The 115343-nt window shown below is 45.9% G+C and carries 99 protein-coding genes and 1 tRNA gene (2 of these 100 running past the window's edge); 27 read left to right on the top strand and 73 right to left on the bottom strand.

Annotation, left to right across the window (positions count from 1 at the left end; genetic code table 11):
- From priC to GCE9029_RS09125, 4 genes are all read left to right on the top strand, one after another.
- Positions 1–424, top strand: partial view of a primosomal replication protein PriC gene (priC, locus tag GCE9029_RS09110; RefSeq protein WP_062662823.1) — the 3' portion only. The gene continues 125 nt to the left of window position 1, outside the view; 424 of the gene's 549 nt are visible here — the last part of the coding sequence; its start codon lies beyond the left edge, outside the window; its stop codon occupies positions 422–424.
- Positions 425–431: 7 nt separating this feature from the next.
- Positions 432–1352, top strand: coding sequence for a histone deacetylase family protein (locus GCE9029_RS09115; RefSeq protein WP_062662825.1), 921 nt, complete (start codon positions 432–434; stop codon positions 1350–1352).
- A complete protein-coding gene (rsmS, locus tag GCE9029_RS09120; protein ID WP_046305656.1) occupies positions 1349–1510 on the top strand; it encodes a pleiotropic regulatory protein RsmS in 162 nt (53 codons plus the stop codon). Before GCE9029_RS09115 ends, rsmS begins: the two co-directional genes overlap by 4 nt.
- A gap of 415 nt (positions 1511–1925) precedes the next feature.
- Positions 1926–3344 (top strand): alanine/glycine:cation symporter family protein, encoded by a 1419-nt coding sequence (locus tag GCE9029_RS09125; RefSeq protein ID WP_062662827.1) that lies wholly within the window; start codon positions 1926–1928, stop codon positions 3342–3344.
- Positions 3345–3431: 87 nt separating this feature from the next.
- Here GCE9029_RS09125 and GCE9029_RS09130 read toward each other — a convergent pair whose 3' ends face one another.
- The 3 genes from GCE9029_RS09130 to GCE9029_RS09140 all read right to left on the bottom strand — a co-directional run bounded on the left by GCE9029_RS09130 (position 3432) and on the right by GCE9029_RS09140 (position 6048).
- Positions 3432–3674: a TIGR02647 family protein gene (locus GCE9029_RS09130; protein WP_062662829.1), complete on the bottom strand. Its 243-nt coding sequence runs from the start codon at positions 3672–3674 to the stop codon at positions 3432–3434.
- A gap of 130 nt (positions 3675–3804) precedes the next feature.
- A complete protein-coding gene (locus tag GCE9029_RS09135; RefSeq protein ID WP_368664805.1) occupies positions 3805–4992 on the bottom strand; it encodes an MFS transporter in 1188 nt (395 codons plus the stop codon).
- Positions 4993–5154: 162 nt separating this feature from the next.
- Positions 5155–6048: a Tim44 domain-containing protein gene (locus tag GCE9029_RS09140; RefSeq protein ID WP_062662831.1), complete on the bottom strand. Its 894-nt coding sequence runs from the start codon at positions 6046–6048 to the stop codon at positions 5155–5157.
- A 279-nt stretch (positions 6049–6327) separates the two neighbouring features.
- Between GCE9029_RS09140 and GCE9029_RS09145 the strand changes: the two genes are divergently transcribed.
- The 3 genes from GCE9029_RS09145 to GCE9029_RS09155 all read left to right on the top strand — a co-directional run bounded on the left by GCE9029_RS09145 (position 6328) and on the right by GCE9029_RS09155 (position 9327).
- Positions 6328–6723 (top strand): NINE protein, encoded by a 396-nt coding sequence (locus GCE9029_RS09145; protein ID WP_062663187.1) that lies wholly within the window; start codon positions 6328–6330, stop codon positions 6721–6723.
- A gap of 121 nt (positions 6724–6844) precedes the next feature.
- Positions 6845–7444, top strand: a complete 600-nt coding sequence (locus GCE9029_RS09150; RefSeq protein WP_062662833.1) for a TetR/AcrR family transcriptional regulator — start codon at positions 6845–6847, stop codon at positions 7442–7444.
- Positions 7445–7461: 17 nt separating this feature from the next.
- Positions 7462–9327 carry an MFS transporter gene (locus tag GCE9029_RS09155; RefSeq protein ID WP_062662835.1) on the top strand — a complete coding sequence of 622 codons (1866 nt, stop codon included), beginning with the start codon at positions 7462–7464 and terminating at the stop codon, positions 9325–9327.
- Here GCE9029_RS09155 and menE read toward each other — a convergent pair.
- The 6 genes from menE to GCE9029_RS09185 are packed head-to-tail and all read right to left on the bottom strand — an operon-like array spanning position 9318 to position 16342.
- Positions 9318–10667, bottom strand: a complete 1350-nt coding sequence (menE, locus tag GCE9029_RS09160; protein WP_062662837.1) for an o-succinylbenzoate--CoA ligase — start codon at positions 10665–10667, stop codon at positions 9318–9320. The genes GCE9029_RS09155 and menE overlap by 10 nt on opposite strands.
- Positions 10649–11629, bottom strand: coding sequence for an o-succinylbenzoate synthase (gene menC / locus GCE9029_RS09165; protein ID WP_062662839.1), 981 nt, complete (start codon positions 11627–11629; stop codon positions 10649–10651). The genes menE and menC overlap by 19 nt, the downstream gene beginning before the upstream one ends.
- A gap of 12 nt (positions 11630–11641) precedes the next feature.
- Positions 11642–12508, bottom strand: coding sequence for a 1,4-dihydroxy-2-naphthoyl-CoA synthase (gene menB, locus GCE9029_RS09170; RefSeq protein ID WP_002535540.1), 867 nt, complete (start codon positions 12506–12508; stop codon positions 11642–11644).
- Positions 12509–12532: 24 nt separating this feature from the next.
- Entirely contained in the window at positions 12533–13327 is a 795-nt protein-coding gene (gene menH / locus GCE9029_RS09175) for a 2-succinyl-6-hydroxy-2,4-cyclohexadiene-1-carboxylate synthase (RefSeq protein ID WP_062662841.1), read from the bottom strand.
- The gene (gene menD / locus GCE9029_RS09180; RefSeq protein ID WP_062662843.1) at positions 13311–15029 is read right to left on the bottom strand and encodes a 2-succinyl-5-enolpyruvyl-6-hydroxy-3-cyclohexene-1-carboxylic-acid synthase; all 1719 of its coding nucleotides are present in this window, start codon (positions 15027–15029) and stop codon (positions 13311–13313) included. The genes menH and menD overlap by 17 nt, the downstream gene beginning before the upstream one ends.
- Positions 15026–16342, bottom strand: coding sequence for an isochorismate synthase (locus GCE9029_RS09185; protein ID WP_062662845.1), 1317 nt, complete (start codon positions 16340–16342; stop codon positions 15026–15028). Before GCE9029_RS09185 ends, menD begins: the two co-directional genes overlap by 4 nt.
- Before the next feature lie 389 nt (positions 16343–16731).
- Between GCE9029_RS09185 and GCE9029_RS09190 the strand changes: the two genes are divergently transcribed.
- The gene (locus GCE9029_RS09190) at positions 16732–17946 is read left to right on the top strand and encodes a pyridoxal phosphate-dependent aminotransferase (RefSeq protein ID WP_002535545.1); all 1215 of its coding nucleotides are present in this window, start codon (positions 16732–16734) and stop codon (positions 17944–17946) included.
- A 174-nt stretch (positions 17947–18120) separates the two neighbouring features.
- Here the strand turns inward: GCE9029_RS09190 and rrtA are convergent, their stop codons facing one another.
- Positions 18121–18684 carry a rhombosortase gene (gene rrtA / locus GCE9029_RS09195; RefSeq protein WP_062663188.1) on the bottom strand — a complete coding sequence of 188 codons (564 nt, stop codon included), beginning with the start codon at positions 18682–18684 and terminating at the stop codon, positions 18121–18123.
- A 49-nt stretch (positions 18685–18733) separates the two neighbouring features.
- Between rrtA and GCE9029_RS09200 the strand changes: the two genes are divergently transcribed.
- Positions 18734–19360: a tRNA-uridine aminocarboxypropyltransferase gene (locus tag GCE9029_RS09200; protein WP_062662848.1), complete on the top strand. Its 627-nt coding sequence runs from the start codon at positions 18734–18736 to the stop codon at positions 19358–19360.
- A 160-nt stretch (positions 19361–19520) separates the two neighbouring features.
- Here the strand turns inward: GCE9029_RS09200 and GCE9029_RS09205 are convergent, their stop codons facing one another.
- The 10 genes from GCE9029_RS09205 to GCE9029_RS09250 all read right to left on the bottom strand — a co-directional run bounded on the left by GCE9029_RS09205 (position 19521) and on the right by GCE9029_RS09250 (position 31546).
- Positions 19521–20876, bottom strand: a complete 1356-nt coding sequence (locus GCE9029_RS09205) for an anti-phage deoxyguanosine triphosphatase (protein WP_062662849.1) — start codon at positions 20874–20876, stop codon at positions 19521–19523.
- The gene (yfbR, locus tag GCE9029_RS09210) at positions 20869–21465 is read right to left on the bottom strand and encodes a 5'-deoxynucleotidase (RefSeq protein WP_062663189.1); all 597 of its coding nucleotides are present in this window, start codon (positions 21463–21465) and stop codon (positions 20869–20871) included. The genes GCE9029_RS09205 and yfbR overlap by 8 nt, the downstream gene beginning before the upstream one ends.
- Before the next feature lie 146 nt (positions 21466–21611).
- Complete coding sequence (locus GCE9029_RS09215) at positions 21612–21896, bottom strand: ComEA family DNA-binding protein (protein WP_062662851.1); 285 nt, start codon at positions 21894–21896, stop codon at positions 21612–21614.
- A 321-nt stretch (positions 21897–22217) separates the two neighbouring features.
- Positions 22218–24110 carry a peptidylprolyl isomerase gene (ppiD, locus tag GCE9029_RS09220; RefSeq protein ID WP_062662853.1) on the bottom strand — a complete coding sequence of 631 codons (1893 nt, stop codon included), beginning with the start codon at positions 24108–24110 and terminating at the stop codon, positions 22218–22220.
- A 250-nt stretch (positions 24111–24360) separates the two neighbouring features.
- On the bottom strand, positions 24361–24633 hold the full coding sequence (hupB, locus tag GCE9029_RS09225) for a nucleoid-associated protein HU-beta (RefSeq protein ID WP_002535556.1): 273 nt from the start codon (positions 24631–24633) through the stop codon (positions 24361–24363).
- Between the two features lie 198 nt (positions 24634–24831).
- The gene (gene lon / locus GCE9029_RS09230) at positions 24832–27204 is read right to left on the bottom strand and encodes an endopeptidase La (protein WP_062662856.1); all 2373 of its coding nucleotides are present in this window, start codon (positions 27202–27204) and stop codon (positions 24832–24834) included.
- 159 nt (positions 27205–27363) lie between these two features.
- On the bottom strand, positions 27364–28644 hold the full coding sequence (gene clpX, locus GCE9029_RS09235; RefSeq protein ID WP_062662858.1) for an ATP-dependent protease ATP-binding subunit ClpX: 1281 nt from the start codon (positions 28642–28644) through the stop codon (positions 27364–27366).
- Positions 28645–28782: 138 nt separating this feature from the next.
- Complete coding sequence (gene clpP, locus GCE9029_RS09240) at positions 28783–29406, bottom strand: ATP-dependent Clp endopeptidase proteolytic subunit ClpP (RefSeq protein ID WP_002535561.1); 624 nt, start codon at positions 29404–29406, stop codon at positions 28783–28785.
- 107 nt (positions 29407–29513) lie between these two features.
- Complete coding sequence (tig, locus tag GCE9029_RS09245) at positions 29514–30815, bottom strand: trigger factor (protein ID WP_062662859.1); 1302 nt, start codon at positions 30813–30815, stop codon at positions 29514–29516.
- Positions 30816–31469: 654 nt separating this feature from the next.
- A tRNA-Arg gene (locus GCE9029_RS09250) sits at positions 31470–31546 on the bottom strand.
- 308 nt (positions 31547–31854) lie between these two features.
- Here GCE9029_RS09250 and GCE9029_RS09255 point away from each other — a divergent pair.
- The 4 genes from GCE9029_RS09255 (at position 31855) to folD (ending at position 35928) form a co-directional block, all read left to right on the top strand.
- The gene (locus GCE9029_RS09255) at positions 31855–32352 is read left to right on the top strand and encodes an MgtC/SapB family protein (RefSeq protein WP_062662862.1); all 498 of its coding nucleotides are present in this window, start codon (positions 31855–31857) and stop codon (positions 32350–32352) included.
- Positions 32353–32533: 181 nt separating this feature from the next.
- Positions 32534–33721: an MFS transporter gene (locus tag GCE9029_RS09260; protein WP_062662864.1), complete on the top strand. Its 1188-nt coding sequence runs from the start codon at positions 32534–32536 to the stop codon at positions 33719–33721.
- A 547-nt stretch (positions 33722–34268) separates the two neighbouring features.
- A complete protein-coding gene (locus GCE9029_RS09265) occupies positions 34269–34988 on the top strand; it encodes a trypsin-like peptidase domain-containing protein (protein WP_062662866.1) in 720 nt (239 codons plus the stop codon).
- Positions 34989–35073: 85 nt separating this feature from the next.
- Entirely contained in the window at positions 35074–35928 is an 855-nt protein-coding gene (folD, locus tag GCE9029_RS09270) for a bifunctional methylenetetrahydrofolate dehydrogenase/methenyltetrahydrofolate cyclohydrolase FolD (protein ID WP_062662868.1), read from the top strand.
- A gap of 25 nt (positions 35929–35953) precedes the next feature.
- Here the strand turns inward: folD and GCE9029_RS09275 are convergent, their stop codons facing one another.
- From GCE9029_RS09275 to GCE9029_RS09340, 14 genes are all read right to left on the bottom strand, one after another.
- Positions 35954–37120, bottom strand: coding sequence for a nucleotide sugar dehydrogenase (locus GCE9029_RS09275; RefSeq protein ID WP_062662870.1), 1167 nt, complete (start codon positions 37118–37120; stop codon positions 35954–35956).
- An 84-nt stretch (positions 37121–37204) separates the two neighbouring features.
- Positions 37205–37597: a hypothetical protein gene (locus tag GCE9029_RS09280; RefSeq protein WP_062662872.1), complete on the bottom strand. Its 393-nt coding sequence runs from the start codon at positions 37595–37597 to the stop codon at positions 37205–37207.
- Between the two features lie 409 nt (positions 37598–38006).
- Positions 38007–40079: a capsule polysaccharide biogenesis protein gene (locus GCE9029_RS09285; protein WP_231870061.1), complete on the bottom strand. Its 2073-nt coding sequence runs from the start codon at positions 40077–40079 to the stop codon at positions 38007–38009.
- Between the two features lie 135 nt (positions 40080–40214).
- Entirely contained in the window at positions 40215–41717 is a 1503-nt protein-coding gene (locus GCE9029_RS09290) for a stealth family protein (RefSeq protein WP_062662874.1), read from the bottom strand.
- A gap of 2 nt (positions 41718–41719) precedes the next feature.
- On the bottom strand, positions 41720–42694 hold the full coding sequence (locus tag GCE9029_RS09295; protein WP_062662876.1) for a galactosyltransferase-related protein: 975 nt from the start codon (positions 42692–42694) through the stop codon (positions 41720–41722).
- Positions 42694–44349, bottom strand: a complete 1656-nt coding sequence (locus GCE9029_RS09300) for a polysaccharide biosynthesis/export family protein (RefSeq protein WP_062662878.1) — start codon at positions 44347–44349, stop codon at positions 42694–42696. Before GCE9029_RS09300 ends, GCE9029_RS09295 begins: the two co-directional genes overlap by 1 nt.
- 3 nt (positions 44350–44352) lie before the next feature.
- Positions 44353–45498, bottom strand: a complete 1146-nt coding sequence (locus tag GCE9029_RS09305; protein ID WP_062662880.1) for a KpsE/RkpR family capsule polysaccharide export protein — start codon at positions 45496–45498, stop codon at positions 44353–44355.
- Between the two features lie 4 nt (positions 45499–45502).
- Positions 45503–46156 carry an ABC transporter ATP-binding protein gene (locus GCE9029_RS09310; protein ID WP_062662882.1) on the bottom strand — a complete coding sequence of 218 codons (654 nt, stop codon included), beginning with the start codon at positions 46154–46156 and terminating at the stop codon, positions 45503–45505.
- Complete coding sequence (locus GCE9029_RS09315) at positions 46153–46935, bottom strand: ABC transporter permease (RefSeq protein ID WP_062662883.1); 783 nt, start codon at positions 46933–46935, stop codon at positions 46153–46155. Before GCE9029_RS09315 ends, GCE9029_RS09310 begins: the two co-directional genes overlap by 4 nt.
- 5 nt (positions 46936–46940) lie before the next feature.
- A complete protein-coding gene (locus GCE9029_RS09320) occupies positions 46941–47303 on the bottom strand; it encodes a hypothetical protein (protein ID WP_062662885.1) in 363 nt (120 codons plus the stop codon).
- Between the two features lie 5 nt (positions 47304–47308).
- Positions 47309–48220 carry a KpsF/GutQ family sugar-phosphate isomerase gene (locus GCE9029_RS09325; RefSeq protein ID WP_231870062.1) on the bottom strand — a complete coding sequence of 304 codons (912 nt, stop codon included), beginning with the start codon at positions 48218–48220 and terminating at the stop codon, positions 47309–47311.
- 89 nt (positions 48221–48309) lie between these two features.
- Complete coding sequence (locus GCE9029_RS09330; protein ID WP_062662887.1) at positions 48310–49536, bottom strand: capsular polysaccharide export protein, LipB/KpsS family; 1227 nt, start codon at positions 49534–49536, stop codon at positions 48310–48312.
- Positions 49521–50546 (bottom strand): sugar transferase, encoded by a 1026-nt coding sequence (locus tag GCE9029_RS09335; protein ID WP_062662889.1) that lies wholly within the window; start codon positions 50544–50546, stop codon positions 49521–49523. Before GCE9029_RS09335 ends, GCE9029_RS09330 begins: the two co-directional genes overlap by 16 nt.
- Positions 50547–50931: 385 nt before the next feature.
- The gene (locus GCE9029_RS09340) at positions 50932–51321 is read right to left on the bottom strand and encodes a hypothetical protein (RefSeq protein WP_231870063.1); all 390 of its coding nucleotides are present in this window, start codon (positions 51319–51321) and stop codon (positions 50932–50934) included.
- 195 nt (positions 51322–51516) lie between these two features.
- On the opposite strand from GCE9029_RS09340, the gene GCE9029_RS09345 reads away from it, so the two are divergent.
- The 4 genes from GCE9029_RS09345 to GCE9029_RS09360 all read left to right on the top strand — a co-directional run bounded on the left by GCE9029_RS09345 (position 51517) and on the right by GCE9029_RS09360 (position 55584).
- The gene (locus GCE9029_RS09345) at positions 51517–51768 is read left to right on the top strand and encodes a hypothetical protein (RefSeq protein WP_062662891.1); all 252 of its coding nucleotides are present in this window, start codon (positions 51517–51519) and stop codon (positions 51766–51768) included.
- Positions 51769–51888: 120 nt separating this feature from the next.
- Entirely contained in the window at positions 51889–52599 is a 711-nt protein-coding gene (locus tag GCE9029_RS09350) for a YjbF family lipoprotein (RefSeq protein ID WP_062662893.1), read from the top strand.
- Positions 52600–52603: 4 nt separating this feature from the next.
- On the top strand, positions 52604–53410 hold the full coding sequence (locus GCE9029_RS09355; RefSeq protein WP_062662895.1) for a capsule biosynthesis GfcC family protein: 807 nt from the start codon (positions 52604–52606) through the stop codon (positions 53408–53410).
- Positions 53411–53412: 2 nt separating this feature from the next.
- On the top strand, positions 53413–55584 hold the full coding sequence (locus GCE9029_RS09360; protein ID WP_062662897.1) for a YjbH domain-containing protein: 2172 nt from the start codon (positions 53413–53415) through the stop codon (positions 55582–55584).
- A 318-nt stretch (positions 55585–55902) separates the two neighbouring features.
- Here GCE9029_RS09360 and GCE9029_RS09365 read toward each other — a convergent pair whose 3' ends face one another.
- From GCE9029_RS09365 to GCE9029_RS09470, 22 genes are all read right to left on the bottom strand, one after another.
- Positions 55903–57261 carry an MBL fold metallo-hydrolase RNA specificity domain-containing protein gene (locus tag GCE9029_RS09365; protein WP_062662899.1) on the bottom strand — a complete coding sequence of 453 codons (1359 nt, stop codon included), beginning with the start codon at positions 57259–57261 and terminating at the stop codon, positions 55903–55905.
- A 138-nt stretch (positions 57262–57399) separates the two neighbouring features.
- On the bottom strand, positions 57400–58629 hold the full coding sequence (locus GCE9029_RS09370; RefSeq protein ID WP_062662901.1) for an O-antigen ligase family protein: 1230 nt from the start codon (positions 58627–58629) through the stop codon (positions 57400–57402).
- A gap of 78 nt (positions 58630–58707) precedes the next feature.
- Entirely contained in the window at positions 58708–59454 is a 747-nt protein-coding gene (locus GCE9029_RS09375; RefSeq protein ID WP_062662903.1) for a glycosyltransferase family 25 protein, read from the bottom strand.
- Between the two features lie 175 nt (positions 59455–59629).
- Positions 59630–61579, bottom strand: coding sequence for a polysaccharide biosynthesis protein (locus GCE9029_RS09380; protein WP_062662905.1), 1950 nt, complete (start codon positions 61577–61579; stop codon positions 59630–59632).
- A 151-nt stretch (positions 61580–61730) separates the two neighbouring features.
- Positions 61731–62291 carry a sugar transferase gene (locus tag GCE9029_RS09385; RefSeq protein WP_062662907.1) on the bottom strand — a complete coding sequence of 187 codons (561 nt, stop codon included), beginning with the start codon at positions 62289–62291 and terminating at the stop codon, positions 61731–61733.
- Complete coding sequence (locus GCE9029_RS09390; RefSeq protein ID WP_062662909.1) at positions 62288–63151, bottom strand: NAD-dependent epimerase/dehydratase family protein; 864 nt, start codon at positions 63149–63151, stop codon at positions 62288–62290. Before GCE9029_RS09390 ends, GCE9029_RS09385 begins: the two co-directional genes overlap by 4 nt.
- The gene (locus tag GCE9029_RS09395; protein WP_062662911.1) at positions 63148–64347 is read right to left on the bottom strand and encodes a glycosyltransferase family 4 protein; all 1200 of its coding nucleotides are present in this window, start codon (positions 64345–64347) and stop codon (positions 63148–63150) included. The genes GCE9029_RS09390 and GCE9029_RS09395 overlap by 4 nt, the downstream gene beginning before the upstream one ends.
- Before the next feature lie 22 nt (positions 64348–64369).
- Positions 64370–65227, bottom strand: a complete 858-nt coding sequence (locus GCE9029_RS09400) for a UDP-3-O-(3-hydroxymyristoyl)glucosamine N-acyltransferase (RefSeq protein ID WP_062662913.1) — start codon at positions 65225–65227, stop codon at positions 64370–64372.
- Positions 65228–65237: 10 nt separating this feature from the next.
- Complete coding sequence (locus tag GCE9029_RS09405; RefSeq protein WP_062662915.1) at positions 65238–65873, bottom strand: PIG-L deacetylase family protein; 636 nt, start codon at positions 65871–65873, stop codon at positions 65238–65240.
- Positions 65866–66969, bottom strand: coding sequence for a non-hydrolyzing UDP-N-acetylglucosamine 2-epimerase (gene wecB, locus GCE9029_RS09410; RefSeq protein ID WP_062662918.1), 1104 nt, complete (start codon positions 66967–66969; stop codon positions 65866–65868). Before wecB ends, GCE9029_RS09405 begins: the two co-directional genes overlap by 8 nt.
- Before the next feature lie 73 nt (positions 66970–67042).
- A complete protein-coding gene (locus GCE9029_RS09415) occupies positions 67043–68137 on the bottom strand; it encodes a glycosyltransferase (RefSeq protein ID WP_062662920.1) in 1095 nt (364 codons plus the stop codon).
- Positions 68137–69192: a hypothetical protein gene (locus GCE9029_RS09420; protein ID WP_062662922.1), complete on the bottom strand. Its 1056-nt coding sequence runs from the start codon at positions 69190–69192 to the stop codon at positions 68137–68139. Before GCE9029_RS09420 ends, GCE9029_RS09415 begins: the two co-directional genes overlap by 1 nt.
- A gap of 341 nt (positions 69193–69533) precedes the next feature.
- Positions 69534–70736, bottom strand: coding sequence for a glycosyltransferase family 4 protein (locus tag GCE9029_RS09425; protein WP_062662924.1), 1203 nt, complete (start codon positions 70734–70736; stop codon positions 69534–69536).
- Position 70737: 1 nt separating this feature from the next.
- On the bottom strand, positions 70738–71253 hold the full coding sequence (locus GCE9029_RS09430) for a DapH/DapD/GlmU-related protein (protein WP_062662926.1): 516 nt from the start codon (positions 71251–71253) through the stop codon (positions 70738–70740).
- Complete coding sequence (locus GCE9029_RS09435) at positions 71250–72497, bottom strand: lipopolysaccharide biosynthesis protein (RefSeq protein ID WP_063856850.1); 1248 nt, start codon at positions 72495–72497, stop codon at positions 71250–71252. Before GCE9029_RS09435 ends, GCE9029_RS09430 begins: the two co-directional genes overlap by 4 nt.
- A 65-nt stretch (positions 72498–72562) precedes the next feature.
- Positions 72563–73645: a DegT/DnrJ/EryC1/StrS family aminotransferase gene (locus tag GCE9029_RS09440; protein WP_062662930.1), complete on the bottom strand. Its 1083-nt coding sequence runs from the start codon at positions 73643–73645 to the stop codon at positions 72563–72565.
- A gap of 53 nt (positions 73646–73698) precedes the next feature.
- Positions 73699–74274 (bottom strand): N-acetyltransferase, encoded by a 576-nt coding sequence (locus GCE9029_RS09445; RefSeq protein WP_062662931.1) that lies wholly within the window; start codon positions 74272–74274, stop codon positions 73699–73701.
- Positions 74275–74306: 32 nt separating this feature from the next.
- Entirely contained in the window at positions 74307–75581 is a 1275-nt protein-coding gene (tviB, locus tag GCE9029_RS09450; protein ID WP_062662932.1) for a Vi polysaccharide biosynthesis UDP-N-acetylglucosamine C-6 dehydrogenase TviB, read from the bottom strand.
- A 17-nt stretch (positions 75582–75598) separates the two neighbouring features.
- On the bottom strand, positions 75599–76639 hold the full coding sequence (locus GCE9029_RS09455) for a Gfo/Idh/MocA family protein (protein WP_062662933.1): 1041 nt from the start codon (positions 76637–76639) through the stop codon (positions 75599–75601).
- 96 nt (positions 76640–76735) lie between these two features.
- Positions 76736–77860: an LPS O-antigen chain length determinant protein WzzB gene (locus tag GCE9029_RS09460; protein ID WP_062662934.1), complete on the bottom strand. Its 1125-nt coding sequence runs from the start codon at positions 77858–77860 to the stop codon at positions 76736–76738.
- A gap of 119 nt (positions 77861–77979) precedes the next feature.
- Entirely contained in the window at positions 77980–78477 is a 498-nt protein-coding gene (gene rfaH / locus GCE9029_RS09465; protein ID WP_062662935.1) for a transcription/translation regulatory transformer protein RfaH, read from the bottom strand.
- A gap of 221 nt (positions 78478–78698) precedes the next feature.
- Positions 78699–79754: a response regulator gene (locus tag GCE9029_RS09470; protein WP_062662936.1), complete on the bottom strand. Its 1056-nt coding sequence runs from the start codon at positions 79752–79754 to the stop codon at positions 78699–78701.
- Positions 79755–80052: 298 nt separating this feature from the next.
- Here GCE9029_RS09470 and GCE9029_RS09475 point away from each other — a divergent pair, with 298 nt between their 5' ends.
- Both GCE9029_RS09475 and GCE9029_RS09480 read left to right on the top strand, forming a co-directional pair.
- A complete protein-coding gene (locus GCE9029_RS09475) occupies positions 80053–80943 on the top strand; it encodes a LysR family transcriptional regulator (protein ID WP_062662937.1) in 891 nt (296 codons plus the stop codon).
- 181 nt (positions 80944–81124) lie between these two features.
- Entirely contained in the window at positions 81125–81724 is a 600-nt protein-coding gene (locus tag GCE9029_RS09480) for a Yip1 family protein (protein WP_062662938.1), read from the top strand.
- 112 nt (positions 81725–81836) lie between these two features.
- On the opposite strand, the gene purF is transcribed toward GCE9029_RS09480, so the two are convergent.
- From purF to fabB, 10 genes are all read right to left on the bottom strand, one after another.
- Entirely contained in the window at positions 81837–83351 is a 1515-nt protein-coding gene (gene purF / locus GCE9029_RS09485) for an amidophosphoribosyltransferase (protein ID WP_062662939.1), read from the bottom strand.
- Between the two features lie 77 nt (positions 83352–83428).
- On the bottom strand, positions 83429–83920 hold the full coding sequence (gene cvpA, locus GCE9029_RS09490) for a colicin V production protein (RefSeq protein ID WP_002537786.1): 492 nt from the start codon (positions 83918–83920) through the stop codon (positions 83429–83431).
- A gap of 63 nt (positions 83921–83983) precedes the next feature.
- Positions 83984–84523: an SPOR domain-containing protein gene (locus tag GCE9029_RS09495; RefSeq protein ID WP_062662940.1), complete on the bottom strand. Its 540-nt coding sequence runs from the start codon at positions 84521–84523 to the stop codon at positions 83984–83986.
- Between the two features lie 2 nt (positions 84524–84525).
- Complete coding sequence (gene folC, locus GCE9029_RS09500; protein WP_062662941.1) at positions 84526–85794, bottom strand: bifunctional tetrahydrofolate synthase/dihydrofolate synthase; 1269 nt, start codon at positions 85792–85794, stop codon at positions 84526–84528.
- Positions 85795–85901: 107 nt separating this feature from the next.
- On the bottom strand, positions 85902–86831 hold the full coding sequence (gene accD / locus GCE9029_RS09505; protein WP_062662942.1) for an acetyl-CoA carboxylase, carboxyltransferase subunit beta: 930 nt from the start codon (positions 86829–86831) through the stop codon (positions 85902–85904).
- A gap of 238 nt (positions 86832–87069) precedes the next feature.
- Positions 87070–87864, bottom strand: a complete 795-nt coding sequence (gene truA, locus GCE9029_RS09510; RefSeq protein WP_062662943.1) for a tRNA pseudouridine(38-40) synthase TruA — start codon at positions 87862–87864, stop codon at positions 87070–87072.
- A 277-nt stretch (positions 87865–88141) separates the two neighbouring features.
- Complete coding sequence (locus tag GCE9029_RS09515) at positions 88142–92368, bottom strand: FimV/HubP family polar landmark protein (protein WP_062662944.1); 4227 nt, start codon at positions 92366–92368, stop codon at positions 88142–88144.
- A 244-nt stretch (positions 92369–92612) separates the two neighbouring features.
- On the bottom strand, positions 92613–93638 hold the full coding sequence (locus GCE9029_RS09520) for an aspartate-semialdehyde dehydrogenase (RefSeq protein ID WP_062662945.1): 1026 nt from the start codon (positions 93636–93638) through the stop codon (positions 92613–92615).
- Between the two features lie 2 nt (positions 93639–93640).
- On the bottom strand, positions 93641–94780 hold the full coding sequence (locus GCE9029_RS09525; RefSeq protein WP_062662946.1) for a 4-phosphoerythronate dehydrogenase: 1140 nt from the start codon (positions 94778–94780) through the stop codon (positions 93641–93643).
- Between the two features lie 207 nt (positions 94781–94987).
- Positions 94988–96199 (bottom strand): beta-ketoacyl-ACP synthase I, encoded by a 1212-nt coding sequence (gene fabB / locus GCE9029_RS09530; protein ID WP_046302947.1) that lies wholly within the window; start codon positions 96197–96199, stop codon positions 94988–94990.
- Positions 96200–96398: 199 nt separating this feature from the next.
- Here fabB and mnmC point away from each other — a divergent pair, with 199 nt between their 5' ends.
- Positions 96399–98402, top strand: coding sequence for a bifunctional tRNA (5-methylaminomethyl-2-thiouridine)(34)-methyltransferase MnmC2/FAD-dependent 5-carboxymethylaminomethyl-2-thiouridine(34) oxidoreductase MnmC1 (gene mnmC, locus GCE9029_RS09535; RefSeq protein WP_062662947.1), 2004 nt, complete (start codon positions 96399–96401; stop codon positions 98400–98402).
- Between the two features lie 65 nt (positions 98403–98467).
- On the opposite strand, the gene GCE9029_RS09540 is transcribed toward mnmC, so the two are convergent.
- Entirely contained in the window at positions 98468–98734 is a 267-nt protein-coding gene (locus GCE9029_RS09540; RefSeq protein ID WP_046302945.1) for a YfcL family protein, read from the bottom strand.
- Between the two features lie 9 nt (positions 98735–98743).
- On the bottom strand, positions 98744–99268 hold the full coding sequence (locus tag GCE9029_RS09545) for an elongation factor P hydroxylase (RefSeq protein WP_062662948.1): 525 nt from the start codon (positions 99266–99268) through the stop codon (positions 98744–98746).
- Positions 99269–99491: 223 nt separating this feature from the next.
- Between GCE9029_RS09545 and GCE9029_RS09550 the strand changes: the two genes are divergently transcribed.
- Positions 99492–100136, top strand: a complete 645-nt coding sequence (locus tag GCE9029_RS09550) for a trimeric intracellular cation channel family protein (RefSeq protein WP_062662949.1) — start codon at positions 99492–99494, stop codon at positions 100134–100136.
- Positions 100137–100273: 137 nt separating this feature from the next.
- Here GCE9029_RS09550 and aroC read toward each other — a convergent pair whose 3' ends face one another.
- Both aroC and prmB read right to left on the bottom strand, forming a co-directional pair.
- On the bottom strand, positions 100274–101359 hold the full coding sequence (gene aroC / locus GCE9029_RS09555) for a chorismate synthase (RefSeq protein ID WP_062662950.1): 1086 nt from the start codon (positions 101357–101359) through the stop codon (positions 100274–100276).
- A 220-nt stretch (positions 101360–101579) separates the two neighbouring features.
- Entirely contained in the window at positions 101580–102512 is a 933-nt protein-coding gene (gene prmB / locus GCE9029_RS09560; protein WP_062662951.1) for a 50S ribosomal protein L3 N(5)-glutamine methyltransferase, read from the bottom strand.
- Positions 102513–102621: 109 nt separating this feature from the next.
- Here prmB and smrB point away from each other — a divergent pair, with 109 nt between their 5' ends.
- The gene (gene smrB, locus GCE9029_RS09565) at positions 102622–103155 is read left to right on the top strand and encodes an endonuclease SmrB (RefSeq protein WP_002537807.1); all 534 of its coding nucleotides are present in this window, start codon (positions 102622–102624) and stop codon (positions 103153–103155) included.
- Positions 103156–103232: 77 nt separating this feature from the next.
- On the opposite strand, the gene sixA is transcribed toward smrB, so the two are convergent.
- A complete protein-coding gene (gene sixA / locus GCE9029_RS09570; protein WP_062662952.1) occupies positions 103233–103727 on the bottom strand; it encodes a phosphohistidine phosphatase SixA in 495 nt (164 codons plus the stop codon).
- Positions 103728–103868: 141 nt separating this feature from the next.
- Between sixA and GCE9029_RS09575 the strand changes: the two genes are divergently transcribed.
- Positions 103869–106646, top strand: coding sequence for an insulinase family protein (locus GCE9029_RS09575; protein ID WP_062662953.1), 2778 nt, complete (start codon positions 103869–103871; stop codon positions 106644–106646).
- An 86-nt stretch (positions 106647–106732) separates the two neighbouring features.
- Here GCE9029_RS09575 and fadJ read toward each other — a convergent pair whose 3' ends face one another.
- Both fadJ and fadI read right to left on the bottom strand, forming a co-directional pair.
- Positions 106733–108853 (bottom strand): fatty acid oxidation complex subunit alpha FadJ, encoded by a 2121-nt coding sequence (gene fadJ, locus GCE9029_RS09580; RefSeq protein WP_062662954.1) that lies wholly within the window; start codon positions 108851–108853, stop codon positions 106733–106735.
- Positions 108853–110163, bottom strand: a complete 1311-nt coding sequence (gene fadI, locus GCE9029_RS09585; RefSeq protein WP_062662955.1) for an acetyl-CoA C-acyltransferase FadI — start codon at positions 110161–110163, stop codon at positions 108853–108855. The genes fadJ and fadI overlap by 1 nt, the downstream gene beginning before the upstream one ends.
- Positions 110164–110939: 776 nt before the next feature.
- On the opposite strand from fadI, the gene GCE9029_RS09590 reads away from it, so the two are divergent.
- The 4 genes from GCE9029_RS09590 to GCE9029_RS09605 form a co-directional block, all read left to right on the top strand.
- Positions 110940–111509, top strand: a complete 570-nt coding sequence (locus tag GCE9029_RS09590) for a sigma-70 family RNA polymerase sigma factor (protein WP_002537816.1) — start codon at positions 110940–110942, stop codon at positions 111507–111509.
- Positions 111502–112227, top strand: coding sequence for a DUF3379 family protein (locus tag GCE9029_RS09595; protein WP_062662956.1), 726 nt, complete (start codon positions 111502–111504; stop codon positions 112225–112227). Before GCE9029_RS09590 ends, GCE9029_RS09595 begins: the two co-directional genes overlap by 8 nt.
- 209 nt (positions 112228–112436) lie before the next feature.
- The gene (locus GCE9029_RS09600) at positions 112437–113741 is read left to right on the top strand and encodes an outer membrane protein transport protein (protein ID WP_062662957.1); all 1305 of its coding nucleotides are present in this window, start codon (positions 112437–112439) and stop codon (positions 113739–113741) included.
- A 323-nt stretch (positions 113742–114064) separates the two neighbouring features.
- Positions 114065–115343 carry the 5' portion of an outer membrane protein transport protein gene (locus GCE9029_RS09605; RefSeq protein WP_062662958.1) on the top strand. It continues 32 nt past the right edge of the window, so 1279 of the gene's 1311 nt are visible here — the first part of the coding sequence; the start codon lies at positions 114065–114067; its stop codon lies off the right edge, out of view.

Genomic DNA, 115343 nt, shown 5'->3' on the forward strand with positions numbered 1-115343 from the left:
GCTGCTCACACCCTGTGTGTCGGAAGCCAAAAGTGTCGTTGATACCATTGAACGCGAGCAGGCAAGCGGACGCCTTTCAGCTATGCGTGCCGAACACCTATGCGAAAAGCTGGTAAATCAAATCGGTGCGCTTCAGCGTGAAATGGCTACATTGGCTATACGACAGCAAGAAAAAGCCTTGGCTCCGAAAACCGGCGCTTCCATCAGTCAACTCTACCAGGATCTAGCACAGCACCAGGGATGGGAAAGAAGACTGGAAGATATGATTCGCGATGCTGAGGCCAAACTGGGGCAATACGCAAGCTTTGCTGAACAGCAACAAGCCCAGAAGCAGTTGCTCGCACTTGAAAAGCGCCTATCACGCTGTCGTGAAGCCAGACAAAAAATCGAATCCCGTATTTCTTTCCGTGAGCGTAAAGGCTGAAGTTTTCATGCTGCCTATTGTTTACCATCCGATCTATTCTGACTTTCCATTGCCTGATGGTCACAGGTATCCGCTGCAAAAATACCGGCTGCTCAAAGAGCACATTGATAAGTTGGGCTGGCCAGTAACGACGTTTCAGCCAACACACCTTGAGCCGGAAAATCTGAAACGCTTCCATGATAAAGACTATGTTGATGCATTGGTCAGTGGTTCTTTGCCTTTAGTAAAAATGCGAAGAATTGGCTTCCCCTGGAGTGAAGCATTAATACAACGTAGCCTAACATCACTAGGAGGAACCACTCTCACCGTCGATAAAGCGATTGAGCACGGTGTCGCTGTTCACCTTACTGGTGGATACCATCACTCGCATAAAGACTTTGGCAGTGGCTTTTGCCTTTTCAATGATTTAATTCTGGCATCTGACCATGCACTTTCTTATCCCGGCATAGAAAAGGTACTTATCGTCGATTGCGATGTTCATCATGGCGATGGCACGGCGACACTCGCTCAAGAGAGGGAAGACATCATTACCCTTTCGGTGCACTGTGACAAAAACTTCCCATCACGAAAGCCAGACTCGGATATTGATATTCCCATGCCTATAGGTGTCGAGTCAGACACTTACCTTTCTGAGTTCGTGCCTGTGCTAACCCTTGCTATCGCCCAACACCAGCCCGACATGGTGATATATGATGCGGGCGTTGATATTCATGTAGATGATGAACTTGGCTATATGAATGTTTGCCAACACGGCATCGCTGAGAGAGATAAAGCTGTTATGGAAGCTTGTCACCAACACGGCGTTCCTATCGCTGCTGTTATCGGCGGCGGATATCGTACAGAACAGAGCGCTTTGGTTCCGCTTCATGCCGAATTGATAAAAGCAGCATTCAATATCTATTTCCCAAATTGGAGTAAAGAATTATGAGTCAATCAGGACTGGATAATGCCCCTGATGAAATCAAACTTGCTGTTGATTTAATCTACCTTTTGGAAAGCAATGAGGTCGATCCTGAAACAGCATTAAAAGCACTGGAGATCGTCAGATCGGACCTTGAACGAAAAGTATCGAAAGCAAACGATTAACTTTCAGTAACGTCTTCTAACTCCCTCGATTAAGCGGCCAGATCCCCCCTTAGAAAATGTTAACTTTGATAGTAAATAATGTTGTAAAAACATCCTTTTATTAAACTATTTGCCTAACATTTAATCTTTTAGTGAAATTTACAGATGCTAGAAGATCAAATTTGGAGTATTATCCCGCCGCTTTATTTGCTTATCTTGACGTCAAGTGAGCAAAAAGCGGCCACAGATCATGCTCAAAAGGATTTGTAAGTAGCGCAATCGAAGCGCAAATCTGCTGGCTGGAATCTCTGCACGGAAGCGTCGCCAGGACAAGTTATTTGTCCGAGGCAGAGAGCTGAAAAGGAAGTTTCAGATCCCTTGTCTCCTCCTTCTCACTCAACTGCCATTTTAAATTTGACGACAGTAGAGTTTGTATATGACGGAACTAAAAGAACTATTCGTTTCCTTTGTCGACGCCGGAAATGGCTTGTTGTGGGGAAGCGTGCTTATTTACCTTTTGATCGGCGCTGGTCTTTACTTCACTTTCCGCACCGGTTTCCTCCAATTCCGCTCTTTCGGGCACATGTTTGAGCTCATCAAAGGTAGCCGTGAAGGCGCCGATGGTGGTATCTCATCATTCCAGGCATTCAGCACCAGTCTCGCAGCCCGCGTAGGTACAGGTAACATGGCAGGTGTTGCCGTGGCGATTTACCTTGGTGGCCCTGGCGCAGTGTTCTGGATGTGGATTACTGCACTGGTCGGTATGTCTACCAGCTTTGTGGAATCTACACTGGCACAGGCATACAAAATCAATCACAAAGACAACACCTTCCGCGGTGGTCCAGCCTACTACATTGAGAAGGGCTTGGGTCAGCGTTGGTTGGGCATCGCCTTTGCTATCTGTTTGATAGTCGCGTTTGGTCTGGCATTCAACGGCGTACAGTCAAACTCTATCGCCGCAGCGATGAACACAGCTTTCGGCACTGATAACACTTGGGTAGGTGTAATTCTAGCGCTGGCAACGGCACCTATTATCTTTGGTGGTATGCGTTCTGTCGCCAAAGTAGCTGAGCTGATTGTGCCATTTATGGCGATTGGTTACCTCGTTGTTGCATTCTACGTTATCGGCATCAACATCACACTGCTTCCAGACGTTTTCGGCACCATCATCGGCAGCGCGCTTGGCTTCGAGCAAGCAGCAGGCGGTGCGATTGGTGCAGCCATGATGCAAGGTATCAAACGCGGTCTATTCTCAAACGAAGCAGGTATGGGTTCCGCACCTAACGCAGCAGCAACGGCAACTACACGCCCTAACCACCCAGTGGCACAAGGTTATGTGCAAATGCTGGGTGTGTTTATCGATACCATCGTTATCTGTACCGCGACCGCATCTATTATCCTGCTATCGGGTATGCTGGACACTGACAGCGGCGTCACCGGTATTGCGCTGACTCAGGCGGCTCTGGTTGAAGAAGTGGGTGCTTGGGGTGCAGGCTTTATTGCTATCGCCATCCTGCTGTTTGCATTCACCTCACTGATTGCCAACTACTCGTACGGTGAATCAAACATCGAGTACATCTTCAAAAGCAAAAAGGCCATCAATGTCTACCGTGTTGCTGTTCTAGCAATGGTAGTGATCGGCGCTGTTGTTGACTTACCAACGGTTTGGGCATTTGCAGACCTGTCAATGGGTATGATGGCTCTCATCAACCTTGTGGCAATTCTTGCGCTGTCTGGCATCGTGTTTGCGCTGCTCAAAGACTATGAAACCCAGCGTAAAGAAGGCAAAAAGCCGACGTTCGACCGCACCAAGTTCCCGACACTGGACAAGCAGATCGACAAAGACGTTTGGTAATCGAATAACAAAGGTCAACAGACCCAAAAAATACAACATCAAAAAAGGGAGCCGATGGGCTCCCTTCCTTTTTAAGTGCATTCTGGTTTATTCAGGGTGTGACCTTAAAATGCGCAGTGCTTCTTTTGCATGCTCAACCGCATCTCGACCAATCGAAGTTAAGTAACCACCGTCTTTTGCCGTGATCAGCTTTTTGTCATAAAGGCGTTCTGTTGCAGCCACAAGAACAGGATCCGCATCGCTGTGAACCTTGATACCCATGAGATCAGAAGAACGAGAAAACTTCACCAGGACGTTCATTTCGTCGACCAGTTCAGACGTAAATGGCATAGCGCCTCCAACATTTATCCGTGTTTCGTTACCCTTGAATATAGTTGGTCGTGCCACATAGAATTTGTGCCGAGATCAAGAACTCATCGATGAGCGCTATCAAGCTACCACTAATCGATAAAAGTTTGAATCATGCCACATCCTGAGCCCGTTTTCGGCCTAAGAAACTGACTTCATTACCGGATTCTGGTGCCAAAGGTACCATTCTCGACAAAGTCAGCGACCCCAAAGCGAGGCCAGTACCGACTAAGAAGACCGTTGTTGGTGAGTACAACCACACCACACCCAAAGCCGCAGGAATCACTACTGCCGCAATATGATTAATGGTAAAACTCACACCCGCCGTAGATGCAATGTCTTCCGGGTCAGCAATCTTCTGGAAGTAGGTTTTAATCGCGATCGCCATGGCAAAGAACAGGTGGTCCACCACGTATAACACACCCGCCATCGTTGCACTTTCCACAAAGGCATACCCGGTAAACACACACGCTAATCCGACGTACTCCACGGTCAGGGCGCGTCGCTCGCCCACTCTGCCAATCCAAGCACCAATTTTGGCTGCAAACAGCATGTTGAATAGGTAGTTGATGATAAATAGCAGACTGACATCACCCACGGAATACCCAAACTTCTCAACCATCATGAAGCCGGCAAAAACGATAAAGATCTGACGACGGGCACCACTGAGGAAAGTCAGGCCGTAATAAAGCCAATATCTTTTGCGAAGAATCAGCTTTCGGGTCTGAACGTGTGGGCTTTCAAAGGAAGGAAATATTGTCCACAGAACAAGTACTGCTGCCAAACTGACGAAGCCAAAGAGCATATACACGATGTTATAGCTGACCGCCATCCACTCCATTAACAGCCAAACGGCGGCATAAGCGACAAGGCTTGCCGCCCCCTTCCAAGCCAGAACTTGCCCCATAAAGTGCGCGCTTTTGTCTTTATCTATCCACTGTAAAGTCAGTGACTGATTAACGGTTTCGAAATAGTGAAAGCCAATCGACATCACAATCGTGGTCAAATACAACCCCCATACCGTTGGAAACCAACCTGTCACGGCAACGCCGAGACACATCACCGCCAGAAACAGCAAGGCAAAGCGCTGCTCTTTAATAAACAATAAGAGGTAAATCGCGGTGAACGCCAGGAAACCAGGGACTTCACGCAAACTTTGCAGCATGCCGATTTCTTTACCGGTAAACGCGGCTTTTTCTACCACAAAATTGTTGAGTAATACGTTCCAGACAGAAAACGCCATAGCCATGATAAAAGCCATTGCGATAAGAAGATGGGCGGGAGTTCTAAAGCGTTCCACGTTGTTGTTTCTCGATATTTATTTGAAGTCGTTTCAGCCAATGTAACTGCGAATCAACAAATAAGCTAACGGGAATCGTTGAAGTCATTGTTCAAAAATCATGAACAAAAAAAGAGCAGCCACTTGGGCTGCTCTTGATTAGGGGGAATGTTTGCGAATACTTTACGCTTGAATACCAACAATCAACCAAGACGCGTTCGGTTGTGTCATATCACGCTCAAGGTGCCAGATATCAGTAATGTCCTCTTCAACACCTTCCTGACGGTCCGTGTAGCGACCACTGAATTGCAGACTGAGCTGCGCGCGTTTGCTGTCGTAATCAGCGCGCACGATTTCCGCGTCCACATACATGACTTCAGTGTGCTGCTCGCCTTCCAGTTTACGGCGCTCTTCAGACAGGTCGTTATACAGCTCAGGCGTCACGTATTCCTGGATAGTTTCAAGCTGGTTGTGGTTCCATGCACCTTGCAGAATGCGGTAGTGCTCACGCGCACCGTTTACAAATCCAGCCATGTCGAAGTTTGGCGGGAAGTTAAACGGTACATCGTTATTTACTGCACCAAAACCACCCGTCGAAGATGTCGCCGCTGACTCGCGGAACTGTGGCTGCTGTTGCTCGTGGTAGTAGCCTTTGTTTTGCGGCTCTTGACCACCAGCGTAAGCCTGTTGTTGCGGTCGGTTCATCGAACCGTTCTTCGCCGCCATCAGGCTCTTGAAAATCTTGAACAGCACGAATGCGATCAGCGCGATGATGAGGAAATCCATGATTTGGAAGCCTTCAAATGCACCACCCAGCATGGCTGCGATCAGTCCACCAGCTAGCAGACCACCCAGCAAACCGCCCATCAAGCCTTTCTTAGAAGACGACTTGGCTGCAGACGCAGGATCGTTTTGCTTATTGATGGAATTAGTGTTGGTTGGTTGTGATTTTGATGCAGGTGCCGTCTTAAAGCTTTTGCCGAAAGACTTACCGCCACCGAACTTCTTCGCCTCAGCATGTGGTGCAGATACCACCATCACGAACATCAGCGCGAACAGAGTAAAAAAGCGTTTCATTGCAAACCTTTTGTTTCAATGTCAAATAACGCAACAAGCGTAAGGTAACTTCATGCTATGTCAGCAGCACGGAAAGTCAAACCCTGTTGCAGGCGAAAATGTTACCAATCGTTTAAATTTTGCTTAAACAGCAATACGTAACTGCGAGCTAGATTTCTCCTTTTGGCGACTTTTTAATAAAAATGCGGTAAACCTTTGAGGGGATAGAGCTCTTAAGGGAACGACTGCCCTACAATGCAGTCCATATTCACAGAGAGAAAACAATTAAAGGTTGATGCGATGAACGATACACACAGTAAAACCGTTGGGTACATTTTATGGATCTTCGGTTTTCTCGGTGCACACCGTTTTTATTACGGTAAGCCTGTGACAGGTACCATCTGGCTCTTTACGCTCGGGTTACTGGGTATTGGCTGGTTAATTGACCTGTTTCTGATCCCATCAATGGATCGCGAAGCTGACCTGCGTTTCAACAGTGGACAAGTCGATTACTCGGTTGCGTGGATATTGCTGACCTTCCTTGGCATCTTCGGTATTCACCGTATGTATATGGGTAAATGGGTAACTGGCATCATCTACCTATTCACTGGCGGCTTCTTCATCATTGGCGTGATTTACGATTTTTGGACACTTAACGATCAGGTTTCTATCAAAAACGCAGAACGTTTCAGCTAAGCTTTTGCTTTCAAAGCCTCTCAGTTGTTGGCATTTAGCTAAACTGAGAGGCACATAACTTGCCCTTTCCCAACCCCACTCCTAAAATATCGAACATTGTTCACTATTTGCAGTAGAAGTAATGGCACGCAGGAACGACCATAGCCGCGAAGAGCTGGTAGAAATGACGCTTAACTGCGTTGAAGAGTACTTAAACACCCAGCCATATCATGACCTGAGTTTGCGAAAAGTCGCTGCTCAAATCGGTTATGTACCCAGCACCTTGGTCAATGTGTTTGGCAGCTACAATATCCTGCTACTGCATGTTGTTGCTCGAACGCTAGATGACTTGCGTAATCAGGCACAGCAAAAGTTAACAGGTACCTCAAACTGCCGCGATGCACTGTTTGCCCTCGCGCACCTATACCTCGAATTTGCATCTCAGAACCCCTACCGCTGGCAGTTAGTTTTTGAACACAGCATGAAGGGAGACCGACTGCCTGACTGGCAAAGCGATCGTATCCAGAGCATGACAGGCATGCTGGAAAGCCTACTTAAGCGACTTTCTCCAACCAAAAGTGATGAGGAAGTTGTGGAAGCAAGCCGCGTTCTCTGGGCAGGTGTTCATGGCATAACCCTGCTGGCAGTTGACGACAAATTCTTCACCTCAGTGCCGGTCAATGGCGCAGAGCTTATCGATAATCTGCTGACAGGCTACCTCAAGAGCTGGATAGACGCTTAGGAGCCGGGAAGGAAAGGATGACAAGCCAAACCGGGCTTCTGAAACAGCGACGTTTTCTGCCTTACTTTATCACCCAAGCACTCGGCGCGTTTAACGACAATGTCTACAAGAATGTCTTGTTGATCCTCGTTGCCTTTGCTGGCCCAGGTGTAATCGGGATAAGTACTGATCTTTTTATCAACCTTGCTGCTGGCCTATTTATTCTCCCCTTTTTTCTCTTCTCTGCTTTTGCCGGAGAACTTGCGGATAAATTCGAGAAATCCCAATTTATCCGCGGCGTGAAGTTACTGGAAATCGGCATTATGAGCCTCGCTGCCATTGCCTTCATCTACGAAAGCTACATGGCGCTTTTAGTCCTTCTTTTCTTGATGGGTACGCAATCTGCATTCTTTGGCCCTGTGAAATACGCCTTACTGCCTCAAACCCTCAAACCTCAGGAACTGGTTTCGGGCAATGCTTTGGTTGAAACCGGTACATTCCTAGCGATTTTACTTGGCACCATGGTGGCCGGGGTTATCGCGAATATGGATGGAGCGCGAGATATTGCTGCTATCTCAGTGGTGGTATTTGCAGTGCTGGGTTATTTGAGCGCCCGTTCTATTCCTGAGGTAGCTGCCGGCAACCCTTCTCTCAAAATCAGTTTCTCTCCTATCCGGCAGATGAAAACCACGCTGGCGATTGCCCGAAAAGACAAAGTGGTACTTCAGTCAATTCTCGGGATCAGTTGGTTCTGGTTTCTCGGTGCCAGCTATCTCACGCAATTCCCCAATTACGCCAAGCTTCACCTTGGTGGCAATGAAGCGACCGTTTCCTTCCTACTGACACTCTTCTCCGTCGGTATTGCCGTTGGCTCTTTGCTTTGTGACAAGCTTTCAGGCCATCGTATTGAGCCTGGCATTGTACCGATTGGTGCACTGGGTTTAACCATTTTTGGTATCCACCTGATGTTCTCGACGCCTGCTGCGCCTTCAACTGCTGCAAGCTTTGTAGAATTTGTTGCCGACCCATCACTGTGGTGGGTGTTTATTGATTTACTCTTGATCGGCATCTTCGGTGGTATCTTTATTGTTCCTCTGTATTCCATGATGCAGGCACGCTCAGAAGATAGTGAGCGCTCACAGGTTATCGCCGCTAACAACATTTATAACGCTCTGTTTATGGTGACCAGTGCCATTCTCGCCATGGTTCTTCTGGGTGCTGTGGGCATCAGCATCCCTGAATTTTTCCTGGTACTCGCCCTGCTGAATCTTGTTGTCACCCTGTATGTCGGTAAGCAGGTACCACTGTTTGCTTTACGCTTTGTTATTTGGTTCTTGAGCCACAGTTTCTATCGCGTGACACACAAGAATCTCCAAAACATTCCAAAAGAAGGTGGCGCATTGCTGGTATGTAACCATGTCAGCTATGTCGATGCCTTGATTCTGGCAGGCGCTTGTCCGCGCCCCATTCGTTTTGTGATGGACGAAGATTACTACCATCTACCAGTGCTGAATTATTTCTTCCGAGCCAGCCGCGTTATTCCTATCAAGCTCACCAGTGGCTCAATACGTTGTGCACTCAAGCAAGTGAAAAATCAGTTAAGCGACGGCGAAGTAGTGTGTATTTTCCCTGAAGGTCAGCTCACGTCTGATGGTGACATGCAGCCTTTCAAACGTGGAATAGATCTAATCTTGAAGCAGTCACCAGTTCCTGTGATACCTATGGCTTTGAAAGGTTTATGGGGAAGTTATTTCAGCCGTGAAGGTGGTCGTGCGCTGCTTAAATTACCCAAGCGGTTTTGGTCAAAAGTGGAAGTCGAGGCAGGAAGTCCGGTTCAGCCACAAGATGCAAGATGTGAACGATTGTTCAGTGATGTGAAAACGTTAAGAGGCGATTATCGTTGAGCCAGCTTTTCGTTAGCCAGCCAATCAGCTAACGCGCGGCGGGAGATTTTAATCCCGCCGTCTAGCAAATGCTTCGGAATCGAGTATGCGGCTTTAGGCACCTGATGAGGCGGCAGCAACGACTTTGCATAAGCCAGAAAATTACCTTGATTAACATTGCCCATCACCAACGCAACAGGAACCTGTCCCCATTTGTCATCCGCAACAGGCAATATAAACAGTTGCTCAATCCCTTCAAAGCCAGAAAGCACCCTTTCAATACTCTCCGGCTGCACATTTTCGCCGCCACAGATAAACATGTTATCCAAGCGGCCAAGAATACGAAGCTCGCCTTCTACCCATTCACCTTTATCTTTAGTCGCAAACCATCCGTCCGACAAAGGCTCCAACATTCCGCCAATCAGGTAACCCGATGAAAGGGTGTCTCCTTTCACCATGATTTCCCCAAGGCTGGAAAACATAAGTTCGCGATGCGGAAGCGGACGACCTACTGAGAAGCATCCATCCGCCCGTTTTGCCGTGATGGTCGATGCCATTTCTGTCATCCCATAACCACACCAACAGCCAATACCTTTTGCTTCGGCTTCATCCACCAGCGCTTGAGGGATAACTGCACCGCCCAAAAGTACGGATGTCAACGAAGCAGGACGCTCTCCTTGCAGCAATCGCTGCAATTGCATCGGTACCAAGGAAGCGTGTGTCACACCTTCCAAAGCTGAGCGCAATGCGTCACCTTTGGTGTCTGCAATCTTCAGCGCTGCCCCGCGTTGTAACCACCGCCAGATAATGGCAAGACCGGAAACATGAAATAACGGCAGGGAAAGAAGCCAGCAATCACTCTCACTAAATGGCAACAGTGAAAACAATCCGCTGGCACTCGCCAAATGGGCGTTAGCATTGTGAGTGACCGCTTTGGGTGTCCCCGTCGAGCCGGAAGTCAGCACAAGGGTCAGAATATCTTGGGTATCAAATGGCATCACATTAGACTGCGGCCATTCACTCGAAGGAAAAACGACGCGCGGATCGATAACCATCTCAATCCCCGCTTTCTCGAGTACTTCTTTCTGGAGTGCTGGAGAGAATGCCGGATTGATCAGCAGCGTTTTCAAGCCTTGTTGCCAGGCAGCAAGGATAACCAAAAGAGTTTGGTAATCATTTTGAGAGAGGATGGCTACGTAGCGACTCTTCGGCTTAGGCAGTATTGGGATATTGCTAATATCTGAAACAAGGCGCTGCCAGCTAATAGCCTCGCCTTCCAGAAATAAAGCAGTATGCTGGGGTTTAACCTCACCCCAGTAAAGCCAGGGCCAAGTGTCGAAGCTTATTGGTGTGCCCGCCATACCACTTCACAGTCAGTCAGGGTTTTCAATGCTAACTCACAGCCTGGCCAAGCCAGCTCTAATTGTTCACCAAACAATGAGACCGTATCGAGCCCCGGTACGGTTTCCGGTGTTAGCCAGTGAGCGATGCGCGCCAGTGTATTGAGGCCAAAACTGGATTCAATACTGGAGCTGATCACCACTTCCAACCCCATGGTATGTGCTTGTTCAACCAGTGCTTTCACTGTTTGAAGTGAGCCCACTAAAGTGGGTTTAATCACGATTGCAGACAACCCGGTTTCACATTCTAACGAAAAGCCTTCATCGCGCAGTGTTTCATCCCACGCAATGGCAATGCCGGTTTCTTCACTGAAAGCGAGGCTTTGCACTGGCGCCTGGCAAGGCTCTTCCAAAAAGGCGATGCGGGAACGGAAAGCGGGATTCACATAATTGGCAAACTGTGCTGCTTTTGCTGGCGTCCACTGACGGTTGGCATCCAGTCGAAGACGCAAGTCCGGAAGGATTTCCAGAAACATATTCACTACCATGCCATCGCGAATAGGCTCATAAAGACCCACTTTAATTTTCGCCACTTTCTCGCCCGGCAATTCAGCGAGCTTTTCAACCAGCTCATCCGGATCGCCGCTACACAAGGGCGCAGCGAGGAAATTACCTTCAGCTGGGATTTCACCATCAAGCTCTGCCAGTGCAACGGACAAACCAAAAGCGACGGATGGATAGAGCGCGTCCCAATCTATTTCGCCGCCTTCCAGCCACTGCGCTAAACAAAGCTCAATCTGAGTTTGTGCTTGCTCGATGGTTTCAGCGCTGAACTCAGGCAAAGGCGCAATTTCGCCTCGGCCAGATTTATCACCATCTTTAAGTTCGACAATCAAGCCATCTCGCTGCGCCAAACGGGTGTGACGCAAAATCACACCACTGTCCATCGGCAACGAATAACGGTAAAGCGTTGCGTGCTTCATCTTCCCGCCCTGTTATGGGTTACGTGGGAATTTGTCGAAGTCTGGGCGACGTTTCTCATTGAAAGCGTTGCGGCCTTCCTGACCTTCTTCGGTCATGTAGAACAACATGGTCGCGTTACCCGCCAGCTCTTGCAGACCCGCCTGACCATCACAGTCAGCATTCAGTGCCGCTTTCAGGCAGCGCAGCGCCATAGGGCTGTGCTGAAGCACTTCACGACACCAACGAGCAGTTTCACGCTCAAGCTCTGCGTAAGGGACAACGTGGTTAACCAGCCCCATATCCACTGCTTCCTGTGCATCGTAGAAACGGCAAAGGAACCAGATCTCGCGGGCTTTCTTCTGACCCACAATACGCGCCATGTAAGATGCGCCCCAACCGCCGTCGAAAGAGCCGACTTTTGGGCCAGTCTGACCAAATTGCGCGTTGTCTGCTGCGATTGTCAGGTCACACATCATGTGGAGCACATGACCACCACCCACAGCGTATCCTGCCACAGAGGCAATCACAGGCTTAGGACAGGTACGGATTTGGCGTTGGAAATCGAGTACATTCAAGTGGTGTGTGCCTTCATCGTCACGGTAACCGCCGTAGTCGCCACGGATCTTCTGGTCACCACCAGAACAGAACGCATGTTCACCCTGCCCACGCAGCACGATCACACCCACTTTTTCGTCGTAGCGTGCATCAGCCAGCGCTTTAATCATCTCTTTCACGGTTTGAGGGCGGAATGCATTACGCACTTCAGGACGGTTGATAGTGATTCGCGCGATACCGTCTTCCGATTTTTCAAAAAGGATATCTTCATAGCCTTCAGAGCAATCATTCCACACCACTGGTGCATACAGTTCCTGTTCGGTTAAACCTGTTGTTCTAGCCATAGCATTACCATCTAAATCATTAAGTTAATTAGGTTCAATCAGCCGCTTAATCGACTGGCAATACAGCAAAGGCTGCTCTGCATGAATGTTGTGACCGGCGTCTGGGACAATGGAATAAGACAGCCCCGAATGCATCGCCAATGCCAGAAACTTATTGTCCTTCTCTCCACACAGATAGTGCACCTTTGCTGGCAACGTTCTAAGCAATTCGCCCAGAAAATCCTGTTGGGATAAGGATGTAGCACGCAGCATACTTGCCACTTTTGTACCGAGGTTATCACTGCGCTTATCGATCAAACTTTGTCTTTGCGCATGATTTAGTGAGGAAAATACAGGTTGTTGGTACCAATCTTGAAGCACATCAACAATGGGCTCATTTTCAAAACGCACCGCCCATTTTTCATCATGTTCACGCCTCGCCGCTTTCTCGGGTTCAGGTAAACCTGGATGCCCATTTTCGATAATTAGCCCAGCAAAAGGTGCGCTGACTACCTTCAGAGAGCTAGAGCAGTGAGTGGCGAGGTACATAGCAATGCGTGCGCCCAGCGAATAGCCCACCAGCCAAAAAGGTGAAGACAATGTCTCGCTGATCGTTGCTATTACTTTGATGCAGGTATCTTCAAAGCCGACCACTTCGATATGTTGGCTACCACCGTGTCCCGGCAAGTCGATAGCCAGACACAGATACTCTTTGGAAAGCTCATCAATGACAGGTTGCCAATCCCTATGATCGCCAAGTAGGCCATGAAGGAAAACAAGGGCAGGTTTGTCTGCCTGCCCTTGGAGGGAATAATTCAATCTTTCAGAGCAGTTCTGCATTGGCAATTTCACCAAACAGCGCTTTAAGTGCCTTGCCGCACTCGCCCGCCCCAACCTTGAGCTCAATCACCGTCGTTCCCAGCGCCGACTGCGCATCGATGCATTGTGCTCGCGCGGATTCCAGTGATGAAGGGCACACATAATTAAGCCCGAACATCGTCGCTGCGTGGGAGAAATCGATGCCATGCGGCATGCGATAGAAGGTTTCTTTGTTCGCATCCGGCACCGGTAACATATCGAAAATGCCACCGCCATCATTGTTAATGATGATCAGCGCAAATGGCTGCGGGTTGTTTGCCAGTAACGCGAGGCTGTTGAGGTCGTAGAGTGCGGAAGTGTCGCCCATCAACATCACCATCGGACGCTGTCTTTCGCGCTGAACGCCTGAAGCGGTTGCAATCAGACCATCGATACCCGATGCACCGCGATTGGCAAACACGGCTTTTTCTGGCAGTTGAGTGCACATGTCCAACAGGCGGATTGCCATGCTGTTTCCAATAAAGAGGTCGCTCTCTTTCGAAAGCCAATGGCTGAAGTCAGCAGCTAAGGAGACTTCTGACAGCGATTCATCAGACAAACCGTTAAAAGCCACCAATCGCTCAAAATATTGTTGGCTCGCCACAACCAACGCATCAGCCCAATGTGCTTGTTCGTTATCACGAGTCATTTCCGTCAAGGCCAGCGCCACATCCGCCAGTGGCGCATTGATGCGCAAACCTTGTCTGTGACTTGGATCCAGCCTTCCTGGGTGTTTCTCTACCAACCAGTAGGTGCCCTCAAACTGCTTGATAAACTGGCCGAGGCGCTTTGATACCAAACGGCTGCCAAACTGAACGATAACATCGGCTTGCTTTAGCACTTCGGCACACGTGGGGTTTTGTAACCAAACATCAAAGCCTGCGAATGCAGAGCCTTGGCTCGCTTGAGGATCACAGAGAATAGGCCATTGAAGCTTCTGCGCCAGCAGTTCAATGGCTTGGCGCTCACGTAAAGAGGCCTTACCCACCACCAATACACCTTTTTGGTGCTGGAGCTGAGCCCAATCGCGCAAGGGCTGGCTCAAATCTGCCTGTGAAGGAGTGAAAGACAAGTAAGGCTCATCGTTCTCAAACCAGGTTCTTACTGGCTCAAGGTAGGACGAAGCGTCTTCCATTTCCCCGTATAAAGGTTCAGGGAACGGACAGTTGATATGATAGCTCCCGCCCAGCTCTGACTGACGATGCAGCCCCTCTGACACTATCGACAATAACCAAGCTGGCGAAATGTGTTCTGTGGGTGACGGCAGGAAACTCGTCACTTCTGCGTGCTCGCTGAAAATGCCCTGCTGGCTGATTGCCTGATTGGCGCCACATTGAATAAGCTCAGGCGGACGATCGGCAGTCAGAAGCACCAGCTTTTCTCGGGTTAAACGGCTTTCTGCTACAGCTGGCAGCAAATTCGCCACCGCTGTACCGGACGTGACAATCACGGCAACCGGATTGTCAGAAGCTTTCGCCAATCCCAGCGCTAAAAAGCCTAAACCACGCTCATCGAAGTGGGTATGTAGACGAATAGAGGGTTCAAGGCTTTGGAGTCTTTCCGCTTCCAGCGTTAGCGGTGTTGAACGCGAGCCGGGTGCAATACAAATGTCTTTCACACCCGCACGTTGCAGCGACATCAAAATCAGTCGCGCCCAGATACGGTTGATGGTTGAAGGCTTCATCCGGCCTTTTTCTCCATGTGTTTGTCGGGCGAAGGGCCTAGCAGGTTTCTGAGTGTCGCCATTTTCCGGTCGAGCTCTTTCCACTCGCTTTCCGCCACTGAACCCGGCACGATGCCTGCGCCCGCAAATAGGTGCACCTTGTTATCAACAATCAGGGCGCTGCGGATAGCCACGCAGAATTCACTTTGTTCAGGGCTGAGGTACCCCACTGAGCCGCTGTACCAGCCGCGAACAAAGGGTTCATTCTCAACGATAAAATCCACTGCTTTCTCGCGAGGTAAACCTGCCACCGCAGCGGTTGGCTGTAATAAATCCAGCAAGGTGGAAGAAGGTACATCAGCGACTAGATTCGCTTCAATATCGCGCTTTAAGTGCTGCACATTACGAAGACGCACTAAGTGTGGCGTGACTTCAACATCCAATTGTTCGCTATGCGGATTCAGTCGTTGGGTAATATCATCAACAACCAAACGGTTCTCATAGATGTTTTTGCTGTCATTGAGCAGCCAGGTCGCCAGTGAGAGGTCTTCCTCAGCATCTTTTCCACGTCCGATGGTACCTGCAAGAGCTTCAGTATAGAGTTCGCTGTCATTGCGCCAGAATAAGCGCTCTGGTGTCGAGCCAACAAAACAGTGCTTTTCATCCAGCGCCAGCAAGAAATGAAAGTTGGACTTATTGATCTCGACAGTAGCTTTAAGCAGGCTGGCTGCGGGTAAGGCCCGATCAAGCTCAAGCGTTGTCTTGCGTGCCAGCACCACTTTTTGCAGTTCGGTTGTTTCAATCGCCGACAACGCATCACCAAGCATCGCCGACCATTGGTCAAACTCTGGTTGATGCTGGGTTGCCAACACGTCGCAATCCGGGGGAGATAAGCGTTGGGATTGAGTGATTAGCTTAGATAATGCCGCGCGAACTTTTAAAAGATCATCACAAAGATTCAGCGTGATGGACCACTGACCTTCTCGGCAAGCCATCTCGATCTGTGGCAGGAAAAAGAAAGACTGAAGGCAACGCTGGTTGCGTTCCGTACGTCCATCAAAAGAACGTCCGCCCCAAATGCGCTGGCCTTTGACGAGTTGACGCTCAGCAGAGGCAGGATCGGAAAAGGTTTTAACCTGACCAAGCGCCAATACCTGCTCGGTACCGTCTCGGGTTTGCCAATAGAATTTAGGGAATAATGGCTGGGTATGCAGCCAGTCGATAGGATCGGTACGCTCAGGCCATTGGAATGGCAGCGTGATCTGCTTGGGGAGTGGCGACACTGTCGACAGGGATTCAACAAGCCTGGCGATAGCTTGGCTTAAATCGGTCAAACTAACCTCACTTACACTCACAACCTGAAAGGTAATGTCCGATTCCCTGGGAGACCCAAATGCTGCATGGCGTGGCTGCGAAGACTTTCTTTTCAGTGTTTGTCAGAACATCCTGCGATGACGAATGCGCAAAATACCATCACTTCGGTTAATTTCGCATCAAGCTCCGCCAATTTACGACAAACTCGATAAAATTTCCTGTTGGAAAGCCATTCTACAACCTTATTGATTGTGATGAAATCCGAATGTTCTAGAATAATATTCCAACAAATAAGGATTTAATTGCTTATATTTCTTCTTTTCCCCATTTTTTACTATTCACTACTTATATATGCCTTTTCGTTAGTGTAATTTACTGGAAACACTTAAAAATAAGCTCAGGAATCATGATGCAAGAAATCGGGATGTCGACGAAGCTGGACAACGTTTGTTACGACATTCGTGGTCCAGTGATGAAAGAGGCAAAACGCCTCGAAGAGGAAGGCCACAAAATTCTCAAACTGAACATCGGCAACCCAGCCCCTTTTGGTTTCGACGCACCGGATGAAATTCTGGTCGACGTGATCCGAAATCTGCCGACTTCTCAGGGTTATTGTGATTCCAAAGGAATTTACTCCGCGCGTAAAGCAGTGGTTCAGCACTACCAAAAGCGCGGCATGTTGGATTTGGATGTTGAGGACGTTTACCTGGGTAATGGCGTCTCTGAGCTGATCGTGATGGCAATGCAGGCGCTGCTGAATGGCGGTGACGAGCTGCTGGTGCCTTCTCCGGACTATCCGCTGTGGACAGCAGCAGTCTCTCTGTCTGGCGGTAAGCCCGTTCATTACATGTGTGATGAAGAATCGGACTGGTACCCAGATCTGGATGACATCAAAGCCAAGATCACGCCAAATACCAAAGGCATTGTGCTGATCAACCCAAATAACCCAACGGGTGCGGTTTACAGCCGTGACTTCCTGCTGGAAATTGCGGAAATAGCCCGTCAAAACAACCTGATCATTTTCGCGGACGAAATCTACGACAAGATCCTGTACGACGGTGCTCAACACCATTCTATGGCACCGCTAGCACCTGATGTCTTCTGTGTGACCTTCAGTGGCCTGTCGAAATCCTACCGTGTGTGTGGTTTCCGCTCTGGCTGGATGATCCTGTCAGGTCCTCGCCATCTGGCGAAAGGCTATATCGCAGGGCTGGAGATGCTGGCGTCAATGCGCTTGTGTGCAAACGTACCCATGCAGCATGCTATTCAGACTGCACTGGGTGGTTACCAGAGTATCAATGAACTGATTCTGCCGGGTGGCCGTTTGCTGGAACAACGAGATAAAGCGTGGGAATTGTTGAACCAGATCCCGGGTATTAGTTGCGTGAAACCAAAAGGCGCGCTGTATCTGTTCCCGAAAATCGATACCAAGAAATACAGCATTCATAACGATGAAAAGATGATGCTGGATTTCTTGCTACAGGAAAAAGTGTTGATGGTGCATGGTACGGGCTTTAACTGGCACAAGCCGGATCACTTCCGTATTGTCACGCTGCCTCGTGTAGATGATTTGGAAATGGCGATCGGCCGTTTCGAACGATTCCTGTCGACGTATCGTCAGTAAGATAATAGGTCCTGGGTCCTAGGGTCCTAGGGTCCTAGGGTCCTAGGGTCCTAGGGTCCTAGGGTTCTAGGGTTCTAGGGTTCTAGGGTTCTAGGGTTCTAGGGTTCTAGGGTTCTAGGGTTCTAAGATTTTAAAGTCGTAGCTAAGACGTCAAGCTTTTGTTTTTCCTAGGACCTAGGATCGCTCTTTGCTCTTCCTAGGACCTTCTTTCCACACCAGCGCGAAAGCCAGCCCAACGCACGCCCCGGCTAAATGCGCCTGATAGGCAACGCCTGCGTCGATTAACTCCGCAGTCATCGAGTCCCCGCCAGTGTAGGCTTCATATCCGAGCTTCAAAATCACGCCGATGAGCATCACCCACCCCAACGGCATTTTGTTTTGAATATCCCGCACCACGCCCCAAACAAATAAGCCATGTAACACACCTGAAAGCCCTGCATACCAATCAAAAGGGCTGACGAACATGACCGCGCCTATCACTGCCATCATCACCCACACCATAGGGATAAGACTTCTGCTGCCATAGTATTCTCGATGAAGAAAAGCGAGCACCACCAACCCGGCTAGATTCATAGCAAGGTGGATACCATTGGTGTGTGTTAGGTTTCCTGTTACGATTCGCCACCATTGCCCTGCAAGAATATCCGTGCGATCCCACACCATGAGTTGATGGATAGAAGGGATTTGGGCAATAAGTATGATGATGGCGAGTAAGCCAACAAACCTAAGATGAGCCAATATGTGCTCCAAGCTTTGTGATATGAGTAAGTTATAGCGTACCGTGGTCATGAACCAGAAAGCCAGTCGATATTGTCCGCAGTGCGGAAAAGCCAACAAAGCCTGCATTTGCGCTTTCATCCAGAGGATTGAAAGTGATGTACCTGTGATCGTTCTTCAGCACCCTTCAGAGGTCAAACAACCCATAGGTACGGCACGTATTCTTTCCCTTTCGCTCCCAAACTGTAAACTCATCGTAGGAGAAGACTTCAGCGACAATGATGAGCTAAACCAACTTTTGGACAACGATGTTCATTACGCCCTGCTTTACCCTGCTGAAACATCAGAGCCGATTGGGGACTGGCACGTTGACGATGGCAAACGCCGTGGTTTGATTCTGCTCGACGGTACCTGGCGAAAAGCCTTTAAAATGTATCAGCTTTCCCAAAATCTGCAGGCGCTTCCTTGCGTAAAACTGGATGATATCCAGAGCGGAAATTACCGCATCCGAAAATCCCCAGTCGATGGAGGTCTTTCAACCGTTGAAGCCGGTTTCTACGCCCTGTCGGCAATGGCAGGAGACAGCGAGCCTTTCGAACCGCTAATGAATGCCTTCAATGAAATGATTGAGTTTCAGATAAAACAAATGCCGCCCGGTGTGTTTGAGCGGCATTATGGGGGGAAAGATAGGTCCTAGGGTCCTAGGGTCCTAGGGTCCTAGGGTCCTAGGGTCCTAGGGTCCTAGGGTCCTAGGGTCCTAGGGTCCTACAAAGATTTTAAAGTCGCAGCTGCGACGTCAAGCTTTTGCTTTCCCAAGGATCTAGGACCGCTCTTTGCTCTTCCTAGGACCTTATTTCTTACCTAATAGGATACAGTGGCCCCTGACTTGACGCAGTAAACATGGTGGCGTGAAGACGTTGCGCATAGCCATCTGTCATTCCTGATATGTAATCTGCGATAGCGCGGCGACCGCTTTTTCCTTCCGCGATTTCCTGTTGCCATTGAGCGCGTATCGCGACAGGTAACAACCTTTGTGGATCCGCATCGAACGCATCGAACAGTTCCATTACCAATTGCTGGCCCTTGTATTCCACCACCTGAAGTTCTGGCTTTTGCACCACAAACTCACTGACAAAAGCTTTTAGGACTGACAATACTGAATCCATGGTATCTGTCAGCTTGGCGTTCCATTGAAGCAAGGGATCGTCAAAACGATTCACACCATCCTGCACGGAAGGCTCGATGGCTATCGAAGTCAGTAGCGTATTCACCAAAGCGCCAATGGCATCTTTTCGCTCATAGTGCGGACCAAACATTTGATCGCTCAAATGCCCAATGTTCTCTTCCAGCCAAGGATCACCACATTCCGCGAGTTTGCTGGCTACTGCTTCCTGCCATTGATCGCGGTGAACAATACCCATCACAATGGCATCTTCGAGGTCGTGGACACCGTATGCGATATCGTCCGCCAATTCCATGATCGAGCAATCAATGGATTTGTATTGTGTGCGGCCATGCTGTTCTTTCGTTGGATCCAATTTCAACGAGGTAAACAGTTTAGCGTCACTTTCAGACATGCCACCCAATACCCAGCTGAACCTATCTAGATCATCTTGATAGATCCCCTTGGCTGGGTGCCAATCAGAGGCTTTTAAATGACGAAACTCGACGACATCAGGCGACAATACCGAACGCATTACAGATGCAATCGGTACGGGGTATTTCAGCAGGCCGAGTAAAGTGCGACGGGCAAGGTTCATTCCATCATGTTCGGTATAGGGTTCAAGCAAGGTAACGATACGGAAGGTCTGCGCATTTCCTTCAAAGCCGCCGTCGTTACGCATCATATAGTTCAGCGCGATTTCACCACCATGGCCATACGGCGGGTGACCGATGTCATGAGCCAGACACAGACTTTCCATCAAGCTGGTTGAAGGCAAGATATCGCGAAACTCAGGCTGTTTCTCTTTGATTTGAGCGAGGATGCCCGTCCCTATCTGAGAGACCTCAAGGGAGTGTGTCAGGCGCGTGCGGTAAAACTCGCTGTGCTCTGCACCCAACACCTGTGTCTTCGCCTGCAAGCGTCTGAAAGCAGCAGAATGCAGTACGCGGGCACGATCACGCTGAAATACAGACCGCTTGTCATTGCGGCGCTTTTTGTTTTCTTCTGCAAGACGCGCTTCCCAATCAGGTGAGAGTGCAAATTCAGTCATCGCTGATTTCATCCAAGGAAAGCTCAAAGCTTGGCGCGAACGTTGTCATGAAGTACTCAGTCGCTTTGCTACCGCGCTCATTCATCGTTGTTTCTAAGCGACGCTTAGCTTGTTGAAACTCATGATTACCCGCGGAAAGCTCCTCCAGACACTTGAGATAGGCGCAAATAGCATCAGCCTGTTTCACCAAACGGTAATCGCCTTCATCGATAGCTTCGCTGTCGATAAGTGGTCGGTAATCCTCGCGGAACTCTTCTGGCAGCATACCAACAAGCTTGTCTTCAGCTATTTGCTCAATTTTTTTGTATTCATCAGCGATGGCAGGATTGAAGTACTTAATCGGTGTTGGTAGATCGCCTGTTAACACTTCACTGCAATCATGAAACATCGCCAGCAGTGCGACTCGTTCCGGCGAGTATTGCCCGCCGAACTTCTTGTTTTCTATCAGCGCAAGCGCGTGGGCGACAAAGGCAACCTGAAGACTGTGTTCAGAGATATTTTCATTAGAGACATTGCGCATCAACGGCCAACGGTAAATAAGCTTCATACGCGCGAGATGGGCAAAGAAATGGCTGGTTTTCTGACTCATGGCTTCCTTGACGTCATTAGAACAGTTCATTACTCATTCTGTTGTCGTCAGGCGAATTTAACAAGCCTTAATCGTGAATAGCGGGATTTGGGGAGAGCGTGCTCCCCGGCACACAACGGTGGGGATAGTAAATTGAATTTTGGGTATCAGAGCACGATTCGGTCGCGGTTCTTCTCAACAATTGAGTCGCCAATACCTTTCACGCCCTTCAAATCATCTGCTGATTCAAATGCACCATTGGTGTTTCGGTAATCTACGATCGCCTGCGCTTTCGCCTTACCGATACCGTCCAAATACTTATCCAGTTCTTCCACTTCAGCAGTGTTGATATTGACTTCAACTGGTACGCCTTGGGTACCATCCTGTGCTGATGCCAAAGGCGAAAGTAAAAGTGAGATGGCAAAAACGATTGCCGATACGATTGATTTCATGTCCTTTCCTTTTTTGAGTGATTAATACCAATCGTTGTAAATATCTGCTCATCCTAGCTTGTTAAAATACTCGATAACTGCGTTGGAAAGTTTGACTGTAGAATAACTACTTATCGAAATTTTCCGCCTTGTTCTCGAGTATTTTTCGTGCGCTATTTCTGATCACCTACTTACTGTGATTGGTATAACAAAGGCCACCATAAAGGCTGAGGAAAAAGGTTCGAGTTGAAGGGATAAAAAAAACGACGGGGGACGTAAAGTCCCCCGTCGATGCAACTTATCAATTACAGTCGCTTGGCAATCATATCAAGTTGAATTGATTTATTGCTCAGCAGCTTCCAGCGTGTAAGTGACTTCAGTGCTTTCTTTCAGCTGCGCGATAACAGATTCCAGATCGATGTTTGCAGTCGTACGTGCCACTCGTTCCGCCATCTGGCTTTGCAGGCTGATTTCTTCTGTCGCAGGCTCTTTCACAGCATCCAACGCCACGACTAGCACATCACCACTGAAGGTGCGGGTGAAGCCGTATTCGGCCTTGCCTTCAACTGGTGTAGCCATAGTGAACGCCAGCTCTACCGTTTCACGCTCAGGAGAAACACGCGCCAGTTCAGCAACTTCACCAAACGCATAACCAGAGGCATTCAGGCCAGCATCATTACCTTCGCTCAGTTCAGCAACCAGGGTGTTCGCCAAAGCGTCAGCCGCTTTTTCACCCTCTTGGCGCTTCAGCAAATCTGTCACCTGAGTTTCTACCTCAGCAAAAGGCAGCACTGTTTCAGGGCGAACTTCGTCAACACGCACAACAACCACATGCTCAGGTGCAATTTCGATGATATCGGAGTTCAGGCCATCTTCGCGCACTTCTGGTTGTTGGATCGCTTGGGCAACCAATGGGTTAGCCAATGTACCTTGCAGTTCAGACAAAGAAACGAACTCTGTTCTCTCGACTTTCGCGTTGACTGATTCAGCTGCGTCTTCCAGGTTGTCAGGCATTTCGAATGCTTTCTCAGCCAGCTCGTTAGACAAAGCATAGAACTTCTCGACCGCATGGTTCTGTTTCAGCTGAGCCATGATCTCATCACGCACTTCCGCGAAAGGCTTCGCGTCAGATGGCTTCACGTCATCCAGTTTGATGATGTGGAAACCGAACTCAGACTGAACCACTTCAGACACGTCACCTTTGCTCGCCAGTGCAAAAGCTGCTTCTTCGAACGCTGGGTCCATCACGCCTTTATCGAACCAATCCAGCTCACCGCCCTGCTCAGCACTGAACGTATCGTCAGAACGGGTTTTCGCCAGTTCAGCGAAGTCTGCACCACCATTCAATTCAACCAATACCGCTTCAGCTTTTTCTTTCGCAGCGTCATCGTCGCCTTGAATCATGATGTGGCTGACTTTGCGCTGCTCAGCAGTACCGTAGTTTGCTTTGTTCGCTTCGTAGTAAGCTTGAGCCTCTTCTTCCGTTACATCAGCAACATCAGCAATGCCTTCACCGGAAAGCTCAACATACGCGATTTTGAATTGCTCAGGACGAACGAACTGCGATGGGTTTTGTTCGTAGTAGTCTTGCTTCTGCTCTTCAGTGATCTCAGCTTTATCTGCAAAATCAGCCAGAGGCAGGGTCAAGGTGCGAACCATACGCGTTTGACCTTCAAGCTTGTAAAGCGACTCCAGCTCACCTTCCAGTGCAAACTCACTACTGATCAGTGCATTAACGAACTGTTCGCGAATCAGATCCTGACGGACATATTCGGCAAATTGGTCTGGCGAAAGACCATTTCGGCGAAGTGCTGCCAGATACAAATCGTTGTCAAACAAGCCTGTTGCGCCACGGAAAGCTGGCATCTCACGAATAGATTGTTTGATTTGTGCATCACTGACACGAAGACCTAGGTCTTTGGCTTCCTGATCCAGCAGCGCCTGGTTCACCATACGGTCCAGTACATTACGGCGGAATTGTGCCAGGTAATTAGGGTCACTCAACAGAGTAGAGAAGAAGTCACCGGCCTGTGCTTGCATCTGTGCACGCTCATTTTGGTAAGCTTGCTCGAATTGATTACGGCTAATTTCTTGATCACCCACTGTTGCAGCAGGTACTACCGTGCCACCTGCCAGGTAGCCGCCAACACCAGCGAAAACAAAGGAAAAGATAATAAGGCCTAAGATGATCTTAACCGCGATGCTGTTTACGCCTTCGCGTAGTCGCTCCATCATAACGCGCCGTCACTCCTGCTTATTGAAACGTTCGTCTTTCACATACCTTCTCTTACACAAAAAATGGCCAATACACGATTGTGTACTCAGTCAGTTTTTATCAAGAGGAGTTGTTTCGATTAAAACTAAAAAAGCGCATCGAGAGATGCGCCTTTACACTCTGATTGAGCCTGATTATACGCTGATGTCGCACACTTTACAGCTTAAAACTAGGACTGCTGCGACAAAGAGCAAAACGAGACGTTTAAGGTTAGTTAACCGCGTCTTTCAGAGCTTTACCAGCTTTAAAGCCTGGGACTTTAGCAGCTGCGATTTTGATTTCTGCACCAGTTTGTGGGTTGCGGCCAGTACGTGCTGAACGCTCACGAACTGAGAAAGTACCGAAACCAACCAGCGCAACTTGGTCACCATCTTTCAGGCTGTCTGATACAGCTTCAATCAGTGCATCCAGAGCGCGACCCGCTGAAGCTTTAGACAGATCAGCATTTTCTGCAATTTTATCAATTAACTGCGACTTGTTCACTTTTTCATCCCCTTTACAAACGAACCACAAATCCCATTTTTTGCGGCGGCATCCGATTAATCGGTGCCAATAGTTATCAAAACAAGACTTAAAAACGCTGTAGCTGTTATGAATTAAGGGCTTGCAGCGTTTTAATTAACTTAGCCCTCAAAAAAAACGCTGACAAGCCTTTTACCGACTGTCAGCGCTTTACGTTGCTTAATTTTGCTGCACGTCACTCTTTTGTGGCGATACAAGCTCGATTCCGAGAGGATTGTCTTGTAGCGCCAGAGTAAGAACTTCGTCGATCCAGCGCACAGCATGGATGTCTAGGTCCGCTTTGACGTTATCAGGAATCTCTTCCAGATCACGTTCATTCTCTTTAGGAATGATGACTGTTTTGATACCACCGCGGTGAGCTGCCAGCAGTTTTTCTTTCAAACCACCGATTGGCAGCACTTCACCACGCAGTGTAATTTCACCGGTCATGGCTACATCAGCACGTACAGGGTTACCCGTCAGGCTCGATACAAGCGCCGTACACATCGCGATACCCGCACTTGGACCATCTTTTGGTGTTGCGCCTTCAGGCACGTGCACATGAATATCACGCTTCTCATAGAAGTCATTATTGATACCCAGCTTCTCTGCACGAGTACGAACAACTGTCATCGCTGCCTGAATAGATTCCTGCATCACGTCGCCCAGAGAGCCCGTTTGTGTCAGTTTACCTTTACCTGGCATTGATTCGGTTTCAATGGTCAGCAGATCGCCACCCACTTCTGTCCATGCAAGACCTGTCACCTGACCAATACGGTTGCTTTCGTCCGCTTTGCCGTAGTCAAAGCGCTGAACACCCAGATAATCTTTCAGGTTGTCCTGATTGATAACGATGGTTTTGGTGTCTTTATTCAGCAGAATTTCTTTCACTGCTTTGCGGCAAAGCTTAGAAATTTCGCGCTCAAGGCTACGCACGCCCGCTTCACGGGTGTAGTAGCGAATGATGCCGATGATGGCTGAATCTTGGATTTCAACTTCTTTTGGCTTGAGACCGTTACGCTTAACCTGCTTATCGACCAAGTGCTGTTTAGCAATGTTGAGTTTTTCGTCTTCGGTGTAACCCGATAGGCGAATCACTTCCATACGGTCAAGCAAAGGACCTGGGATGTTCATAGAGTTCGACGTCGCCACAAACATCACGTCAGACAGGTCGTAATCCACTTCCAGATAGTGGTCGTTGAACGCGTTGTTTTGCTCTGGGTCCAGTACTTCCAGCAGCGCTGAAGATGGATCGCCGCGCATGTCAGAAGACATCTTGTCGATTTCATCAAGCAGGAACAGTGGGTTTTTCACGCCAACTTTAGCCATTTTCTGGATAAGTTTACCTGGCAGAGAACCGATGTAAGTACGACGGTGACCACGGATTTCCGCTTCATCACGCACGCCACCCAGCGCCATACGGGTATATTTTCGGCCGGTCGCTTTTGCAATCGACTGTCCCAGAGAGGTTTTACCCACGCCTGGAGGCCCCACAAGACACAGGATTGGTCCTTTAAGCTTGTTCACACGGTTTTGTACCGCCAAGTACTCAAGGATGCGTTCTTTCACACGCTCAAGGCCGTAATGGTCTGAGTTAAGAATCTCTTCGGCTTTTGCCAAGTCTTTTTTCACTTTCGAGCGCTTCGACCATGGTACACTGACCATCCAGTCGATATAGCTGCGAACCACGGTTGCCTCTGCTGACATCGGAGACATCATTTTCAGCTTCTGCAGTTCTTGCTCGGTTTTTTCCTTGGCTTCCTGAGGCATTTTAGATTCTTCGATCTTCAGCTTCAGGCTTTCGAATTCATCAGGCGCATCATCCAGCTCACCCAGCTCTTTCTGAATGGCTTTCATTTGCTCATTGAGGTAGTACTCGCGCTGGCTCTTTTCCATCTGCTTCTTAACGCGGCTGCGAATACGCTTCTCAACCTGCAGCAAATCGATCTCTGATTCCATCATTGTCATCAGGAATTCAAGGCGCTCAGCGATATCAATGATTTCCAGCACTTGCTGTTTGTCATTGAGTTTTAAAGGCATGTGCGCGGCAATGGTATCTGCAAGGCGAGCAGCTTCGTCAATACCATTTAATGAAGTCAGCACTTCAGGCGGGATCTTCTTATTCAGTTTGATAAAGCCTTCAAACTGACTGATCGCAGTGCGTACCAAAACTTCCTGCTCACGCTCGTCCATCTCTGGCGTTAGCATGTACTCGGCATCAGCGGTGAAGAAGTCGTCTTCACGGAATTTTCTGATTTCCGCACGCTGCAAACCTTCCACCAGCACTTTCACCGTACCGTCAGGCAGCTTGAGCAGTTGAAGAATAGAGGCAACAGTACCGACTTTATAAAGGTCTGAAATTGAGGGGTCGTCAGTAGCGGCGTCTTTCTGCGCTACCAAAAGAATCTGCTTATCATTGTCCATCGCTGCTTCTAGGCAACGGATGGATTTATCCCGTCCCACGAAAAGCGGGATGACCATGTGAGGATAAACAACCACGTCACGCAATGGCAGGACCGGAATATCAATGCGCTCGGAACGCTCCAAGTTCATATTTTTCTCTCTTCCGTTTTCGTTATTACTGAGTATATGGGGATAGATTGTCAGGATTCAACGGCATATACGGCAGAAAGTAAAAAAGGGAGCTCATGCTCCCTTTTTTTCGATAATTTGTTGGTTAAATAAGCAACTTAACCCTACGCGATGTGCGTTTTACTCTGCGCCTGCTGCCTGATTTTCTGAATTTTCATAAATCAGCAGTGGGTCAGACTCACCTTTAATCACCGACTCATCAATCACGACTTTAGTAACGTCTTTGCTTGATGGCAGATCATACATGGTGTCCAAAAGCACAGCTTCGACAATGGAACGTAGGCCACGAGCACCTGTTTTCCTGTCCATCGCTTTTTTCGCAATGGCTGTCAGTGCATCGTCACGGAACTCCAGCTCAACGCCGTCCAGCTCCAGAAGCGCACCATACTGCTTGGTCAACGCATTCTTAGGTTCACGGAGAATCTGCACCAATGCATCTTCATCAAGCTCACCCAAAATCGCCGTGACTGGCAGACGACCGATGAATTCAGGGATCAAACCGTATTTCACCAAATCTTCTGGCTCTACTTTGCTGAACAGGTCGCTCAATGTTGCTTCCTGATCTTTAGAACGCACTTCTGCGCCAAAGCCGATACCACTGCCTTTCGCAACGCGCTGATCTACCACTTTGTCGAGGCCTGCAAACGCACCACCACAGATGAACAGGATCTTGGAGGTATCAACCTGCAGGAATTCCTGTTGAGGGTGCTTGCGGCCACCTTGTGGTGGAACAGAAGCAATCGTACCTTCAACCAGTTTCAACAGCGCCTGCTGAACACCTTCGCCCGATACGTCACGGGTGATAGATGGGTTGTCAGATTTGCGTGAGATCTTGTCGATTTCATCGATGTAAACGATACCGCGTTCTGCTTTCGCTACGTCGTAGTCACACTTCTGAAGCAGTTTCTGGATGATGTTTTCAACGTCTTCACCCACATAACCTGCTTCGGTCAATGTGGTGGCATCAGCCATAGTGAACGGCACATCCAGAAAACGCGCCAGCGTTTCTGCCAACAGTGTCTTACCGCTACCGGTAGGACCAATCAGAAGGATGTTACTTTTACCCAGTTCAACGCCATCAGCCGTTGTGTCGCCGTTACGAAGGCGTTTGTAGTGGTTATATACCGCTACAGACAATACTTTCTTCGCCCGGTCTTGACCGATAACGTAATCGTCCAGGTGTGCACGGATTTCTTGCGGAGTCGGAAGCTCGTTGCTGTCGCGCTTCGGCATGACCTCTTTTATTTCTTCACGAATGATGTCGTTACACAGGTCAACACACTCATCGCAGATATAAACAGAAGGTCCAGCAATTAACTTGCGTACTTCATGCTGGCTTTTGCCGCAGAAAGAGCAGTAAAGCAGTTTGCCGCTGCCACCGTCTTTTCGCTTGTCTGTCATTCGCTAACCTCTTTAGGCCTTAGCCCATGTTTACCATGATCTGAGTCTATAACATCTCGGGGGATTTTTCCGAACACCGAGAGACTCAATTCTGGGACAGAAAGTGTCAGGCAGACCTAACTGTCTCAGAATTAAAAATTAATCGCGCTTGTTCAGCACCGCGTCAACCAGACCATAGTCAGCCGCATCCTGTGCAGCCATAAAGTTGTCACGATCAGTGTCGCGTTCAATCACTTCCAGCGGTTGACCTGTGTGCTCAGCCAACAAGGTGTTTAGCTTTTGCTTGATGGTCAAAATTTCTTGTGCATGGATTTGAATGTCAGACGCCTGACCTTGGAAACCGCCAAGTGGCTGGTGAATCATCACACGGGAGTTCGGCAGACAGTAACGCTTACCTTTCGCGCCACCCGCCAACAGGAAAGCACCCATTGAGCATGCCTGACCCATACATACCGTGCTCACGTCTGGTTTAATGTACTGCATAGTGTCGTAAATAGACATACCTGCAGTCACCGAACCGCCCGGTGAGTTGATATAAAGGAAGATATCTTTATCAGGATTTTCTGATTCCAGGAACAGCAGCTGCGCAACAACAAGGTTCGCCATGTGATCTTCAACCTGACCCGTCAGGAAGATCACACGCTCTTTCAAAAGGCGGGAATAGATGTCATACGAACGTTCACCGCGGGAAGTTTGTTCAACCACCATCGGCACCAATGCATCCATGATAGAAGGCATTCCGTTTTTTTCTTGAAAGCTCATAGTGTTATATCCCTAAAATAAATGGCCCGGATGAAATTACTTCATACGGACCATTGTTATCAGAAGAGTGAATTCTAAGTCAATTGTCCACTCAACAATTCTAGCACTTATGCTTGAGCTGGGTTCATCAGCTCAGAGAAAGCTTGCTCTTTTTCAGAAACTTGTGCTTTACCCAGCAGTGCGTCGATTGCTTGTTCTTCCAGAGCAACGTTGCGCATGTTTTCCATCAGGCGCTGGTCTTTCTCGTAGTAAGCCACAACTTCTGATGGATCTTCGTATGCAGAAGCCATTTCTTCGATCAGCGCTTTTACGCGGTCTTCATCAGCTTTCAGCTCTTCAGACTTGATCACTTCGCCCAAAAGCAGGCCAACCACTACGCGGCGTTTTGCTTGTTCTTCAAACAGCTCGCTTGGCAATTCTGGTGCGTTTTCCATGTTGCCACCGAAACGCTGAACCGCTTGCTGACGCAGAACGTTAACTTCTTGGTCGATCAGTGCAGCAGGCACATCGATGTCGTTGTTCGCAACCAGACCATCGATCACTTGCTCTTTCACTTTGTTCTTAACTGCTTGCTTCAGTTCGCGTTCCATGTTTTTACGAACTTCTGCTTTCAGGCCGTCAACACTGCCGTCTTCAACGCCGAAACGTGCAACGAACTCTTCAGTCAGTTCTGGCAGTTCTTGCGCTTCAACTTTGCTCAGTTTGATGTCGAACTTCGCTGCTTTACCTTTCAGGTTTTCAGCGTGGTAGTCTTCTGGGAAAGTCACGTCGATAGTGAACTCTTCGCCCGCTTTCTTACCAACGATGCCGTCTTCGAAACCTGGGATCATGCGGCCTTGGCCCATAACCAGTGCGAAGCCTTCTGCTTTACCGCCTTCGAACTCTTCGCCGTCGATAGAGCCAGAGAAGTCCATAGTTACACGGCTGCTTGCTTCAGCTGCTGCGTCAACTTCTGACCAAGAAGCCTGTTGCTTACGCAGAGTCTCGATCATTTCAGCAACGTCTTCTTCTTTAACGTCAGCCAGTGGCTTAACCACTTCTACTTTGTCCAGATCTTTCAGTGCGATTTCTGGGTAAACTTCGAAAGAAGCTTTGAATACCAGATCTTTGCCTTCTTCAGTGTCAACTGGAGTGAAAGTTGGCGCGCCTGCTGGGTTGATTTTCTCTTTGATGATCGCTTCGATGAAATGACGCTGCATCACTTCACCCATCACGTCGTTACGTACAGCTTTACCGTACATACGTGAAACCATCTTCAAAGGCACTTTACCTTTACGGAAACCATCGAAACGACGATTTTTAGCAATGTTGCGAAGCTCTGCAGTTACTGCGTCTTCGATGTTTGCTGCTGGAACGGTGATAGTCAGGTGGCGCTCTAGGCCTTCTGTGGTTTCAACGGTAACTTGCATTGTATTAATAACCTCAAAACTTACTCAGGGTCGCTGAGTGATGTTGCCCGGCTCCTGCCGGTAGCATCCTTTCGTGCTACAGCGAATCGTTCGCCATAGCGCCTGTGAATCTGGATACACAGCGCGTTTGCGCGGGTATCGATTAGCCTCAAAATACGAGGCATGATTTTTAAGACGCGCCATTATAGCGGCACCGCCCTGTCGAGTCGAGACGGGCTAGGTCCATCGTCATGTTTCTGTGAGATTGGGGCGAGAAAATGGATTTCAAGGGGTGGAAGGAAAAAGAAAGGTCCTAGGGTCCTAGGGTCCTAGAAGACGATACTTGTGAGGTTTTGATGTAAAGAGAGCATATTCAAGTATTCACGCACTTGATAGAACAGTAGAGCAAAGGATCCAGATCCTAGGTCCTAGGTCCTAGGTCCTAGAGAAATATAGAAGTGGTATTTCAGCTTTAAGATAAAAAAATGATTACCAAAGCCGCTTAAATCAGACGCCCCACCGCTCTTGGCTCTGGCTTTTCCTAGGACCTAGGACCTGCTCTTCCCTAGGATCTTCTTTTCCTAGGATCTTCTTTTCAATCAACGTCGGGAATCTATAGTGAGATGCGTTCGGGAAAAAATTGCGATGAGAAAATGTACGAAGGAGAGTAGAAAGTGGCACGCCCTACAGGATTCGAACCTGTGACCCACGGCTTAGAAGGCCGTTGCTCTATCCAACTGAGCTAAGGGCGCACTTCATTCACACAGTGTGTGAACGCAGGGCAGGATTATAAAGGCACGAGTTTCTTCGTCAACGCTTTTCCTTATGCTTTGCTGTTAAATGCCTAAGAAACAAACATAGTTGTTACGCTAACGCGAAAAATCCCTCTCTTTTTCTCCTCTGTTTCTATCGGCAAATAACATCTGTTCTGACGATAAAATGATTTCATCGTGCTCCCTATTGTTCTTTTCCCCGCTAAAGCGGATATTTCTGCGCCACAAATACCCTCGGGTCTGCAGACCCGAGTGGTTAAACTTTTTCTAGCCCGGAAGTAAAGAGAATGAATGAGTTTTGGGATATCACCCCGTTTAGCTGGGAAGGCGTACTCACCTGTGCCGCCTGCGGATGGATTTTAGGCCTTGAGCGCCAACTGCGAGGAAAGCCTGTAGGTATTCGCACAGCGATCCTCATTATTCTCGGTACCTACCTTTTTATGCGCCTCGCAACCTCTCTCTCTGACAATTCGCTGGATCATGCCCGGGTATTGGGGCAAATCGTAACAGGTGTCGGTTTTCTGGGTGCAGGCGTCATGATGGCACGAGATGGTCAAATCCAAGGCGTAACCTCTGCAGCCGTCGTTTGGTTGATGGCCGGCCTTGGTATGGTGATCGCTTTTGACTACGGACGCCAAGCATTGCTTCTTTGTGCGTTTGTACTTTTTGTTCTTGTTGGTCTGGATAAAGTTGAAACTACGTTTTCATCCCTAACAAAAGGCGTGCATAAACGCTGGGAGGAGAAGCGGAAAAAGACCGGAAAACATGCAGATATCATCGACTAATATTCGGTAGTTCTGCATAACCATTTCCATCAAAAGATTTCATCTTCACCACAAAATTATCTCTCTTTACGTTTGAGGGTGGCGAAATAATAATCGCGCCTGAACGCACCTTTCTCTGCGTTAAAACCTGCACTTCCTGTGCAGGTTTTTTAATTTCAATTCAGACAATTAAGGAAAAACATTGCAACAGAACCCTGTTATGCAGGCTGATCGCAACAGTCCACTTGTACCTGTTCTCAGCCTAAGCCTTTTTGCCGTTGCGTCAGGTTTCCTGATGAGCCTCATTCCGCTTGCGCTTGACGCACGTGGCATGTCGGTGAATCTTGCCTCCTGGCTCGCGAGCGTGTTTTACGCAGGCCTGCTTGGCGGTGCGTTGATCAGTGCGCGCATCGTTGGCAAATTTGGCCATCGCAGTGCGTTAGTTGCGTTTTTGCTTATCGTTGTCAGCACTGTGGGTTTGATGGCATTCAGTGCATCACCCGCTGCGTGGCTGTGTGCCCGTTTTGTTGCAGGCATCGCAGTTGCCGGTGTGTTCGTCGTGATCGAATCCTGGCTACTGATGGCAGACACTGAAAAAGCACGAGCCAAACGCCTTGGTCTTTACATGGCATCACTGTATGGCGGTTCTGCATTGGGTCAGCTTGGTATCGGCATGTTCGGTACTGAAGGCGCGATACCACTGATTGTGGTCGCCAGTCTATTCTCAGCAGCTATTTTGCCACCACTGGTATTTAAAAAAGGTCGCCCGAAAGCGGTTGGCCACGCCAGCATCAAAGTCAGCGAAATGAAAACCTTGCCAGCAGCAGCCTACATTGGTTGCATCGTATCAGGCTTGGTGTTGGGCTCTATTTATGGCCTGCTGCCATTGGAGCTAGAAAGCAGCTACAGCCACGATCAAGTCGGTGCGTTGATGGCAATCGTGATCCTTGGGGGCATGGTGGTGCAACCGCTGGTGAGCTGGTTGAACTCACGCATGGAAAAAGCGCTATTGATGGCACTGTTTTGCTTCCTGGGTTTGCTTTCCATTGCCATGATTGAAATCGCGACCGTGTCAGCAGGCGTAATGGCGGGCATGTTCCTGCTCGGAGCATCTGCGTTTGCACTCTACCCTGTTGCTATCACGCTGGCTTGTCGCAACGTAGACGAGTCGAAAATCGTTGCAGCCGCAGAACTGATGTTGCTGAGCTACAGCGTGGGATCTGTTATTGGTCCGGTGTTGGCAGGCGAAGCGATGTCGATGAATGGCGGTCTGATGTTGTATTTTGTGGTTTGTTTCGCGGCAACCCTTCTCTATATGCTGGGTTCAACCAAACGCAACCGCTCTACCGGCACAGACGGCGTAGACGAAGCAATATCTGTTGATATCTGATTCAAAGAAATAATTTGAGCAAGGGCGCTTATTGTTAGCGCCTTGCCTTCCCCCCTTCTTGCCTTTTTGGTTTCACATCCTTCTCTCTGCAAAATTTTCTATACAAATAGCTATAAAAACGCGTTTAAGGTATGGAATACGCCTAATTACTACCGTATTTTTTTGACGCTAATCTCACAGAAATGATGCTCACCTCTAATTACCTAATTTATTGGAATATTACTTTATTCATTAAAATAAATAAGCATCCGCACATCAGACGGTTATTGCTGAGAAAAATAATTAAATAGGTAGATAAGATAGGTATTTAGAAAGGTTTTAAGGCATTTTATTGAAAAAAAACGGACGACGGTATAAAACTGTCGCAAACCCAACTTTTTGGTCATAGCCACAAATGAAAAGTGGTTATCTCACATTTTATTTCAATAAGTTAATAGTTTTAGTAACGAAATAATCAATAGCATTTTGTACATTGTTTGAACGCTTCCTACGCTCACATAGAAGGTCTCTAGTTTGAGACTCACTGCACAGCGTAGGAGGTGACAGCATGTCCCAAACGTTTGTTAAAGCAGCAGCTTGTTTTTTATCTTTCATCTCACTTCAAGGCTGCTTCCTTGTCAACGGACCTCTTGAGTATGCACAAGAAACCAACGCACCTTCTGTTAGTTATCTCCCTATCGGCATACCCTTTGTCCTTGGTGGACACGGTTCCAGTGTTCCCTTAACAAGCGAACTCAGCTTAACCGCCAAGCACATCGCCCAGCTGGATTATAGCGATGTGGTCGCCTACCATCCCAACTGCGATGTAGCAGTGATCAGGCAAAGTAACCATGACAAAACCATTGCCCCGCTGGGGACAGTAAAAACCAAAGGATCAGTTACGACGGTTGGCATGGGCCTTACAGGCAAGGTGTTAGTCGGACACGGTAAGTACTACTTAGATGTTAACTTTGTTGATTCAGACATGTTCGCAAACTGCCCGGCCAGTATCACTGACGCGCCCGTCCAAAGCGGAATGAGCGGCGGTGGTGCCTATAACAATGAAGGCGAACTCGTCGGTATTATATCGGGCATGTCTGGTTCAGGATTCAAGCTACTTGATGGCACCGAGTTAGGTAATGAACGTACCAGCATTTTCGTATCAACTCTTCACATCCGCCCCTGGCTTCTTAAGGTTGTTGAAGACTTTTACGACGACTCCCTCAATAATCTCGCGGCTTCAACCATCACCCTTTCCAAAACCTATTTAGAAGAAGATTTAGACTAAGCGCAAACGTTTGCGCTATAGCCATGTCACACTTTTTTTGTCAAAATAGCGCCACTTTCCCGTCTCTCTTTGCCAAAGGAAAAACATGGCCGCTCAAATCATTGATGGAAAACTTATTTCGCAGACTGTTCGCCAGGAAGTTGCAGCACGTGTAGAAGCCAGAAAAGCAGCAGGCCTCCGAGCGCCGGGACTCGCGGTGGTATTAGTCGGTGATGACCCTGCCTCCCAAGTTTACGTTGGCAGCAAACGTCGTGTGTGTGAAGAAGTTGGCTTTGTTTCCAAGTCTTACGACCTGCCTTCAACTACCAGCGAAGCAGAGCTCTTGGGTTTGATTGACGATCTGAACGCTGACCCAGAAATAGATGGCATTCTGGTGCAACTGCCTCTTCCTGCACAAATGGACCCTACCAATGTGCTTGAGCGCATCCACCCAGAGAAAGATGTCGACGGCTTCCACCCATACAATGTCGGACGCCTTTGCCAGCGCATGCCAAAGCTGCGTTCATGCACGCCAAAAGGTATCGTTACACTGCTTGAGCGCTACAACGTCCCTCTGCGTGGTAAACATGCTGTTGTCGTCGGTGCTTCAAACATTGTTGGCCGTCCAATGACGATGGAACTGTTACTTGCAGGCTGCACCACCACCACGTGTCACCGTTTTACCAAAGATTTGGAAGGACACGTTCGCCAAGCTGATCTTTTGGTCGTAGCTGTGGGCAAACCAAACTTCATTCCCGGTGATTGGATCAAGCCTGGCGCAGTTGTGATTGATGTAGGTATTAACCGATTGGAAGATGGCAAACTGGTTGGCGATGTGGAGTATGGCGTGGCTGCTGAGAAAGCCAGTCATATCACGCCTGTACCTGGTGGTGTTGGCCCAATGACAGTGGCAACGCTAATTGAGAATACCCTGCTGGCTTGCGAGCAATACCATTCGTAACACAAAAGGGCAGCGATTCGCTGCCCTAGTCTTTTCCAAACAAATCCCGCGTATAAACTTTATCTTTCACATCTAATAGTGCGTCATCCATCCTGTTAGAGACAATGACATCCACCTTATCCTTAAATATTGCTATATCTGTCACCACCTGTGAATTGAACAAAGTCTTCTCTTTATACACAGGCTCGTAAATCACGACTTCTAACCCTTTGGCTTTCAACCTTTTCATCACCCCAAGAATAGAAGAAGCGCGAAAGTTGTCCGAACCCGACTTCATAATGAGGCGGAAAATACCCACGGTTTTGGGCTTTCGTTTCAATATAGATTCAGCAATAAAGTCTTTACGCGTCCGGTTAGCATCAACGATGGCGCCAATAATGTTATTCGGCACGGATTGATAGTTGGCGAGCAGCTGCTTGGTATCTTTCGGTAAGCAGTAACCACCGTAGCCGAATGAGGGATTGTTGTAGTGACTGCCAATTCGAGGGTCAAGACACACGCCTTCAATGATCTCTTTAGAATCCAACCCCAGCGATTCCGCATAAGAGTCCAGCTCGTTAAAATATGCCACGCGCATAGCAAGATAGGTGTTAGAGAAAAGCTTGACCGCTTCCGCTTCTGTCGAATGCACAAAGAGGGTTTGAACGTTTTCAGCCAGTGCGCCTTGGTTCATTAACGCTGCATACGCTTTGGCCTGCTCAGAAAAATCACCCACGATGATTCGGGAAGGATAGAGGTTGTCATAAAGCGCCCGCCCTTCCCTCAGAAACTCGGGCGAGAACAGAATATTGTCAGCCTGATGCTGTTTTCGAAGAGAATCAGTAAAGCCAACAGGAACTGTTGATTTAATGACAATAGTGATGGAAGGGTTCACTGACAGAATATCAGCAACGACAGACTCCACAGAGCTGGTATCAAAGAAGTTGGTTTCGGGGTCGTAATCTGTGGGGGTAGCCACCAAAACAAGCTCCGCCCAGTTATAGGCTGTTTCTGCTTCTGTAGTGGCATAGAAGCTAAGTTCAGGGTTTTGGAGAAATTGTTCTATCTCGCGGTCAGAAATGGGAGACTGGCCTTGATTGAGTAAGTCGACCTTCTCTTGAAGAATATCAACCGCAACGACCTCGTTGTATTGCGCCAGCAGCATTGCATTTGAAAGACCAACGTACCCCGTACCCACGACCGCTACTTTCATCTACCGCCCATCCCTCTACATCCCAAAAGCAAAATACGTATTTCACTTCAGGTTAAGTATCAACGATGACACTTTTCTTATTATTCAGAGTATAGGAGATGAACGTTTAGCACGTAAGTGTGCAACACCGAGCGTCACCATGGCAGAAAACAAAGCAAAAACATTCACTAACGCATCGGTCAGACTACCTGTTCTGCCAGGCACCAAGTTTGCCTGTATATATTCTGACGCCACAGCAACCAATAAGAGAAAAGTAAACGAGAGCACTTTCACATGAAGTTGTAACGGAAAGAGCAACACACCACCAAGGTAAAACAACCCAAAATGGAACAGCAAATCACCGTATCCCCAAAAGAAAGTGGTGCCTTCAATAGAAAGCTGCTTGAGGCCAAAGCCTGTAAAGAGTGACAGCATCGCCAAGGCGACTAACCCTATAACAAAAAAATACAGGCCAAACCTGAGCGATGAAAATGACATGGGTTAAAACTGATTCCTTAAATGTTGGCGCTCGGATTACGGATTACGGATTACGGATTACGGATTACGGATTACGGATTACGGATTACGGATGGCAACTTATCACTTATTCCATATAAAAAACAAAGGGCGATGGTTTCCCATCGCCCTTCGTTGTTTCATCACATTTTATACTCTGCGTTACAAAAACAGTCAATGTTCACCCTCATCGACATCAAAGCAAAAAGCAGCGATTTATCTCTGCGTTAACGTTGAAAATCATGCGTAACATTCATTTTAATTGACTTTCTAACATAGCCTTTTTGGCTAAGAAAATTAGAGTCTCATCCTTCAAGATCAGTTTTAGCTAACTGCAATGAAACAGAACCAAAAAATCTCGAATAAAAGACGTGTATCAATTGGACACTGACTACCGATGATATTTCAGCAGGTGTAAAGCCGCTCGCTTTGAGCGTTTCAAGAACAGCATGGCTTGAAGCTTGTAATCCTTGACCGTAACGTCTCCCGTTTTCATTTGTACAAGGCGTTCTAGTGCCTGCTCAACAGTGCAGAGTTGGCGACTTACTGGGTCAATATAAGTAGGATAGAGAATTAATGCACCCGCTATCAACTCATAAAGTGCCAGTTGGCGCTTTCTACGTTCACATTTCAGTGTGTCTTGGGTCAGGCCCCAACCCGCATAGAAAGGCATGCCATAAGTCGTGACTTGTTTACCCCGTAGTAACGCCTCAAACCCGGTTAGAGAAGTCATGGTATGAACTTCATCGACATGCCGCAACAAAGCATCCATAGAAACATCCGTAACCACCAAATCAGCGACATTCAACGTCTCACTTTCCCAGCGACCATCATCTCGTTGGCCTGCAACAACATCGGGGTGAGGCTTATAGATCAAGAATGCATCTGGATTTGCCTCTCTAACCTTTAACAGCAGTTCACTGTTGGTTTTTACTTCCGGAGAACCGTATAAGATAGAAGCGTCAGACTCGACTTGCCCAGGCACAAGAATAATCGTCCTGTCCTCTGGTAATATCAGGGGCTGGGCACTACCAACGTTATATTTGGTGATTCCTGAATCGAGTAATTTAGGCAAAAGACGCTCAGCGCGCTCTACCATGTAACTGGAAATCTCACCGTTGAGGATATTTTCTAAATCAGACGGCCGTGTAGCATCAAAGTAGATACCGGTTCGGTCGAGGACTAAGGAAATTGGTTTTTGGAAGTGAACACCCAATCCATTGGAACGGATAAAACCATCTTCAATGGTGAATCCACACTCTGATTGCATACCCCAGCCCACTGTTGTTTTTGCTCTACGTTTTTCGCTCTTCAGGTTCCAAGCTTTTAGGAAGGGCGGCAACCAGGTTTGCTTCCATCTACTGACGCTCGCAAGTGAAACCGTTAGCTCGGGCTGGCCTTGATGACGGAGCACATCCACAATGTAAGGGATGATATCTTCCAGTTCACAACGCCTTTCCAGAATAGGGTCAACGTAACGGGCATACTCCAAATAGGCCGCTGCAAAAACCTGTTCTAACGTGCGATTTTTGTTTCTACGCTCACAAACTAGTTTGTCCTCTGTTAGTCCCCATCCCGCATAAAATGGCATGCCAAAGCAGTGTACCTTTACCCCCGCCATTAACGCTTCAAACCCCATTAAACTGGAAACCGTGTAAACGTCTGTTGCGCTTTCCAGCATGTCCCAAGGGTTGATAGATTCGGCAAACACTTTGACATTTGGGTGTTCAAACGGCAATGGATATAAGAATCCCTTCTTTTTACCACAGACGACATCAGGGTGAATTTTTACCCATATGGTTTCATTAGGGTGATTTACTATGGCTTCCTCTAACATCTCAACGAAGGTATTTTCGTTCGCCATTGCACCAGTTACTGAGGCATCACCATAAGTTTGGTCAATAACCACAATTTTTGCATTCTTTGTACTTTTATTGAAAACTGATTGGACGTTGTACTTAGAAAGCCTCTGTTCTCGGATATTTACGATACATGCTTTAGCTCTATCTGCTAGTAAAACGTCATTACTTTCGTGTATTTTTTTTTCTAGTTCTGACTCACCAACTGCAGAATAATACACACCTAAATCATCAAGTATAAGGCTTAGTGGCTGCGCTCCGAGTACACCCAGGCCTACAGAGCGAATAAATCCATCTTCTATAGATACATATTTCAGACCATTATCTTTTGCATACTCCCTAGCAAAGGAGGAGGTTTCTTTGTACCCCCAGCCATAAACAACGACCTTATGACTTTCGAAGAAGTCATCATGGAGGAATAGTTTTAAATTTTTAATTGACCTCACACCTCTACTAGGAATAAAGATCCTTCCCTCAATCATACCCGCATTAAAAAGATTTAGTATCAAATAAGCCGTGTGTTTGTAATGACTATTTTTCATATTAATATTTATAATCTTCTGGGTAAAAATCCCCAGCAAAACACTATTTAAATTAAAATTCACCCCTAAAGATAAGGGAGCTTTTCAATAAAAAGATTAGAATTTAAAAAGCAACCCTTACCTCTTAATATATTATAAAAATTACAATAAACTATGGAAATATCAGATAAGGCCGTAAAAAAGCAAAATCATTGACATTCATATTTCCCACGGTGCTTTTTCCGAATAAAGACTGTTTAATAACTTAATCTTCTTGTTATGATATTCGTTATTTAAAGAACTGCCACCACCATCATTCAAACAAAAAAAGTCATATTCTCTTTTCTTTATTGCACTTTCAACTTTATCAATATTACTTTCTCTTACCAAACATGAAGCCTCACTTCCCAAACAGCTTCTCCCATTAATATAAGAGTAATGATGGTATAGGAAGGACGTTATATTGATATCATTAATAGTCCTAAATTTGGCACTTCTAACTAAATCGAAATTATCTTTAAATTTAATCTCCAACTCTTCAAGAACACTTTTTCGGAGAGAATGAGGAGTATGTTTATGTAGTTGGGTTGGTGACAAAGAGTATTCTGACTCGATCAAACTCTTTGAGTTCAAAGATGCATTGAGATAATCAGGGTTATCAGTAGATAAACTACCATAAACCATCCCATAAGGTTCTAAGAATGACTTACTTGTTTTATTCCCTTCTATGAACAGTGATTTATCAACATTTCTACCCAGAAAAACATCATCATTAAAGTAAATGAAGTTTTCGCTCAATCCATTTATTTTATGTAGGCAACTTTCAATAGCATGAGAATTGAAATTGGGTAAAACATTTGCATCTGGAAAAACATCAATATGATCTACAAAGATAACTTTATCATTATCTTTTAACAACCACTCAGGTGGCTTGCAATTAGTTAATACATAGATTTTGTTAACCCAAGGCGCGTGCAGAAATATTGATCTTAGTGAGTATTTAAGTTCATCGATGGAATGAAATCTATCCCAGTCTATTTCATCTTTGTTCGTGACGTTTTCTATCAGCATTCTACGCCAGTCTTCATCTTTATCATTTACCCAAGTATAAACAATATCAACTGGTAAGTTTTCAATTACAGTGATGGGTGTACTATGCTTATTGATTAATTTAGCATTGACTTCTTTATCTTTCGTCGCTTCCATCAACAGATCAGTATCAATTTTCTTATACTCTAAATTGTTCATCCTTAGAACAGAGTATGTGCGACCATTAGTTAAAACTTCATCCCAGACATTAATAATTTTTGAGAAAGATATATCTAAAAAAACAAGTTTCAACTCGAAACACTTTGCGGTCTTTATGAGATTATCAATTTTCTCTAAGTTTTCAGAAGCAACTTTAACTCTATTTCTCTTAACACGAGCATATAGTTCCACATTGTTAACTTTAGCTATAGAAAGTAGCGTAAAAATAAAAGAGTTACGATCTTTTGCATAGTAATTCCAATCTTCTTGGCCTGTCACCGAAAAAACAGGTAATGCCTGAAACAAAAACTCCTCAATCTTATCCTCTTCCTCAAGCATATTCCCTGAGGTTATAACTAAGTCACCATTGACATTTATGTTATAAAATGCGCCACTATAGAGGCTTCTTGATTTTCTCTCAATCTCATTAGAAATAATATTTCTCAATTTTCTTTTTATGAATTTTTTCAACATTTTTACTTACCAAAAATATACTTTACTTTTTGTTTAACAGTATCAATCCTGCCACGATTTCCAGTATTAAAGGAAAAAAGCTCTCGGTGTTTTTCTAAAATAGATAATGATTCTTCACCCAATGAAAAAATTAGCGTACTTTTTAAATCAATTTCCGACATTTGATCGCATGGAAACTTATCGTCAAATATTTTCTTGTTCTCTCTCTTATAGCTGTAGTAGTCACTACTCCTATTACTTGGATGATATCTATGTAAGAAATATTTTGATAACATCAAATTTTCAATGTTTTTTAGAGAGATCCATTTTCTAAAGCCAATGCTATACATTACTGACAAATATGGCTTATCTATTAGGTTTATACCAACATCCCTTTCTTCATATAAATACTGAGTAACTCTTATCATGAAATCTAGGTCTTCATAGCCATAACCAATATATCGCTCATCAAAACCATTAACAGCGAGATAAACTCTTTTTTTCATCACTATAATTGATGAGGGCATCGCCACATGTGTATAATAACGTTCATCAGCACTTTTTATCTTTTCAATTAAATATTCCTTCCCTTTCAAATCAAGATGTTTAGTCCCAAATTTCGAAAGATAGACACATGGATAAATTGAAAAATAGTTTTCATCAACAATGCCGAAACATTCTTCAAAGATAAAGTCAAAATCAAAATCTATATCGATATCAAGTAATAATATTAGCTCGTTTGAACATGATGAAACCGCTATATTTCTTAGTCTTGAATTACAAGTCGGTTGATTTTTTTTAGCTTCTAAAGATATTAATTTTATAGCACTATTACCAGATATCATCCGCTTTAAAAGCGCATCGAATATAGTATTCCTATCAAAATGCGAAATCACCAACTCAGCAAAGTTAGAACTTTCTTTCCTGATCCTTTCAACTTTCCTTAAAATATCAAAAGGCCTATACTTGAGATCGACAGTTGTAATAATCGATATCATTAAAGCACCACATTAGCAGCAACTGCAATTTGATATACAATCTGAGTAATATCTTTTGCTAACTGCATGTTTTTCGAATCGATATAAGGCAGTACCAATACTTGGTCGCCAGGTTTAATTTTCTGGTCACGGTTAAAGCTAACCATACCATTTGCATGAACCACAGCTATTCGCTCTGCATCACCGCGCTCTGTAAAGCCTCCAGCCCATGCGACATAATCTTTCAATGTCGCATTAGGGTTATAAACCACGGCTTGTGGCATTAACACTTCGCCGCCAATGTTGATGAGATCTGAGCGTTTTGGAATAACAACAATGTCTCCTTGCTCTAATCTTACGTTGGCGATGTTGCCATTATCTGCAACAATCACCTTTCCTTCCGGTTGGATTTGTCTTGCACGGGCAACAAATTCTGTGACTAAAGCGGCTTCTTTTGCGCGGATTACCGCTTCACCGTCCGAGGAAGCGGGTGCCGTAAACACACTTCTTTCTAATCTATCCAGCGATTGATCCAGCATCTCCTTTTGCTTGATCGAGACGCTTCTTCGTTTGATGTAGATAGACTGGTAGTTAGACTCATCTGCCGAGACGGCAATATGGTTCAGGAAATCGTGAAGCCTTGTCCCTTTATTAACGGTATAGAAAGATGGGCCAAGGTATTCCCCTTGTAGCCTTACATTCATGATTTGTGCGTGAAGGTCGTCTTTGAAAAAGACGGTATCGCCATCATGTAGCGAAATATCTTCGAACTTACTGAAGTCGAGATAGACGGAAAAAGGCCCTGTTTCCCGGTTCCCTTGCACGCCCACATGCGACACTTTGGCAAGTGGCCTTGCGTAAGTCACTAGTTCATTACCTTTCGCCTTGGTATTGGCAAATTCAAAACGGAATGGGTTTCTGGCGCCCCCTTCTACGACAACCGTTGCGCCTTGCTGCCCCACCACTATCACGTCACGGTCGCGGAACTGAATGTTCGGCAACGTTCCTTTTAGCAAGAAATCATAGAGGTCAAAGTCAGCAATGGTTTTGCCGTTACGCTGCACGCTGATATGACGGTAGCTTCCTCGCTCGGAATCAATTCCCCCAGCACGTTTTAAGTAAGAGAGTAACCCGTCGGAGGCTATTCCTGCGTATTGGCCTGGGCGCAACACTGGGCCCGTAACAAATACGCTCACTGGGGTGGCTGTTAAGACGTTGACATAGGTTTCAACATCTTGTGTGTATATACGCTGGATTTGTTTTTCAACCAGTCGATGTAAATCGCCCGCGCGTTCACCAATCACTTTGACCGGGCCAATTTCAGGAATGAAGATGTTGCCTTGGGCGTCCACCACTGCCACGTCATTTACGCTGACGGCTCCCCATAGCCAGATCGCAATTTTGTCTCCCGTGGCGATACGGTAGTCTGCATTCACACCGTCAACACTGTTTGCTTCATACCCACCAACAAACAGATTGGCACCAAAAGGCGGTGGTAAATCCTGCTCTGCAGCAGGAAGTACGTTGGTCATAGATACTGTCGATGGACTGGTTTGAGATGATGGATTCGGCGCTTTAGAAGTAGCTGCCGATAGATTAGCTGATGCCGTATCAGCAAATGGCTGCGCTAAGGCAGAAAATGACAGCACCAAAGGTGCCAGTAGTTTTTTTTTCACTTTTTATACCCAACCTACATGGTCTCTCACGACGCCCAGTCCTAAAAGTCCAATCGCCCAAGCGATAAGTGCTCCAAGGAAAACGGTGGCAATCGATTTGATTCGATTTGGCTCTAACGCTTCATCAGGTGAGGAAGGCGCAACAAATGTAGCGAGGTAGCGATGCTTTCTTGCCGCTTCTACCCGCGCAGCTTCTAAAGAAGCCAATGATGAGGTGTACGCCTTTTCGGCGAACTCTCTCTCTACTAACAGGGGCTCATAATCTGCAAACACACCAGACAATGCAGAGCCTTCGCTACTTTTACCGGCAATACCGTCGCGTTCTTTGTCAATTTGAGCTATCAGTGCTGTAATCTTGCGCTTCAGGTTGGTGACTGCCGGAGCCGATTCATTCATGTAACCTTGCATCACTTTTAACTCCGCCTGAGCTGCGGTTAGTTGAGATTCCAACTCCGCGATGATGGTCATTTTGGCCGTGGCGGTTTGGGTTGGGTCAAGGTCTTGCACTTGATTGCGGAAAGTATTCATCGACAATCTCGCTGCTGTTACCCTAAGTTCGGCTCTGGCTACTTCTGCTTCAGCAAAGCTGAGATCATCTTCCCGCGCTCTTTCTGAAAGGGCATTGATCAGTATTTCACTTTGCTTGATGATCTCTTGTGACAATCTTTCTGCTTCTTCCGGCGTGAAAGCCCTGACTTTCAGGGTGATAATGGTGGTGGTAGGGTCAAACGAAACGGTTACTCGTTTCCGCCAGTAATTCACCACATCTTCGCGCGTTTTGTCATATCCTAAAGACGAGACCCAATCTGCGGCTTCGTGGTTGAAAACGGAAGAAAGATCAATACTTTGTGATACTGCACTCACTACCTGGTGGGAGTTGATATATTCTTGCAGTATGTAAGAGTCTGTCGCTGAACCGCCTTGCGACGGAATACCTGCGATACCGCTCAACATGTCAAATTGCTGCATTTCATTGCCTTTAACTGAAAAGCGGGATTCCACCACATATAAATCTGCGGCAATCAGCGAATAGTAAAACGTAGCAATAAGGGTTGGCACTAACACCACGGCGATAAATGAACGCTGCTTATTGTTGCGATTTTTCCAAAGCTTGTTCAGGAATATCTTTATCTTATTTTTTATATTCATTACTTCATTTCGATAAATTCAAGTACGTATCAATGGCTTCATTGATGTCTTCATAAAATTTCAGTTCACCTCTGTCCAGCACAGCGCCCATGTCGCAATGCTCTTTAAGGGTCGGCATGCTGTGGGAAACCATAATGATGCTGGCATGCTCACTGCGTGCTTTAAATGCATCGCGGCACTTTTCTTGAAAACGTCGGTCTCCAACGCCAGTAATTTCATCAACCAAATAACATTCAAAATCCATCGCCATAGAAAGGCCAAAAGCTAATCTGGCTTTCATACCGGAGCTGTAGCTTTTAATGGGCATATTCAGATAGTCGCCAAGTTCAGAGAATTCTCGAACAAACGCTTCAACTCTCTGAATATCTTCACCATAAATGCGGGTTACAAAGCGAAGGTTTTCGTATCCTGTTAGTGAGCCATTGAAACCACCCGAAAATCCGAGTGGCCATGACATTTTAACGTTGCGGACAATTTTGCCTGTCGTTGGCGCTTCAGAACCTGCGATCATTCTGAGTAAGGTTGATTTTCCCGCACCATTAACACCCAGCAACCCAATGTTTCGACCCTGCGGAAAGGTGAAAGAGCACGGTTTAAGTACCTGCTTAATGCCGTTCGGCGTCTTATACCTTTTTGAAACGTTAACGAGTTCAATCATAAATTCCTCGCTTTATGCTTCGTTTGGGAAACACCAATCAGCCCTAAAGTGAACAGTATCAAAGCGCAGCTTATGGCGAAATCAAACCGAATATAGGCACTTTCATAAGTGGAGAAGAACCCCGCCCTAACCCACTCTACGCACTGGAAGATGGGGTTCCATTGCAAAAACTCCCTCGCTTGCGGAGGTAAACTGGAAGCGGTAAAAAAAATACCCGAGAGAAAATACAACGGTCTATTTGCCGCATTGAAGAGTTTGTCCCAACTATCCCAATACACACGAATAGCGGCATTGATCATTCCAACGCCAATGGAGAACACCGTCAGTGTCAGTAAGGCTGTAATTACATTAAACAAATCATGAATTGACAGCGCTTTACCCATCAATTGAAGAGCAAACACAATAAGTGCAAAAACGACAATCATGGTGGTGCTTTCGAGCAATGCTCTCCCCATCAGCACATCAAAAGGCGTAACGTGGGGGTATGCCATTAGGGCCTGATTTGCGCTGAATGCACTAGACATACGTTTGGCTAGGTTGCTGTATAGCAACCAAGGAACAATGCCAGTTGCAAAGAAAACAGCCAGATCGCCCCCCACTGGCGACTGCCTGCCTAATGCTGAGAAAATAAGCACTAAAAGTAGCACCTGTGAAATAGGCTCAACCAGTGCCCACATATAGCCAATTTTGCTTTTCCCGTATTTAGACAAGGCTTCCCGTAGTATGAGTGCATAGATTACCCGCCCCTGCACGCGGAGGGCTTGCCTGATCTCTTTCATTTCAATTACATGCCAGACAAAACAGACTGAACTTTGAACCAAAGTGTTTCATTCCGAGTGTCGGTATAGGCGCAGAGGGTTAACTCTTTCTCTGTCGCCAGCAATACTGCACACCTGTTACCCATTGCGGACTTGTAAATATCAGCAACGACATACGTCTCTGGCTGCGAGCAGGCAATGGTTAATGCCTCACCGACTAGCAGTTGATCAGGTATGCCTGCCAGACAAGTCTCTTCAGTGACCGTTTTCGTCGTGTGGGAAATAAGGGGAATATTGGCCTCAACTAACGGGGGGCGATAGCTACAGCCAGCCATTAAGAACAATGAAGCCGCAACAAGTGCGGCTTTTTCTATGCTATTGATTTTCATAATTTTTATATATTAAAGATTTGAATAATACCGCAAACCTTATCATTGTCATTGAGGACAATCAGTGAAGATACCTTGTGCTGGTGCATCACTTCTTCCGCATCTGACAACATACTGGTTTCATACGTTACTTTCGGATTTGAGGTCATTACCTCTCCCGCTTTCACTCGGCTGAGATCTGTTGATTTAGCGAATGCTCTTCGAAGGTCTCCATCAGTAATAATTCCCAACAGTTTTTCTTGTTGATGCACAATGGCAACGCCAAGACGGCTTTGGTTCATGGTCACCAAAACATCTGTCATGCTGGTATCAGACGTGACTAAAGGTAGGTTGCTTGACGTCATTTCATCTTTAACACGCGTCAACAACCGACGCCCCAAGGAGCCACCGGGATGGAATTTGGCAAAGTCATTTGGTAGAAATTGGCGACGCTTCATCAGTGCTACGGCCAATGCATCACCAATGGCGATGGTGACAGTCGTTGATGTTGTCGGAGCAAGGTTGTTTGGGCAAGATTCTTTGTTGATCATAATTTTCAACACAGCATCTGCATTTTTTCCCATTGTGGAATTTTCGTTACCCGTAAGCGCTATCACTCTGTTACCAAATACTTTTAGCGAAGGGATCAGCTGCAAGACTTCGTCGGTCTCTCCACTATTTGAGATGAGTAAAACCACATCATCACCGGTGATCATGCCGAGGTCACCATGGAATGCTTCTGCGGGATGAAGGAAGAAGCTAGGCGTTCCCGTAGATGCAAGCGTCGCCGAGATTTTCTTACCAACATGTCCGGACTTTCCCATACCGCAAACAATAACATGCCCTGAACAAGCCATGACAATATCAATCGCTTTCAGGTATTCGTTTTCATCAAGGTGAGTCGCGATAAGCTTCAGTGCTTCTGATTGCTGAGTCAAAGTCTCCTTTAACGCTGCAACACAATTCTCTTTATGCTCACTGATTGTGTAATAGTTATTTACATCCAAACTCTTCACAATTCGTTCCATTAACTGACGATCTTTTGTTGAGTAACATCCAAAGATTCTGCGTCATACTTATAAACAGACCCTATTACTTGAGTGCTGACAAAAACTCTTCGTTTCAAGCTTTCCACTTCATGTTGAGAAGGTGACCATGCGTCTTGATGCCATTGATTTAGGCTATCGGTAAAGCTCTCTTGCGTTGTTGGGATCACTATGCCTTTTTGTTTATATATCGCATCACCGAAGATAAAACAGGGCTTTAGCTTTTCAATCGCCTCCATACCTGACGTTGAATTGATAGTTGCCACAGCGATAGCATCACTCATTAAAACTCCCGTTTTCCCTGAATAGCAGTGTGAGCGAGGATCAAATTGGTGCTTTTTACACTCAAAAGGATGTGTGGTGAAAACTAATGAATATTCTTCACTCAGCGTTGAGCGGTAAAAGCCTTTCTCGACTGCTTCTATAAACGCTTGCGTGCTTTTAAACGTAGAAAAAAGTCGTACCTGACTGTCATACTCCAGTTGAAGCGGCACAAGTAGGTACTGTCTATCTAACACTGGTGTGGGCGAGTACTTCGCTTTGACCCATTGAAACAAGATTTGTGGGTAATTTTTTTTTCGTAAAATCTTGTCTGGTGGTTCGAAATTTAGCCTGAAGACACTACCAATACGGTCAAATATCAGGAAAAGAGAAAACAAAACATAATCAGTAAAAGTTTCTGTTCCGTAATGCTTGAGCTCTGCTGTTTCTATGCCGGGTTTCTCAATCAATACTGGCAATGATACAAGTGTAGGACTTGTCAGCAATGTGGTCGTTTTCCCTCTTTGATTACCTCTTTCAAAGACGTAATACGATACGTTCATTTGCTCGAATAATGTTATCGCTAACGCGTGATGAAACCGCGTTGCGTTATACATTAAGCAAGTATTGACTTTGTATTGCTCCAACTCGGCTCTGAGCCACTCGACGTATTGTGCTGAGCGGTAAAGTGTCTTTGCACTCAGAGAATAGTTGAGTTTCTTTGCCAAAGTTACGACACGTTTTCTAGTCGTAAAGCTCGGCTTTTTTCTAACAATGCCAGCCTTAATCAGCGAGGCATCCCCGACTCCAAACACAAGATAGCCCAACGTGCTGATGTAAAACCGCTTGAATCCTACATTTCCATTGCTATCCAAGCACTTAACTAAATCTTTGAAGTATCTTGAGTATGGAGGGTCCAGTGCTATCAGCCTTATTTCTTTAGACAAGACACTAACCCTTGAAAGACCGTTCTAAGTGTTTTCAGAGTGATTTTCAGATCGAGCCCGATGCTCTGATTTTTCAGATAATAGATGTCGTATTGATGCTTGATCATGGCATCTTCGATCGATGAACCATAACCATATTTAATCTGTGCCCAGCCAGTTAAACCTGGTTTCACACTATGTCGGAATGGATACCAAGGAACATGCTCTTGAAGCAAATCAATAAATTGTTGTCTTTCCGGACGAGGACCAACAAAAGACATCTCGCCTTTCAAAATGTTGTAAATTTGAGGAAGTTCATCAATCCGAGTCGCGCGGAGAATCTTACCAAAACGAATCACTCGATCATCGTCTGACGAGCTCCATCTCGCTAACCCATTCGATTCCGAGTCTTTGATCATTGTTCTTAATTTATAAATCAAAAACGGTTTGTTATACCTCCCAACTCTTTCCTGTTTGTAAATAATTGGAAAACCAGACGTTCCCCCAACAAGTAGCATTCCCAACAGAATAAGGGGCCATGTGAATGCAAGAAGCAATAACGCAATCCCAATATCTAGGCACCGCTTAATAAAACGACGGGATCTTCTTGTTACTGAATAGAAGCAGCGATGTTGCAAAAAATAATGTTCATTCACCAAGGAGAGGTGAGTAAATCCATATTTCGACTCTAGGTGATCCACCAAAGGCATCACTCTACCACCAGCCTTAACAACAGCGAGTAGCTGCGAAGATGCATTTTTATCCAATTTGTCTGGGTGCCAATAGCAAACAACCCTAGAACGAAGGCTTTCTGGAGAAAGAGAGTAATTATTGATATCCCAAGACATTCCTGACAACAAAGATAGTTTTGATAAAAGTTCCTTCTCTTCACCTTTCGAGCAATAAACAACAATACTTCTCACACCAACAAATACTCGAACTGGCGTTTTGTCTTCTATACTTTTTTTGGTGGCCGATTCGGCAATCAATGTCATCTTTGTTACATACCCCAACTCAAGATGGTCTACCATGGAAAGCAGACACGCTACCGCCCTTGGGTGTCGGCCCCAATGCACGTTATAGCGATCAATTTGTTTTTCTTTATTTGGCCTATGTCTAATGTGGCTTAACCTGCAAAGGCTTAGGTGTATTTTTTTAGGCAGCGGTTATTCATCCGCCTAGCGCAGTTTTCATTCGACCTTGTAAAATCAAGGCAGAAATGTATCACTTTCAATTCATGTGAATAAATTAGAAAACAGTTATTTTTTATTTAACTGGCTCGAAATTAATCAAACGCCACTAAGCCGATGATTTTCTAAACAAGTGCTATTTTTAACTGCCTCAAAAAGCCCAATTAATGCGACGCAAATAACGCGTATTAAATCTTCAATGACACACTTATTTACATTTTCACCATCAGTGATCGGCATAAACGGTTAATTGCCCCACATTCATTACGATGCCACTTTCTAATAATTCAACCTCGCCTTCACGGCAGATGGTTAAACGCACCTCGGGCTTGGGTTCATTAACGTAATATTCACACTCTGGCGTGCCAGCGCCGAGTATCCGGCTATAAACAACTACTTGTGATGAGGTAAAACCGCTATGGAGGAAAACGAAATGTTCGTTGGAAGGAGATACACGGACTTTTTCTTCTACACCGTTACTCCACACAATGGAGCCATTCGCTTGAATAGATGAGCGAGGGCCTGAGCAGCCCGTGACTAACAGGATAAAAGCAAAGAGTGGAACAAAAACTAAAGACTTCATGGCGACACCGACACTGCCAAATTTAATTGGCACGAAGTGTACTTTTTTAAACCATTAGACTCAATAGAGACACACTAGTCTTTTTTATGAACTTTGAAGTGCTCCATTGCACAAGGAATTGCTGATTGACATTTTTTATATGTTTACTTAATTCCCAATACTGTTTAGCATTTTAGGAGCCTGTCTAAATGTAGAAACAGGTGACTCATAAAAGATATGGAGTTTTTCATGAAAAAATCAGCAATTGCAGCTCTGGCAGCAATGATGATGGCAGCACCAGCAATGGCTGCTGAAGAAACTGCAGCTTCTACTGGCGGTTCCGCAGGTGGTGCAACTGCATCTACCGCTGCTGTTGGTGGTGTAACTGCAACTGGTGTTGCGATCGGTGCTGCTGTTGTTGCAGCAGTTGTTGTTGCGGTTGACGCATCTGACAACGACACTGCAACCACGACTTCAACTTCTGTTACCACTCAAGGTTAATCAGTAAGTTGCGTAAAAAAAACCGAACAGTGCAAGCTGTTCGGTTTTCTTCATATTTATACCCTTAGAATTAACGCCGCATCGTTCGTTTAGGCTTGTTGGCGACTCAGTTGTAGTACTATGAAAAATTGTAATTTCGGCTTAAAAGCCATTGCGCTAATAGGTGCAGTCCTTGCCCTTTCTGGCTGCAGTCAAAAATTTCAGGATGTGCAAGACACGATGTCGCTCGCATTGTTCGGACATGACGATGTAGTGATTTCGGCAGACAAAGTCAATGACCTTCCTTACGCCAGCCTGTATGCCAAAACGGAAAAAAGTGGCCAGGCATTTATGGTGTTGGGTTATGCCAACCCAAGCATGTCGAACCTTGCCGAACCTACCCAGAGTTTTCAATTGAAGTGGCTGTCTGCCACCAACGAAATGCTGGTCACCGAATATGGCCGCATTGTAAAAACGGTGAATCTTCATGGTGGGAACCTTTCTGCCAGCTATTCGCACCAAGCCGATCCTTTGGCTTTGGGTTTACTGAAAAGTGTCACCCCACAGGTGTGGAAGCGCAAAGTGGATTGGCAGCCAGGTAACCATGTCGGTTACACGCTGGAATCTCGCTTCCAGCTGCAAGGCGAGCAAACCCTGCTGATTAATGAAAAGCCAGTTTCAACACTGCACTTTATCGAGTATGTGCGCGCCACTCAGCTTGATATCGCCTTTGAAAACGAATTTTGGTTAAAACCTGATTCCGGCGAGGTGGTTGCCAGCGTTCAAACTCCAGCCCCGGGTATGCCAAGCATTGAGCTCACACTGCTGAAACCCTTTGCGGGAGGCAAGTAATAAAATGAAACCTTACTTTTCCTTTATCCGGTCATGCTTTGTTTTGGCGCTGCTTGCAGTACCTACCATCGCTCATACCGCAGAACAAACCGTGTTGACGGTAAAAACCGCAACAGACGACAAACGTGTCTATCAAGTCACGTTTGATGGTGCAACCCGAGTTTCACAAGTAGTGTCACAAGGCGCTAGCGTGGTTAGAGCTAACGCTACTAACATTCTTGCTCACAATACCGATACCATTTTCTGGCAAGGCGCAGGATTATTTAATACTGCCGATACCGCTGATATCGACGCGTTGACAGCTCGCATTGAAAATCAATTGGGCTCACTCAAGGAGCAGTGGAAGGGCGATGCAGAAAAACTAGGCGCTGTTTCTACCCTTTCCGACTTCCTCGCCTCATCAACATTTGCTTCCCGAATTTCAGTCGAGCTGGATGAAGATTTCTATCTCGCGGGTAGCAAGGTGAACCCTCTGGTGCGTGGCGATCTCATGCTGCTACTTCCTAGCCGGCCAAACAATGTTTGGGTCATCGGCGCAGTCACCCAAACCACTGACGCTGATTTTTCGCCTGTTTATATCGCGGATGATTATCTCGACACTGCTGACACCTTGAATAACTTTGGGATCAGTGAAGTTTCAGTCGTTCAGCCAAATGGCAAGCTTGAGACTCACCCAGTGGCTTACTGGAACCAAGTGCCAAAGAACGTAGCACCGGGCGCTGTGATTTTTGTGCCTTTTCAAAGTTTACCCTCTGAGCTCTCTTCTCTTAACCGCGATATTCCGCGTCTTCTTCAACATCGGGTTATGTAGTCATGTGTTGTTCCTTTTTTAAACTCTCTACTCTTTCTCTGGCAGTGATGCATGCAATGCCTGCGGTCGCAAACGATTTGGATTTCACGCCGTTTACACCAACGCAAAGTGACTTTGGCGGTGTGGGTTTAATGCAAATGCCAACAGGACGCGTGGCACCGGAAGGTGAGTTTTCGCTGGGTGTGACTATGAATGATGATTACCATCATTACCATAGCTCCCTACAGTTGATGCCTTGGCTGGAAGCAACTATCCGCTACACTCAGGTTCCAGATCGGAAATACAATAACAATCCGAATTTTGCGCCTGAAGACCGAGCTTATACCGATAAAGGAATAGACGTAAAATTAAGACTCTTAGAGGAAAGTTATTGGATCCCTGAAACTTCCATCGGGCTAAGAGATCTTGGTGGTACTGGTTTGTTTGATGGTGAGTATATTGCCGCCAGCAAACACATAGGGCCGTTCGACTTTACGGCGGGTATCGGCTGGGGTTATATCGGTAACCGCGCCAACCTGAAAGGTGACACCTCACTCGGCGATGATTGCGGTCGCGATACCTCTTACAAAGGCAAAGGCGGTAGCTTTGATTATGGCCGCTGGTTTACCGGTTGTATGTCAGTGTTTGGGGGCGTGGAGTATCAAACACCTTGGGAACCACTGATCCTGAAACTGGAGTATGACGGCAACAACTATCAAAGCGATACTTTGGTCGTTAAAGATGTTAAGGAAATGCCGCAGGATTCGCCATTCAACTTAGGCGCAGTTTATAAATTTGGTAACTGGGGGGATATCCGCGCCAGTTATGAACGCGGTAATACCTGGACGGTGGGCTTCACGCTAAAAACCAATTTCAACACGCTGGCGCAAAACTGGGTAGATACTCCAACACCTGCATACAATGGCGCTCAGGGTAAATCAGTTGAAGATATTGATTGGGATCGCGTCGCGACTGATCTGGAAACCATTGCGGGTTATGGCGACACCAAAGTGTATGCAGATGATGAAAGCATCACGGTAGTGGGTAGCCAATCTAAATACCGCAACCGCGATTTCGCCCATGAAAAAGCGGCGATGATTCTGACCAATACGGGGTCTAAAGCGTCGACTTATCATTTGGTAGAGCAACAAGCCAAACAAACCACCATTCAGACTGACATTGATGCGGCTGCCTACCGTAAAGTGGCTAATCAGGAGTATGTTGGTGCAAGTGTGACGGAAACCACGACGCGCGTTAATCCTGAATCTGCACGTGGCATGTTGCAGGCTGATACCAGCAAACCTTGGTCGGTCAGTGTTAACCCAAGTCTTCAGCAATCAATTGGTGGTTCGGAAGACTTCTACCTGTTTAATGTAGGCGTGACTGCTGGCGCGAGCTATTGGCTAACCGACAATATCGAATTTGGCGGCGGGGTTTACGTTAACCTTTACGACAACTACGACAAATTCAAATATGACGTACCGCCTGATGGCACAGATTTAAAACGCGTTCGGACGCTGGTTCGTCAGTACATTTCTGATAACACTGTTCGCGTGAGCAATCTTCAGTTAACGGCTTTTGATAAGTTCGGCGATAGTTTCTATGTTCAGGCATACGGCGGCTACCTGGAAACCATGTTTGCAGGTGTAGGTGGTGAAGTCTTGTACCGCCCTCTTAACAGCAACTGGGCATTTGGCTTGGACATGAACTATGTGGCGCAGCGCGACCCGAATTCAGAGTTTGGCATTTTCACCGAAGAAGTACATTTCGACCCAATTACTGGTCGTTACTACCGAGTACAAACTGGCACACCAACCGGCCACTTCACCACTTATTACCGCCCAGAGTGGAGCTGGTTTGATGATTTGCTGATTAAGGCAAGTGTCGGTCAGTATCTGGCCGAAGATAAAGGTGTAACGCTGGATGTTTCCAAGCAATTTGATAGCGGCGTGATTGCGGGTGCCTATATGGCGAAAACCAACCTGTCAGCGGAAGAGTTTGGTGAAGGTAGCTTTAACAAAGGCTTCTATATCTCGATTCCTTTCGACATCTTTACGGTTAAGCCAAGCGCAAGCCGTGCCGTTATCGGCTGGACACCGCTTTCCCGAGATGGCGGCCAGATGCTGGGTAGAAAATACAGCCTTTACAGCATGACGGATGGGCGTTATCCGAATTCGGAGTTTACGAATAGGTAATCGCACGAAGTGCGAAGGGGCGAGGAAGAGCAGGTCCTAGATCCTAGGAAGAGCGAAGAGCTGAGGTCCCAGGGTCCTAGAAAGAGCTTAAGAGCTAAGGGTGACTGAGTACAGAATACGAGATTACAGAATACGGGATTACGGATTACGGATTACGGATTACGGTTTTTCCAGGGTCCCACAGATAATCAAGCTTTTTCCTGTATTCAGTATTCCTTGCTCTTCCGGTATTCCACTTTTCCTGCACACCCGCTCTTTCGTTTCACCGCTCTAACCTAGGATCCTAGGACCTTGCTCTTACCCTAGGATCTGTCTCCCCTAGTCCCTGTCTTTCGCCATCACCACCCTTTCCGCCAAACCTCGCTGTTTTATCTCTTTCGCCAGCGCTTCTTGCGCTTCGGCATCGCCATGAACAATTCTGATTTCTTTGGGTTTTGCAGGAATGCCTTCTATAAACTGCAGCAGTTCATTTTTGTCTGCATGGGCGGAGTAGCCGGACATGGTGTGAATGTGGGCACTAACATCGATTGGTTGATTGTCGATTTCAACCTGCTTTTCTCCACGTTGGAGTTTTCGCCCGAGTGTTCCTCTCGCTTGATAGCCTGCTAATATCACATCGGTTCTGGCATCTGGCAGTAGTGCTTTCAGGTAATTCAAAATACGGCCACCATTACACATGCCACTGGCAGCAACGACGATCGCGGGCTCTCCCGTTTGCTTTAGTCGATTGACTAAAGCTTGATGATCACTGTGCGAATCGATGGTTATACACTGTTCAAATGCGAGTGGGTGTCTGTCAGCTTCTAATCTTGTTTTTGCTTCCTCGCTCCAAAGAGTTTTGAATTCGCGATACTGGTCAGTTACTTTGGCCGCCATTGGCGAATCCAAAATGACGGGGATTTTCGACCACTCCCGTTTCTCAAGGTCATCCAATTGAGTGGTAATGATGGCTTCGATATCAAAAAGCAGTTCTTGGGTGCGCCCGACGCTGAATGCGGGAATAAGTATTACGCCTCCGTCTAACAGCGAGCGGTCAATTAAAGCTTTGAGTCTTTGCGCTCTGTGTTCTATTGACTCATGTACCCCGTCACCATAGGTACTCTCTATCACCAGCACATCTGCTCTTTCAGGTGGCATTGGGTCTGGGAGTAAAGGCGTGTTGTTAGGGCCGAGATCCCCAGAAAAGACAATCACTTCTTTGCTGGGGAGTTTCACTTCCACAAAGGCAGAGCCTAGGATATGACCTGCTGGTTGAAAGCGAATATCTGCCACTAAATCGGACTTATGATTAACACTTCGCCAGACTCCATAATGTACAGGAACAGTGAGTGAGTCGATAAGTTTGAGAATACGCTGTCTATCTTTTCGCTTAAGCCCCAGTTGAAGGCGAAGCGCATCGTCCAACATCATTGGAATCAACTTGGCAGTTGCCAAAGTACAGTAGATAGGAGAGTTAAAACCTGCCGCTAGCAGCCAGGGTAGGCGTCCGATATGGTCGATGTGGGCGTGGGTAAGGATTAATGCATCTATATCATGAACATCAAATTCGATATCGAGCGACCGCGCTTCTTCACCTTGAAACAAACCACAATCAATGAGGAGCTTTCCACTTTCTGTGGTGAGTTGATGGCATGAGCCAGTTACACCGGTTTTGGCACCGTGGTGGGTGATGTGCATATCGAATCTTCCATGTATTGATATTCACCATAATGCCTAAATCAGGAACAAAAAAATCCCTCTCATACAGGGTATGAGAGGGATTACCGAATTCAGAGCAACTGGGTTGCAATACTATTCATCAAAGCGCAAAGACAACTACTCTGTAATGAATCTACTCGCGCTGTCTTCGTTTGGCATCATTAACCAAGCCCCCGTAAACAGCGTGAACAAGTAAACTAAATGAGTATGATGGAACGGCACATCTGTCAAACCTGCTAGAGCAATCATCAAGATCACACTGCTTAACAGTGGCTCAAACCGCACGCCAACACCACCTTTGGGCTTGACATAAAAAAGAGGTGACACCATCCAAGCTAGTAATATAAATAACCCAATTACGCCATAGCGAGCCAGAGTATCAATATATTGGTTGTGAAGATGGGGGGAGATTGTAGTATCACGTAAAGGTAATGCTTTAATGTCAGCGTGTAACGCTTGATCACCAACGCCCCAAATCGGTGCTTGCAAAGCAGTCTCTTTTCCTTGCAGCCAAAGCGTAAAACGAGTGCCAATAGAGGTATTGAAATTACCATGCTCAATCAGCTTAAATTCTTTTTCTGTTAGTTCGATGCGTTGATCAATTTTTTCCTCGAAGGCCTTGTACCCCAGACCACAGACCGTCGCAATAGTCAGTAGTACAGCTAAATACGCCCGGCCGGAGAGTGGGAGCATGCGCAAAGCCAGAAATACCATAACGATAGGTAGGAAAAGAATCACTCCGCGCACATCAGTAAGCACCAAGGCCATGCCTGCAAAACCAATACCGAGTCCCGAAACCAAACGTATTCCCCATGACTGAGTGACTAGCAATTGATGGAGAGAGCCTAACACCATAACCGCACAGAACAAGGCGTAAGGAATAGGGTTGGTCGCCAAACCAACACGTTGTATACCCATCCCCCAAAATTCATACATAGCATTCAAGCCACAGAATATAGCCGCAACGGGTAAAGAGCTTGCCAATAATTTCCGTGGAAGTTTTTGCCAAGGAAGCAAGAGAAGATAAGCTAAACCGGTCACTAAAGTGCGCGAGTAACCAAAGTTATCCCCACGGATGAGATGCGAAAGGCCGAAATAGAAAAATGCGAGCAAACTGCAAATCATCAAAGGATGGATTGATGCCCTTTGCCAATTCTGCTTAATGGCATTCCGGTAAAAAAAAAGGCAATACACACTTACGATGGGAATTAACCTTGACAGAATTGATTTTGTATCGGCGATATTAAATATGCAAAAAAATAATACAGCAAGGGGGCTGAGCAAAAACAGCTCCTCAAGACGCTGCTTACTTTGTGAAGCGAAGTTCTGGAAAGTGATAACTGTCATTTCTCAATATCTAAGCGGAAAAAATGAATAACGTCATGCATATCCTTGCGACTGAAACTTAGTGGATCCATCGTGATATTACTTGGGCATTAGCTCTTTTAGCTTTTTCCGATACATGAGAGCAAGAGAAATTTTTTTATAAAGCGTATATAACTCCCGACTTAGTTTTCGATAGATTGGCGTCCTTGATTTTCTAGGTACATTAGGTTCCTGAATAGTTGAGTCGTAATTACCATGTGACTCTACTAATAGAGGCGTAAGTTGGTAAGAAAACTGGCCATGAATATAATTTGCACCTACAAAACAGTCCACTGGAAAACACCATCTATGCTTGACCAAGCGCATTGCGGCTTTTGGTGATATCGCGTAGCTACGAAGACCTCCGTAGTTATCTTTCATCAAATATACTGTACTGGATTCCGATTTTTCAACTGAGGTACGTTCTCCACCCGGCTCAATATCTTCAAGACGTAAGAAGCCATAATCACTAACTTTTTCAAGCGCTAATGACAAAACGCTTAGGGCATCATCAGACAGTGTAATGTCATCCTCACAAACGACAATCGGCTCTCCCATTTCCAAACATTTAATCCAAAGCGCGTAATGGCTGGCGTAACAGCCAAGCTCGCCCTTAGATGGCATGTAGCCACTTGTCAGCCATAGTCTTTTTGAATAATCATAATCAGCTGCAAGATCGGGTGGCCCCTGATGACCATCTACAGCATCGAAAAATGCAAATGATATGCTTTTTTGAGCCATTTCTTCAGAGATTTTTTCACGGCGCTCGACACTTCTTTTCAAGCTAATAACGAAAACATTTGACACGGATATCTACACCACTCTTTGGATTAAAGCTAGTGCAGCAGTCTATCCTAGATTCAAGAAAATGGCGAGATTCGAGAAAGGAAACGGGAAAGCTATAGGATTGTTGGTGGTTGCTTTTTCCTTTTCCTCTAAAAACGCGGTACAAAACCGCGTTTTTAGTCACTTAAAAGTATTGCTATAACGACTTAGGGATTGGAACGACATTGCCTTGCCTCTCGTTTTGTTTCGCCGCATTCCATACCAAATCACCAATACCATTAGTCGGCGAAAAATCAGTAGGCGCCTCTAGTAATAGTTTACGAATCGATTCATGATCGAATGTATGGCATGCAGTGTCCAAGCGCGCTAACAGGTCTGAAAATTCGGACAACGATAGAAAACGCTCGCTTGCTGTCATTATACGCTCGTGTGCTGTGCGCTCTACATTGTCTCCAATGAGCAACTCTTCATAAAGCTTTTCACCTGGGCGCAATCCACTGAAATGAATTTCGATATCTCCATGTGGATTACTTTCACTTTTGACATCAAGGCCTGAAAGCTGCACGAGATTAACAGCCAAATCAATGATTTTTACCGGCTCCCCCATGTCCAATACGAACACGTCACCACCTCTCCCCATGGCACCAGCTTGTATCACGAGCTGTGCAGCTTCGGGTATAGTCATAAAATAGCGAATAATGTCGGGATGGGTAACCGTAAGCGGCCCACCAGCAGCAATTTGCCGTTTAAACAGTGGAATCACAGAGCCTGAAGACCCAAGCACATTACCAAACCTCACCATACAGAACCGGGTTTTTCCGCCATTCTGTTTCTGGTCTTCGGCTAGTGCTTGTAAAGCCAGTTCAGCTACTCGTTTGGTTGTACCCATCACGTTTGTCGGCCTAACCGCTTTGTCCGTCGATATTAGTACGAACGACTCAACGCCTGCTTCCACAGCAGCTTTAGCGGCATAATAAGTGCCGAAAACGTTGTTGCGCACACCTTCGACGACATTGTATTCCACTAGTGGGACATGTTTGTACGCCGCAGCATGATAAACCGTTTGTACCGAAAATGAAGACATGGTGACGGCTAAACGATTGATACGCTGAACTGACCCAAGTAGTGGAACAATTTCAACGCCAGCCCCAAGCTTACAAACTAGGCTGTTTAGCTCGCGATCGATACTGTAAAGCGCGAATTCAGAAATCTCAAAAAGCACCAGTTTTTTGGGGCCATATTGAATAATTTGGCGACAAAGCTCACTGCCGATTGAACCGCCAGCGCCAGTGACCATGACCACTTTCCCACGGATATTCGCTTCCATCAAAGAAGGTTGCGGCTCAACCGGATCACGTCCGAGCAGGTCGTCTATGTCAACATCTTTGAGTTCGTCTATCGTTGCTCTACCTTCAACAATATCCTTCATATCTGGTACGGTGAGAACTTCAGCCGATAATGAAACCAGTGAATCCAAGATTTCCTTTCTTCTAGATCTTGATGCACTTGGAATAGCTAACAAAATCTGGTCGATTTTTCTTTTTTCTACAATTGAGTGGATCTTTTTTACATTATGGACCACGAGCCCCATAAGAACAGTTTTCTCGAGGGTTACATCCTCATCTATAAACCCAATGACTTTATGTGTATCAGAATTTCTTAATGCAAGAGCTAACTGTCTACCAGCTGAGCCAGCACCGTATATGAGAACCCCTTTTCTTCCCTTTGCATGACGCTGAGATAGCAATACCCTGATGACTAGCCTGGAACCTCCACAGAGGATACAAAGGAATGCCCCATAGATTATTGGAACTGACCTAGGTACAGGAGCATCTAGATAGAAAGAGAGCACAGCAACAGCCATTGCAGATATTAGTGTTCCTAAACTGATAACAGCTAATGCATGAAATGTGAGGTATCTAAGTACTGCACGATATAGGCCCAACTTAGTAAACACGATCAATGTAATTAGGAGCGTGCCAGCTAGCACATAAATCGCTCTTGCATCTTCTAACCTTTCAAGGTGGCCTAACCTTGCCCAATATGACGCATAGAAAGAACTCACTATGAATATAGAGTCAAAAATCAAACTCAAAAGACGCTTTTTGAATCGAGATAATCGCCAAATTGTATTCAACTCAATCATTCTTTGTGTTCTCGTAACAGATAGGCGACTAAGGCGCATGAATGCATGAATGCATGATTCAACGTGCTGTATGAAGCAAGTTACCTTCCAGCACTTATTCGTTGTATTTTCGTTTAGTTTTACGATAAACGCTTAATTTCGTGAGTTATATTTAATCATTCTTTGCATTTACAGCATCGCCTGCACCACTGCCACCTATCGTAAGAGCAATGTATCGAATATAGTTCCGAATATTTAGGCTCTCAATCATAGCCTTATCAGTTTTAGCGAGAAGTACTGGCTCAGACATGTCTATATTCTGCACTTGCGCTAGCCCAGTAATTCCTGGTTTTACGTCATACACCCCCAATGCCTGACGTTCAGCTATGAGCATATCTTGGTTGAAAAGATTTGGACGAGGGCCAACCAAACTCATATCACCGACCAAAACATTCAGTAGTTGTGGTAGTTCATCCAGTTTGGAGCGACGTAAGAATCGGCCAAATTTAGTGATCGAAGAAGTACTTGCTAGATGGCTTGCCACAGAAGCAGTGTCTACAGCCATGGTGCGAAATTTGATTAACTTAAATGGCTTCTTGTTTTTCCCAACTCGTGTTTGAACGAAAATTGGAGACCCTGTATCAAAAAAGCCCAAAAAACATATGATCAAAAGCACTGGGCTCAAGATCAAAAGACCAAAAAAAGAGGCTAAAAAATCAACAAACCTGATCATTGATCACTCCACAACTTGTACATAGCTTGTTCTGGCGTTTCCATAGGATGCCACTTGAAGTCACGTTGAAACCGAGAAGAGTCTATCATAAAAGGCCGATACAATGTGTCTGCTAGCCTACTTACCCCAAACATCCCCGCCAAACGGTGGATTAAGGAAACAGGAATAGGCACATCGACGTATTTTTTGGAGATACTCTGTTTCATTAACTGCACTAGTTTTTGAGTACTTAAATCACATGCATCCGTAACATTATACAGCCCGCTAATTGGCACTTTGGAGTTAACACAAGAGAGAATGGCTGAACAAAGATTACCAGCGCTTATATAGCTCCTTTTTGACGTAGCACAGCCAAAAGGCGTTATGGGCAACTTCTTCGTTAAGTCCATCAAACGAGCAAAATTTGCTGGAGCGCCCTTCCCATAAACCAAAGGACAACGCAAGACAATCACCTGAAACTCTTCGGAAACCAATGTGTTTAGATGCTGTTCGGCCAACAACTTGCTTTTTGAATAGTCAGTATCCGGTGATACATGGTTACTCTCTGATATCGGAAAATTATCTATCTGAGCATAAACATTTACAGAGCTCAGATAGATAAACTTCTTAACCCCTTTGTTTTTGGCCCTTTGAGCTAACTCAAAAGGATAAGATGCGTTTACCTCATAAAAGTCGTTCTTAGTTGAAGCTTTGTTGTGCGCCATCCCAGCGAGATGTAGAACAGTGCAAATGTCGTCTAGATTATCTTTGCAAACCGGATACCTATCGGTAGAGAGACTGTAAGAAATAGCGTTTTGGTCAAAAAAACCCTTTAGATGAGTACCTATAAACCCAGTATGCCCGGTAATTAACACTTTCATCGTATCGACTCTATGACTCTTTTGTACTTGAGAGCAAGGCTTCTGTAACTGTATTGTTCTAACACCAAATCACTCGTTTTGACCGAATATGGTGAGCACTTGAACTCAAGGACTTTGCTTACTATATCGCTAGGACTTTCTGAAGAAAAATACAATTCGCTGCCGCATTCTGTCAAAGGATTGTTTGGTGCGTCTATACCATTCAAAACGACTTTATCTTGCAACATATAATCGAAAATCTTATTAGGCGATATTCCATACCGATAGATTTTCGACGGCTTTGCATTGATAAACATAATGTCAAAAACACCAATAACACTTGGAATCACTGACTTAGGAACAGGATCGTAAATAAATACGTTATCTATAGCATTTTTTGAAACATACTGTTCTATTTCTTCCTTTAACACTCCATCGCCAACCAAAACAATAGCAACATTACTTTTAGATAATTCGTCAGCTGCTTTTATAAGAGGCATTAGATTATTTGGAACTCCAATCGCCCCAGTATAGCCAATAGACAAGTCGTAGCCGGATAAATCATTCCGAATTTTATCTATAATGTCGTGTTTGTGACTTTCCGACATGCCTAATTCAATACCATTAGGTATGTATGAGAAACTATTTGAGGGCAAACCTTTAGATTGAAAGTACTCCTCAGAATTTGCTAGTAGTGATACACAATGATCGCATACTTTATATGCATAGTTCTGGGTTATTTCAATCAGGCGAGATAATGGGTGATTAGGACTTAGTCCCGCCAACTCGTTCAGACTCATTGGCCAAATATCTCTCACTTCCAATATCAATTTTGCAGAATATTTATCAGCATAATATTTTGCCGCAAAAATGTGAAAAGGATGTGCAGTTGAGACAATTATCACATTGGGTTTATTATTTTTCGCAAATCGGTGGAAAGAAAGACCAAACATACCTATGCCATATCTTAGCATATTTAAAACTCTACCAATTCCATTACCTTTGTATTCGTTATTTTTCACAAAGTAATATTTTTGGTTTTCAAGGGTGTTGCACCCGATTAAATTCCCTTTTCTTTGAGACAAGTGGTGATAAGAAGAAGAAATAACCGTTGTGTCTAATCCGAGTTTGCTTAGTTCTTGTGAAATATAATAAGGCCTAAAGGACATTCCTGTTTTTGGTGTTCCAGCATAGGGATGCATATACCAAACATTCATTAAGTGACTCTCACTAAAGTCATCAAGACTTTTTAATAACTTTTGCCGGATTACCAGCAACGGTATAGTTTGGATTTACACTTTTTGTAACTGTGGATCCAACACCTACTAATGCATAGTCACCGATCTTAATTTTCTGCATAGTCGACGAATTGGGCCCCATCCAAACTCCTTCACCAAGCACCACACCACCGCTAAGTTCCACGCAAGCAGTCAAAATAGAGTTTTTCCCAACACGACAATTGTGCGCTATGTGTACCAAATTGTCTGTTTTCACACCATCTTCAATGATTGTGTCATCAATAGCTCCGATACACACGCTATTTAGAGCGCCAATTTCAACATTGTTGCCTATTTTGAGGCCGCCAATATGAGGAAAGCGTTCCCACTCTCCTTTTTCATTCTTTTCAAAACCAAAGCCCTGCGCCCCCAACACAGTACCTGACCTAATGATACAGCGACTTCCAATCTTGGTTCCTTTGTGAATGACTACGTTATGCTCTATGACCGTATGCTCGCCTATTTCTACTCCTTCTTCGATTACTGCCGTAGGCGCAATGGAGGTATTGTCATGAATTTTTCCTTCGTTGTTACCAACTTCTAGACAACCATTATCAATCAACCAAGAAAGAGCTCTACAGAAATCTAATCTTGGATTTTCACTCACAATTAAAGATTCTGCTAATACGTTTTCTAGACCAATCACTATGCCAGAGATCAGTCCGTCATTTGCTTTTTTACTAAAACATAGACCAAACTTTACAGCGTTACTGACACTGACTATTTCCTTTATAATACAATTGCGTTCACCAATTAGTTCCAGCCCAAGAGCTGAGGCTAGTTCGTGAGCAAAGATTTGGCTTCTTAATGCTTTTTTCATGCTGGACTCTCTAAAGATACATTCTAATAACTTCAAAACACTCAGCGTAGTCACAACCAGCCTGAACGCCTCGGGTTTTGGCTAATGAAAATATAAACTCCTCAGAGAGATAGTTTCGCGAACCTTGAGAACGATATTTTTTTAGAGCGTCGCATTTATTCACGAGAAATTTACTTTCAAGCTTAACAAAACACTTCGTATCAAATGAAAGGTTATTCCATATTAACTCATAACCCAAAATGGTTGTATTTTTAAAAGCCCTCAGAGACTCTACAGCAATAGTAGCATGGTCTTGATGAATATCCTGTAGCGAAGGTGTAAGTATTAAATCAAAATTACTTTTCCTACGAAGGCTAATCAAGTCTTCCAATATTTCCTGTCGACTATAATTAAGCTTTCGCACTTCATAATTATAGATAATCAAGTTTTCAGGTTTAATGCCTAAACAGTGCGTAGCTTCTTTGACCTCTGTTTTCAATATATCTGAAGGGAAACCTTCTGGTACCGACTTGGAAGCAGTAGAAAATGCAACGTAGGTTACATTTGCACCATTTTCTATTAGCTTTGATATAGTTGCACCAGCTCCCAACTCACCATCATCTGTATGAGGAGCTAATACAAGTACATTTTTGTAATTTTCAATCATGTATTAACTTTCCGAACTGATATTTTTGTAATGTTTTAATTATCGAATAACTAGCTTTACCGTCACCATAAAGGTTAATAGAAAAGTCATTATTGAAGTCTGCGGAATAATAGTTCTTAAGTATCTGATCCTTGCTTGCTCCGACTAAAATATTAAAACCATTATCGACCAACTCGACCCATTCGGTCTCATCTCTCATTGTTAAGCAATGTTTCCCGAAGAAGAATGCTTCTTTTTGTAACCCACCGCTATCAGTCATTACTAACTTACAATTGTCAATTAACCAAACCATATTGAGATAACCGACAGGATCTATAATCACTAATTTGTCCGTGTTTAATCCGAATTTTTCGATTACCTTTTTTGTCCTTGGATGTAGTGGTAGTATGACATCCACTTCTTGGGCAATAATACTCAAGGCATCAATTATTTGAGAAATCCGATTTATATCATCGGTATTTTCCGCACGATGTAAAGTACATAGAACGAATTTTCGATCAACTTTTAAATCGGTAGGTTTTTGTGATAATTTCTTATAAAACAAAGCCCCATCTAGCATTACATCACCACACAAATAGGCTTCCGTTGAAAAATTCCACTCTTTATATGCTTCCGAGTTAATATTATCCATCGCTTTCTGGGTAGGACAAAACAAAGCATTACTGATTCTATCGGTGAGTATTCGATTTATCTCTTCTGGCATGGCCATATTGTAAGAACGTAAACCAGCTTCAACATGAGCGATTTTTATTTTTAGTTTTGATGCTGCAATTGCTCCAGCTAAGGTTGAGTTAGTATCTCCATATACCAGCACCCAATCTGGAGTTTCATTAATGAGTACCTTCTCGATTTTCTCGATCATCTGTCCGGTCATTTCACCATGAGATTTGCCTCCGATGCCTAAAAAGTAATCTGGCTTTGGAATTCTCATCTCTTCAAAGAAAACATCACTCATATTTGCGTCATAGTGCTGACCTGTATGCACTAAGACTTCTTGAATATTTTCGCCTCTATCCCTTAATTTACCAATCTCACGACTGACCGAGCCGGCTTTAATAAACTGGGGTCTTGCACCCAATATTGTTACGATTTTCATTCTTTATAACTCTCTTAAGTGAAGACTGGTATCATTATCTTTCCAGCTTGCCGCTGGTATACAATGAAATATATTAGCCATGAAGAGTGTTGCGATATAATTTAGTCATTGTGCTAATACAGACTTCCCAGGAGTAATGCCTATGCACATTATCACACCCATTTTTGCCCATCTTTAGCCTTAATTCATGGTTTACAACTAGCTTTTTTAGCGCTAGAGCAGCAGAACTGTGATCTTGTTTTGGTACGACAAAACCTGTCACATTATCTATTGTGACCTCTGCTAAACCATCTGCATCTGATACGACAACTGGAAGTTCCATAGCGCCGGCTTCTAACACCGCCACACCAAAGCTTTCACTCTTGCTCAGCGCCACAAAAATATCAAAGTTATTTAGCTGGTTAGGGACTGCCTCATGCGGCACTTGCCCAACAAACTTTACTGAATCGTCTACACCCAACTCATTACACAATGCAACCAATTGATTGGTCTGTTCACCACCGCCAACTAGTACCAACTCAACATCTTGGTTACTAGTTTCAGCATCGTTTGATAACATTTTCTTAAGTTCAGCATAAGCGTAGATTAGTGTGTCAATCCCATAAATAGGCTTCATCGTTTTAACCGTGCCTATTACTACTTTGGAAACATTTTTTAATTTTTCGCGTTTGCTAGTAAACAGATCCACGTCTACTCCAAAAGGTGTGACCTTAATATCTTCAAGTCTTAAATTGGTTGAAAGTTCAATCACCTTTTCGGCCATACACTTACTCGTTGATGCAATATGGTCCGCTGAATCCAAGTTTTTTCTTACTATATTTTTGTGGATCAGTGACTTATAGGGAAAGCTGTAAACATCGCTTCCCCAGACCGATAAAATGTACGGATGAATATTGATAAGTCTAGCAGTAGTACCATAGCCACTTGCATAGTGTGCGTTAATAATGTCCGGGCTAATCTCTTGGATTAGTTTCCTAGCTTTTCGCGCATTTAGGTAATAACCAAGCATTCCCCGATATGGCAATAAATGAACATGGACACCGTCTGAAAAAGGATCAACAATAGGATGTTGACTAATTACATGAACTGTATGACCAACTGCACAAAAACCATTTGCCCATTGTACGGTATGAATTGAAGACGCCGCAGATAATAATACGATTACCATTAGTTATATTTATTCCCAACTTTTAATATAGAAAGAGCGAATCCAATAATAAGATAGTAAGTCAATATATAATGCACACCAGATGGCGCAAGCGATGCTGGAATTGCGACAAACAATGATAGTGAGGCTGACTTACTATAGTAGCTGATTCTTTCCGAAGATATTCTTAACGATAACCTCCTCAATTTCTCTATCATAGAAAAATAAAGCACAATAAAAATCACGAAGAAATAGACGCCAAAATCGACTAATAATTGAAGAAAGAAAAAGTGGAATGACTTAATTTTAAAATCCATCTCAGTAAGCCTGGCCTCGATCCCACCAAAGCCCACACCAAAACCATTAGTATCAAATAGTTCTTTCAACCCAAAAGCATACGTAAATGCTCTCTTTGCTGTACTGTAAGTGGGGTCTATATCACCCGAAATAATAAGGCTCATTCCTAATCTTAAATGTTCTACTGAGGAATACATTCTGGATAAGGTTGGCACACTAGATAAATCGATAATGTATGGCAGAGCCAATAGAACTAGAAAAACTGCCATTATTGCAAATACCGTTGCAACTCGAATCAAAATATTTTTATAGTAAAATGGGAGAAAAAGGAGCATACATAGAAATGCAATAAAGTGGGCTTTTGATCCTATCGCAACAAGAATCCAGGTGCAGACCGCCATACCGATAAAACTTATAGCTTTTTGCTTATGAAAGAAAAGAAATGGTGCTATCAACAGGGTAACAAAGCCAAAGTTGTTCGGATTATAGTTAAATCCAGTTGGCTTTGTTGATATCACATTTAGGACGTGCTCCGTAATGTCTCCAAGTGCTACTCCATTATATCCGAAATAACCGATATATTTTGAGTACGGACTTAGAGGATATCTAATGAGGCTTAGAGATTCTAGAAATCCAATCGCGAGGTTTAGAATTAACAATACACCACAGAATAAGAAAACTCTATCTAGGTTTTCTTCATCACCACAATACTGATAAACTGATAATACGGTTAAGATACCACATAAAAAATAGAACTGATATCTCAACCAAACTGCCATATCAGGGTGCCAAAGAACTGATATAATGCTATAAACCCATATCAATAAAAAAACATGGATATATCCAGACTTCTCAGCATTAACCTTATAACCAGATAATAATCTTGTTGCTGTAAGACAGAGCCATATCAAGGCTAAAATGTGAAATAGATAGATACCGGAGTAACTGATAGCGTAGCCAAAGACTGCGGAACATGCTAACAACAGCCTAATGTCTAAAGGAATTCTTAAAAGCAAATTTCGACCTTATAAGGCGATTTAAAAATCAACATGATAATCTTTAGTAGACATCCGTGAACACATAACATATTAGAATTTTTTAACTATCTCTAGCTGAAAACTCAATCAACAATCTGTACTTCTTTATCTAAGCGTTCTTCCCATGTCCATAGCTTTGAAGAAGCAGTCTCTTCTACACCGCTAATCAATTTTTTGTATTCAGATTCATTTTCTATCAGAGATGCTAAATCTCTAGCTATCTGTTTATAGTCGATTGAAGTGGGATTATATATAAGTCCATTATATTTATGCTTAATCCATTCACTTGTATCACCATTAGCCAGAGTAACAATAAGTCTTTTGGCTCTTATTGCTTCCAACAATGGATTACCAACATTTGAAGAGTCATACATAGACAAAAAGAAATCAGCTTGTTGTAAATTTTCAATAACATCTTTGTGTTTGAGAGCCCCAACAAAGTTAATATTTGATTCCATTTTTAACTCTTTCACTAATCCTTTTAGGTATTCACTTTGTTCGCCATCACCAATGACTTTATATTTTACATTTCCAAACCCTAGGTCTACTAACTCCTTTATAATGTAAATATTCCTTTCAACTTTTTTCCAATGAACTAAACGGGAGATTGACATAAAAACAGGCGCTCTGCCTTCTTGAAAGAAGTTTTTGGAATGACTATGAGGCAAGAGATCAACGCCATTTGGCCAAAAATGCATAGAGTATTCCTGACTTCCCTTTATTTTTTCGACAGCTTTATTTCCCTGGGTTCCATCATTGGTCATTATTAGAACATCTGATTTAGACCGGATAGCTAGCACATGGTCGATATTGAATAACACCCGAAGATACTGTTTGTTCTCAAACATCTCATTTAAAAAGGTTCCTTGAAATCTTGAGACGATCTTCGTTTTTTTATTTAAAAAAATCTTTAATAAATTTACAGCTAAAACGCCTTGATACTCGTAACCGTAAACGACATCATAATCTTCTTTTCTGGATAATTTTAATGCACTCATGAAAAGCTTTAAAACTACAACCATACTTGATATTTTCCCAAATAAAAGTGCAATCGCTCTTTTATTGGAAGATCTTATTTTATCAAGTGGCCAGTACAACCGATGAACATTTACACCTTCTGGTATTATTTCTGACTCATAAAAATAGTTACCCGTACTTACGTTATCTCGAGCAACTATATAATCCACCTTCCAGCCTTTATTAGCGTATGCTTCTGGTGTCTTTCTGATTACCTGAATGGACTTTTCTTTAAAATCAATAGCCGATAGAAAAAGGATTTTTTTCATTTCAAATTTTCTTAATCACTCTTGCAGGGTTACCCGCAATTACTAAACCACTGCCATCAAACGATTTTGTTACAACTGAACCAGCACCTATTATACAGTTATTACCTATATTTACACCCGGTAATATAATAGCATTTGCACCGATCCAGACATTATCACCAATTATAATTCGGTTGGTATTTATCGTCTTTCTTGAGTCGTCAAAGCTATGATTCCCGCTAATTATTTTTACACCAGGGGCTAATAATAAACCTTTCCCTAAAGTTATACCATTTAGAGATTGAATATATAGAGAACCACTAGACGAAAAACTCACTAGCGTATTTATATCATTTCTATCAAATTCCACTTTGTCACCAATAAATGTAGATGTGAAATTTACCGACACATTTATTTGGTGGTTAACTCTAAAGAGCCTTTGAACTATGAAGTTAACAAGTAGTTTACCAACACCCACCTTGTTAATGAAAAATGCCCGATCATACAAGTTTGATTTTCTCAAAATTTTTTTAATCATATAGCTTTCGCTATCCTCGCAGATACAAATAGATACAACAAGTAAACTGTTACAAAAGATATTGAAATAGAAGCTATAGCCTCAGTGGAAGTATCTGATATTATTATACCTACCAGTACCATTATAAATAGCAATGACATGCCAAATAAATTAACCACTTGTTTCTGTGCTACATAGATCATAAAGCTTAGAGGATTTACAATAAATCTCAAACATAGAGCAGGAATCAGAATTTTCGCATATGTACCAGACTCTTTCCATTGCTCTCCAAATATAATTGAGAATAAGTCTTCTATATAAATATATAATACTAAAGATGGTGGTAATGAAATCAGAGTTAATGTTAAAAATGTCTTACGAAAAATACTTTTACAATTACCATATGATTTATAATCTTCACTCGCCTTTTGTTTAAAAACATCTAAAACCGATGACGATATAAGCGTAATAGGAGCTTGTAACACTCTCTGAGTTAAATAGTAATACCCGCTGACTGCACCACCAAATATAGATGCTAATAATATACTAGGCATTTGGTTTGCTGCAATATTAATGAGAGAAGAGGGAACATCAAACTTTGGAAAATCACTATACTTTCTCATGATAGAGAATAATTTTATCTTTTTTATCTTGAATGATTTCGGCTTAAGGCCGTCGCTACTCCTAAATAAAAATAGCAGCGAGAATATCTGCCCCATAAGGGTACCCACAATAAGTCCATATGACTGACCAAGCACCCCAAAACCTAGTTGGCTAAAGTTAGACGTACCACTTTGTACGGTCCTATTTAGTGAAATCGTTTTGTATCTTTTCTTTCTATTCAACCAGTAATTCAGTGTTTGATAGGAGCCGGAAACAAAAATAAAAAATGGAACTAAATATAGATACTTCTTTATTTTAGGCTTATCTAATAGAATAGATAGTGCATCTCCCGAAACTACCACAATAGCTAATATCACAACAGATAATAGTGAACAAATAAAGAATGAAGATATTGCTACATAAAGTGCATCTTCATCTTTTTTTGGCAACATTATTGCCAATTCATATCTTCCTGTTGAGACCACACCTAGTATAGAGACAATAGCCATAAATATCGCAAACAGCCCAAATTCATCTGGCGAATATATCCTTGTCAAAATTGGGCTAATTGCAATAGGTATCGCTTGTGCTACCGCAGTGCCTGTCATCAAAGTTATTACATTCCTACTAAACTCTGATCTTGGTATTATTTTTCTTATCATTTTATTCTAACAACATTGACAGTCTACTGCGGCAGGATGGTAAATGACTTAAAATCAAATAAAAATCAGACAGTTAATAGAGCTTCAATTACTTTGTCTTGGTCATTTGTAGTTAAATACGGATGCATTGGTAAGCTGATAACTCTTTCTGCTAAGTTGTCACCAATAGGAAGAGTAATTGTTTTATCAGCTACAGCCGGCTGTTTATTAAGTGGTGTAGGGTAATGTACGGCAGTAGGTATACCCACACTTCCAAGTTTGTCTTGGACCAGTTTTCGATCATCTACAAGAATAGTATATTGCGCCCAAGCACTTAGGTTATGCTCTTCTATAAATGGTGTAACAATATTTGCTTTGCGCTCTAATGACTTCGAATAGCGTTCCGCGACTTTGTTTCTAAGATTAATCTCATTAGAGCAGATATCTAACTTAGGCAACAAAATAGCCGCTTGCAGAGTGTCTAATCGACTATTTACACCTACTCTTATATGGTGATACCTGCGATCCTGTCCATGGCGAGCGATTTGACGCATTATTAGAGCTAATTCATCATCATTAGTCAAAATCGCCCCACCATCACCATAACAACCTAGAGGCTTTGTCGGAAAGAAACTTGTACATGAGACTGTAGTCAAACTACCGGATAGTCTTTTCTTATATTTAGCTCCAAAGCTTTGCGCTGAATCTTCGATTACTGGAAGACCATGCTTCTCTGCAATTTTATTAATCACATCAAAATCTGCACATTGCCCGTAGAGACTGACAGGGATTATAGCTTTAGTCCTAGGAGTTATAGCAGCTTCAAGTTTATCTGGATCGATGTTATATGTTTTTGGGCATACATCTACATAGACTGGTTTCGCACCCAATAACGCCACAGTCTCGGCTGTAGCTATGTAAGTAAATCCAGGAGTAATGACTTCATCGCCAGGGCCAATACCGAATGCCATTTGGGCTATCTGCAAAGCATCAGTACCATTTGCAACAGTAATACAGTGTTTGACTCCACAGAACTCTGCTAGTTTGTCCTCTAGTTCGTAAACCTCGGGACCTAGTATGTACTTGCCATGAGCCAAAACTTTTTTGATGTTAGTATCAATTTCGTTTTTAATCAGTTCTTGCTGTGCAGATAAGTCAATAAATTGCATATTCTAAACACTTCATTTAAATGGACTTAAAAATACTTATGATGGTACTTAATCTAAAGTTTTTTTAAAGATCGACCTTCAAGCTTATATATTTCACCTGTGTGGGGGCACGTTGCCTCGGAAAAGCCTTCTAGAGGTAATTCTAGTTGTTCTCCATATTCACTAATCCAACCTATTTGTTTGGCTGGAACCCCTACCATTAGTGCATAATCCGGGACACTTTTATTTACAACAGCACCCGCTCCAATAAATGAATACATTCCAATTGTAATACCACATACGATCGTGGAGTTAGCGCCAATTGTTGCACCCTTTTTAACTAACGTATCTAAATATTGATCTTTTCTTTCTATTAGAGAGCGAGGGTTATATACATTGGTAAAAACCATGCTTGGCCCACAAAAAACACCTTCTTCAAGTTTAACATTATCATAAACCGAAACGTTATTTTGTATTTTGCAGTTGTCACCAATAACTACCTTATTACCAACAAAGACATTTTGGCCTAGGGAAACTGAACTACCTATTTGTGCGCCTGAACATATATGTGCCCAATGCCATACTCTACTTCCCTCACCAATGACTGCACCGGTATCTATTATCGCCGTATCATGCTTGAAGTAATTCATCTTTTCACCAAGAGTTATATTTAGATGATATATTATAGTCTTAAATCGGCATCACCAATATTAAGTACATGTTTTACGTCATATATAATATGAGAGTTTTTACCAAGCTTACGTAATTTATCTATACCCATACGCTTTGTCTCGCTGTGGTCCACAGCTAAGACAATTCCATCATAGAGCCCTTCTTCCAGCACATCTATTAGGTCTATGCCGTACTCTTCTTTCACTTCTCTTTTACATGCCCAAGTGTCGTACACATCAACTGACATATTAAAATCTTTTAATTCTCTTACAATATCTATAATTTTCGTATTACGGACATCAGGACAATCACCTTTAAAGGTAAAACCCATTATAAGAACTTTTGCCTCGTCAATATGGATTTTTTCACTAGCAAGCTTTTTAACAAGCTGTGTAGCTACATATTCGCCCATCCCATCATTAATTCTTCGGCCAGCTAAAATAACTTCAGGCCTATATCCAACCTCTTGAGCTTTGTGAGTCAAGTAGTAAGGGTCAACACTTATACAATGTCCGCCAACAAGTCCTGGTTTAAATGGAAGAAAGTTCCATTTCGTCCCAGCTGCTTTTAATACTTCCTCAGTGTCTATATTTAACTTGTTAAATATTTTTGCGAATTCATTTATAATCGCAATATTAAGATCTCTCTGTGTATTTTCAATAACCTTTGCAGCTTCAGCCACTTTGATATTGGAGGCTTTATGCGTTCCCGCATCAATTATTGATTTATATACACAGTCAACAAACTCTGCTATTTCATCATTCGAGCCTGAAGTTATTTTTCTGATGGTTGTTAGCCTGTTAACCTTATCGCCTGGATTAATACGCTCGGGGCTGTAACCAGCAAAAAAATCCTCATTAAATTTAAGACCAGATACTTTTTCAATTATCGGTATGCAAACTTCTTCCGTAGCTCCCGGATAAACGGTTGATTCAAATACCACCACATCATTTGTCGATATGATTCGAGCTACAGCTTCAGATGCCTTCTTTAGTGGGGTTAGATCAGGAGAGTTATCATCTGTAATAGGTGTTGGAACAGTTACTACATAAAAATTACAGTCTTTTATTAGGCTAAGCTCACTTGTATAGCTTAGGTAAGATGCACTATTGAGCTCTTCGTTAGTGCATTCCAAAGTCGAATCTTTACCAGAGTTTAATTCTTCTACTCGATCTTGATTAATATCAAAACCAATTGTTGGATATTTTTTACCGAACTCTACAGCCAACGGTAATCCGACGTATCCTAAACCAATTATACCAATTTTCAAGTTATCTAAATTCATAGTACATCCAGAACTCGCTATATATTAAGCGGTAAACCAATTTCTTTATTGTCTCGGGCTGATCGATAAGTGCTAATTAAAAGTTCCAGCGATTTCAAGCCCTCCCTACCATCAGTTTCAGGTTTAGCTTTACCTCTGAGTACATCGGCAACATTTTGAAAGTATGGAGGATGCCCAAAACCATAAACTGATGTTGTTTGATAGTTAGCTTTATCAATCTCGGAGTCGTAGTCACATTCGTCTTCAAATACCCACTCTTGAATTTCATTAACGGCTACTCCACCGATTCTAACTGAACCTCTCTCACCTAGAACTGTTATTGAACCTTCTAGGTTTTTTGGATACGTGCACATAGTCACAGCCATGGATCCTAATGCCCCGTTACGCCACTTTATATTCACAACGCCCGTATCCTCCACCTCAATATCTCTGTGGGTAGATGTCATAGCGTGTATTTTTTCCACTGGCCCAATTAACCAGTGCATTAGGTCAACATAATGTGTCGCTTGATTCATGAAAGCGCCACCATCCATATCCCAGGTCCCCGACCATTCAGCTCTATTATAATATTCTTGAGGTCTAGTCCAGAATACGTTGAGATGAACTAAGTGAATCTTTCCAAAACGTTTATCCTCAACAGCACGTTTTAGTAGACGTAGAGTAGAGTTTCTTCTATTTTGTTTAACTACAAAAAGTTTTACATTTGCATCATCGCAGGCTTTGACCATTGCTATGCCATCTTCCCACTTAGTAGCCATAGGTTTTTCAGTTATGACATTCACACTGGCCTTTGACGCTTTAATCGCCTGAGCAGCATGCAAACCACTAGGTGTACACAACGTCACTAAATCCAGTTTTTCTTTTTCTAAAAGCCGTTCAATTGATGTATAGCCAGGTACTTTATATTGGTTCATGTGCTTTTCTAGTACCGATACATCGGTATCGCAAACCGCAACAAGCTCATACTCGGATTGTAGCTGTTCAATTGAACCGAAATGGTTTTTCGATATACGGCCACAACCAACAACAGCAATTCTTATCTTTCTATTTTTAATCATAGTCCCACCAATATTTAATTTATTTTAGGGTTGAATTTAACTAAGTAATAACCATTGATTCTTTGTAAATGTCAACCTGAAGCTTTTATCTTTTGGTTAAACGCATTTTTCTCTGCTTGATGCCAGCTTAATTGAGTACCTAGTTAATACAGTTCCTATCCCAAGAACAAGTCCGAGTATACTGCTTAATAGAGCAATTCTGATTCGGTTGGGCTCGTCTCTATTCAGAGGACGAATTGGTTTTTCTAAGTAGTTGAATGACGATATCTCCTCTGTTTTTTCTATTGGTTCATCCAAGGTTTTAATTTTATTTTCCAGAACAGATAAACTCGGATCAATAACTGTTAAATCATCAACTGACTTTAGTATCACTATTTTTTTTGAGAGAACCTCGGCCCCTAAGTCTATCGCGAAAATTTCGTCATTGCTCAGTATTTGGATAGGTTTTTCAATACCAGATTTTTTTGATATTTCATAGGCATATTGACTTTTTAAAATCTCAAGAGAAAGTGTATTTCTTGCTACCTCTTCTCTAGCCAATAGTTTTTTATCGAGCTCATTACGTTTGATTCTCAGCAATGATTTTAAATCTCGATAAAGGAGGGATGATACTTTTTCATTAGTGTAATTTATATACTTTACTAGTAAATCAAAACTAACTTCTGGTGATGTAGCTTGGAAGGACAATGTATAACTATTTTCGTCATTTTTGTCTAAGGCCTTAGCACTTATCCCCGCTCCCCATGAATTAATTTTGGTGTCAAAAACATCTTCTGAATCCACATCAATCCCTAAAGTTTTAAACTCTTTTTTTACTAAACTACTTTCTCTTAAGAATTCTAACTTATTCTCTTTTGAGTTAAATATCCTTATAAATCTTTCGTAAATTTTTTCCAACTCTAAGAGATCGTCAATCTCTTCTCCAGATTCAACATCTCCATTTACTTTGTATATATCAAATGCAGATTGGTATTGCTTCGCTGTACTTGCGAAGGATATTATGCTTGTAACATTGGGAAGAGTTACTATAGCTTTTGAACTCCACCATTGCTGAGCATTAAACGCATATATCACTGAAGTTAAGAAGGAAACCATTACGAACATAGCTATGATTACTTTCCCTCGCCACAAGGCAAGTATTAGATCCCTTAAGTCAATATCATCTCTGGCGCTTTGACTTCCGATAGATGATGCACTCTCAGACTGGGTCGTTGTCGTCACTCTAAATCCTCTTGGTTGTTCTGCTACTATGCAACGTCAATGTTTTCACTATTTTTAATCTACGCTACCGCCCTTAGGTATCGTCCCCAAAGCACGTAATAGCATCAATGTCGTAATGACTACTTCTTACGAAGCGCCTTGTTTTCCGTTGATACTTCAACCTGACGGCTAATCAGGTTGATCAACAAAATCGAACGCAATTCCCCGTCAGCTTCTTTATATATTGCGTCTGTCCCTTCAAACTGACCCGAAAGCACTTCTACTTCGTCACCGGGTTTGAACACGTCACCCAGTGCTTCACGCTGCTCATCGCTATCTTCATGGGACATTAGATGGGTGATGAGTTCCATAGGCACTAGGGTTGGCATTGCCCCCTGTCGAACAAAGTCAACCACACCACGCGTTGAACGCACGGTAGTGTATGAGATTTTTTCAGGATCAAAGGAAGCGAATACATAGTTAGGAAAGAGCGGCTCCAATTCACTGGAACGCTTACCACGGCGGATTTTTTCAACAGTTACTTGGGGATAGTAACAATCGACGCCTTGTCTTTTAAGGTGCTGCTCAGCGCGTTGTTGCTCGCTGCGTTTACAATAGAGCAGATACCATGGATTCATTTTTTGTTCTCGTCGATTTTTTTGCTAGCCAGTTTTTGCATCGTCTTTGCGAAGCAACTCAAGAGTATATTAGGCTGGCCTTTGTGCAGCAAGCATACAGCCTTTAACTGCACAAATTGTCTGCACTGGTTCATAGTTTGGAATGCAGGGATTGAATTTTTTTCAAACGGCAAAGAAAAACCGCCTGATTCGGCGGTTTTTTTGAGAGAGATTTTGATGACTTAAGCGCTAAGTCTTTGGATGTCCAAGCTAAAGCTAGTAAGTCCGATCTCACTGAGCGACACGCGTACACTGCCGCCTGAAAGGTCGATAGTTTGAAAGCGAGTATTCGATGCATCTATGCCTAGCAGGTTTTCGTTCTTCACAATCAACGCCTTGCCTGAGCCATCCACCACGGCATTGAGGCCAGCAGATAAAACATTAAGCTGGTTGTCCGCTGCGTTTAGGATTCCAAACATAGCGCGGATTGGACTCGCGTAGGTCGAGCGCTTGATAGCGTGTTCGATTTGATGGACAAGATGAACGAAGCCTCGTTCGTCCGCATCTTGTGAACGGAGATATTCGTTGAAGAACGCACGGATCATCAAGGTTGTCGCTGTTCCGTTCTCTCCAGCGGATGCGCTATCAACCATGTAGAATGCCATCTGACCATCCATCATCCAGGTGTAATCGAGTACTACCGGGTTGGTATCAGCAGACTGCAGTGAGTGATAAGACAATCGCCAGTCACCCTGTTGTGAGTCCTGCTCTGGCATCAACCCCATTAATAAGTCTCTTGCGCTACCTGGATTATCTAAGAGATCCTCCAAATGCCACTTCAGTTCTTCTGTCAGTGGCTGATCGCCGTTTTGAGAGACTTTAAACCATTGCTGAGAAAAATCTGCGTCACTGCTGACTCCACCATCGGCGTCTTCCAATACCGACATAATGGCCGACTTCACCACCATGATGTCTTCGATAGGTTTGATCAGAAAATCTTTAACGCCAAAGCGCAGCGCTTGAGCAACATCAGACATGCCACCCGTGCCTGAGATAACTATCACTGGCAACATTGGATATTCCATGCTGACTTCTTCGACGAACTCTAAACCGGTCATTACCGGCATAGATAGGTCGCTGAGTAACAAGTCAGGAATGCCTTCTCTTAGCGCTTTTAAACCATCTAATCCGTTTTCGGCTTCTCTTACAACGCACCCTTCTTTGCGAAGAAAGCTACCGATGATCCGGCTAAACACGGGATCATCTTCAACAATGAGAACTTCTTTTCCTTCCAACACAATATGTTCTCCTGTTTCCTCTTGCCTTGCTGGTGTCTAATATGGGCAATTCGCTACTACTAGGATAGTTTGAAAATCAGTGCGAGGTTGTCACTAGCCTGTATTAGACGACTCGAAAGTGGTTAACTTTCTGTATCCTGAAAAGAAAATAATTTGGATATTTTCTATCTTTCCTTACCTTCAGACCACCTTTAGAGCCCCTCTTATTGACATGAGACAACGAAAAACACGCCATGTTAATTTGAAATAGCCAAAATAACGCTTTTTGTTGAAGACAATCGCAACACAGTGAAATCCTATGAAATTAGATGACCTCAATCTTTTCCGACTTATCGTCGAAAATGGAAGCTATACGCTAGCTTCAAAAAAGACGGGAATTCCTGTTGCTACACTCACCCGAAGAATCCAGGCACTAGAAGAAGATATAAAGATTAAGCTGCTGCACCGTGATGCCAGAAAACTGTCTTTGACAGAGGCCGGGCAAAGTTTTTACGACCGTTGCTCTCCTTTGTTGGAACAACTGGTAGAAGCTACAGAAAACCTGTCCGAATGTTGTCAGGGTACTTCCGGCACCCTCCGTCTGGCAGCACCTTCAAACATTGCGATGAAGCTTTTGCAACCCATGTTGAGCGCTTTCCTAGTGGCTTATCCTGACATCAAAATTGACTTGTCACTCTACAGTGATGCATCCCCTACTCACTTGGATGACAAACATGCTTTCATCAAAATCGGACCACAGCGTGATTCATCGATGATCGCTCGAAAGCTACACACTGTGAGAGACATTCTTGTTGCTAGTTCGACTTATCTGTCAACAAATGCGCCTTTGACAGACGCTGGCGACCTTGAAAAGCATCATCTGCTGAAAGGATGGCCGCTGATGAGATGGCGACTTTCCAATGATAGAGGTCAGCACATCTGTATCTCTCAACAGGGGCGCTTTGAAGCCTCTGAGCTCCGTGTGGTAAGAGCTGCTGCAAAAGATGGATTGGGTATCGCACTGATACCGGATGTTTTGGTAAAGAAAGACATAAATGAGGGTGAACTGATTCAGATTTTGCCGAATTGGACTACTGAACCTCGTGATATCTTTCTGATGTATCATGATAAAACACATCACCCGGCAAAACTTCGTGCATTTATCGACTTTTCACTCTCATATTTTCACTCAGAAAACACTGAAGAGTGAGGTTGATCACCAAGTGTCCCAGATTCGATAAGTGATTAAAAAACCACCACACTTTTGGTGGTTAAAACTTGCTAACGTCGCCCCTCAACACCTAATGTTATTAATATGTAACGAAGCGATCGATCAAGCATCGCTGTTGCGTATTACAAACTACTGGTTACCGCACAGGAAGGAGCGACCTATGATTCTGGGACATTTGCTCGGCCTTTATACTCACCCGAAAGAAGAATGGAAAAATATCGACGACCGCCATGAAGGCACTGTGAACAGTATGGGGCATGCTGCGATCATGGCGCTTATTCCACCTATCTGCGCCTATTACTCCAGCGTTCATATCGGTTGGCAGATTGGCGTAGGTGACCCGATTTTCCTTACTCAACAAAGCGCCGTCATTATTGCTTGCGCGATGTACTTCGCCCTGATAACTGGTGTAATGGCTCTTGCTTACCTCACCCTTTGGATGAGCCGGACATTTGGTTCAACACCGACGTATACCCAGGCTTTAGAGCTAGCTGCGTACACGGCTACTCCAATATTCATGGTTGGTTTAGCAGCACTCTACCCGGTGGTTTGGTTTGTAATGTTGGTAGGACTCGCAGGTATTGCTTACTCTGTATATCTACTTTACACGGGAGTCCCCATTATCATGCACATACCGGAAGAAAGGGGCTTTATTTACGCAAGTTCAGTGGTCACCTGTGGGCTTGTGTTACTGGTTGCCATACTTGCCAGTTCGGTGATTATGTGGAATGTGGGTTTCGGACCTATGTTTGTCCAGTAAATGGCGGCCTTTAATCATTGGAATGGTCAATGATTGAAAATTACGAACATAAAAAACGCGGCTTGATAGCCGCGTTTTTTATTTGACGTTCATCTCTGACGGGAAGCTTAAATTAGCTCTCGTTGTAGATTTCGAGGTTAGCCAGCTCTTGCTGCTGTTCGCGAACCGCTTTAGATTCATCGTTACGCAGGCTTTCCAAGTAATCGAGGTATTCTTGGTTGATGTCACTGGTGACGTACTCGCCGCTGAATACTGAGCTTTCAAAGCGCTTCACATCAGGGTTTCCTTCACGTACTGCATCTTCTAAATCGCTGAGATCCTGGAAGATAAGACCATCAGCACCAATGATTTGACATATTTCATCGACCTCACGGCCATGTGCAATAAGCTCATTTGCGCTAGGCATATCGATACCATAAACATTCGGGAATCGAATCTCTGGTGCGGCTGACGCCATGTAAACACGCTTTGCGCCTGCTTCACGTGCCATTTCAATAATTTGTTCAGACGTAGTACCACGAACAATAGAATCATCCACCAACAACACTGATTTGTCTTTAAATTCTGAGCGGATGGCGTTGAGCTTACGACGCACTGATTTACGGCGTTGCTGTTGACCCGGCATGATAAAGGTACGGCCAACGTAACGGTTTTTCACGAACCCCTGACGATATGGTTTCTCAAGCACTTGAGCAATTTCCAACGCGATATCGCAAGACGTTTCTGGAATTGGGATTACCACGTCAATATCCAAGTCTTCCCATTCACGACGAATTTTGGCACCGAGTTTTTGCCCCATGTTGACGCGTGCACCATATACAGAGACTTTGTCGATGAATGAGTCTGGACGTGCGAAATAGACAAATTCAAAGATACAAGGAGACAATGTCGGATTATCAGCGCATTGACGGGTAAACAGACGACCATCAAAAGTGATGTAAACCGCTTCGCCCGGCGCTACATCGCGAACAAAGTCAAAGCCAACCGCGTCAAGTGCCACTGATTCTGAGGCCACCATGTACTCTTCACGGCCATTGACTGTGCGTTTGCCCAGGCAAAGTGGACGAATACCATGTGGGTCACGGAACGCAATAAGGCCATGTCCAATGATCATCGCAACAACTGCATAGCCACCGGTGACTTGTGCGTGAAGTTCACGCACCGCTGAGAACACGTGTTCTTCCGTCAGTTTGTCAGAGGCGACATTGTCAATTTGGTGGGCAAGAACGTTGAGAAGGACTTCTGAATCTGAAGTGGTGTTAAGGTGGCGGCGGTCTTGTTGAAAAAGCGACTCGCGAAGCTGGTTGGCATTGGTGAGGTTACCATTGTGCGCGAGCGTGATGCCATATGGTGAGTTCACATAAAATGGTTGCGCTTCTGAAGCACTGGAGCTACCTGCTGTTGGGTAACGAGCGTGGCCAATACCCACGGTTCCCTGCAGCCTTTGCATGTGCTTTAGTTGGAAAACATCTTTGACCAGGCCGTTCGCTTTTCTCAGGCGGAAACGGTTATCGTCAATGGTGACAATACCTGCCGCATCCTGACCTCGGTGCTGAAGTACTGTCAACGCATCGTAAATTGACTGATTAACCGGGGTCTCACCCACGATCCCAACAATCCCACACATGTATGCTGTTCCTTGTAACGCGAAATTGAGCCCAGGGAACTTGTGGATTTACCCGCGAACTTTGCCGCGGGAAAACCTTAGATCACCTTAGGCAGAAAGCTGGAGCTTTGCTCCAAATAAGTGAAAAACCACTCAATCACTACCCCAAATTTAGGGATTAACTGTGATTGTTTCCACTCTGGAGAGCTGGCAAGGCTGGTGAAAGCATCAAGGAAAAATAACAGCGCAGCGACTATCAATACGCCACGAATTCCCCCAAAAACAATCCCTAACACGCGATCTGTACCTGAAAGGCCAGTTTTTTGTACTAACTGTCCAATCACGTAGTTAACAACCGCACCAACAATCAGGGTGGCAATAAACAGCGCCGCTATCGCCGCACCATTTCGAATCATTTCGTCATGAATATTTGTAAAGTAAGCTGCCAATTGCGGGTAAAAATTACTCGCAACAAAGAAGGCACCAAACCAAATCACCAGCGATAAGGCTTCTTTAACAAAACCGCGGACCAAGCTAATCAGAGCAGAAAAGCTGATCACGCCAATAATGATGTAATCTATCCAATTCATCTTTTAATCATCTGAGCGATTCGCGCGCATTTTAACAGAAAAAATGACGACGCAAACGTTTTCTTATGGGTTGAGTGGGTTAAATCTAAGCAGTTGACCTTTCAAACCGGTCAAAGACTCTAAATCTGCAGTCATCGACTCAAGCTTTTCCTTAGACACATCAGGGCCTACCTCGACGCGTGCTAAATCACCCTCTTTGATATCGCGCGGCATCAGTTGAGCGGGGTAGCCTTTGCCTCGTAAAGTTGATACCAGATTCTTGGCGTTCTCTATATTTCTGAAAGTACCAAGACGAATGATCCAGGCGGAATCGGTGTACCCTTCTTTGGGTGCAGAAGACTCGGCAGCTTCTACATCAGACACTACCGGCTCATCAATGGTAACCATGACGGGATCTTCTGGCGGCATAAAACTTTCAACCTGCTCAGGTGCCTGAATAGGCTCAGTCAGCACGGACTCATCCACTTCCTTACGTAAGGGAATGGCTTGATAGCTTTCTTCGTAGTGTGCCTTTTCACCGTCAAATACATCGGGAAGGAAAATAACGCCCAGAGAGACAAGGATGAGCGTCCCGACCAATCGGTTTTGAAACTGGGTTGCCACAATTACTCCTGTTTTTGGAGGTGGTCGGCGATCTCACCGACAGTATGGAAAGAACCGAATACAATGAGGATGTCTCCCTGCCAATCAAGCGATGCTCTTGCTTTATCAAAAGCCAGCGCGGGAGACGTAAAGCCTTGGATACCATCCGGTAAGTGTTCTGCGATCTGCTCCCAGCTTGCGGCTCGAGGCCCCGAAAGCGACGCCGGGTACCAATGGTCAATGACGGACTTTATCTCTTCGATGGTAGCGGCGATATCTTTGTCGTGAAGCATTGCGACGACAGCATGAACGCTGGCATTGGAAGTCATTTTCAGTTCTTGAATTTGATGTGCCAGGTAAGCTGCAGAATGTGGGTTGTGAGCGACATCCATCAAAATCAATGGAGACTCAGAAATGCGCTCCATACGGCCAGCCAGCTTTACGGATTTCAGGCCATCAACAATGTGCTCGTCAGTCACTTCAAGTTCGGATAACCCTAACGCCATCAATGCTGTTGCAGCGTTCGGAAGTGGCAAGTTGGGAACTGGCAAGTCGCGCAAATCAAATGCGCCACACTGCCAATGCCACACATCACCTTCTTTTTCGTAGTCAAACTGGTAGCCCACCTGGTGAAGATTGGCACCAATATCGTCAGCATGGGCCGCAACACTTGCAGGCGGCTCCGGTTGACTGCAGACAGCCGGTTTTCCACCTCTGAAAATACCGGCTTTCTCGAAGCCAATCACTTCAATGTCATCACCCAGCCAGTCGACATGGTCGATGGCCAAACTGGTGATCACAGACACATCATGGTCAACAACATTCGTGGCATCCAAACGTCCCCCCAAGCCTACCTCAAGCACAACCACATCAACCTGGTTATCTTTGAACAACCAAAGTGCAGCCAGCGTACCGAATTCAAAAAAGCTCAGGCTGGTATCACCTCGCAATGTTTCTATCGCGGTGAATGCTTCTGAATGCCTTTCATCATCTAATTCCTGGCCGTTAACGCGAACACGCTCGTTATAACGCACCAGATGAGGAGAGCTGTAAACGCCCACTTTATAGCCAGCTTTGAGGAGAATGTTTTCGATGATGGCACAAGTTGAACCTTTGCCATTGGTGCCTGCTACCGTAATCACTTTTGGCGCTGGTTTGGTCAGCTTGCCATTGTTGGCAACCAGAGAAGCGCGGTCTAAACCTAAATCAATTGCGCTGGTGTGAAGAGATTCCAGATACTGCAACCATGCAGATAACGGTGAGTGAGCACCGGGCTTAATGAGTTCTGACATTTGTTATCTATTCAAATTTCCAATGCTTTAATCATATCAGTTAAAAGACAAAGAGCGCCATAAGGCGCTCTTTCGATGTGAGATTCACTTGAACAATTCAGGTTCAATTACTCTTTATCTTCTTCCACTGGCTCAGCTTCAACCACTTCACCTTCAAGCGGTTTGTCGACCGACACTACCAGTGGTGATTCATGGTTGGTCATTTTTGCCAACAAGCCACCAATACGTTGACGCATTTCACGACGGTCAACGATCATGTCAATGGCACCGTGTTCAAGCAGAAACTCACTACGCTGGAAGCCTTCTGGCAACTTTTCACGCACGGTTTGTTCAATAACACGTTGACCAGCAAAACCGATCAGCGCTTTTGGCTCACCGATGTTAACGTCGCCCAACATCGCAAAGCTTGCAGTAACACCACCAAAGGTTGGGTCAGTCAACACAGAAACAAACGGCAGGCCTTTTGCTGAAAGACGCTCAAGTGCTGCACTGGTTTTCGCCATTTGCATCAGCGACATCAACGCTTCTTGCATACGCGCGCCACCACTTGCAGAAAAACAGACAAAGCCACAGTTGTTTTCGATTGCTGCGTCTACTGCTTTCACGAAGCGCGCGCCAACAACCGCCCCCATTGAGCCGCCCATGAAAGCAAACTCAAAAGAAGCGGCGACAACCGGCATGCCCAACAGTTCGCCTTTCATGACGATCAGGGCATCTTTCTCACCGCTTGATTTCTGCGCTGCAGAAATACGGTCTTTATACTTTTTGGAGTCGCGGAATTTGAGCAGATCTTTTGGCTCAAGCTCATCACCGATTTCCACGCGGTCACCTTCATCGAGGAAGGTCTCCAAGCGCTTGCGCGCACTCATGCGCATGTGGTGATCACATTTCGGACACACATGCAGGTTACGCTCGAGTTCTGCATGGTACAGCACTTGTTCGCACGACGAACACTTGGTCCAGACGCCTTCAGGGATAGAAGCCTTACGTGAAGAACCGATATTGCTTTTTGTCAGTATTTTTTCAAGCCAGCTCATGAACGACCTTTTTTATTGGAGCACTCGCCGCTTACATCACTATCTGCACTGTTTCGTTCACCATGAACGCGGTCTGCGCAGAGATGGGCAAGTGGCCTTGATATCTAATAATTCAACGAAGAATTAAAACACAACTTGTTAAGACTTTGGACAAAAAACTGGTACTACCTATTGTTAGTCCCACTTCTGTCTACTTTGCTTTGTAACGAAGAGGCAATTTTCCGCGACTCTACGCTGGTTACAGTTGTTCGTCCGGCAAAAACAGCGGACCTACCGGCGAAGATGGAAGTTCATATTCCGCCGGGTAATCCACTTCTACCAGATACAATCCTTCTGCCTTTGCTGTTGCTGCCGCTAAGTTGCGGTCTTTAATTTCTAACAGCCATTTCAGCCACTCTGGTTTTTGCTCTTTGCGGCCGACAGCAATCAAACTGCCAGTGATATTCCTCACCATATGGTGAACAAATGCATTGGCCTTGATATCAATGATCACGTAACGTCCCTGACGAGTCACATTTATATGATGAACGTTTCGCCATGGGCTGTTCGACTGACAATGGGCAGCACGGAAGGAAGTAAAGTCATTCTCTCCCAGTAAGCACTGTGCCGCTTCATGCATCAGCTTTTCGTCGAGCTCGCCATGATAGTGGCTCACGCCGTGACGCAGAATTCCCGGGCGCAAAGCATCGTTGTAGATAATGTAGCGATAACGACGCGCCGTTGCGGTAAAGCGGGCATGGAACTCGTCGGGCACTTCTTTAGCCCAACGCACCGCAATGGTATCAGGCAGGTGCGTGTTAACACCCATCGTCCATGCGCGCAAAGGTCTTGAACCATTAACATCGAAGTGAACGACTTGACCTGTGCCATGAACGCCAGCATCTGTACGACCAGCGCACTGCACTTCAATCGGCTGGTTGGCGATTTTGGACAGGGCTTTTTCAAGGTGTTCTTGAACGCTTGGCACTTCACGTTGGCGTTGCCAACCATAAAATTTCGCACCATCGTATTCCACACCCAGGGCAATTCTCATCGTGTTTTCTCTGTCTTGCTGGTTATCTAAGGCGGCGCATTATATACCCAAACGACCTGAAAATGCAGGATTCAGCGAGATTGACTGGCGTTGTGTTCGCGGCGTTCCTTTGTAGATGTAGTCACCTCCATCAAAAAGGAACAACAAAGATCACGGCGTCAGTCAACTCGCCCGAAGGGAGGCCCTCAACGCGAGCACCTTCAGGTTGTTTGGGTATATTCCCAAAGCGTCAGGCATAAAAATGGCGGGATAACCCGCCATTTTTGTTTTGACTCATTTAGTTGAGCTTCTCAATCATCAATCTGGCTTCATCCTTGAGGTTGGCATCGCCACTTTGCATCACCTTTTCAAGAAGCTGAATGGCACCGTCAACGTCGTTCATCTCAAGGTAGGCTTTCGCCAAATCCATGTTGGTAGCGGCTTCGCCACTGCTATCTACATCGGCAGGTTGAATATCGCTAAGCACATCCGGGAAATCTGCCAGTCCAACATCCAAGTCCATCTTCAGCGAATCAGGGTCTTCCTGAAGCGCGCCGTCGTCTTTCATCAGATCATCAATACTGATGTACTCTTCACTCGGAGACGACGCTTCAACCAGCTCACTTTCAACGTCATCCAGTAACCCGTCCAGATCGCCTTCGAGATCCATCGACTTGATCTCATCTCCTAGGACTTCAGGCTGCTGAGACCAGTCTTCACTTTCCAACTCAGGTTCTGGCGCTTGCTCTGCACTCCAGACATCACTTTCGTCTTCAGGAATATCGAGTTCTTCAGTTTCAAAATCGCCTAATCCGGAGTGTTCATCATCCAACTCATCGGAGAGCAACGCTTCCATGTTGAGGCCGGCAACCTGGTGCTCATCGTCATCCAGTTGCGCCAGCTCATCCAGTTCAGCGGCGCGATAAGGCGCTTGAGACACCGGGGCAGAAGATTGTGTAAAACCCTCTTCTTTAGATTGCGGGAGAAACTCTTCCAGTTCTCTTTGTTCATCTAATGCAGCAGACAGCGCGTCGTCTTCATCAAATTCACCCAGCTCGTCCATTCCAATTGGATCAACTTTTGGGAAAGCCAAGGTATTTGGTTCTGTCGCTGTGAAAGCCTGAGCCTCTTCGTTGTCTTCTTCCTGCAGCTGAGTTGTATCCAGCAACTCTTTTTGAAGCGCTTCATCTTCTGGAAGTTCACTTTCAACAGGCTCTGCTAAATCTTCCTGAGCAGAAGGAAGCTCGACGTCATATTCCTGCGCAGCGTCTTCTTCAGTAAATTCAGGCAGGTTTTCCAAATCCAGTGGCGCATCATCGTTGTCATCAGGTTGCGCATCACCGGTTGTTTCCGGCTCGCCTTCGCTGTCCGCTAATGCTGCCTCTTCGTCATATTCTGGTAAAGATGACAAATCAAGAGGTGCTTCATCTTCCTCTTCAAACGCTTCTTCAGCGTCATCCTCTGGAGCAACTTCAGATACATCCTCTGGCTGCGGATCAAACGCTTGAGTTTCTTCAACCTCGCTTTCCGCTTCCGGACTATCTGAAGTTGAAGTCAGGGCTTCACTGCCCTCAGCATTTGACGCTTCTGGAGACAGCTCATTGCTAATGAGCTCTTCGGTCTCTACTTCGGCGTCGTCTGTGTCAGGCTCTTCGGTAAGTGCTGCCAGTTCATCTTCAGGCTCATTTGCCTCTTCAGGCACTTCAGGCACTTCAGGGGCAGTGTCTGCCTGCTCTGAAGGGACCTCATCAGACTCAGTTGGAGACTCACCTTCATCGAGCAAGCTATCAAGAAGATCCAAGTCTTCCGATGTCGCCTCAGGTTCTTCAACTGGCACTTCGTCCAGAACAACTTCTTCCGTTTCGTTTTGCGCCGCTTCCTCGGCCTGTTCGTCCTGCTCGAGTACATCATCAAGTAGGTCCAGATCTGATTCTGAAGCTTCCGGCTCTGGTTCAGCGCCAACAGGTTCATCTTCAACGATTGCATCCAGTTCTGTGTCTGAATCGTCTGAGCTCAGCGCGTCGTCCAACTCTGAAAAATCATCGGCGTCGGGCTCTGTCTCTAAAGGCTGCTCATCAAGCTCCAGAGCCTCAGGCTCAGGGAGTTCCAATTCGTCAGTGGCCTCTTCAAGCACATCATCTAAATCGTCAACCAGTGACTCTTCTGTGCTTTCTGGAAGTGCCTCTGTATCAATATCCAGCTCGCTATCGATATCCAACTCATTATCAATATCAAGCTCGTTATCAAAGCCAAGGTCTTCACCAAGCAGGTCGTCTTCCGGGACCTCATCCAGTAAAGCACTTTCATCTTCGAGTGCATCACCGTCATCAATCAATTCATCAAGCAGGACATCGGTTTCACCGAGATCAACATCTTCCTGCTCTTCTGGTTCACCGAGAACATCGCCCAATAAGTCATCGTCATCGATAGCTTCATCAAGCAATGCATTTTCATCAAGTGGGTCTAAATCATCTTCACTGACAAGCTCATCCAGCAAAGTATCTGTTTCGGACAGATCCGCTTCTGGTTCTAAATCCAGAGACAAATCGTCAGTGTCGTCTTTTTCTTCTGACTCGACTGCATTACCGTCTTCATCGATGAGGTCATCGCCCAGCATTTCATCAAGCAGAGCGTCCGGGTCAGCAATGTCTTCCTCTTCAGCAACGTCATTGCTGATTAGATCTAAGTCGCCATCTTCGTCGAGAAGCTCATCCAACATTGCTGCGTTATCATCAGCGCTAGGCTCCGGATCCAAAGCAGGCTCGGCGGCATCGCCAATAAGATCATCAATGTCATCATCCGACAAGTTGATGTCTTGAGACAAATCAACCTCAGGCTCATCATCAAGCACGTTGTCAAACAGGGCTTCATTGGTTTCGAGCGATTCTTCTGTACTCTCTTCCTCAGGTGAAGCGTCAGACGTTGGTTCGGCATCTTCCGTTGCTGCTTCATCATTGTCACCAGACTGCTCTGCGTTTAACAGAGCATCAATGTCATCGACTTCTTCATCATCACCACCACCGAGAGATTGTTCCCACATTGCGGCAAGCGCTTCATCAGGGCTGAGTTCTGACTCTTCCGGCTGGGAAGACATTTCATCGAGCGCGCGCTCCATGTCTTCAAGGCCGATTGCACCGTCAGTGTTGGCTTCGATATCCAAATCAGTGCTGGTATCGAAGTCATCATCCAAACCGACATCAAGATTCGATGTCAGGTCAGTATCGGCATCAATATCCAGACCACCTTCTTCAGGCTCTTCTGAAAGCTCTAGGGTGTCGGACAGGTTGATGTCGTCAAGGTCATCCCCCATGTCGTCGCCAAAGAGTTGGTCGGCATCAATGTCATCAGTAACTTCGAGTTCATCATCTTCCAGCACCAGTTCGTCGGTGTCGTCATCCACATCGACCATGGCCACTGGCATGTCTGGATCTTCGCCGTCCAAACCTTCTGGCTCTGCTACATCGACATCTTCATCTTTACGACGACGCATGATGAAGAAGGCAGCAGCACCAATCACTAACAACGCAGGGATAATCGCCATGGTCGCCAGCATCAATGGGCTTGCCATCAGGGATTCAAAGAAAGAAGGCTCCTTCATTTCCATCTGGGCCTGACGCATACGTTGGATTTCGAGGAACTCGCGAATTTCTTCGGTTAGCTCTTCATCTGCGGACATTTGGTCTTTCAGTGCTGCCAGTTCATTTTGAACTTCAGCCAGACGGATTTTGAGGATGTGATTACTTTCAACCAACTTGCCCATTTGCAGATCGGATTCGTTGATCTGATTCTGAACCATGGACATGTCAGGTTTGGCTGGCGCACCCGCCATTTCGCCCTTAGGCTCCATCATCTCCTTCTCTTGCATTGGCTTGTTCTCAGCCATGGTTTCCGGTTCTCCGGCTTCCATTTCAGGCTTCGCTTTTTCGGCCATCGCAGGTTCAGGTGTTGGTTCAGGCTTGGGTGCAGGTTTTGGTGTAGCAACAGGTGCGGTAACTTGCTGACTCAAAGGCTGGTTAGCAACGCGTTGTGCGTCTTTTCGCGCCTGATCAATTTGCAGGCGACTTGCTACGTCATCCGTACTTTCGCGGCGAATTTCCGTCAGGGTTGGCATCAACAAAGTGCTGCCAGGAGTCAGACCGTGAATATTGGCATCTTCGAACGCGCCCGGATTGAGGCGGAAAATAGCACCAATAGTCTGATAGACAGTCACAGAGTTGTTTGGCTGATAGCGTGACGCGATAGACCAAAGGGTGTCGGTGTCTCGGGTTGGACCAACAGATTGGCGTCGGTTCACCGAGGATAGCGGCGCCTGATTTTGTTGAGTCAAAGGTGCAGTAGCATTAGGCGGAGGAGATTCTTCCACCGGGCCAAGAATACGAATAGCAGACTGCGCAGAGAACGGAACACCGAGGCTCAGCAATAAAGACGAGACGACAAGCGTTTTGCCGAGACGACCACCTGATAAGTATGAAAAAAGAGTTCGCTTCATCGCGTTATAAAAATCTGGGTCAGACACTGCCCGCATTCCCCTATGGCAGAATAAAAGGCTTTTCACAATCGCGTCGCGTTTCCCTACTGAAGTCGTTGGGAGGTAAGGCGTTAAACACCTGCTGCGATTGATATTACTGGTTATTTCCCTAACTATATCGGAAGCCCAGCTGAAAACTGTAGTGTGAAGAGATAAAACTGTGTTTTGTGATCAAACAACCGGCAACAGATCACTGCTGCCGGCCGTTTTAACTGAATGAGATTGATTCAGTCAGGAATGATTACAGGTAATCGCGGATCAGAAGTTCTGCAATTTGCACTGAGTTTGTCGCAGCGCCTTTGCGAACGTTATCTGCCACAACCCACATGTTCAGGCCATTCGGGTGGCTGATGTCGTTACGTACACGGCCGACCATAACATGGTCTTTACCTGTCGCTTCTTTTACCTGCGTTGGGTAGTCTTCGCCGTAGTAAACTTCAACGCCTTCAGCGCGGGATAGCAGGTCCATCGCTTCGGTGGCATCCAACGGCTGCTGACATTCAATGTGTACGGCTTCAGCGTGGCCATAGAACACTGGCACGCGAACACAGGTCGGGTTTACCGCGACGGAATCGTCACCAAGGATCTTCTGGGTTTCCCACACCATTTTCATTTCTTCTTTGGTGTAGCCGTTGTCCATGAACTCATCAATATGTGGCAGACAGTTAAATGCGATCTGCTTTTTGTAAGTGCTTGGCTCTGCTTCCTGGCTGTTCAGCAGTTTCACTGTCTGGCCTGCCAGTTCATCAACGCCTTTCTTACCTGAACCAGATACTGACTGGTAGGTTGCTACGTTGATACGCTCAATACCTGCAGCATCGTAAATTGGCTTCAGTGCCACCAGCATTTGGATGGTCGAACAGTTAGGGTTCGCGATGATGTTACGGTTGCGGAAATCCGCAATTGCTTCCGGGTTCACTTCTGGCACTACCAGCGGAACATCGTATTCGTAACGGAAACGTGAGGTGTTATCGATAACCACCACGCCCTCATCTGCAGCAATAGGAGCCCAACGGTCAGAAGATTCAGCACCCGCTGAGAACATCGCGATTTGAACCTGGCTCCAGTCAAAGTCTTCCACGTTTTTCACGCGGACACTTTTACCGTTAAAACGAATGGTTTCACCGGCACTGCGCTCACTTGCCAGCAAGTGAAGGTTGCGCACAGGGAATTTACGCTCTTCCAACACCTCGATAATGGTGCGCCCTACTGCGCCTGTAGCACCTAAAACAGCGACGTCATAAGCCACATCGAATTCTTGTGTCATGATTATTCCTCTACGGTAAAACCTAAATTAGCGAGCGACTCTAACCCAAACGCTGCCTCGCCCGCTACTGTAATTGCACTGTACTCACGTCTGTCCCAGTAATTCTTGCGCAAGCGGTCAAAGCTTGCGCGTTGCTGCTCAACGTCAGCCATCGCACGGCGAAACTCGGCATCATCACGGCGGACGTCATAAATTAGCTGGCACAGTGCCATCAGATCGCTTTCATCCCAAGGTTTGCTAAGAGATACCTTTGGAATTGGCGCAATCGGCAGCAAAGATGCCGCTTCGACTTTTTCTTCCTGGTTACCCAGAAATTCACAGTAACTGTTGTAAATCATGGTGGTGCCGCGTGCTTTACCTTCCAGCCCGTAACCCGCAACGTGCGGGGTGGCGAAAGCCAGCATGGGAAGAAGTTCCATATCCACTTCCGGTTCGAACTCGAACACATCCAGTACAGCTGTTAACTGCTGTGTTTTCAGCGCGGCTTTCAATGCGTCGTTACTGACCACTGGACCGCGAGCCGCGTTGATAAGGATTGAACCTGGCTTTAGGGCAGCGATCTCCGCATCACCCATCAGATGATGCGTTGGGTGTTCACCGTTTTTGGTTAGCGGCGTATGGAATGTCAGGACATCACACTCTGCAATCAGGGTTTGTAGAGGATGAAACTCGCGTGTGTCACCTTCCGCTTGTTTGAGCGGGTCACACAAAAGATGCTGAATGCTCAGTGCTGACAGACACTTCGACAGGTAGCTACCTACCTGACCTGCGCCCACAATGCCAACTTTACGGTCAGCAATAGAAAAACCCTGTTGTTGACTCAGTACCAGCAGCGCGCTTATCACGTATTCTGCCACACCCACTTTGTTACAGCCTGGTGCGGCAGTAAAGAAGATGCCTTTGCTGGCAAGCAGCTCCGCATCAACATGGTCGGTGCCTGCGGTTGCCGTGCCAACAAATTTCAGTTTGTTGGCTTTTTCTAGCAGCGCTTCGTCAACCTTGGTGACGGAGCGAATCATCAACGCATCAACGTCAATCAAGTCTTCTGTGGTCAGGGTGCGCCCTGCTTTGGCGGTGACCGTACCCAGCTTGCTGAACAACTCAGCGGCATACGGCATGTTTTCATCAATCAGAATGTTCAAGTGCGTTTACTCTTACATTTATTCCATTGGCGCTATTGTGACGCTTTTCTGCGCCAGATTAAACGAAAAAACCCGGCCGATTGGCCGGGCAAAATCCAGGATCTGAAAGGTAGAGATCGGCTCTCAACGATCTAAACCTGCGTCTGTTGTAGGCATAAAGCCAACGTCCCGGAAAACCGTTAGGACACGTTAGGCTATTGCTAACAACTATCCTTCGTATTTTTTAATAACCAGCGTGGCGTTGGTACCACCAAAGCCGAAGCTGTTAGACATCACTGTCTTCAGCTCTACTTCACGGGTTTCCGACACGATATCAAGACCTTCAGCAGCTGGATCCAAGTTTTCAATGTTGATGCTTGGTGCAACGAAGTTGTTTTCCAGCATGATGGTGGAGTAAATCGCTTCGTGAACACCTGCCGCACCCAGTGCGTGACCGGTCATGGCTTTGGTGGCAGAAATTGCAGGGCTGTTGTTGCCGAAAACTTCCTGAATCGCACCCAGCTCTTTCACATCACCCACTGGCGTAGAGGTGCCGTGAGTGTTGATGTAATCGATTTGATCTACGTCCTGCATCGCCATCTTCATACAGCGAATCGCACCTTCACCTGATGGCGCTACCATGTCGTAGCCATCTGACGTTGCACCGTAGCCCACAATTTCACCGTAGATTTTCGCACCACGCGCCAGCGCATGCTCAAGCTCTTCGATAACCATCATGCCGCCACCACCAGAGATAACGAAACCATCGCGGTCTGCGTCGTAGGTACGTGATGCTTTTTCTGGGTTGTCGTTGTATTTGGTCGACAGCGCGCCCATCGCGTCAAACATCATGGTCAGTGACCAGTCAAGCTCTTCACCACCACCTGCAAAAACAACGTCTTGCTTGCCCAGTTGAATCAATTCAACGGCGTGGCCAATACAGTGTGCTGATGTCGCACACGCAGAGCTCATGGTGTAGTTCACACCACGGATTTTGAATGGTGTTGCCAGACAAGCTGAAACCGTCGAAGACATGGTACGTGGCACCATGTAAGGACCAACACGTTTTACGCCTTTCTCACGTAATGTGTCTGTGGCTGCAACTTGGTTAATTGAAGATGCGCCACCAGAACCGGCAACCAGACCGGTGCGGTCATTAGACACCATATCTTCTGTCAAACCAGCATCTTCGATAGCCTGTTCCATTGACAGATAAGCGAAGCCCGCAGCATCGCCCATAAAACGAAACTTTTTGCGATCAATGTGATCAGCAGGATTGAGCTTTAAATCACCCCAGACATTACTGCGAAGCTTCATGTCTGCGAACTGTTGGGAAAAGCTAATCCCTGATTTACCCGTCTTTAATGACTCCAGCACTTCTTTAACGTTGTTACCGATGCTGGAAACAATTCCCATACCTGTAATTACGGCTCGTTTCATCTTTTGTTCCTACAATTCGAGTTCGCACCGATGATAGCGGTTTTGATACGCCTAAGTGGTCAGCTTTCCTAGAGTACAGGTGTAAGCTGAAATTTTTCACATACTGACACAGACCCGTTGTCGGTTCTGTATATTCCGTCGAATTGGCGATAGAATCCGCGCTCGACGTGCAAACCCCGTTTTTATTAAGGTAAGGCTTGTGACCCAAACCCGTATTGAACACGCCCAAATTCACTGGAATGACGCCGGAACACCGGTCTCTGACAACTTTGACGATGTTTACTTTTCCAATGCCAATGGTCTGGAAGAAACGCGCTACGTGTTCCTACAGCAAAACCAGCTACCAAACCGCTGGGATACCTTTTCAAATGACCGATTCGTGATTGCGGAAACCGGATTTGGTACTGGCCTTAACTTTCTGGCTGTGTGGCAGTGGTTTGCCCAATTCCGAAAGGAAAACCCTGAGGCTCAAGTCAACCAGCTTCATTTCATCAGCTTTGAGAAGTTCCCGGTCTCCGTTACTGATTTAGAAAAAGCCCACGCAGCCTGGCCAGAGTTGGCGGATTTCGCCGAAGCACTTCGCAAACACTACCCAGCAGCGGTTTCTGGCTGCCACCGTTTGGTATTGGCAGATGGCATGATCACGTTGGACTTGTGGTTCGGCGACATCAAAGACTGTATGCCGCAAGTGTGGACGTCTGATGAAGGAATTGTGGACTGCTGGTTTCTGGACGGCTTTGCACCCAGCAAGAACCCTGAAATGTGGAGTCAGACGCTGTTCGACGGCATGGCAAGACTGGCTAAACAGGCATGTACCGTTGCCACTTTTACCGCGGCAGGCTTTGTGCGTCGCGGCTTAATCGACGCAGGCTTTGAAATGAAGAAAGCCAAGGGCTATGGCACCAAACGCGACATGATTGTCGGCACCATGGTCGAACGCAACCAGCCCCGCCAACAGGCACCCTGGTATAAACGTACCGCACCACAAAACAGCAATGACATTGCCATTGTTGGTGGCGGTGTGGCGAGCGCTACCTTGGCACTGTCACTGGTACGCCGTGGAAAATCAGTCACCCTTTATTGCGAACATGACAAGCCTGGACTTGCCGCCTCCGGCAACCGACAAGGCGCGGTGTATCCACTTCTAAATGGCAGTGACGATGCCCTTTCTCGCTTCTTTGCGCCGGCATTTCTGTTCTCCCGTCAGTTTATTGAACAGGCAGCCGAAACGGTTTCGTTTGATCACGAATTGTGTGGCGTTACTCAATTAGGGTGGGATGAAAAAAGCGCGGACAAATTGGCGAAGATGCTGACAGGTGGTTTTCCGGAAGCTCTTATCCACGGTATCACCAAAGAAGACGCCGAATCACTGACTGGCATTGAAACCGGGCACGGCGGTGTCACCTATCCTCTCGGCGGCTGGTTGTGTCCTCAGCAGTTAACCCAGGGCTTGATAGCCAATGCTGAGAAAACTGGCCTGTTGACCTGTCATTACAATGCCGAAGTGACGAAAGCCAGTCATCAGAACGGGTCGTGGACACTGACTGCAAACCAAAGCGAACGGACTCACGATACCGTGGTTGTTGCTAACGGTCACAAGTTCACCCAGTTTGAACAAACCGCCCCCATCCCGGCCTATGCGGTTCGTGGTCAGGTTTCCCACATTAATACCACGCCAGCGTTAAAGCAGCTCAAAACCGTGGTGTGTTATGACGGTTACCTGACGCCGGCCAACCCGAAAAATGACACCCACTGCATCGGCGCCAGCTACAGCCGAAATAATACTTCCATGGCGTTTAGCATGGACGATCAGGCTGGCAACAAGCAGCGCCTGGTCGATTGCATTCCTGCTGAGTGGCCAAAAGAGATTGATACTGACCATGGTGGTGGTCGCGTGGGTATTCGCTGTGCCAGCCGCGATCATTTGCCGTATGTCGGTGATGTCTGCGACTTTGAAGCCCTGAAAACCGCATACAGTGATTTGCGTGATAAGAAAGACAATGCCGAAGATGTGCCGGTTTACCCGAACCTGTATAGCCTGTTGGCACTCGGTTCGCGCGGTTTAACCTCAGCGCCAATCCTCGGTGAGCTTCTGGCTTCACAGCTTTGTAGCGATCCACTCCCCATGCCGGTTGATGTGCTTAATGCCTTGCATCCCGGACGCATGTGGGTGAGAAAGCTGCTCAAGGGTAAAGCGCTTTAGTAGGGAAAGATAATTCAAACAAAGAAGGCGCCGATTGGCGCCTTCTTCTTATATGGATGCAGTGTTTAACCCGCCTGTTCTTGTAACGATGCCCAGAGGTTACCCACCAGCACTTGATCAGAAGGGTTCAGCTCGTTTGAATTCTCTTTCAGGCTTTCGTCAACACGTACCTTCAGCGCAGACACATCTTCGATGCCGTCCTGCTCACAGTCTGCGGCCGCCAGCGAGACATGACCACGCAGATAACCGCTGGCAAACAACTCATCATCAGAGGCGGTTTCTACCATGGCATCAATCAGGTCGAGGATTTTCTCTTCGTATTCTTGGATCATTTTTAGCTCTCAGGAAAAGTCTGCTGGCGTTAAAGGAGGACGATTATAAAACGTTCGAAGGGCGTCTGAATAGGTTTTGGCGCGCGTAGGCATACCGTCTTCCAGATATTTCATCACTTGCTCACGCACTTTTGCGGTAAATACCGGGCGGTCAGGTTCGAAAGAACCGTTTAGATTGTCGCAGCTTACCTGGAAGCGAAAGCCACAACTGGCCGACAGAATCCACTCTACCGCCTGAGGTTTGATTTCTACCTTTTCAAACTCGGCTTGCGTCTGCTCATCGCGTCCATCCGGTAGATACCAGTAGCCAAAGTCTTCCAACAAACGGCGTTCAGGCCCGGCAATGCACCAGTGTGACACTTCATGAAGCGCAGAAGCATAAAAACCGCGGGCGAAGATAATTCGGTGGTGTGGGTTGTCATCATCCGCAGGCAGATAAATCGGCTCATCGCCGCCCAGCAGCAATTCTGTGTTGAAAGAATCAATAAAAGTCTGATTAAAGACAGAAATAAGGTCGTTGTAATCGTGTTGCATGGCGCGAATTGTAATAATGAAGTTACAGCAAATTCAGTTAAGCGGACATTTTACCTGCCAAAGCCCCCATTGTCGCAGCAAAAGCACCGTTTTAGGCCAATTCCACCATCAAAAGCATGAACTCAATTCATGGCTGACCTCACAACCTTTCATTGGATTGAGAGGTTAATCACAACTATGATTGCGCGAAATTATCCCATTCAATTGCAAGTTACTGAATATCATGTTGTTGTCCACGTTATACATCGTTGGAATTACCGCTGAAGCCATGACAGGCGCACTGGCGGCTGGCCGCAGGAATATGGACTGGTTTGGCGTCATGCTGGTCGCTGCCTGCACAGCCATTGGCGGCGGTACCGTGCGTGATATTTTGCTCGGTCACTACCCGCTTGGCTGGGTCGCTAACCCGCACTATCTGGTGATTGTCTGCGTTGCCGGTATCGTCACGACCTGGATGGCATCTTGGGTGGCCCGTAATCACAAGCTTTTCGTCTGGCTGGACTCACTCGGTCTGATTGCTTTCAGCATTATCGGTTGTCGAGTTGGCATGGATATGGGGTTGTCGCCGCTGATTTGTGTGGTGTCTGCCCTGGTCACAGGCATCTTTGGTGGCCTTTTGCGTGACTTGCTGTGTCGCCGTCAGCCAATGGTGCTGCATAAAGAGCTTTATGCCTCTGTCGCTTTCTTGGCTGGCGCCATGTATTGGGCGTTGATGACTTACGGTAACCGATTTGGCATTGATGAAAATATCGCGACCATTTCTACGCTGGTGACAGGCTTTGTATTTCGCATGTCTGCGGTGAAGTTTGGTTGGAGTCTGCCGGTGTTTAGTTTTGAAGCGGAAGAAGCTTTAGAGCATAGATCTTAGGAAGAGAAGATCCTAGATTCTAGGTCCTAGGAAGAGCAAAGAACGAAAAAGAAGGGCTGACAGTGTAAACCGTCAGCCCTTTTTCAGGTATTTGCTTTTCCTAGGACCTTCTTTTCCTAGGCTCTAGGATCTTTCATTTAAATCTTCGGCGTATTGGTATGAACACCTGCATTCTGTGCGCGGTGGCGCAGCAGGTGGTCCATCAATACAATCGCAACCATGGCCTCTGCAATTGGCACAGCGCGGATACCGACACATGGGTCATGACGACCTTTGGTAATCACGTCGACAGTTTCGCCATCCACATTGATGGTTTCACCCGGTACCGTGATGCTTGAAGTTGGCTTCAATGCAAGGTGCGCAACGATATCCTGACCAGATGAAATACCACCTAGGATGCCACCAGCGTGGTTGGATTTAAAACCTTCCGGTGTCAGTTCATCACGGTGCTCGCTGCCGCGCTGGTTGACGACGTCAAAGCCATCGCCCACTTCCACGCCTTTCACGGCATTGATACCCATCAACGCGTAAGCAATGTCTGCGTCTAAACGATCGAAAACTGGCTCGCCCAGACCAACTGGCACGTTATTCGCGACCACGGTGAGTTTTGCACCGATAGAATCGCCTTCTTTTTTCAGCGCACGGATCAGTTCATCCAAGGCTTCAAGCTTTGATTCATCCGGGCAGAAGAATGGGTTTTGCTCAACTTGATCCCAGTCGACCTTGTCGATGGTCACATCACCCATTTGAGAGAGGTAACAGCGAACTTCAATACCGAACTCTTGCTTGAGGTATTTCTTTGCAATCGCACCCGCAGCAACACGCATCGCCGTTTCACGTGCTGATGAGCGGCCACCACCACGGTAATCACGATGTCCGTATTTTTGATGGTAGGTGTAGTCGGCATGGCCCGGACGGAAGCGGTCGGAAATTTTAGAGTAATCCTGCGAGCGCTGGTCCGTATTTTCGATAACCAGGCCAATCGAAGTCCCCGTTGTTTTGCCTTCGAAGACGCCAGAAAGGAACTTCACTTCATCCGGTTCGCGACGTTGAGTCGTGTATTTTGAGGTGCCCGGACGACGACGGTCCAGATCGACCTGTAAATCTGCTTCTGAAATTTCAAGTCCCGGTGGACAACCGTCAACAATGCAGCCCAACGCCAATCCATGACTCTCACCAAAAGTGGTGACCCGAAAAACCTGACCTATTGAATTGCCTGCCATTACTTCCTCTGTTTCTCTCCGGTCGACGTATCACAACCGCATTAGCATGCACCTAATGAAACATAACCGCGATTGAGAAGCAAAAGCTTTTTTTATGTACAGGTGGAAACTCCCTGTAATACTGGGCTGGTTTCAAGAAATGAGGCAAAACCGGAAAGAGAGATACAAAAAAGGCCGAAATCTATAATTTCGGCCTTTTTCTTAGAGTCAAAGACAACAATTAGTCTTTGTAGATAGAAAATTCGTCGGCAACACTGACCAGATCCTGATAGGTCATCAGGAAGACACCGTGGCCGCCGTTTTCAAACTCCAGCCAGGTTAGTGGCAGGTGCGGATACTGGTCCTGAACGTGAACCATGGAGTTACCCACTTCACAGATCAGAATGCCCTGCTCGGTCAGATAATCCGGCGCATTAGCGATGATGCGGCGCATCAGTTTCAGACCATCGGTACCTGCAGCCAGACCCAACTCCGGCTCATGACGGAACTCATCCGGCAGCGAGTTCATGTCTTCCTCATCCACGTATGGTGGGTTAGAGACAATCAGGTCGTACTTGTCTTTTGGCAGATCACGGAACAAATCTGAGCGGATTGGGAAAACCTGCTGCTCCAGGCCATGCTCCTGAATGTTCATCTCTGCCACTTCCAGCGCTTCCGTAGAAATGTCCACCAGATCTACTTCAGCATCAGGGAACGCGTAGGCACAGGCAATACCAATGCAGCCACTGCCGGTGCACAGATCCATGATACGGTTTGGCTCGACTTCCAGCATTGGGCTGAACTGATTCTGGATCAGCTCACCGATTGGTGAACGTGGCACCAGCACACGCTCATCCACGTAGAATTCCAAATCACAGAAGTACGCTTTGTTTGTCAGGTAAGCCACTGGCGTGCGCTCGTTGATACGACGGATTACGCGTTCAACAATACGGTGACGTTCACTGGTGGTCAGACGCGCAGTTTGCGTTTCTGCAGGCACATCAATTGGCAGATAAAGTGTCGGCAGTACCAGTTGTACCGCTTCGTCCCATGCATTGTCCGTTCCGTGACCGTAATAAATTCCTGCTGCATTAAAGCAACTTACCGTCCAACGTAGCATGTCTTGCAGCGTACGCAGCTCGTTGACGACTTCATCAACAATAATTCTATCCAAAATGGCCTCCAGTAGCCTCAACACATCACCGTCAGGGCGATTCCAACAGGAAAGCAGACATTGTTCTTATTTTAAGTAAAATGCAGCTAACAGAATTTGGAAATGACTTATGAGTAAGAAATCCCCGATCCCAGAAGATGACGACATGTCATTGTTCCGCGATGCGGTGAAAGGCGTTAAAAAACTGCAGCAGGATACCATAAACCCGCCGAGACGCCAGACAACAGAGCAAGCGCGCAAGAAGCAGACAGAGTCCGCGGCGCGAGACCACACCTTTTATTTCTCAGACGAGTTTGAACCGCTGCTGAAAGAAGATGGGCCAACTCAATATGCGCGCACAGGTGTCTCCAAATACGAAGTGAAAAGACTTCGCCGCGGTGTTTACGTGCCGGATATGTTCCTGGACCTACACGGCATGACGCAACTGGAAGCTAAGCGAGAGTTAGGCGCGCTGATTGCAGCATGTATAAAAGAAGGGATCAGTTGTGCCTGTGTCATGCATGGTATTGGCAAACACATACTGAAACAGAAGACGCCACTTTGGTTGGCACAGCACCCTGATGTGTTGGCATTCCATCAGGCGCCACTGGAATTTGGTGGTGATGGCGCTTTACTGGTGCTGATTGAAATCCCGGAAAAATAGCCGGAAGCTTAGGAACAAAAAACGCCCTGTGTTGGGCGTTTTTTTATGTCTGCTTAAAGCTGCTTTCGAACAAGCGGTCAGGATGCGTACCCCATCACTTGCGATGGACTTTTCATCCACAGCACTTCACTCTGTTCCGTTTGCGGATTGTATTCAATGCAGGAAATGGAAGATGTCGGGAACATCGGCGGCTGCAAATCAGCCTCAAACTCTGCCGTGAGATAACCCACCAGCGGTAGATGAGAAACCAAAAGAATCGACACCGGATTATCAACGGAAACTAAAGCGCGCAGGTAAGAAGCAACGTGCTCGCTGTCTCCGTACGGCGTGATGCCATCTTCCGTCAAGACGCTTTTCGCTTCAGGCAAAACAGCAGCACATGCCGACCAAGTCTGCTGTGCGCGTAAATAAGGACTCACCAAAACTAAGTCCAGTTTTCCCTCTGGCAGCTCTTGTGCCAGCCAGCGTGCCATTTCAACCGATTGTTGCTCACCGCGATCGGTCAGCGGACGTTCTTCATCACTGGCGGCGAAGGTGTGTGCCTCACCGTGGCGCATAATATAAATTCGCATATCACAACAGCTGATTTTGAGTATTCTTCGATATGCTACCAGTCAATTCTTTAATCTGGAACGACTGATCGCACAGATGTTTGCCTCAATTTACTTACGTGGTCATAATTAAGACCTTGCCACTACCAGTGAAGGTGCTTTGTGCAAATCAGTCCCAACGATCATCGTAGCTACCGCCTTATTACTCTCGCCAACAATTTGAGGGTGCTTCTGGTAGAAGATGTGCAAGCACCGCGCAGTGCTGCTGCGTTAACCGTGAATGTGGGACACTTCTGTGATCCCGCTGATCGTGAAGGTTTAGCGCACTTCCTAGAACACATGCTGTTTCTCGGTACAGAGAAATATCCTGATGTTGGTGAGTTCCAATCCTTTATCAGCCGCCATGGCGGTAATAACAACGCCTGGACAGGAACCGAGAACACCACCTTTTTCTTCGACATCCGACACGACCATTTCGAAGAGGCGCTTGATCGATTTGGTCAATTCTTCTCTGCACCTTTGTTTAATGCAGACGCGGTCGATAAAGAGCGTAACGCGGTTGACTCAGAATACCGCCTGAAACTTCAGGACGATGTGCGCCGGATTTACCAGGTGCAGAAAGAGACCATCAACCCGGCTCACCCTTTCTCCAAGTTTTCTGTTGGTAGCCTCGACACCCTTGCCGATCGCGAGGGCAGTTCGGTGCGTGATGAGCTGATTGCTTTTTACAAGACCCATTACAGTGCCAACCTGATGGCAGCCTCTATCACTGGTCCATTCAGGCTGGACGATTTGGAAACGCTGGCAAACCAAACATTCAGTGATATTCCGAATCTTGACCTGTCGCCGTTTGTGCCAGATGTCTCGTTTGTCGATAAAGCCCAGTTGCAGCAGTTTGTCTGTATCGAGCCGCTTAAAGATGTTCGTAAGCTGACACTGGCATTTTCGATGCCAGCTACCGATGAGCATTACAAAATAAAACCACTTTCCTACATAGCCCACCTTCTCGGTTATGAAGGTACTGGCAGTGTGATGTCTTTGCTAAAAGCAAAAGGGCTCATCAATAATCTGTCTGCTGGTGGCGGCATCAGCGGTTCGAATTTCCGCGAGTTTTCAGTCAGTGTCAGCCTGACCGAGGCGGGACTGACCAAGATTGACGATATCGTGACTTACATTTTTCAGGCTATCAGTCTTATCCGCGAGCAGGGGCTCGATGATTGGCGTTATGCAGAAAAACGTGCGGTGCAGGAAATGGCGTTTCGTTATCAAGAGCCGTCACGCCCTATCGATACCGTGAGTCATATGGTGCTCAACATGCAGCATTATCAGGATGATGATGTGCTGTATGGCGACTACATCATGCAGGAATATGACGAAGCCTTGATACGCCAGATGCTTGGATACCTGACACCCGATCATCTTCGCCTGACGTTGATTGCCAAAGGTGGCAATTATGATCGCACGGCAAATTGGTACGACACCCCTTACAGCGTGAAACCATTCACCGAAGCTCAGCTCGAAAAATGGCGTGCGGCACATATCTCTCCAGCACTGGCTTTGCCAGAGCCAAACCCCTTTATCAGCTATGAACTCGACCCTGCAGATCTAGAAGTGCCAGAACAGCAACTACCCGAGATGATTCAGGAGTTACCAGGCTTTCGTTTGTGGCACTTACAAGATACCGATTTCCGCGTCCCGAAAGGCGTGGTTTACGTCGCGATAGACAGCCCGCATGCGGTGCAATCGGTCGAGAACATCGTAAAGACCCGCGTCAGCGTTGAAATGCTGATGGAGTCGATCAATGAGACAGCCTACCCTGCCGAAGTTGCGGGCCTGAATTACAACCTCTATGCCCATCAAGGTGGCGTGACTTTGAAGCTCAGCGGCTTCAATGAAAAGCTGCCGCTGCTGATGGATTTGGTATTGGATAAATTTGCCAAGCGCGATTTCAACCCAGAGCGCTTTGAAATCATCAAAACCCAGTTGCTACGAAGTTGGAACAACGCGACTCAAAACAAAGCCATTAACCGCTTATACAATTCGATGACAGGCATCTTGCAACCAAACAATCCAACGTATGAAGAGCTCATCGAAGCGCTAGAACCACTGCAGGTGACAGAGCTACCGGACTTTGTACATAGCGTGATGTCGGAACTGCATGTTGAGATGTTTGTTTACGGTAACTGGCAGAAACAGCAAACACTGAATTTGGCGGAGCCTGTAAAAGATGCGCTTCGCGTGCACAACCAACGTTATCAGGAGTCCACCCGACCACTGGTTCTTTTGAAAGGTGCTGGCAGTGCCTCCTATCATCTGGGGTGTGACAGCCAAGATTCAGCCGTGTTGGTTTATTACCAGAGCCATGGTACGGGACCTCAGGATGTCGCCTTATTTACTTTCGCTCAGCATTTAATGTCTGCCATCTTCTTCAACGAGCTGCGTACCAAGCAGCAACTTGGCTATATGGTTGGCTCAGGCAATATGCCAATGAACCGGCACCCAGGTTTGATTTTCTATGTGCAGTCGCCTCAGGCTGGCCCAGCGAAATTAATGGAAGCAATAGATGACTTCCTCAACGCCTTCTTCCTGGTGCTGCTTGAGCTTAACGAAGCGCAATGGCAAGCCAGTAAACAAGGGTTACTCGGACAGATAGAAGAACCGGATGCCAACCTGCGCGCCCGCGGACAGCGTTTGTGGATCAGCATTGGCAATAAGGATGCTGAATTCACCCAGCGACAAAACGTAGCTGCCGCTATCCGCGATATGGACCGAGCAGATATGGTGAAGTTTGTGGTCGAGCAATTGAAACCACGTAGATCAGATCGTCTGATCATGCACAGTTGCGGTGGCGCTCACCCTGATGAATGTAGTCTTGAAGGCACAAAGGAAATTGAATCTGTCACAGCGTTTCGTCGCAATCGCACCGAGCGAATTAACTAAGGTCTGTCGACCTTCGCTGATGAGTTTTCCAATCTTCAGATATAAAAACCCCCGGCTGGCCCGGGGATTTTTTGTTTAAGGCTTAATTAATGGAACGTCTTCCCTTCCGCTGCCATGGCTTTAAGCAGTTCACACGGTGCAAACCGCTCACCGTACTTGGCTTCATGCTGCTCAAGCATTTCCACCAAGCGCTTAATGCCAATGTGGTCCATATAGCGGAATGGACCGCCAAGGAATGGAGGGAATCCGATACCGAACACAGCACCAATGTCACCGTCACGCGCAGATTTCACCACACCTTCATCCAGACACTGAGCAGCTTCATTCAGCATCATCAGCACACAGCGAACGGCCAGTTCATGGGCTGAAAGCTGACTTTTCAGCTCAACACCCAGCAAGGTGTAAACACGCTTATCGACTTCTTTTTTCTTACCGTTATAAACGAAGAAGCCTTTGCCACTCTTACGACCTTTACGGCCATCATTCAGCATTACGTCGAACACATCCGGTGCACGGAATCGCTCGCCCAATTCGTTCAACAGGATTGGGCTGATCTTCGCGCCAATGTCGATACCCACTTCATCCAGCAGTGTCACTGGGCCAACAGGGAAACCGAAATCCAACAGCGCATTGTCAATGTGCTCAACCGACTCACCGGACAGTAAGGTTCTTGCCGCTTCGTTCATGTAAGGCGCAAGAATACGGTTCACGTAGAACCCGGCCTTGTCAGCGACCACAATCGGCGTTTTACCTTGCTTCTTCGCAAGCTTCACCACAGTCGCAACGGCTTCTTCGGACGTGCCCGCATGTGGAATAACTTCCACCAGCGGCATTTTATCGACCGGCGAGAAGTAGTGCAGACCCACAATATTTTCAGGACGCTTCGCACCCTCGGCGATTTGATGGATTGGCAGTGATGAAGTGTTGGTAGCGAAGATGGTGTCTTCAGCCAGATTCTCTTCCACCTCGGCAACCATTTGGTGCTTCAGTGTGAGATCTTCAAATACGGCCTCGACAACCACGTTGTTTTGGCTCATACCGGAATAGTCAGTCGTACCACTAATACGATCCATCTGCTTTTGCATTTCGGCTTTGGAAATGATGCGGCGCTTGCGCTTTTTATCCAGCAGTTTATAGCTGTAAGCCATCGCATTCAGGATGCCATCGTTGCTGACATCTTTGACGCGCACAGGTGTATTCGCTTTGGTCGCAGACACATTAGCGATGCCAGCGCCCATCAAACCACCGCCCAGCACAGTCACGCCTGTCACAGTGCGAGGCTCAGCATCAGCGCCGGTTTCTTTTTTCATTGCGGTGGTGGCAAAGAAAATGCTGCGCAGTGCGGCTGATTCTGATGACATCACCAGCTCACCAAAGCGTTTTGCTTCCAGCGCCAGACCTTTCTCTGTGCCTTTATCCAAGCCATGTTTGATGACTTCGAGAATAGCTTCGGTAGCAGGGTAATTACCGCGAGTTTTCTCACGGGTTTTCTTTGCAGCCTGATCGAACACAACAGAGCGACCAAGTGCATTGCCGCCCATCGCCCAATCCTGCCAGCTACCTTTACGCTTAGGCTTACCTTTCAGCGCCAACTCTTCAGCAACGCGAAGCAACACAGACTGGGGAACCACATCATCGACCACGCCCATTTTCTTCGCTTTCTTCGCGCGAAGTTGTTTGCCCGTCAGAATCATATCCAACGCGCCCGGTACACCAATCAGTCTTGGAAGACGTTGAGTACCACCAGAACCTGGCAACAGGCCAAGCTGAACTTCCGGCAGACCTAAACGGGTTTTATCATCATCACTCGCAACTCTGCTATGACAAGCCAGAGCGAGTTCCAGACCACCGCCCAGCGCTGGGCCGTGAATCGCGGCAACGACATGGAAAGGTAGCTTCTCAATGCGGGAGAAAAGCTTCTGCCCATGCTCAGCAATGGCTTGAGCATCCTCTGCAGTATTGCAGGCATCCAGCATGCGAACGTCAGCACCGGCAACAAAGTTATCCGGTTTTGCCGAGTGCAGCACCAGACCTTTGATATCACTTTTGCTTTCAAGCTCGCTCAGAATTGCACTGATTTCATCAACAAAGGTGGCTTGCAGGGTATTCATACTTTCGCCCTGCACATCAATGCTCAGCCACGCCACACCGTTGTCACCGTAGCTCAGCGAGAACGCACCGTTTGTTGGGGTTGTTTGCTCCGTCATTATTCTGCCTCCAAGATCATCGCTGCACCCAGACCACCTGCTGCACAAGCAGTATTCAATGCCAAACCACCACCACGGCGGCGAAGTTCATTCAAGGTTTGAGTGATCATGCGCGCACCGGTTGCGGCAAATGGGTGACCGTAAGCAATCGAGCCCCCCAACACATTGAACTTGTCCATGTCGATTTCGCCAATTGCCTGGCTACGACCCAGCTTCTGTTCTGCAAAGCTTTTGGACGCAAACATTTTCACGTTAGCCAATGTCTGCGCAGCAAACGCTTCATGCATGTCAATCAGAGTGAGATCAGAAAGCGTAATGCCAGCGCGATCTAAGGCGATTGGTGTGGAGTAAGAAGGTCCCATCAACATGTCATGTTCGACCTGAATCGCTGAAAACGCGTAAGAACGGATGTAACCCAGCGGCGTTAAGCCAAGCTCTTTGGCACGTCCTTCACGCATCAACATCACTGCCGCGGCACCATCGGTTAGAGGTGTACTGTTCGCAGCAGTCACAGAGCCGTATTTGCGATCAAACGCCGGACGCAGTTTCGCGTAACCTTCCACCGTGGAGTCTTCGCGAACATTGTTGTCTTTATCAATCCACTGGCGATAAGGTTCTGGGAAGGCAGTCATCACTTCGTCACGAACCAATCCGTCCGCCCAAGCTTTCGCTGCGAGAGAATGCGAGCGGTGTGCCAACGCATCTTGCTCTTCACGAGTAATGCCATGGCTCTTGGCCATTTGCTCAGCGGTTTGCCCCATACTGAGACCCGTCGAATATTCGGCAACTGCTGGAGGAACCGGTGCCAAGTCTTTGAGGGAGAGTTTACTTAGGAGTTTTAAGCGCTTACTCATCGTCTTGGCTTTGCTGAGTGCCAACAGGGTCGCTGCCATATGTTTGGACACACCAATTGGCAGCACGGAAGAGGAATCTGCGCCACCTGCGATACCGATATCAACAGCACCGGCCATGATGCTTTCGGTGACGTTAACGACAGATTGGAAACTGGTCGCACAAGCACGGCTGACACTGTAAGCATCAGTATGAACATTCATTCCTGTACCAAGCACGATTTCACGAGCGATGTTCGGCGCTTCCGGCATTTGAACAACCTGTCCAAAAACCAGTTGGTCGATAAGCTTAGGGTCGATGTCGGTACGATTTAGCATTTCGCTAACAACCATCTTGCCGAGATCAACAGCTGGCACATCCGCATAAGCGGTGGATTGTCGTGCAAACGGGGTACGTAAACCCGCAACAACAGCTATACGTTCACCCTGACGCGTAGTCAGATTCTGGGGAGAGTTCATTGCCGCTCCTTGCAATTATTAGAGGTCAGACCAGAAGAGTGTAACCAATTTGTTATCAGATTAAAACGTGCGTTTTAATTAAATCTGCCAAGCAAACATAGACCGTTACGACATTTTTGAAAATAAAAACTGAGCGAGAAGTGAAGTTGGAGGGCGACTGAAAACACAAAGCAAAAAAAAACCACACCTATCAGGTGTGGCAACGTATGTGGAAAGCAATCACGTATTAAATCAATTAACGTAAAGCCAATTGCAAATCAGGTCATTGACCTGAGGAGAAAGTAAAGTCAGCCTTCAAAAAGGAAGTTTGTCATCTTGCTCAACACGGTTTCATGCGACAGATTCGGTAAACCAACGAAGCCTGTAACACGTCACCAGATGACAGTGCCTACTATACCCACGCGTCAGGAAGCGATGTTGAAGCAGATCAATTTTTTGTTTGATTACTCATCAATCGAAGGAAAGAGAGGCTAAACCGAAGGGAAGATTGCGAGTCAGATTGGCCAAATATGCATTTAGTTGAATTATTTCGATTCTTAGAAAATTGTCTGAAACCCTACAATTGCTAGCTAATTGATTAAATTCAAACCAAATTACCTTCGGAAGGCTGCACCTTACAATTAACATGGTTATTTATTGGCCCAATCAACACTACAATTACAGCAGAGCGGCTAACCGTCTTAAAGCCAGATTGCTTACCTTAGGGGCTGTTGACCTTTGGTGAAGATTTTTACAGCGATTTGGCATTTAAAATCCTAAATAATCAGGATGATAGAATGGTTTTGAAATTATTTGGAAATAAAAAGTCAGAAACCAAGGTCTCTAGTGATATGGAAAAGCAGAGACGATACGAAGCGCTCGTGAGAGCCTGGCACAGAGACCTCTACCGTTATGCATACTGGTTGACGAAAGACCAGCACGTAGCGGAAGATTTGGTGCAGGAAACCTGCCTACGTGCATGGCGCTCGCTTGATAGCCTTCAAGATGACAACGCCGCCAAAGCTTGGCTGATCACCATTCTTAGGCGCGAAAATGCACGCCGTTTCGAGCGTAAACAACTCGAATTGGTAGATATTGATGACCACCAGGTCGCAGACGATGCACGCCCCAGTGAAGAAGCCTCGGTTGAACAGCAATGGCTTCACAAGCAGATCATGCGTCTGTCACCAGAATATCGAGAACCGTTGGTGTTGCAGGTCGTTGCCGGATTTAGCGGTGAAGAGATCGCTGAGATCTTAGACCTAAACAAAAACACTGTTATGACGCGTTTGTTCAGAGCGAGAAACCAATTGAAAGAGTTCATGGACAATCAAACTTCAGGCCAGCGAGGTGCGCTAAATGGATGAGCTCGAATTCCGTCGACGCCTTCTGGCGGACCCACAAGATAAAGACCCTGAGATTCTGGCAGCAAAATCCGAATCGCCTGCCAATCAAAAATTAGCATCAGAGCTGGATCAGCTAGATGCGCTGTTAGATCAAACTCTGCGCGTGGATGTGCCAGATGACTTGGTCGACAAGGTGCTGTTTAAGCAGAGTAGCGATGTCGCTAGAGAAGCGAGAAAACCCCGTTTCCATCTCGCTATTGCGGCTTCTGTTGCTTTCGCATTCGGCATTATGCTTGGTCAGTTTAACTGGCAGGCACTCCCAGTATTGCCTGGACAGGCAAGCCTTGGGCAAATTGCGCTAGAGCATTATTACCATGAAGAAGACTTCACAAATAACGTGTTTGAGGGAGCAACTCTCACACAAGTGAATGCCAAGCTTGCGCCTTTGGGTAAGACATTTAATGGTCAGTTACCTGGTGAAGTGTCTTACATCAATCACTGTAGTTTTGATGATAAGCATGCTGTACACATGGTGATCCAAGGCGAAAGCGGGCAAGATTTCACTGTATTCGTTGTACCGCAGCAGTCTCCAGCAATGGAAAGCTATAGCGATGGCAACATGGAAGCGGTATCCATGCCTGCAGCGAATAACAGTAGTGTAATTGTTGTTGGCAAAGAAGGCTCTGACATCATGCCTGTTGCTGAGCAGCTTAAGTTGCATCTCAACCAAAAAGCCTGATACAAACAATTACATTTATTCAGGGAGCTTATGCTCCCTTTTCTTTTTTATAAATAACAGACACCTAGCAGTTCATGGCGCAGTTACTCTACAGCGTCTCATAACTGGTCAGATTTCCAATTCATTACCTTCACAATAGAATCCGCGCTGCTTAAAAATAAGCAGAAAACACCAGAAAAATTATAAATTTAATCGGATTAATTCACATTATGAATAAGAAGCGTCTGTTTATTCGTTCAGCAGTGGCGATTGCTGTTGCGGCGAGTTCAACGTCAGCACTAGCTGCTGGCTTCCAACTAAATGCTCAATCAGCCACTGGTATTGGCCGCGCCTTTGCTGGTGATGCAGTTATTGCAGATAACGCAGCAGTTATGGCACGCAACCCTGCTGCAATGGCTCTGTTCGATGAGAAAGTATTCTCAATCGGTTTTGAGACCATAACTACTGACATCAAAGTCAGTGATGCAGAGTACTGTGGCCCAGCTTGCGAATTAACCGGTGGTTTGGTTCCTGCTACTTCAGTTGAAGATACTGATGACGTAGGCAGTACATCCATTGCACCAAACATTCACTTCATCATGCCTCTAAACGAAAAGTTCGCAGTAGGTTTAAATGCCTATTCTAACTTCGGTACCAAAACAGAGTTCGGAGATGACTATGTCGCGGCAGAATACGGTGGCTTGACCGACGTGAAAAGTTTCAACCTTGGCCTAGCTGGTTCTTACCGATTGAATGACCAATGGAGCTTTGGTGCTGGCGTCGACGTCATATATGCGGAAGGTACTTTAATTAGGAAGCCAAGTACTCAAGTCACCGGAGCACTGGCTCTCAACCCTCAAACCCGCCCTCTTGCAGGTTTACCTTTGCTGAGTGTTGAAGGCGCAACGGGCATTGAAGTAGGTTTCAATGTAGGTACCGTTTATGAACTAGATGAAAACAATCGCTTTGGTTTCGCTTACCGATACAGCCCTGAATTTGAAGCGGAAGACGACAAGGGACAGAAGATCACTCTTCCACTGCCTGATATCGCTGAATTTTCCGGTTTCCACAAAATTGAAAACACCAAATTCGCCGTCCACTATAGCGTTCAGTACATCGGATGGGGTGACTTTGACAAAATTAGCTTTAGCAACCTGCAAGGCTCTGTTGTCAGTGGTCAGTACGATAAACCATACGAGTGGCAAGATGGCTGGCACTACAGCATTGGTGGTACCTACTACCTAAACAATGACTGGACACTTCGTGCTGGTTATATGTATGACACCAGTGCTCAGGATGAGCTTACATCTATTTCTGTGCCTGACTCAGATCGTCAGTGGTTCTCTACTGGTTTAACTTACAACCTTGATAAGAGCTCAACCATCGACTTTGGCTTTACCTATCTGATGGGTGAAAAAGTTTCAGTAAACGAAAGCACTCCAAACCCACTCAATGGATCTACGCTTTCTTCGGTATCCGCAACAACCCAAGCAAATGCAATCCTGATGGGTCTGCAATACAGCCGTACCTTCTAATTTAGTGAGTGGCTAGTGTATTTTAAGGGGAGCATTCGCTCCCCTTTCTGTTCGCCCAAATTTTACGAATATTAAAAATCCCCTTGTATCACTGAGTATTTCAGCGTACATGAGTACGCTTAATAGGCTAATTCAATAAACACGTGTTCGCCGAAACTCAGCGTACACCTGTTCCAAAATCGACGAATAAAAGCATCTATACCTGCAATACCTTTCATCTACAAAATAAATCTCTAAAAAAGCTGCGGCACTAATTGTCAAAATTGCATATTGGTTTTTGGTCAGTAATCTGTACCGACCCTTAAAATCAAGTAAATACTCTAATGAACAAGAACAAACTCCTTCCGTTGGCAATTGCTGCGGCACTTGGCTCTCTCTCTTCAACGTCAGCAACGGCGGCGGGCTTCCAACTGGCAGAGTATTCTGCGACAGGTCTTGGCCGAGCTTACGCGGGTGAAGCAGCAATGGCGGACAACGCATCTGCCCAGTTCCGCAACCCAGCAATGATGACTTACCTGGACGGCACCCAGGTTTCTACTGGCCTTATATACGTTGATCCAAACGTGGATGTGGAAGGCACCATCACACAAACTGGTGAACATACATCATCTAAAGACTTTGCTGACTCAGCCTTTATTCCAAACTTCTATTTCTCTCATCAATTGAACGAGAAGGTTTACTTGGGTCTGGCACTGAGCTCGAACTTCGGCATGCACACTAAGCTGGATGACAACTTCAAAGGCACCCAGTTTGGTAATGAAGCGTCAGTGATGACCATGGAAATCAATCCAAACATCGCATACAAGATTAACGACCAGTTCTCTGTAGGTGCAGGTGTTCGTTATGTAATGGGCGAAGGAAGCATTGGTGCAAAGAGTTCCGCAGATGCAGCACTCCAAGTCACTCCCAACTTCTCAATTCCTGTACCCAAAGGTACGACTCTAAAATACATGGAAGGTGATGATACTGCTTGGGGTTGGCAAGCTGGTGCTGCGTGGCAGATCAATGAAAACAACCGTTTAGGCTTTAATTATCGCTCTGAAGTGAACCTGAATCTGGAAGGCCATGCGACAGGCTTAGCGTTTGGTACAACTACTGCGCAGTTACCTGGCAGTATGGAACTGACTCTTCCAGCAACCGCAGAGATAGCAAGCTTCCACCAACTGACCGACACAGTTGCCGTGCATGCTAGCATCAACTGGACTGACTGGAGTACCTTCGAAAAGCTGGAAGCAAATATCCCTTCTCTTTCTCAGCCAAACCAACTGGTTAAACAAGAGAACTGGAAAGATAACTATCGCTTCGCTGTTGGTGCCACTTACCAGTTGAATACGAAAACTCAGCTTCGTTCCGGTGTTGCTTATGATACAGCAGCAGTTGATGACGCTAACCGCACCATTACAATTCCAGAAACTGATCGTCTTTGGTTAAGCTTGGGTGCGGGTTACCACTACTCTGATAATCTGACGCTGGACGCTGGTTTCACTTACATCTTTGCAAAAGACGCGGATGTAAAAGAGCCACGTGAAGGAATCAGTTCTGACCTAACCTCCGTACCTTTCGGTGGCACCTTCGAAGGCCAAACCTCTGGCAACGTATGGC

Source organism: Grimontia celer (assembly GCF_900055185.1).
GTDB classification, from domain to species: Bacteria; Pseudomonadota; Gammaproteobacteria; order Enterobacterales; family Vibrionaceae; genus Enterovibrio; species Enterovibrio celer.

Excerpts from the sequence above, each read along its gene's own strand:
- purF (WP_062662939.1), bottom strand. The coding sequence starts at position 83,351 with ATGTGTGGGATTGTTGGGATCGTGGGTGAGACCCCGGTTAATCAGTCA.
- GCE9029_RS09275 (WP_062662870.1), bottom strand. The coding sequence starts at position 37,120 with ATGAAAGTAGCGGTCGTGGGTACGGGGTACGTTGGTCTTTCAAATGCA.
- GCE9029_RS09350 (WP_062662893.1), top strand. The coding sequence starts at position 51,889 with ATGAAAAATTGTAATTTCGGCTTAAAAGCCATTGCGCTAATAGGTGCA.
- GCE9029_RS09420 (WP_062662922.1), bottom strand. The coding sequence starts at position 69,192 with ATGGCAGTTTGGTTGAGATATCAGTTCTATTTTTTATGTGGTATCTTA.
- ppiD (WP_062662853.1), bottom strand. The coding sequence starts at position 24,110 with ATGATGGAGCGACTACGCGAAGGCGTAAACAGCATCGCGGTTAAGATC.
- GCE9029_RS09280 (WP_062662872.1), bottom strand. The coding sequence starts at position 37,597 with ATGTCATTTTCATCGCTCAGGTTTGGCCTGTATTTTTTTGTTATAGGG.
- GCE9029_RS09205 (WP_062662849.1), bottom strand. The coding sequence starts at position 20,876 with ATGACTGAATTTGCACTCTCACCTGATTGGGAAGCGCGTCTTGCAGAA.
- accD (WP_062662942.1), bottom strand. The coding sequence starts at position 86,831 with ATGAGCTGGCTTGAAAAAATACTGACAAAAAGCAATATCGGTTCTTCA.
- menD (WP_062662843.1), bottom strand. The coding sequence starts at position 15,029 with ATGAAGCCTTCAACCATCAACCGTATCTGGGCGCGACTGATTTTGATG.
- rsmS (WP_046305656.1), top strand. The coding sequence starts at position 1,349 with ATGAGTCAATCAGGACTGGATAATGCCCCTGATGAAATCAAACTTGCT.
- GCE9029_RS09115 (WP_062662825.1), top strand. The coding sequence starts at position 432 with ATGCTGCCTATTGTTTACCATCCGATCTATTCTGACTTTCCATTGCCT.
- cvpA (WP_002537786.1), bottom strand. The coding sequence starts at position 83,920 with ATGAATTGGATAGATTACATCATTATTGGCGTGATCAGCTTTTCTGCT.
- GCE9029_RS09380 (WP_062662905.1), bottom strand. The coding sequence starts at position 61,579 with ATGATTGAGTTGAATACAATTTGGCGATTATCTCGATTCAAAAAGCGT.
- GCE9029_RS09295 (WP_062662876.1), bottom strand. The coding sequence starts at position 42,694 with ATGATATCGATTATTACAACTGTCGATCTCAAGTATAGGCCTTTTGAT.
- GCE9029_RS09550 (WP_062662949.1), top strand. The coding sequence starts at position 99,492 with ATGTTGTTGTCCACGTTATACATCGTTGGAATTACCGCTGAAGCCATG.
- smrB (WP_002537807.1), top strand. The coding sequence starts at position 102,622 with ATGAGTAAGAAATCCCCGATCCCAGAAGATGACGACATGTCATTGTTC.
- GCE9029_RS09445 (WP_062662931.1), bottom strand. The coding sequence starts at position 74,274 with ATGAATTACTTCAAGCATGATACGGCGATAATAGATACCGGTGCAGTC.
- folC (WP_062662941.1), bottom strand. The coding sequence starts at position 85,794 with ATGTCAGAACTCATTAAGCCCGGTGCTCACTCACCGTTATCTGCATGG.
- GCE9029_RS09200 (WP_062662848.1), top strand. The coding sequence starts at position 18,734 with ATGAACCAGAAAGCCAGTCGATATTGTCCGCAGTGCGGAAAAGCCAAC.
- GCE9029_RS09400 (WP_062662913.1), bottom strand. The coding sequence starts at position 65,227 with ATGAAAAAAGCATTAAGAAGCCAAATCTTTGCTCACGAACTAGCCTCA.
- GCE9029_RS09155 (WP_062662835.1), top strand. The coding sequence starts at position 7,462 with ATGACAAGCCAAACCGGGCTTCTGAAACAGCGACGTTTTCTGCCTTAC.
- GCE9029_RS09545 (WP_062662948.1), bottom strand. The coding sequence starts at position 99,268 with ATGCAACACGATTACAACGACCTTATTTCTGTCTTTAATCAGACTTTT.
- lon (WP_062662856.1), bottom strand. The coding sequence starts at position 27,204 with ATGAACTTGGAGCGTTCCGAGCGCATTGATATTCCGGTCCTGCCATTG.
- GCE9029_RS09435 (WP_063856850.1), bottom strand. The coding sequence starts at position 72,497 with ATGATAAGAAAAATAATACCAAGATCAGAGTTTAGTAGGAATGTAATA.
- tig (WP_062662859.1), bottom strand. The coding sequence starts at position 30,815 with ATGCAAGTTACCGTTGAAACCACAGAAGGCCTAGAGCGCCACCTGACT.
- GCE9029_RS09125 (WP_062662827.1), top strand. The coding sequence starts at position 1,926 with ATGACGGAACTAAAAGAACTATTCGTTTCCTTTGTCGACGCCGGAAAT.
- GCE9029_RS09440 (WP_062662930.1), bottom strand. The coding sequence starts at position 73,645 with ATGCAATTTATTGACTTATCTGCACAGCAAGAACTGATTAAAAACGAA.
- GCE9029_RS09415 (WP_062662920.1), bottom strand. The coding sequence starts at position 68,137 with ATGGTAATCGTATTATTATCTGCGGCGTCTTCAATTCATACCGTACAA.
- GCE9029_RS09425 (WP_062662924.1), bottom strand. The coding sequence starts at position 70,736 with ATGAAAAAAATCCTTTTTCTATCGGCTATTGATTTTAAAGAAAAGTCC.
- GCE9029_RS09430 (WP_062662926.1), bottom strand. The coding sequence starts at position 71,253 with ATGATTAAAAAAATTTTGAGAAAATCAAACTTGTATGATCGGGCATTT.
- GCE9029_RS09395 (WP_062662911.1), bottom strand. The coding sequence starts at position 64,347 with ATGAATGTTTGGTATATGCATCCCTATGCTGGAACACCAAAAACAGGA.
- aroC (WP_062662950.1), bottom strand. The coding sequence starts at position 101,359 with ATGGCAGGCAATTCAATAGGTCAGGTTTTTCGGGTCACCACTTTTGGT.
- GCE9029_RS09370 (WP_062662901.1), bottom strand. The coding sequence starts at position 58,629 with ATGACAGTTATCACTTTCCAGAACTTCGCTTCACAAAGTAAGCAGCGT.
- clpX (WP_062662858.1), bottom strand. The coding sequence starts at position 28,644 with ATGACAGACAAGCGAAAAGACGGTGGCAGCGGCAAACTGCTTTACTGC.
- menH (WP_062662841.1), bottom strand. The coding sequence starts at position 13,327 with ATGCAGAACTGCTCTGAAAGATTGAATTATTCCCTCCAAGGGCAGGCA.
- folD (WP_062662868.1), top strand. The coding sequence starts at position 35,074 with ATGGCCGCTCAAATCATTGATGGAAAACTTATTTCGCAGACTGTTCGC.
- GCE9029_RS09595 (WP_062662956.1), top strand. The coding sequence starts at position 111,502 with ATGGATGAGCTCGAATTCCGTCGACGCCTTCTGGCGGACCCACAAGAT.
- yfbR (WP_062663189.1), bottom strand. The coding sequence starts at position 21,465 with ATGAGTCAGAAAACCAGCCATTTCTTTGCCCATCTCGCGCGTATGAAG.
- GCE9029_RS09265 (WP_062662866.1), top strand. The coding sequence starts at position 34,269 with ATGTCCCAAACGTTTGTTAAAGCAGCAGCTTGTTTTTTATCTTTCATC.
- GCE9029_RS09305 (WP_062662880.1), bottom strand. The coding sequence starts at position 45,498 with ATGAATATAAAAAATAAGATAAAGATATTCCTGAACAAGCTTTGGAAA.
- GCE9029_RS09520 (WP_062662945.1), bottom strand. The coding sequence starts at position 93,638 with ATGACACAAGAATTCGATGTGGCTTATGACGTCGCTGTTTTAGGTGCT.
- GCE9029_RS09255 (WP_062662862.1), top strand. The coding sequence starts at position 31,855 with ATGAATGAGTTTTGGGATATCACCCCGTTTAGCTGGGAAGGCGTACTC.
- GCE9029_RS09335 (WP_062662889.1), bottom strand. The coding sequence starts at position 50,546 with ATGGTAGACCATCTTGAGTTGGGGTATGTAACAAAGATGACATTGATT.
- GCE9029_RS09600 (WP_062662957.1), top strand. The coding sequence starts at position 112,437 with ATGAATAAGAAGCGTCTGTTTATTCGTTCAGCAGTGGCGATTGCTGTT.
- GCE9029_RS09590 (WP_002537816.1), top strand. The coding sequence starts at position 110,940 with ATGGTTTTGAAATTATTTGGAAATAAAAAGTCAGAAACCAAGGTCTCT.
- GCE9029_RS09365 (WP_062662899.1), bottom strand. The coding sequence starts at position 57,261 with ATGCACATCACCCACCACGGTGCCAAAACCGGTGTAACTGGCTCATGC.
- clpP (WP_002535561.1), bottom strand. The coding sequence starts at position 29,406 with ATGAGCTTTCAAGAAAAAAACGGAATGCCTTCTATCATGGATGCATTG.
- GCE9029_RS09455 (WP_062662933.1), bottom strand. The coding sequence starts at position 76,639 with ATGATTAAAAATAGAAAGATAAGAATTGCTGTTGTTGGTTGTGGCCGT.
- GCE9029_RS09215 (WP_062662851.1), bottom strand. The coding sequence starts at position 21,896 with ATGAAATCAATCGTATCGGCAATCGTTTTTGCCATCTCACTTTTACTT.
- GCE9029_RS09475 (WP_062662937.1), top strand. The coding sequence starts at position 80,053 with ATGAAATTAGATGACCTCAATCTTTTCCGACTTATCGTCGAAAATGGA.
- GCE9029_RS09310 (WP_062662882.1), bottom strand. The coding sequence starts at position 46,156 with ATGATTGAACTCGTTAACGTTTCAAAAAGGTATAAGACGCCGAACGGC.
- GCE9029_RS09405 (WP_062662915.1), bottom strand. The coding sequence starts at position 65,873 with ATGATTGAAAATTACAAAAATGTACTTGTATTAGCTCCTCATACAGAT.
- GCE9029_RS09145 (WP_062663187.1), top strand. The coding sequence starts at position 6,328 with ATGAACGATACACACAGTAAAACCGTTGGGTACATTTTATGGATCTTC.
- tviB (WP_062662932.1), bottom strand. The coding sequence starts at position 75,581 with ATGAATTTAGATAACTTGAAAATTGGTATAATTGGTTTAGGATACGTC.
- GCE9029_RS09320 (WP_062662885.1), bottom strand. The coding sequence starts at position 47,303 with ATGAAAATCAATAGCATAGAAAAAGCCGCACTTGTTGCGGCTTCATTG.
- wecB (WP_062662918.1), bottom strand. The coding sequence starts at position 66,969 with ATGAAAATCGTAACAATATTGGGTGCAAGACCCCAGTTTATTAAAGCC.
- menC (WP_062662839.1), bottom strand. The coding sequence starts at position 11,629 with ATGAAGCACGCAACGCTTTACCGTTATTCGTTGCCGATGGACAGTGGT.
- GCE9029_RS09480 (WP_062662938.1), top strand. The coding sequence starts at position 81,125 with ATGATTCTGGGACATTTGCTCGGCCTTTATACTCACCCGAAAGAAGAA.
- fabB (WP_046302947.1), bottom strand. The coding sequence starts at position 96,199 with ATGAAACGAGCCGTAATTACAGGTATGGGAATTGTTTCCAGCATCGGT.
- menE (WP_062662837.1), bottom strand. The coding sequence starts at position 10,667 with ATGGCGGGCACACCAATAAGCTTCGACACTTGGCCCTGGCTTTACTGG.
- GCE9029_RS09150 (WP_062662833.1), top strand. The coding sequence starts at position 6,845 with ATGGCACGCAGGAACGACCATAGCCGCGAAGAGCTGGTAGAAATGACG.
- sixA (WP_062662952.1), bottom strand. The coding sequence starts at position 103,727 with ATGCGAATTTATATTATGCGCCACGGTGAGGCACACACCTTCGCCGCC.
- GCE9029_RS09390 (WP_062662909.1), bottom strand. The coding sequence starts at position 63,151 with ATGAAAGTGTTAATTACCGGGCATACTGGGTTTATAGGTACTCATCTA.
- GCE9029_RS09190 (WP_002535545.1), top strand. The coding sequence starts at position 16,732 with ATGCAAGAAATCGGGATGTCGACGAAGCTGGACAACGTTTGTTACGAC.
- GCE9029_RS09290 (WP_062662874.1), bottom strand. The coding sequence starts at position 41,717 with ATGTTGAAAAAATTCATAAAAAGAAAATTGAGAAATATTATTTCTAAT.
- rfaH (WP_062662935.1), bottom strand. The coding sequence starts at position 78,477 with ATGAATCCATGGTATCTGCTCTATTGTAAACGCAGCGAGCAACAACGC.
- truA (WP_062662943.1), bottom strand. The coding sequence starts at position 87,864 with ATGAGAATTGCCCTGGGTGTGGAATACGATGGTGCGAAATTTTATGGT.
- GCE9029_RS09345 (WP_062662891.1), top strand. The coding sequence starts at position 51,517 with ATGAAAAAATCAGCAATTGCAGCTCTGGCAGCAATGATGATGGCAGCA.
- menB (WP_002535540.1), bottom strand. The coding sequence starts at position 12,508 with ATGGCTAGAACAACAGGTTTAACCGAACAGGAACTGTATGCACCAGTG.
- GCE9029_RS09315 (WP_062662883.1), bottom strand. The coding sequence starts at position 46,935 with ATGAAAGAGATCAGGCAAGCCCTCCGCGTGCAGGGGCGGGTAATCTAT.
- GCE9029_RS09385 (WP_062662907.1), bottom strand. The coding sequence starts at position 62,291 with ATGATCAGGTTTGTTGATTTTTTAGCCTCTTTTTTTGGTCTTTTGATC.
- GCE9029_RS09355 (WP_062662895.1), top strand. The coding sequence starts at position 52,604 with ATGAAACCTTACTTTTCCTTTATCCGGTCATGCTTTGTTTTGGCGCTG.
- GCE9029_RS09360 (WP_062662897.1), top strand. The coding sequence starts at position 53,413 with ATGTGTTGTTCCTTTTTTAAACTCTCTACTCTTTCTCTGGCAGTGATG.
- GCE9029_RS09130 (WP_062662829.1), bottom strand. The coding sequence starts at position 3,674 with ATGCCATTTACGTCTGAACTGGTCGACGAAATGAACGTCCTGGTGAAG.
- GCE9029_RS09140 (WP_062662831.1), bottom strand. The coding sequence starts at position 6,048 with ATGAAACGCTTTTTTACTCTGTTCGCGCTGATGTTCGTGATGGTGGTA.
- GCE9029_RS09540 (WP_046302945.1), bottom strand. The coding sequence starts at position 98,734 with ATGATCCAAGAATACGAAGAGAAAATCCTCGACCTGATTGATGCCATG.
- fadJ (WP_062662954.1), bottom strand. The coding sequence starts at position 108,853 with ATGACGGAGCAAACAACCCCAACAAACGGTGCGTTCTCGCTGAGCTAC.
- fadI (WP_062662955.1), bottom strand. The coding sequence starts at position 110,163 with ATGAACTCTCCCCAGAATCTGACTACGCGTCAGGGTGAACGTATAGCT.
- GCE9029_RS09515 (WP_062662944.1), bottom strand. The coding sequence starts at position 92,368 with ATGCGGGCAGTGTCTGACCCAGATTTTTATAACGCGATGAAGCGAACT.